101 protein-coding genes (1 of these 101 cut by a window edge) are annotated in these 113,361 nt (G+C 70.5%); 50 read left to right on the forward strand and 51 right to left on the reverse strand.

The genetic code is table 11. The features are described from left to right. Window positions 1-576, forward strand: partial view of an SDR family NAD(P)-dependent oxidoreductase gene (locus ACF1AL_RS31465; RefSeq protein ID WP_391778500.1) — the 3' portion only. It extends 198 nt beyond the left edge of the window; only the last 576 of its 774 coding nucleotides appear in the window; its start codon lies off the left edge, out of view; its stop codon occupies window positions 574-576. Window positions 577-678: 102 nt separating this feature from the next. Here ACF1AL_RS31465 and ACF1AL_RS31470 read toward each other — a convergent pair whose 3' ends face one another. Then, window positions 679-1,122, reverse strand: a complete 444-nt coding sequence (locus ACF1AL_RS31470) for a MarR family transcriptional regulator (protein ID WP_366841325.1) — start codon at window positions 1,120-1,122, stop codon at window positions 679-681. Between the two features lie 216 nt (window positions 1,123-1,338). On the opposite strand from ACF1AL_RS31470, the gene ACF1AL_RS31475 reads away from it, so the two are divergent. Further along, on the forward strand, window positions 1,339-2,844 hold the full coding sequence (locus tag ACF1AL_RS31475) for an MFS transporter (RefSeq protein ID WP_391778501.1): 1,506 nt from the start codon (window positions 1,339-1,341) through the stop codon (window positions 2,842-2,844). 28 nt (window positions 2,845-2,872) lie between these two features. Beyond that, a complete protein-coding gene (locus tag ACF1AL_RS31480) occupies window positions 2,873-3,667 on the forward strand; it encodes a maleylpyruvate isomerase family mycothiol-dependent enzyme (RefSeq protein ID WP_391778502.1) in 795 nt (264 codons plus the stop codon). 191 nt (window positions 3,668-3,858) lie between these two features. On the opposite strand, the gene ACF1AL_RS31485 is transcribed toward ACF1AL_RS31480, so the two are convergent. Further along, the gene (locus tag ACF1AL_RS31485; RefSeq protein WP_384210747.1) at window positions 3,859-4,704 is read right to left on the reverse strand and encodes a lysozyme; all 846 of its coding nucleotides are present in this window, start codon (window positions 4,702-4,704) and stop codon (window positions 3,859-3,861) included. A 125-nt stretch (window positions 4,705-4,829) separates the two neighbouring features. After that, on the reverse strand, window positions 4,830-6,695 hold the full coding sequence (locus ACF1AL_RS31490) for a M1 family aminopeptidase (RefSeq protein WP_391778503.1): 1,866 nt from the start codon (window positions 6,693-6,695) through the stop codon (window positions 4,830-4,832). 484 nt (window positions 6,696-7,179) lie between these two features. Here ACF1AL_RS31490 and ACF1AL_RS31495 point away from each other — a divergent pair, with 484 nt between their 5' ends. The 4 genes from ACF1AL_RS31495 (at window position 7,180) to ACF1AL_RS31510 (ending at window position 10,375) form a co-directional block, all read left to right on the forward strand. Further along, the gene (locus ACF1AL_RS31495; protein WP_391778504.1) at window positions 7,180-8,097 is read left to right on the forward strand and encodes an NADP-dependent oxidoreductase; all 918 of its coding nucleotides are present in this window, start codon (window positions 7,180-7,182) and stop codon (window positions 8,095-8,097) included. A 32-nt stretch (window positions 8,098-8,129) separates the two neighbouring features. Continuing rightward, window positions 8,130-8,690: a hypothetical protein gene (locus ACF1AL_RS31500; protein ID WP_391778505.1), complete on the forward strand. Its 561-nt coding sequence runs from the start codon at window positions 8,130-8,132 to the stop codon at window positions 8,688-8,690. A 127-nt stretch (window positions 8,691-8,817) separates the two neighbouring features. Next, window positions 8,818-9,147, forward strand: a complete 330-nt coding sequence (locus ACF1AL_RS31505; RefSeq protein WP_391699267.1) for a helix-turn-helix transcriptional regulator — start codon at window positions 8,818-8,820, stop codon at window positions 9,145-9,147. A gap of 253 nt (window positions 9,148-9,400) precedes the next feature. Further along, window positions 9,401-10,375, forward strand: coding sequence for an SDR family oxidoreductase (locus tag ACF1AL_RS31510; protein ID WP_391778506.1), 975 nt, complete (start codon window positions 9,401-9,403; stop codon window positions 10,373-10,375). Window positions 10,376-10,393: 18 nt separating this feature from the next. On the opposite strand, the gene ACF1AL_RS31515 is transcribed toward ACF1AL_RS31510, so the two are convergent. From ACF1AL_RS31515 to ACF1AL_RS31525, 3 genes are all read right to left on the reverse strand, one after another. Next, entirely contained in the window at window positions 10,394-12,649 is a 2,256-nt protein-coding gene (locus ACF1AL_RS31515; RefSeq protein ID WP_384210759.1) for a zinc metalloprotease, read from the reverse strand. Window positions 12,650-13,153: 504 nt separating this feature from the next. Then, on the reverse strand, window positions 13,154-13,786 hold the full coding sequence (locus ACF1AL_RS31520) for a hypothetical protein (RefSeq protein ID WP_391778507.1): 633 nt from the start codon (window positions 13,784-13,786) through the stop codon (window positions 13,154-13,156). A gap of 107 nt (window positions 13,787-13,893) precedes the next feature. Beyond that, window positions 13,894-14,316: a hypothetical protein gene (locus ACF1AL_RS31525; protein WP_391778508.1), complete on the reverse strand. Its 423-nt coding sequence runs from the start codon at window positions 14,314-14,316 to the stop codon at window positions 13,894-13,896. A 577-nt stretch (window positions 14,317-14,893) separates the two neighbouring features. Here ACF1AL_RS31525 and ACF1AL_RS31530 point away from each other — a divergent pair. Both ACF1AL_RS31530 and ACF1AL_RS31535 read left to right on the forward strand, forming a co-directional pair. Next, the gene (locus ACF1AL_RS31530) at window positions 14,894-15,832 is read left to right on the forward strand and encodes an SRPBCC family protein (protein ID WP_391778509.1); all 939 of its coding nucleotides are present in this window, start codon (window positions 14,894-14,896) and stop codon (window positions 15,830-15,832) included. Further along, entirely contained in the window at window positions 15,829-17,004 is a 1,176-nt protein-coding gene (locus ACF1AL_RS31535; protein ID WP_391778510.1) for a zinc-dependent alcohol dehydrogenase, read from the forward strand. Before ACF1AL_RS31530 ends, ACF1AL_RS31535 begins: the two co-directional genes overlap by 4 nt. A gap of 49 nt (window positions 17,005-17,053) precedes the next feature. Here the strand turns inward: ACF1AL_RS31535 and ACF1AL_RS31540 are convergent, their stop codons facing one another. The 4 genes from ACF1AL_RS31540 to ACF1AL_RS31555 all read right to left on the reverse strand — a co-directional run bounded on the left by ACF1AL_RS31540 (window position 17,054) and on the right by ACF1AL_RS31555 (window position 22,111). After that, window positions 17,054-18,010 carry an XRE family transcriptional regulator gene (locus ACF1AL_RS31540; RefSeq protein ID WP_391778511.1) on the reverse strand — a complete coding sequence of 319 codons (957 nt, stop codon included), beginning with the start codon at window positions 18,008-18,010 and terminating at the stop codon, window positions 17,054-17,056. 155 nt (window positions 18,011-18,165) lie between these two features. Next, window positions 18,166-19,371 (reverse strand): S1 family peptidase, encoded by a 1,206-nt coding sequence (locus tag ACF1AL_RS31545; protein ID WP_391778512.1) that lies wholly within the window; start codon window positions 19,369-19,371, stop codon window positions 18,166-18,168. Between the two features lie 232 nt (window positions 19,372-19,603). Continuing rightward, window positions 19,604-20,749 (reverse strand): homoserine O-acetyltransferase, encoded by a 1,146-nt coding sequence (locus ACF1AL_RS31550; protein ID WP_391778513.1) that lies wholly within the window; start codon window positions 20,747-20,749, stop codon window positions 19,604-19,606. Then, window positions 20,750-22,111 (reverse strand): bifunctional o-acetylhomoserine/o-acetylserine sulfhydrylase, encoded by a 1,362-nt coding sequence (locus tag ACF1AL_RS31555; RefSeq protein WP_386911744.1) that lies wholly within the window; start codon window positions 22,109-22,111, stop codon window positions 20,750-20,752. 323 nt (window positions 22,112-22,434) lie between these two features. Between ACF1AL_RS31555 and ACF1AL_RS31560 the strand changes: the two genes are divergently transcribed. Together ACF1AL_RS31560 and ACF1AL_RS31565 are read left to right on the forward strand one after the other, a co-directional pair. Further along, the gene (locus ACF1AL_RS31560) at window positions 22,435-23,574 is read left to right on the forward strand and encodes a hypothetical protein (RefSeq protein WP_391828375.1); all 1,140 of its coding nucleotides are present in this window, start codon (window positions 22,435-22,437) and stop codon (window positions 23,572-23,574) included. 273 nt (window positions 23,575-23,847) lie between these two features. Next, entirely contained in the window at window positions 23,848-24,666 is an 819-nt protein-coding gene (locus tag ACF1AL_RS31565) for a class I SAM-dependent methyltransferase (RefSeq protein ID WP_391778657.1), read from the forward strand. Between the two features lie 57 nt (window positions 24,667-24,723). Here ACF1AL_RS31565 and ACF1AL_RS31570 read toward each other — a convergent pair whose 3' ends face one another. Together ACF1AL_RS31570 and ACF1AL_RS31575 are read right to left on the reverse strand one after the other, a co-directional pair. Then, window positions 24,724-25,575 (reverse strand): putative RNA methyltransferase, encoded by an 852-nt coding sequence (locus tag ACF1AL_RS31570; protein ID WP_391778515.1) that lies wholly within the window; start codon window positions 25,573-25,575, stop codon window positions 24,724-24,726. A gap of 335 nt (window positions 25,576-25,910) precedes the next feature. Beyond that, complete coding sequence (locus ACF1AL_RS31575; RefSeq protein WP_391828377.1) at window positions 25,911-26,555, reverse strand: TetR/AcrR family transcriptional regulator; 645 nt, start codon at window positions 26,553-26,555, stop codon at window positions 25,911-25,913. Window positions 26,556-26,611: 56 nt separating this feature from the next. Between ACF1AL_RS31575 and ACF1AL_RS31580 the strand changes: the two genes are divergently transcribed. From ACF1AL_RS31580 to ACF1AL_RS31595, 4 genes are all read left to right on the forward strand, one after another. Then, window positions 26,612-27,568, forward strand: coding sequence for an NADP-dependent oxidoreductase (locus tag ACF1AL_RS31580; RefSeq protein WP_391778517.1), 957 nt, complete (start codon window positions 26,612-26,614; stop codon window positions 27,566-27,568). Window positions 27,569-27,727: 159 nt separating this feature from the next. Further along, complete coding sequence (locus ACF1AL_RS31585; protein ID WP_391657566.1) at window positions 27,728-28,681, forward strand: Ku protein; 954 nt, start codon at window positions 27,728-27,730, stop codon at window positions 28,679-28,681. A gap of 83 nt (window positions 28,682-28,764) precedes the next feature. Continuing rightward, window positions 28,765-29,172, forward strand: a complete 408-nt coding sequence (locus ACF1AL_RS31590; protein WP_391778518.1) for a DUF3224 domain-containing protein — start codon at window positions 28,765-28,767, stop codon at window positions 29,170-29,172. Between the two features lie 126 nt (window positions 29,173-29,298). After that, entirely contained in the window at window positions 29,299-29,850 is a 552-nt protein-coding gene (locus ACF1AL_RS31595; RefSeq protein ID WP_391778519.1) for a YciI family protein, read from the forward strand. Window positions 29,851-29,946: 96 nt separating this feature from the next. Here the strand turns inward: ACF1AL_RS31595 and ACF1AL_RS31600 are convergent, their stop codons facing one another. The 10 genes from ACF1AL_RS31600 to ACF1AL_RS31645 form a co-directional block, all read right to left on the reverse strand. Further along, window positions 29,947-30,591 (reverse strand): dihydrofolate reductase family protein, encoded by a 645-nt coding sequence (locus tag ACF1AL_RS31600; protein ID WP_391699232.1) that lies wholly within the window; start codon window positions 30,589-30,591, stop codon window positions 29,947-29,949. 99 nt (window positions 30,592-30,690) lie between these two features. Further along, window positions 30,691-31,155, reverse strand: a complete 465-nt coding sequence (locus ACF1AL_RS31605; RefSeq protein ID WP_391699230.1) for a DoxX family protein — start codon at window positions 31,153-31,155, stop codon at window positions 30,691-30,693. A gap of 337 nt (window positions 31,156-31,492) precedes the next feature. Beyond that, on the reverse strand, window positions 31,493-32,464 hold the full coding sequence (locus tag ACF1AL_RS31610; RefSeq protein ID WP_391699228.1) for a cyclase family protein: 972 nt from the start codon (window positions 32,462-32,464) through the stop codon (window positions 31,493-31,495). A 15-nt stretch (window positions 32,465-32,479) separates the two neighbouring features. Continuing rightward, window positions 32,480-33,232 carry an IclR family transcriptional regulator gene (locus tag ACF1AL_RS31615; protein WP_384210798.1) on the reverse strand — a complete coding sequence of 251 codons (753 nt, stop codon included), beginning with the start codon at window positions 33,230-33,232 and terminating at the stop codon, window positions 32,480-32,482. A 110-nt stretch (window positions 33,233-33,342) separates the two neighbouring features. Beyond that, window positions 33,343-33,618, reverse strand: a complete 276-nt coding sequence (locus tag ACF1AL_RS31620; protein WP_366839720.1) for a hypothetical protein — start codon at window positions 33,616-33,618, stop codon at window positions 33,343-33,345. Window positions 33,619-33,634: 16 nt separating this feature from the next. Then, complete coding sequence (locus ACF1AL_RS31625; RefSeq protein ID WP_391699226.1) at window positions 33,635-34,972, reverse strand: TRAP transporter large permease subunit; 1,338 nt, start codon at window positions 34,970-34,972, stop codon at window positions 33,635-33,637. After that, complete coding sequence (locus ACF1AL_RS31630) at window positions 34,969-36,360, reverse strand: DUF1932 domain-containing protein (RefSeq protein ID WP_391699224.1); 1,392 nt, start codon at window positions 36,358-36,360, stop codon at window positions 34,969-34,971. The genes ACF1AL_RS31625 and ACF1AL_RS31630 overlap by 4 nt, the downstream gene beginning before the upstream one ends. Before the next feature lie 224 nt (window positions 36,361-36,584). Beyond that, the gene (locus ACF1AL_RS31635) at window positions 36,585-37,253 is read right to left on the reverse strand and encodes a TMEM175 family protein (RefSeq protein ID WP_391699222.1); all 669 of its coding nucleotides are present in this window, start codon (window positions 37,251-37,253) and stop codon (window positions 36,585-36,587) included. Window positions 37,254-37,340: 87 nt separating this feature from the next. Beyond that, entirely contained in the window at window positions 37,341-38,522 is a 1,182-nt protein-coding gene (locus ACF1AL_RS31640) for an MFS transporter (protein WP_391699220.1), read from the reverse strand. Window positions 38,523-38,673: 151 nt separating this feature from the next. Next, on the reverse strand, window positions 38,674-40,254 hold the full coding sequence (locus ACF1AL_RS31645) for a hypothetical protein (protein WP_391699218.1): 1,581 nt from the start codon (window positions 40,252-40,254) through the stop codon (window positions 38,674-38,676). 366 nt (window positions 40,255-40,620) lie between these two features. Here ACF1AL_RS31645 and ACF1AL_RS31650 point away from each other — a divergent pair, with 366 nt between their 5' ends. From ACF1AL_RS31650 to ACF1AL_RS31675, 6 genes are all read left to right on the forward strand, one after another. Further along, entirely contained in the window at window positions 40,621-42,432 is a 1,812-nt protein-coding gene (locus tag ACF1AL_RS31650) for a phosphatidylglycerol lysyltransferase domain-containing protein (RefSeq protein WP_391699216.1), read from the forward strand. Window positions 42,433-42,436: 4 nt separating this feature from the next. Next, window positions 42,437-42,820 (forward strand): BlaI/MecI/CopY family transcriptional regulator, encoded by a 384-nt coding sequence (locus tag ACF1AL_RS31655; RefSeq protein WP_391699214.1) that lies wholly within the window; start codon window positions 42,437-42,439, stop codon window positions 42,818-42,820. After that, the gene (locus ACF1AL_RS31660; protein WP_391778520.1) at window positions 42,817-43,719 is read left to right on the forward strand and encodes a M48 family metalloprotease; all 903 of its coding nucleotides are present in this window, start codon (window positions 42,817-42,819) and stop codon (window positions 43,717-43,719) included. Before ACF1AL_RS31655 ends, ACF1AL_RS31660 begins: the two co-directional genes overlap by 4 nt. Before the next feature lie 193 nt (window positions 43,720-43,912). Then, entirely contained in the window at window positions 43,913-44,974 is a 1,062-nt protein-coding gene (locus ACF1AL_RS31665) for an alpha/beta hydrolase (protein WP_391778521.1), read from the forward strand. Between the two features lie 138 nt (window positions 44,975-45,112). Then, the gene (locus tag ACF1AL_RS31670) at window positions 45,113-45,772 is read left to right on the forward strand and encodes an HAD family hydrolase (protein ID WP_391778522.1); all 660 of its coding nucleotides are present in this window, start codon (window positions 45,113-45,115) and stop codon (window positions 45,770-45,772) included. 329 nt (window positions 45,773-46,101) lie between these two features. After that, window positions 46,102-47,265 (forward strand): Cmx/CmrA family chloramphenicol efflux MFS transporter, encoded by a 1,164-nt coding sequence (locus ACF1AL_RS31675; RefSeq protein ID WP_391699208.1) that lies wholly within the window; start codon window positions 46,102-46,104, stop codon window positions 47,263-47,265. Here the strand turns inward: ACF1AL_RS31675 and ACF1AL_RS31680 are convergent. Continuing rightward, the gene (locus ACF1AL_RS31680; RefSeq protein ID WP_391778523.1) at window positions 47,262-48,275 is read right to left on the reverse strand and encodes a zinc-binding dehydrogenase; all 1,014 of its coding nucleotides are present in this window, start codon (window positions 48,273-48,275) and stop codon (window positions 47,262-47,264) included. The two genes, ACF1AL_RS31675 and ACF1AL_RS31680, sit on opposite strands and share 4 nt — an antisense overlap. A 48-nt stretch (window positions 48,276-48,323) precedes the next feature. Then, complete coding sequence (locus ACF1AL_RS31685) at window positions 48,324-48,689, reverse strand: MerR family transcriptional regulator (RefSeq protein WP_391778524.1); 366 nt, start codon at window positions 48,687-48,689, stop codon at window positions 48,324-48,326. A gap of 150 nt (window positions 48,690-48,839) precedes the next feature. Here ACF1AL_RS31685 and ACF1AL_RS31690 point away from each other — a divergent pair, with 150 nt between their 5' ends. The 5 genes from ACF1AL_RS31690 to ACF1AL_RS31710 all read left to right on the forward strand — a co-directional run bounded on the left by ACF1AL_RS31690 (window position 48,840) and on the right by ACF1AL_RS31710 (window position 58,281). Further along, window positions 48,840-49,373: a hypothetical protein gene (locus tag ACF1AL_RS31690; protein WP_391778525.1), complete on the forward strand. Its 534-nt coding sequence runs from the start codon at window positions 48,840-48,842 to the stop codon at window positions 49,371-49,373. 84 nt (window positions 49,374-49,457) lie between these two features. Further along, the gene (locus ACF1AL_RS31695; protein WP_391699203.1) at window positions 49,458-49,853 is read left to right on the forward strand and encodes a VOC family protein; all 396 of its coding nucleotides are present in this window, start codon (window positions 49,458-49,460) and stop codon (window positions 49,851-49,853) included. A 20-nt stretch (window positions 49,854-49,873) separates the two neighbouring features. Beyond that, entirely contained in the window at window positions 49,874-50,476 is a 603-nt protein-coding gene (locus tag ACF1AL_RS31700) for a hypothetical protein (RefSeq protein WP_391778526.1), read from the forward strand. A 9-nt stretch (window positions 50,477-50,485) separates the two neighbouring features. Further along, window positions 50,486-51,271 (forward strand): MBL fold metallo-hydrolase, encoded by a 786-nt coding sequence (locus tag ACF1AL_RS31705; RefSeq protein WP_391778527.1) that lies wholly within the window; start codon window positions 50,486-50,488, stop codon window positions 51,269-51,271. Window positions 51,272-51,639: 368 nt separating this feature from the next. Continuing rightward, the gene (locus ACF1AL_RS31710) at window positions 51,640-58,281 is read left to right on the forward strand and encodes a polymorphic toxin-type HINT domain-containing protein (protein ID WP_391778658.1); all 6,642 of its coding nucleotides are present in this window, start codon (window positions 51,640-51,642) and stop codon (window positions 58,279-58,281) included. A gap of 100 nt (window positions 58,282-58,381) precedes the next feature. Here the strand turns inward: ACF1AL_RS31710 and ACF1AL_RS31715 are convergent, their stop codons facing one another. Together ACF1AL_RS31715 and ACF1AL_RS31720 are read right to left on the reverse strand one after the other, a co-directional pair. Further along, window positions 58,382-58,768, reverse strand: coding sequence for a hypothetical protein (locus tag ACF1AL_RS31715; RefSeq protein ID WP_366839736.1), 387 nt, complete (start codon window positions 58,766-58,768; stop codon window positions 58,382-58,384). 99 nt (window positions 58,769-58,867) lie between these two features. Continuing rightward, window positions 58,868-59,473: a dihydrofolate reductase family protein gene (locus ACF1AL_RS31720; protein ID WP_386911773.1), complete on the reverse strand. Its 606-nt coding sequence runs from the start codon at window positions 59,471-59,473 to the stop codon at window positions 58,868-58,870. Window positions 59,474-59,979: 506 nt separating this feature from the next. Between ACF1AL_RS31720 and ACF1AL_RS31725 the strand changes: the two genes are divergently transcribed. Beyond that, window positions 59,980-61,707: a carbohydrate-binding module family 20 domain-containing protein gene (locus tag ACF1AL_RS31725; protein ID WP_391778528.1), complete on the forward strand. Its 1,728-nt coding sequence runs from the start codon at window positions 59,980-59,982 to the stop codon at window positions 61,705-61,707. A gap of 135 nt (window positions 61,708-61,842) precedes the next feature. Here ACF1AL_RS31725 and ACF1AL_RS31730 read toward each other — a convergent pair whose 3' ends face one another. Beyond that, on the reverse strand, window positions 61,843-63,108 hold the full coding sequence (locus ACF1AL_RS31730; RefSeq protein WP_391778529.1) for an MFS transporter: 1,266 nt from the start codon (window positions 63,106-63,108) through the stop codon (window positions 61,843-61,845). Between the two features lie 121 nt (window positions 63,109-63,229). Beyond that, on the reverse strand, window positions 63,230-63,457 hold the full coding sequence (locus ACF1AL_RS31735; RefSeq protein ID WP_391778530.1) for an amphi-Trp domain-containing protein: 228 nt from the start codon (window positions 63,455-63,457) through the stop codon (window positions 63,230-63,232). Between the two features lie 105 nt (window positions 63,458-63,562). On the opposite strand from ACF1AL_RS31735, the gene ACF1AL_RS31740 reads away from it, so the two are divergent. Beyond that, a complete protein-coding gene (locus ACF1AL_RS31740; RefSeq protein ID WP_391778531.1) occupies window positions 63,563-64,330 on the forward strand; it encodes a dienelactone hydrolase family protein in 768 nt (255 codons plus the stop codon). 313 nt (window positions 64,331-64,643) lie between these two features. On the opposite strand, the gene ACF1AL_RS31745 is transcribed toward ACF1AL_RS31740, so the two are convergent. The 4 genes from ACF1AL_RS31745 to ACF1AL_RS31760 all read right to left on the reverse strand — a co-directional run bounded on the left by ACF1AL_RS31745 (window position 64,644) and on the right by ACF1AL_RS31760 (window position 69,061). Beyond that, window positions 64,644-65,468: a DUF1684 domain-containing protein gene (locus tag ACF1AL_RS31745; RefSeq protein ID WP_391778532.1), complete on the reverse strand. Its 825-nt coding sequence runs from the start codon at window positions 65,466-65,468 to the stop codon at window positions 64,644-64,646. 62 nt (window positions 65,469-65,530) lie between these two features. Beyond that, window positions 65,531-66,454, reverse strand: coding sequence for an LLM class F420-dependent oxidoreductase (locus ACF1AL_RS31750; protein ID WP_391778533.1), 924 nt, complete (start codon window positions 66,452-66,454; stop codon window positions 65,531-65,533). A gap of 100 nt (window positions 66,455-66,554) precedes the next feature. Then, window positions 66,555-67,955: an NtaA/DmoA family FMN-dependent monooxygenase gene (locus ACF1AL_RS31755; protein WP_384210850.1), complete on the reverse strand. Its 1,401-nt coding sequence runs from the start codon at window positions 67,953-67,955 to the stop codon at window positions 66,555-66,557. Further along, window positions 67,952-69,061 (reverse strand): LLM class flavin-dependent oxidoreductase, encoded by a 1,110-nt coding sequence (locus tag ACF1AL_RS31760; protein WP_391778534.1) that lies wholly within the window; start codon window positions 69,059-69,061, stop codon window positions 67,952-67,954. Before ACF1AL_RS31760 ends, ACF1AL_RS31755 begins: the two co-directional genes overlap by 4 nt. A gap of 753 nt (window positions 69,062-69,814) precedes the next feature. Here ACF1AL_RS31760 and ACF1AL_RS31765 point away from each other — a divergent pair. The 3 genes from ACF1AL_RS31765 to ACF1AL_RS31775 all read left to right on the forward strand — a co-directional run bounded on the left by ACF1AL_RS31765 (window position 69,815) and on the right by ACF1AL_RS31775 (window position 72,548). Further along, a complete protein-coding gene (locus tag ACF1AL_RS31765; RefSeq protein ID WP_391778535.1) occupies window positions 69,815-71,236 on the forward strand; it encodes an MFS transporter in 1,422 nt (473 codons plus the stop codon). Window positions 71,237-71,309: 73 nt separating this feature from the next. Then, window positions 71,310-71,702 carry a hypothetical protein gene (locus tag ACF1AL_RS31770; RefSeq protein ID WP_391778536.1) on the forward strand — a complete coding sequence of 131 codons (393 nt, stop codon included), beginning with the start codon at window positions 71,310-71,312 and terminating at the stop codon, window positions 71,700-71,702. 120 nt (window positions 71,703-71,822) lie between these two features. After that, window positions 71,823-72,548, forward strand: coding sequence for a GNAT family N-acetyltransferase (locus ACF1AL_RS31775; RefSeq protein ID WP_391778537.1), 726 nt, complete (start codon window positions 71,823-71,825; stop codon window positions 72,546-72,548). A gap of 69 nt (window positions 72,549-72,617) precedes the next feature. Here the strand turns inward: ACF1AL_RS31775 and ACF1AL_RS31780 are convergent, their stop codons facing one another. Further along, on the reverse strand, window positions 72,618-73,499 hold the full coding sequence (locus ACF1AL_RS31780) for a helix-turn-helix transcriptional regulator (protein ID WP_391778538.1): 882 nt from the start codon (window positions 73,497-73,499) through the stop codon (window positions 72,618-72,620). Between the two features lie 188 nt (window positions 73,500-73,687). Between ACF1AL_RS31780 and ACF1AL_RS31785 the strand changes: the two genes are divergently transcribed. Beyond that, window positions 73,688-74,449 (forward strand): SDR family oxidoreductase, encoded by a 762-nt coding sequence (locus ACF1AL_RS31785; protein ID WP_391778539.1) that lies wholly within the window; start codon window positions 73,688-73,690, stop codon window positions 74,447-74,449. 58 nt (window positions 74,450-74,507) lie between these two features. Here ACF1AL_RS31785 and ACF1AL_RS31790 read toward each other — a convergent pair whose 3' ends face one another. Continuing rightward, window positions 74,508-75,014, reverse strand: a complete 507-nt coding sequence (locus ACF1AL_RS31790) for a hypothetical protein (RefSeq protein WP_391778540.1) — start codon at window positions 75,012-75,014, stop codon at window positions 74,508-74,510. 341 nt (window positions 75,015-75,355) lie between these two features. Between ACF1AL_RS31790 and ACF1AL_RS31795 the strand changes: the two genes are divergently transcribed. Both ACF1AL_RS31795 and ACF1AL_RS31800 read left to right on the forward strand, forming a co-directional pair. Then, a complete protein-coding gene (locus ACF1AL_RS31795) occupies window positions 75,356-75,940 on the forward strand; it encodes a dihydrofolate reductase family protein (RefSeq protein ID WP_391778541.1) in 585 nt (194 codons plus the stop codon). After that, window positions 75,937-76,350 (forward strand): VOC family protein, encoded by a 414-nt coding sequence (locus ACF1AL_RS31800; protein ID WP_391699171.1) that lies wholly within the window; start codon window positions 75,937-75,939, stop codon window positions 76,348-76,350. Before ACF1AL_RS31795 ends, ACF1AL_RS31800 begins: the two co-directional genes overlap by 4 nt. A 162-nt stretch (window positions 76,351-76,512) precedes the next feature. Here ACF1AL_RS31800 and ACF1AL_RS31805 read toward each other — a convergent pair whose 3' ends face one another. The 5 genes from ACF1AL_RS31805 to ACF1AL_RS31825 form a co-directional block, all read right to left on the reverse strand. Beyond that, a complete protein-coding gene (locus tag ACF1AL_RS31805) occupies window positions 76,513-76,854 on the reverse strand; it encodes a VOC family protein (protein ID WP_391778542.1) in 342 nt (113 codons plus the stop codon). Between the two features lie 177 nt (window positions 76,855-77,031). Beyond that, a complete protein-coding gene (locus ACF1AL_RS31810) occupies window positions 77,032-78,999 on the reverse strand; it encodes an acetoacetate--CoA ligase (protein WP_391778543.1) in 1,968 nt (655 codons plus the stop codon). Next, the gene (locus ACF1AL_RS31815) at window positions 78,996-80,582 is read right to left on the reverse strand and encodes a bifunctional 3-(3-hydroxy-phenyl)propionate/3-hydroxycinnamic acid hydroxylase (RefSeq protein WP_391778544.1); all 1,587 of its coding nucleotides are present in this window, start codon (window positions 80,580-80,582) and stop codon (window positions 78,996-78,998) included. Before ACF1AL_RS31815 ends, ACF1AL_RS31810 begins: the two co-directional genes overlap by 4 nt. A 20-nt stretch (window positions 80,583-80,602) precedes the next feature. Next, window positions 80,603-81,541 (reverse strand): fumarylacetoacetate hydrolase family protein, encoded by a 939-nt coding sequence (locus tag ACF1AL_RS31820; protein WP_391778545.1) that lies wholly within the window; start codon window positions 81,539-81,541, stop codon window positions 80,603-80,605. Between the two features lie 40 nt (window positions 81,542-81,581). Continuing rightward, the gene (locus tag ACF1AL_RS31825; RefSeq protein WP_391778546.1) at window positions 81,582-82,727 is read right to left on the reverse strand and encodes a VOC family protein; all 1,146 of its coding nucleotides are present in this window, start codon (window positions 82,725-82,727) and stop codon (window positions 81,582-81,584) included. Between the two features lie 136 nt (window positions 82,728-82,863). Between ACF1AL_RS31825 and ACF1AL_RS31830 the strand changes: the two genes are divergently transcribed. Next, window positions 82,864-83,499, forward strand: a complete 636-nt coding sequence (locus tag ACF1AL_RS31830) for a TetR/AcrR family transcriptional regulator (RefSeq protein WP_386417581.1) — start codon at window positions 82,864-82,866, stop codon at window positions 83,497-83,499. Between the two features lie 222 nt (window positions 83,500-83,721). Here the strand turns inward: ACF1AL_RS31830 and ACF1AL_RS31835 are convergent, their stop codons facing one another. The 3 genes from ACF1AL_RS31835 to ACF1AL_RS31845 form a co-directional block, all read right to left on the reverse strand. Continuing rightward, window positions 83,722-86,034 carry an FdhF/YdeP family oxidoreductase gene (locus tag ACF1AL_RS31835; RefSeq protein ID WP_391778547.1) on the reverse strand — a complete coding sequence of 771 codons (2,313 nt, stop codon included), beginning with the start codon at window positions 86,032-86,034 and terminating at the stop codon, window positions 83,722-83,724. Window positions 86,035-86,070: 36 nt separating this feature from the next. Further along, complete coding sequence (locus tag ACF1AL_RS31840; RefSeq protein WP_391778659.1) at window positions 86,071-86,691, reverse strand: SRPBCC family protein; 621 nt, start codon at window positions 86,689-86,691, stop codon at window positions 86,071-86,073. A 492-nt stretch (window positions 86,692-87,183) separates the two neighbouring features. Then, the gene (locus ACF1AL_RS31845; RefSeq protein WP_391778548.1) at window positions 87,184-87,645 is read right to left on the reverse strand and encodes a hypothetical protein; all 462 of its coding nucleotides are present in this window, start codon (window positions 87,643-87,645) and stop codon (window positions 87,184-87,186) included. Window positions 87,646-87,936: 291 nt separating this feature from the next. Here ACF1AL_RS31845 and ACF1AL_RS31850 point away from each other — a divergent pair, with 291 nt between their 5' ends. The 4 genes from ACF1AL_RS31850 to ACF1AL_RS31865 all read left to right on the forward strand — a co-directional run bounded on the left by ACF1AL_RS31850 (window position 87,937) and on the right by ACF1AL_RS31865 (window position 93,068). Then, window positions 87,937-88,113 carry a hypothetical protein gene (locus tag ACF1AL_RS31850; protein ID WP_366839763.1) on the forward strand — a complete coding sequence of 59 codons (177 nt, stop codon included), beginning with the start codon at window positions 87,937-87,939 and terminating at the stop codon, window positions 88,111-88,113. Window positions 88,114-88,204: 91 nt separating this feature from the next. Then, window positions 88,205-90,595: a DUF4135 domain-containing protein gene (locus ACF1AL_RS31855; RefSeq protein ID WP_391778549.1), complete on the forward strand. Its 2,391-nt coding sequence runs from the start codon at window positions 88,205-88,207 to the stop codon at window positions 90,593-90,595. A gap of 50 nt (window positions 90,596-90,645) precedes the next feature. After that, complete coding sequence (locus tag ACF1AL_RS31860; RefSeq protein ID WP_391778550.1) at window positions 90,646-91,776, forward strand: hypothetical protein; 1,131 nt, start codon at window positions 90,646-90,648, stop codon at window positions 91,774-91,776. Next, a complete protein-coding gene (locus tag ACF1AL_RS31865; RefSeq protein ID WP_391778551.1) occupies window positions 91,773-93,068 on the forward strand; it encodes a JmjC domain-containing protein in 1,296 nt (431 codons plus the stop codon). The genes ACF1AL_RS31860 and ACF1AL_RS31865 overlap by 4 nt, the downstream gene beginning before the upstream one ends. Window positions 93,069-93,289: 221 nt before the next feature. On the opposite strand, the gene ACF1AL_RS31870 is transcribed toward ACF1AL_RS31865, so the two are convergent. Both ACF1AL_RS31870 and ACF1AL_RS31875 read right to left on the reverse strand, forming a co-directional pair. Beyond that, window positions 93,290-94,936 carry an APC family permease gene (locus ACF1AL_RS31870; RefSeq protein ID WP_391699145.1) on the reverse strand — a complete coding sequence of 549 codons (1,647 nt, stop codon included), beginning with the start codon at window positions 94,934-94,936 and terminating at the stop codon, window positions 93,290-93,292. A 202-nt stretch (window positions 94,937-95,138) separates the two neighbouring features. Beyond that, complete coding sequence (locus tag ACF1AL_RS31875) at window positions 95,139-95,846, reverse strand: hypothetical protein (protein ID WP_391778552.1); 708 nt, start codon at window positions 95,844-95,846, stop codon at window positions 95,139-95,141. Window positions 95,847-96,251: 405 nt separating this feature from the next. Here ACF1AL_RS31875 and ACF1AL_RS31880 point away from each other — a divergent pair, with 405 nt between their 5' ends. The 5 genes from ACF1AL_RS31880 (at window position 96,252) to ACF1AL_RS31900 (ending at window position 101,593) form a co-directional block, all read left to right on the forward strand. Further along, on the forward strand, window positions 96,252-97,076 hold the full coding sequence (locus tag ACF1AL_RS31880) for a S1 family peptidase (RefSeq protein ID WP_391778553.1): 825 nt from the start codon (window positions 96,252-96,254) through the stop codon (window positions 97,074-97,076). A gap of 312 nt (window positions 97,077-97,388) precedes the next feature. After that, the gene (locus ACF1AL_RS31885) at window positions 97,389-97,964 is read left to right on the forward strand and encodes a potassium channel family protein (RefSeq protein WP_391778554.1); all 576 of its coding nucleotides are present in this window, start codon (window positions 97,389-97,391) and stop codon (window positions 97,962-97,964) included. Window positions 97,965-98,044: 80 nt separating this feature from the next. Continuing rightward, window positions 98,045-98,827: a hypothetical protein gene (locus ACF1AL_RS31890; RefSeq protein WP_391778555.1), complete on the forward strand. Its 783-nt coding sequence runs from the start codon at window positions 98,045-98,047 to the stop codon at window positions 98,825-98,827. A gap of 192 nt (window positions 98,828-99,019) precedes the next feature. Further along, window positions 99,020-100,408: a glutamate decarboxylase gene (locus ACF1AL_RS31895; protein WP_391778556.1), complete on the forward strand. Its 1,389-nt coding sequence runs from the start codon at window positions 99,020-99,022 to the stop codon at window positions 100,406-100,408. Between the two features lie 105 nt (window positions 100,409-100,513). Then, entirely contained in the window at window positions 100,514-101,593 is a 1,080-nt protein-coding gene (locus ACF1AL_RS31900) for an FUSC family protein (protein ID WP_391778557.1), read from the forward strand. A gap of 203 nt (window positions 101,594-101,796) precedes the next feature. Here the strand turns inward: ACF1AL_RS31900 and ACF1AL_RS31905 are convergent, their stop codons facing one another. Together ACF1AL_RS31905 and ACF1AL_RS31910 are read right to left on the reverse strand one after the other, a co-directional pair. Then, window positions 101,797-102,303, reverse strand: a complete 507-nt coding sequence (locus ACF1AL_RS31905) for a DUF6624 domain-containing protein (protein ID WP_391699133.1) — start codon at window positions 102,301-102,303, stop codon at window positions 101,797-101,799. A 253-nt stretch (window positions 102,304-102,556) separates the two neighbouring features. Beyond that, window positions 102,557-102,946, reverse strand: a complete 390-nt coding sequence (locus ACF1AL_RS31910) for a VOC family protein (RefSeq protein WP_391778558.1) — start codon at window positions 102,944-102,946, stop codon at window positions 102,557-102,559. Window positions 102,947-103,276: 330 nt separating this feature from the next. Between ACF1AL_RS31910 and ACF1AL_RS31915 the strand changes: the two genes are divergently transcribed. Next, window positions 103,277-103,837: an alpha/beta fold hydrolase gene (locus ACF1AL_RS31915; RefSeq protein WP_391778559.1), complete on the forward strand. Its 561-nt coding sequence runs from the start codon at window positions 103,277-103,279 to the stop codon at window positions 103,835-103,837. A gap of 82 nt (window positions 103,838-103,919) precedes the next feature. On the opposite strand, the gene ACF1AL_RS31920 is transcribed toward ACF1AL_RS31915, so the two are convergent. Together ACF1AL_RS31920 and ACF1AL_RS31925 are read right to left on the reverse strand one after the other, a co-directional pair. Beyond that, window positions 103,920-104,243 carry a nuclear transport factor 2 family protein gene (locus ACF1AL_RS31920; RefSeq protein WP_391778560.1) on the reverse strand — a complete coding sequence of 108 codons (324 nt, stop codon included), beginning with the start codon at window positions 104,241-104,243 and terminating at the stop codon, window positions 103,920-103,922. Window positions 104,244-104,369: 126 nt separating this feature from the next. Then, a complete protein-coding gene (locus tag ACF1AL_RS31925; protein ID WP_391778561.1) occupies window positions 104,370-105,473 on the reverse strand; it encodes a saccharopine dehydrogenase family protein in 1,104 nt (367 codons plus the stop codon). Window positions 105,474-105,574: 101 nt separating this feature from the next. Here ACF1AL_RS31925 and ACF1AL_RS31930 point away from each other — a divergent pair, with 101 nt between their 5' ends. Together ACF1AL_RS31930 and ACF1AL_RS31935 are read left to right on the forward strand one after the other, a co-directional pair. Further along, on the forward strand, window positions 105,575-106,540 hold the full coding sequence (locus tag ACF1AL_RS31930; RefSeq protein WP_391778562.1) for a helix-turn-helix domain-containing protein: 966 nt from the start codon (window positions 105,575-105,577) through the stop codon (window positions 106,538-106,540). 266 nt (window positions 106,541-106,806) lie between these two features. Next, window positions 106,807-108,012, forward strand: a complete 1,206-nt coding sequence (locus ACF1AL_RS31935) for a DUF4241 domain-containing protein (protein WP_391778563.1) — start codon at window positions 106,807-106,809, stop codon at window positions 108,010-108,012. Between the two features lie 128 nt (window positions 108,013-108,140). On the opposite strand, the gene ACF1AL_RS31940 is transcribed toward ACF1AL_RS31935, so the two are convergent. Further along, a complete protein-coding gene (locus ACF1AL_RS31940; protein ID WP_391778564.1) occupies window positions 108,141-108,860 on the reverse strand; it encodes a class I SAM-dependent methyltransferase in 720 nt (239 codons plus the stop codon). Window positions 108,861-109,210: 350 nt separating this feature from the next. Between ACF1AL_RS31940 and ACF1AL_RS31945 the strand changes: the two genes are divergently transcribed. Next, window positions 109,211-109,612 (forward strand): hypothetical protein, encoded by a 402-nt coding sequence (locus ACF1AL_RS31945; RefSeq protein WP_391778565.1) that lies wholly within the window; start codon window positions 109,211-109,213, stop codon window positions 109,610-109,612. Between the two features lie 33 nt (window positions 109,613-109,645). On the opposite strand, the gene ACF1AL_RS31950 is transcribed toward ACF1AL_RS31945, so the two are convergent. Next, complete coding sequence (locus ACF1AL_RS31950) at window positions 109,646-110,113, reverse strand: TetR/AcrR family transcriptional regulator (protein WP_391778566.1); 468 nt, start codon at window positions 110,111-110,113, stop codon at window positions 109,646-109,648. 435 nt (window positions 110,114-110,548) lie between these two features. On the opposite strand from ACF1AL_RS31950, the gene ACF1AL_RS31955 reads away from it, so the two are divergent. Then, on the forward strand, window positions 110,549-111,085 hold the full coding sequence (locus tag ACF1AL_RS31955; RefSeq protein ID WP_391778567.1) for an SRPBCC family protein: 537 nt from the start codon (window positions 110,549-110,551) through the stop codon (window positions 111,083-111,085). Between the two features lie 431 nt (window positions 111,086-111,516). Here ACF1AL_RS31955 and ACF1AL_RS31960 read toward each other — a convergent pair whose 3' ends face one another. Then, entirely contained in the window at window positions 111,517-112,455 is a 939-nt protein-coding gene (locus tag ACF1AL_RS31960; RefSeq protein ID WP_391778660.1) for an AraC family transcriptional regulator, read from the reverse strand. A 104-nt stretch (window positions 112,456-112,559) separates the two neighbouring features. Between ACF1AL_RS31960 and ACF1AL_RS31965 the strand changes: the two genes are divergently transcribed. Continuing rightward, entirely contained in the window at window positions 112,560-113,240 is a 681-nt protein-coding gene (locus tag ACF1AL_RS31965; RefSeq protein WP_391778568.1) for an NAD(P)H oxidoreductase, read from the forward strand. Window positions 113,241-113,361: the final 121 nt, after the last annotated feature.

Here is a 113,361-nt window from a genome sequence, read left to right on the forward strand (position 1 = left end):
GACCTCGACGCCAACCGTGCGCTCGTGGACTTCGCCCAGGAGCAGTACGGCGGTGTCGACATCGCCTTCCTCAATGCGGGCGTGGCGACCGGATGCGGCGTCGGCGACGACTTCGACCTGGCGCGCTACCGGCGGGCGATGGGCGCCAATCTGGACGGCGTGGTCTTCGGCACCCACGCGGTGCTGCCTGCGCTGCGGGCGCGCGGCGGAGGCTCGATCGTGGCGACGGCGTCCCTGGCGGGCCTGGCGGCGGTGCCGCTCGATCCGCTGTACGCGGCCAACAAGCACGCGGTCGTGGGTCTCGCCCGCTCCCTGGGCCCGGCCCTCGCGCCGGACAACGTGCGCTTCAACGCGGTCTGCCCCGGGTTCGCCGAGTCGCGCATCATCGACCACCTGCGTGGCCTGCTCTCCGAGCAGGGGCTGCCCGTCATCCCGGCGGAACTGGTGGCGGACACGGTGCTGCGGATCGTCACCGGCGACGGCACGGGGGAGTGCTGGTTCATCCAGCCCGGCCGCGATCCGGAGCCGTTCCGGTTCCGCAACGTGCCCGGTCCGGGCAAACCGGTCGGCGTCTGAGCGCCGTACGCCGAGACACCGTGCCCCTGGACGGCCGGGCAGCTCGCCTTCTCCGGTGAACTGCCCGGCCGCTCCCGTTTCCGGTCAGGCCGGCGGGCGATCTCAGGGGCGGGCGGCGGCGGGCTGCGGGGCGAAGACGCGCTCCAGCAGGGCGCCGAGGGTGTCCCGCTCCTCTTCGTCGAGCCGGTCCAGACCGGCGAGCGTGTGGTGCATGTTGCTGCGGATCACGTCGATGACCCGCTCGCCCTCCGCCGTGAGGACGACGTTCTTGACGCGCCGGTCGGAGGCGCTCGGCTCCCGGCGCACCAGGCCGCGCTTCTCCAGCCGGTCGACGATCCCGGTCATGTTGGAGGCATCGCAGGTCAGCGTGGTGGCCAGCGTGCTCATCGAGGCCGGTCCCCGGCGCAGCACATTGAGTGTCTTGCCCTGGCTGGCCGTGAGGTTCTCGCCGGCGGCGGCCACGGTGAAGTCGCCGTAGTAGGCGCCGAGTGACATCGAGAGCAGCTCCATGAGCCGGGCGGAGTCGACGCGGGGGAGTGCTGTCATACGCGTCACCCTACGCCGGAAAACTTGACGATCTCAAATATCGCTGGCTACGGTCTCGGCAATTGCTTGAAGTTCTCAAGCTTCGAGGTCCTCAATCTTCTGGGTCCTCAAGCTTCGATGACCTGTCGAGCGCCCGTGTCCTCACGTTCCACCGTTCGCCGGCTTCGGCGTACTCCGCGTCCGCCGAGGCGGACGTCTCACCAAGGAAGAGATTCCGTGTCACAAGCACTGCGCACGGCCGGCCGGCGACGCGCACCGGACAGCGTGCTGGTCCTCACCCTGGGGCTCGCCGCCATGGTCGTCTCGATGATGCAGACGCTGGTCGTCCCGATCCTGGGCATCATCCAGAACGATCTGCGGGCCACCACGGCGAACGTCAGCTGGGTGACCACCGCCACGCTGCTGTCGGCCGCCGTCTTCACCCCGTTGCTCGGCCGCTTCGGCGACCAGCACGGCAAGAAGGGCACCCTCATCGGTGTCCTGCTCGTGATGGTCGGCGGCTCCGTGCTCGCCGCCACGACCACTTCGCTGACCTGGCTGATCGTCGGCCGGGTGATGCAGGGAGCGGCGACCGCGATCTTTCCGCTCGCCCTCTCCGTCCTGCGCGAGGAGATCGAGCCGGTGAAACTGCCCGGTGCCATGGCCCTGGTCAGCGGCACCCTCGCGTTCGGCAGCGGACTCGCGCTGGTCGGCGCGGGGCTCCTCACCCGGGGCGTCCACCCCGACTACCACCGGGTGTTCTGGCTCGCGGTGGCACTCGCGATGGTCGCACTCGTGGGCGTGTGGTTCGCCGTGCCCGCTTCCCGGGCGGCAACGGGAGGGCGGACCGACTGGCTGGGCGCGATCACTCTGGGAGCGCTGCTGGTGCTGCTGCTCCTGCCCGTCTCGCAGGGGCACGAGTGGGGATGGACGTCCGGACGCACCCTCGGCTCCTTCGCCGGGGCGGTCGTCATGGCCGCGGTGTGGGTCGTGACCGAGCGCCGGGTCAAGGAACCCATGGTGGACATGGAGATGTTCACCCACCGGCCCGTCCTGTTCACCAACCTGGCCGGTCTGCTGCTGGGATTCGCGATGTTCGCCCAGTTCATCGGCGTCTCCTACCTCGTCCAGGTGCCCGAGGACCTCGCGGGCTACGGCTTCGGCGCCTCCGTGCTCGGAGCGTCCGTCGTGTATCTGCTGCCGACCACGCTCGTCTCGCTCGTGGGCTCACAGTTCGGCGGTGTGCTGGTCCGCCGGCTCGGCGCGCGCGTCACCCTGGCGGCCGGCGCCTGCTTCGGCGTCCTCGGATTCACGTGGCTGACCGTCGCGCACGGAACGTCTGCCTCGGTGATCGGCGCGGGCATGGTCATCGGTCTCGCGATCAGCTTCGGTTACGCCGCCATGCCCGCCCTCATCGTGGCGAGCGTTCCCGCCCACCAGTCCGGCATCGCCAACGGCATCAACTCCATCTCCCGCTCGGTCGGCAGCGCCGTCGCCAGCGCGGTGATCACCACCCTGCTGGCGTCGAAGACCATCCCGCTGCCCGCCGGCATGCCCGCGCTGCCCCAGGAGAGCCAGTTCACGCTCGGCTTCGCGATCGCGGGTGTGGCCTTCGGCCTGGTGGTCGCCGTCTCGCTCGTCGGCATCAAGCGGGCGCACGCGCCGCGTACTCCCGTCCTGAAAAAGCCCGCCGAAGGCCGCGAAAGCCGTGCCCGGGCTGTCCTCGACCAGCCGTCCCGCTGACCCGCACCTTCCCGGAAGGCAGCTCACGATGAACAAGTCCGACCACACCCACCAGGCCGCCGCCCTGCAGGTCGATCACCGTGCGGCGGTCGCGGCGGAGACCGCACGGTTCGTCGCCACGATCGGCGACGCCGACCTGACCACCGCCGTGCCCAGTTGCCCCGGCTGGACCCTGGCCGACCTGGTGAAGCACACGGGCAGTGTCCAGCGCTGGTTCTCGGTCCTGCTGCGGACGCGTGTCCAGGAGCCCCCGCGCACACGAGAGGTGGACCTGCGGCTCCCGGAGCGGGAGGACGGATACCCTGGCTGGCTGGCCGAGAGCGCGACCGTGGCCGCGGAGGCCTTCGCGGCCACCGACCCCGACCTGCCGATGTGGGCGTGGGGCGTCGACCAGCACGCCCGCTTCTGGGCCCGCCGCATGCTCTTCGAGACGCTGCTGCACCGGGCCGACGCTGAGCTGGCCCTCGGCCTGAGGCCCGCGATCGACCGTACCCTCGCCGTCGACGGGATCGACGAGTTCCTCGTCAACCTGCCCTTCGCCACCTCCTTCGCCCCCAAGGTGGCCGACCTGCGCGGTCCCGACCGGACCATCGGCTTCCGCACGACCGACGGCGACGACGCCTGGCTCGTTCGCCTCCGGCCCGACGGATTCGGCCTGGAACAGACCGGCGAAGCCGCGGACACCGCCGACGCGACCGTCCGGGGCACCGCGGCCGACCTGCTCCTCCTCGTCTACGGCCGCCTGCCCTACCGGGCGCAGAGCCTCGCTCACGAGGGGGACGAGGACCTGCTGACCCACTGGTTCGCCAACTCCGCCTTCTGAAAGGCGGGATGCCGACCCGGCTCCTGGCGCGCCATGTGCTCCTGACGGGGCGTTCTGCCGTCGAGAGGGCCGGGCAGCACCGGTGAGACCGGGGAGCGCGAAGCCGGCGGCGGGGGCGCCTGGCGTGCGGGTCGTGCACGCCGGGAGCCCCCGCCATCGCGCCTGCTGCTCGCGAACGTCCCTGCTGCTCGTCAGCCGGTCGCGAGGCTGCTCAGCTGGGCTTGTGTGCCGTTGAAGCGGTCGTGGTCGCCGACCGTCTTGCCGGTGGAGGTGTACTGCCACATGGTGTGCGACGTCCAGCCCGCGGGGAGCGTTCCGGGCGTCGTGGCGTAGCGGGCGATCCACAGCGGGTTGGTCGCACCGAAGCCGGAGTAGTTCCCGGTGCACTGGGTCCACCAGGCCGTGGCCGTGTAGATGACCGCGTTGCGGCCGGTGCGGGCCTTGTACCGGGCGAGGAAGTCGCGGATCCAGGTGACCATGCCGCTCTGCGACTTGCCGAAGCAGTCGTCGCCGTACGGGTTCCACTCGATGTCGAGGGCGCCGGGCAGGGTCTTGCCGTCCTTGGACCAGCCGCCGCCGTGGTCGACGAAGTAGTCGGCCTGGGCGGCGCCGCCGCTGGTGTCGGGGGTGGCGAAGTGGTAGGCGCCGCGGACCATGCCGGTGTCGTAGGAGCCGGTGTACTGCTGCGTGAAGTAGGGGTTGGTGTAGTAGGTGCCCTCCGAGGCTTTGGTGTACGCCCATCGGGCGCCGCCGCTCCACAGGGTCGGCCAGTCGACGTCGCGCTGGTAGCTCGAGACGTCCACGCCCTCCGTCTGGGTGATGCGGGCGGTGGGGGCGTCCGCGGCGGCGGCTTCGCTGCCGTCGTGCGCGAGGACGCCGATGCCCATGAAGGCGCTGCCCCGCTCGGGCATCACCGGATCCGGCAGGGGCAGTGCCGCCGGGGTGGACAGGGTCAGCAACAGGCCGGTCAGCACGGTGGTGACGGCCAGGCGTGGGCCACGAGGGCCGGAAGATATGGAAGGTCGCACGGGATCCATCTGACCCGCAGTGGGGCGGTGCCGCACTCCGGATACCGCCCAACGGTGCCGCCCTGGGACGGGGTTGGTCCATGTGGGTGGCCCGGCCACGGGGTGCGGAGCCGCCGTGACCGGGCCGGTGGGGCTCAGCCCTCGATGCGGTGCTGCGACCAGAAGGAGGTCAGGTCCGCGCTCGTGGCGGCCTGGGCTGCGGCCTTGAACTCGGCCGTGGTGGACACGCCGTACCAGTGCGCCGCCGCGTAGTCCTTCAGCAGCTTGGCCATGGCGGTGTCCCCGAGGACGCGGCGCAGGTCGTGCAGGGCGCACTTGCCGTAGCCGTAGACCACGGTGGAGTAGCGGGAGGAGTGCGCGTCCCAGTAGGCCATCGAGTTGGTGATCTTCTCGGCGCTGGCGGCCCAGGAGACGCCGCTCCAGCAGTTGCTGCCCGTCTTGCCGAGGGCGAGGTCGGTGGCGTAGTCGGTGAACGCCTCGTCCAGCCAGGGGCTGTTGTACTCGTCGTCGCCCACGATGCCGTACCACCACTGATGGCCGATCTCATGGGTGAGGGCGGTGGTGCTGACCAGGTCGAGGACGAAGCCCGGGTACTCCATTCCGCCGAACCAGTAGTTGTTGTCGATCACCGCGTCCAGCTCGCCGTACGGGTAGGCGCCGAACCGGGAGGCATGGGCGTCCACGGCGGACTTGGCGGTGCTGAGCATGGACTGGGCGCTGGAGGAGCTGATGCCCGAGACGGAGTAGACGCTGATGGGGACGCCCGCCGTGGAGGTGCCGGAGATCTTCGTGAAGGGCCCGGCGGCCCAGGCGAAGTCACGGACCTTGGCCGCGGTCGCCGTGGTGACGGTACGGCCGCTGGAGCCGGGGATGTCGGTGGAGGTGCCGGTGGCCGGGACCAGCAGGCCGCTCGGGTGGTCCAGGGTCACCTTGAAGTCGGCGGCCAGGGAGTAGAAGGACTCGCCGTTGTTCGTGTACGGATCCAGGTGCCAGCCGGCGCCGTCGCGGATCGCGAGGAGAGGCAGGGCGTTGCCGATGAAGCTGAAGGCGCCGTCGTGGCCGAAGCGGTCGGCGCCGCTGGGGACGGTGATGCCGAGGTCGAAGCCGATGGTGGTGCTCTGGCCCTGGTTCAGCGGGCTCGGCAGGTCGATCCTCAGGGCGGTGCAGTTCACCGAGAGGGCGCCCGCGGTGCCGCCGGTGACGTTCCCGACCCGGATGGGCATCGCGTCACAGGTGCCGTGATAGTTGTCCCACAGTCGCAGATACACCTCGCTGAGCGCGGTGGGGGAGGCGTTGGTGAAGCTGACGCTCTCGTGCCCGGACCAGACGGTGCCGCTCGTGTCACTGCTGAGGTTCACCGTGTAGGAGGGGGCGGCAGGGGTGCGGGTGGCGTCGGTCGGGGGCGGGGTGGTGCCGCCGGAGGTGGAGAGCGCGATGTCGTCCAGGACGAAGCTGGTCTGCAGGCTCGAGTCCTCGGTGCCGGTGAACGACAGGGTCACGCTCTGGCCGGCGTACGCGGAGACGTCGAGCGACTTCTGCACATAGCCGGTGGCGTCGTCGAGGTTCGAGTACGTGGCCAGCGTGGTGGCGCCGATCTTGGCGGTGAGCTTGTCGTAGGCGATGGACGAGGTCGTCTCGTCCGTGTCGATGTGCAGCCAGAAGGTGAGGGTGGCGGTGGCGCAGCCGGCGGGGACGGTGACGCTCTGGCTGAGGGTGTCGGTGTGGGTGCTGCCGACTCCGTCCAGCCAGGCGTAGCTGCTGCCGCCGTGGGCGCTCTGGCCGGAACGGCTGGTGATCACCGTGGACGAGGACTGGCTCCACGGCGAAGTCCCGCTCTCGAAGCCGCCGTTGGCGACCACCTGGGTGGCAGTGCAGGTGGCTGCCGCGCTGTGCTGCGCGGTCGGCTGGGCGGCGGCGGGGGTGGTCGGGAGACAGAGGGCGGCCAGCGCGGCGGCGACGATCGCTCCGGCGCCGAGGGCCCTGTGGGGGGTCGATCTCACACGCTACTCCTTTGCGGCGGCCGGGATTCCGGCCTGCTCGAAGACCGCCCGGCCGGCTGGGGTGCGCCGGGGCGGCCACGGACGGTGCTTGCGTGATCGGTTCGGGTCGGCCGGCGGCACCTGAGGGGGTCGGGGCGCCGGCTGCCGAAAGCGTGACAGATTTGACTGGTGCATGCCAGGAGTGCGGCTCGAGGAGAATGGGGCGCGGCCGTGCCGGTGCAACGGGCAAGCCCCTACTGCGACTTGAGCCCCGGGTCGGGGTGCGCGGACGGGATCGCCGTCGGCGGTTTGCCGGGTATCCGGCAGTGCACCAGGAAATGGGCAGCGCGCTGGGAGATCGGCAGGACACTGGGGAATCGGCAGTGCCCCGGGGAATAAGGATCGGCACGTGATCTTTGAATGCGGTGACACGTTGGCGTCGGTGGCGCTACGGCGCGCGGCTTGGGCAGGCCTTGTCCCCACGAGAAGGTGCGGTGATCACGCAATGCGGGCGGTGCGGTTTCACGAGTACGGCGGGATCGATGTGCTGCGGGTGGAGGAGGTGGAGCGCCCGGTGCCCGGACCCGGGCAGGTGCTCGTCGAGGTCCGTGCGGCGGGGATCCAGCCCGGCGAGGCGCACATCCGCGTGGGCGCGCTGCACGAACGCTGGCCCGCGACGTTTCCCTCCGGGCAGGGCAGCGACCTGGCCGGCGTCGTCGTGGAAGCCGGCCCGCACGTCCGGGGCTTCGCGGTGGGCGACGAGGTGCTGGGCTTCACCCACAGGCGGGCCAGCCACGCGCAGTTCGTCGTGGTCGACGACGTCAATCTCGTGATCCGCCCGGCCGGGTTGGCCTGGGAGGTGGCCGGGGCGCTGTACGTGGCCGGTACGACCGCCTACGCCACGGTGTTCGCGGTGGACCCCGGCCCGGACGACACAGTCGTCGTCTCCGGTGCGGCGGGCGGCGTCGGATCGCTGGCCGTGCAGCTCGCACGGCGGCGCGGCGCCACGGTGATCGGGCTGGCGAGCGAGCACAACCACGCGTGGCTGAAGGAACGCGGCGTTCTCCCGGTCCAGTACGGGCCCGGTGTGGCCGAGCGGATCCGACAGGCGTCCGAGGGCAGGGTCGACGCGTTCATCGACACCTTCGGCGACGGCTACGTGGCATTGGCGGTGGAGCTGGGCGTGCGGCCCGAGCGGATCAACACCATCCGCGACTGGCAGGCCGCGGCCGAGGTCGGCGCGCGCACCTACGGTGAAGGGGCGGCGGCGTCCGCGGTCGTGCTCGGCGAGTTGGCCCGGCTCGCCGCACGCGGGGAACTGGAGGTGCCGATCGCCCGCACCTACCCGCTGGAACAGGTCCAGGACGCCTTCCGCGAGCTGGAACAGCAGCACACCCACGGCAAGATCGTGCTCCGGCCCTAGTCCATGTGCCGGACTGATCCGGGCTGGTTCGAGTGAGTGCGCGGGAGCGGAGTTACCGATACGCCGGACCGGCCGAGCTGAAGGCGGCAGTCCGGCCCGGCAGCGGCGGGTGCCGGATCAGCTCGGCGGCAGAGTTCAGCGGCTGGATCGCCGGGCGATCCGCGACGGAGCCGGCCGAACCGTTCACCCTCGTGGTCGACACGGACGGTGTGCTCCGGCTCGCCCCGCGGCGAAGCGAGCACGTGGCCTGCGCGGGCGGAGGCAGGGTGCTGAGCGCCGGCGAGACCGGCTTCGTGCGGGAGGCGGACGGGTGGGCCGTGGGCGAGATCAGCAACCACTCCACCGGTTACTGCCCGGACGTGACCTCCTGGCCGGCAGTCGCCCGTGCCCTGGACCGCGCGGGGCTCGGGCGACCTTCCGGCTTCACGCACGAGGTCGTGTTCCGGCGATGCCCTGACTGCCAGGAGCACAACATCGTGCGCGAGGACGACTTCGTCTGCGTCTTCTGCGGCAGCGATCTGCCGGAGACGTGGAACGTGGACGGGGGACCCGCCAACCGTCCCGGACCGCATCGAGTCGAACGGGCGTACTGAGGCTGCATCCGGAACGGGGCCCGGCGGCGAAGAAGCCGCGTGTCCCCATCTGGGTGCCCGAGCGCGGCGTGCCGGAGCCCGAGGGGGGCCGGTCATGGCCGTACGACGACGAAAGGCGGATCCGACAGTGGGCACGTCGACCCGTGAACGAGCGTTCCTCACGATCCATGCCCGCGTACTCGTGGTGATCGCCCGTGGTCCCGACCGTCGTCTGCGCGAGATGGCGGAGGAATGCCGGACCAGCGAGCGGACCGTGTGGAACATCGTGCGCGACCTGGAACAGGCCGGATACGTCCGCCGTCGGCGGGACGGCGGCACCGTGCGGTACACCGTCGATCTGGACCGTTCCCTGCACCCCCCGGCCGAGGCACACTTGCGCGTCCGGCACCTTGTCACCCTCATGGCGCAAGCGGCGGAGCCCGGCGACCGGCAGGCACCGTCGTCGCCTCACGGGTGACGTGCCGACATCAGCGCACTGAGGCGTACGTCCGGATCGGCGGACGCACGCGGTCGGCCGACGCAGGTCACGGAGAAGAACCGGCCGGCGCCCGGCACACGGCTCATGACGAGCGGCCCGCGACATCGGGGGTCATGATGAGCCACGTCGGCAGGCCGGCGGGCCTGCGGGCCTGCGGGCCTGCGGCCACAGCCGCCCACCGGCACCTCGGGCCGCGCCCCGCCCCGGCACCGAAGAGAGCGAGGTACCCCCCATGACTGCCCGAGGCTCCCGCGAGACGTGCGCAGGCCATGCTCCCGGCGCCCCGTTGCGCGGCCGGGTCGCCGTCGTCACAGGAGCGGCACGGGGGATCGGGGAGGCACTGGCGCGGCGTCTGTCCGCCGAGGGAATGGCGGTGGCGCTGCTCGGCCGTGAAGAGCACACCCTGCGGGCCGCCGCGTCCGCGCTCCGCGGGCCCACCCTCTGTGTCGAGGCCGATGTGACCGATCCCGAGGCGCTCGACCGGGCCGCGGACGAGGTGGCCGCCCGCCTCGGTGCCGCATCGGTGGTCGTGGCCAACGCGGGCGTCGCGGCCGGCGGCCCCTTCCGTCTCACCGACGCCGGTCTGTGGCGCCGCGTCGTCGACGTCAACCTCACCGGCTCCGCCAACACCGCGCGTGCCTTCCTGCCGCACCTCACACGCACCCGCGGCTACTTCCTCCAGGTGGCCTCCACGGCCGCGTTCGGCTCGGCCCCCCTGATGAGCGCCTACTGCGCCTCGAAGGCGGGCGCGGAGTCCTTCGCCCAGGCGCTGCGGGGCGAAGTCGAACCCGACGGCATCGCCGTGGGCATCGCCTATCTGCACTGGACCGGCACCGACATGCTCACCGGCCTGGACGACCACCCGGTGCTACGTGCCCTGCGGGCGCATCAACCGGACTTCGCTCGGCGCGTGCACAGCCCCGAGCAGGTCGCCGAATGGCTCGCGACCGGCGTCGCCCGCCGCGCCACGCATGTCTACGCACCGCCGTGGCTGCGCTGGTGCCAGCCTCTGCGGCCGCTGTTCCCCGCCCTGGTCGCCCGTGCCGCCCGCCGCGAGCTGCGCCGCACGTCTGCCGCCGACCTGGCTGCCGGCACGGGAGTCATGGGCGAGGGCGGCCGCGCCGACTGGGAAGCCCACCGCACCACGCTGCACTCAACCGCCGCCCCCGACCGGCACCCTGGCGAACAGCCCCCGCCGAAACCGTGACCCCCCTCGGGCGCGCGGTCACCTTTCTTGGAGATCGATCCTCGCCCTCCGCAGCACGAGCGACTCTTTGTCGACCGAGTGGACGCGCAAGGCCAAGTCGCCCCGGTCCGGGTCACCCAGGCCGATGTGGATGCGATCGTCGTGGTCCGTCCACCAGTAGCCATCGACTCGCTCGACTCCCTCCGCAGCGCCGATGTCGAAGACGACTGCCCTGTGATCCTCTTGCAGTTCGAGTCCCCAGCGGCCGAGGGAAACGGGGAACTCATAGCCTTCCGGCCGGAACACCTGTATGTCCGCCTGGTCTTCCTCGTGCGAGTGCCACCATCGCCCCAGGAGCGCTTCCTTGTCGCCCTGCCTTGGCGGGAGCACTTTGAAGGCCACCCTCTGCCCGCCTGTCAGAACGTCGATCTGGTCACGGCGCTCGTACTGGTTGACGTCAATGAGGAACAGGCCGAAGGGCGGAGCTTCCGTGTCGGCCACGACTTGCACACCGAGGGTGTAGTACTGACCACCGTCAATTGTCACCGGGCCGATCGGGGTGTCCAGTTGGTGGATCCGGAGGGTGTCCTTCTCGAAGCTCGCGACCGTCGGGTCGAGGTCCGCGTTCCGTAGCTTGTCGGCCAGTTCGTTCGGTACTTCGAGTTCGACATGACCCCAAGCGTCCTTGCCACCGAGTGAGGGGGCATGCACGGCGACCAGCACCTCATGTTCGGAGGCATGAAGATTGCCTACGGTGACGAACCCTGGCATGTCGAAGTGGTTACTGGTGGCCACTTCCACGTTCTTCCAGACGATCTTGTTGTTGTTCTGCACATTCTCGTAGAGGTTCGAGGTCTCCGCGAAGGTCATCCCGTACGGCGCCGTAGCCGCAGTCTCGATCCGACTCAGCAGGCAGAAATGGTTCTGGTCGCCACCGAACATGCTGTAGTCGGCGGGGTCCGGAGGAGACCAGGGGAACTCCAACACTGTCGACCCGCGCCCAGGGACGGGCCCCGTCGACTGCGAGCCGATCAGGCCACCCATCAGCGCGGGCGCGGTGACGCTGCCGTCCCATGGAGCCGGCCATGCGAGTGCGGAGGACGCTTTGGCCCAGTAAAGCTTCACGGTGCCGCTTGCGGACGCTCCGCACGCTGCGTTGCGCACACGGACATAGACGTAATTGGGCTGCGAGCCTGCGGGGCGGTGAACCGGGTTCTGGTGATCCTGGACGGTGCGACCGTCGTTCTTGTTGCGCACCCAGATGTCTTCACTCTGCCACATCGGTTCCGCGAGCGGGTCTGGCTCCACTGCGGTGTCGCGCGGTGTGTCGGCCGACCACAAGGTGCCTGCGCTGACGGCTGTTGGGGGAACCAAGCCGTCGGATGCGAGAAGGTAGGACCGGGGCCCGGTCAACGTGGCCTGCATGCGGGCGGCCTGGTCCACGGTGAACATCACCTTCGTGGAGTCATTGGTGTAGTCCATGTGGTTGACAAACATGTCCCCGTTCGGGGCGCTCTGGCAGGAGAAGTGCGGGTACGTCGGATTGCCGTAGTTGGCGGCGGCCTGCGGTGGGGTGTCGGCGCACTGGTCGTTGTCCGCGCAGGCTCCCTGGAAAACGTGGAACAGCTGGAAGTAGTGCCCCACTTCGTGCACGGTGACGCGGCCGAGGTCGTACGGCGGGGCACCGGGGCCGAAGACGGTGTAGTTGACAATGACCCCGTCGGTGGCGGCCGAGGCGCCGGGAAATGTCCCGCGGCCGCCTTGGCCGGCCAGTGCCGGACACACCCAGATGTTCAGGTACTTGTCCCTCGGCCACGGATTTGCCCCTCCGGTAGCCGCGGATTTGACGTCGTCGGTGTTGAAGATGTCGAACGACTCGGTCGCGGTCTGAGTTCGAGTGATGCCCGTCGAAGGCTGGCACGAAGGGTCCCGGGCGGCCAACTGGAAGCGGATACCGGTGTCAGCCGCAAGCGAGGAGAACACCGTTGGTGCTGTGGAGAGATCCGCGTTTCCCCTGCTGAAGTCGCGGTTCAGCGCGTCGATCTGATTCTGGACCGCCGCGTCCGGGATGTTCTGGTCCGAGGTGTTGTAGACGACGTGGACGACGACGGGAACGATTGCCGGGCTCAGGCGGAACGCTGCGTCAGCATGCACCGCGACGTAGTGGTTGATGAACGCTTCCGCCGCCTGGAACTTCTCGCGGTATTCGGAATCTCGCCTGAGAAGTTGAAGATGATACTCCCAGGTGCCACACGGTTGGCGCATGACGCCGGTCTCGTCATTGTATTCCGACATCTGACTTCTCCCCGCTGCTGCGACCTGGCGTTACCAGGGACGCATTCTTGGACTGCCTCGGGCAGCGGTACTCCGATCCTTGGCGAGGGGCGCGTATGCACAGCCGGCGGCCAAAGATCTCTTCTCCCTGCGGGCCATGACGCACGTGTGACCTCTTGGTCCGGCACCGCTGTCCGCGGCGAGCGCCATGCGGAAGCGCATCCGCGTCGTCGGCGCCGGGCTGGTCGTTCAAGGGCTTCAGCAGCGCGTCCGAGGCCTCTTCGGGCCCTCAACTTCAGTGTGCGACGGCTGGGAAGGCCCCGCATCCCAGCCGCTGAGCACGGTGCCCATGGCCTGGTTGTACCAAAGGTCGAGCCGCTGGAAGGTGTGCCACGGTGAGCGGGGCAGCCCACCGTGCCTTGCGTCAGGCCAGCACCCTTCCTTTCTCGGGATGCGGGACCCGGCCAGGTTCCATCAGGAGAGGACGGGTGCAAGTCTCTTGAAAGCCCGTCTCGTTGGCGTGGCTTACCGGTGCATGACTTCCCGCCCGGCCGAGCCGTGGCGGAGATCCCGGAACAGTACGTATCCGGAGCCGGTCGGCGCTGAGCAATGCGGGCCATGCACGTCGAGGTTCTCGAGATCCGTGGGCAGGACGAAGTCCGGACCGACATGCGTCGGGTCGAAGGCGAGGGCCACCTTCGTGCCGCTGCCTCCCGGCGAATCGAATACCCGGGGATCGGAGAAGGGGCGGATACCGACGAGGTCCTGGCAGAAGCCCCGTCCTGAGGACCACATCTCGACCGTGACCCGATCAGACAGCGCTGCGGCGGCTGCCAAAAGCCACCACTCAGGACCCAGGAGGGAGTCGAAGTAACCCTGGGCGGGAGCACCCGACCCATCCCAGGCGTGAGGCTGGTCCGTCACCATGGTGAGGCTCAGGTCATCAGTGATCTCAACGACAGTCTGCAGCGTGTGCTCCGCGGCAACCTTCGTCGCCGGATGAAGCGTGTGACACGCCAGGGCACAGAGCACGCGGGCCGGCAGCCTCGGATCTGCGCGCCCCACACCGAAGTACATGCCCATCCGCTGGCGCACTCCCGCGTCGAACTGCAGAACCTGGATGTCAGCCGCGTCGTATGGGCTCTCGTGCTCCGTCACGACCACACGCTAGCGAGCCGGATGCCGGAACTGAATGGACGAGAGCGCTCCGGCTTCGTCGAAACGCCCCGCCCGGCCAGTGCCGAGCGGGGCGAGGTCGCCGCTGCTCAGACCTTGCAGAACCCGATGCCCTTGAGCGCCTCGTTGATCTGCTTGCCCTGTGCTTCGGTCGTCGTGACGTCCTTGTACGTGAAGCGCTGTGCTGCCGAGTAGTCGAGTCGGTTGCCGCCGCCGCTGATCGCGCCGCACTGGTTGCGGGCCGCATCGACGGCCTTGTCTTCGTACTTGACGATGTCAGGGTTGGCTGCGGCGAGTGCGCGCAGCAGCTCGGCGCGCTTCGCCGGGGTCGGCTCGGGCGGGATGCCGAGCCGATTCTCGGCGGCGCTGACATCGGCACTCGACGCGGTGCTCGGGGTGGCGCTCGGCGTGCTGCTGGGCTTGCTGTCGGTCGTGTCGTCGCTGCTCGACGAACAGCCGGTGAGGGCAAGTGCGGCCAGAGCGAGCGTGGTGACGGCAGTACGGGTGTGCATGTTCCCCCCTGAAACGATGACTTACGGATGCGAGAATACGTGTCGGCTGCATGGGCTTTGGGACAGGGCGGCGGCAACGCCCCTCCCGGTGCGTACAGAACGCTGTCGGTGCCCGGCCGCCCGACCTCGGTGTGAGTCCACGCTTGCGACGAGACTTCCTGCTCGTCGTTGATCTTCAGATGCCGCGAGATGGTGGAGGGCGCCGTAGGAGTCGCCTGGCCGCGGTGATCGCCAGGGCAGCCGGTTACCGCCGGCCGGTGGGCGCCCGCTGCTCAGGACGGGGTCCGCCGAGACGACGGGTGGCCTGCCCCGACATCCGGCCGCACTGGCGCGTACTCGACAAGCTCGGTTCTGTGTCCGCCCCCGTAAGAAGCCCTCCAGTTCCTTGAAGACACTGGTCAGGGCCGTCGCGCGCGTTACTGCACGTCGCGACCGGGCGGCCGGACGCCGGTTCGGTGACGCGAGTCGAGGATTGGACGGGGGTCATGTGGAAACCCCGGCGTTGTCCGCGACGCACTTTTCACCTTGTGACTGATCGGCCCGCTTCCGTTCACCTCACCGCACGTGGGGAGCACCCATGACGACAGACACCCGTTCCACCTCCCGCCTACGGAAGGATCCGCTCGTACGTGGCCTCGGCTGGGCCAGTGCGCTCCTGGGCGTGCCCCAGGTCGTCGCCCCGGCGGGATTCGCCCGGGCCCTGGGCGTGGACGACACCTCCCGGCACCGCGCCGCCACGACCGCCGTCGGTGTGCGGGAGCTGGCCGCGGCGACGGGGCTGCTGGGGCGGCCGCACCCCGCCTGGCTGTGGGGCCGCGTCGGGGGCGACCTCTTGGATCTGACGATGCTGAGCCGGGCCCTGAAGAACCACAACGGCCGCGGTCTCGGCCGCACCGTCGCCGCGACCGCCGCGGTCACCGCCATCACGGCGACGGACGTCTACGCGGCCGTCACCCGCACCCGCAGGAGCACCCCCATGGAACTGACCGCGGCCACCACCGTCACGCAGCCCCCGGACGAGGTCTACGCCCTCTGGAGCGACCTGGAGCGCCTTCCGGACTTCATGGCGCACCTGGACGAGGTGCGCGTCACCGGGCCGCGCACCAGTCACTGGCGGGCCGGCGCGCCGTTCGGCAAGGCGGTCGAGTGGGACGCGGAGACCACTCAGGACGTCCCCGGCCGGCTGATCGCGTGGCGGTCGGTGGAGGGCGCCGACATCGGCAACTCCGGGGAGGTCCGCTTCGCGCCCGCCCCCGGCGGCCAGGGCACGGAGATCCATGTGACCTTGCGTTACGACGTGCCCGGCGGGGCGCTGGGCAAGGCCGTGGCGCGTTACTTCGGGGAGGAACCGCACCAGCAGCTGGACGACGACCTGCGCCGCTTCAAGCAGATCGCGGAGACCGGCGAGGTCGTCCGCTCCGAGGGCGCACCCGGCGGCAAGCGGGCTCGCGGCGAGTTCCCGCAGCACCCGGCCCGACCGCTGACCGAGGACGAGCTGAAGGAGGCTCTGGCATGAAGGCCACCTGCTGGACGGGACGCAACTCGGTCGAGGTGCAGGACGTCCCCGAACCGTCGATCCTGAACAGCCGCGACGCCATCGTGAAGATCACCTCGACGGCGATCTGCGGCTCCGACCTCCATCTGGTCGACGGTTACGTCCCCACCATGCAAAAGGGCGACATCCTGGGCCACGAGTTCATGGGAGAGGTCGTCGAGGTCGGCCCCGGTATCAGCGGCGACAAACTGCGCGTCGGCGACCGGGTCGTCGTACCCTTCCCGATCGCCTGCGGCGCCTGTGCGGCCTGCCGCGCGGAGCTGTACTCGTGCTGCGAGAACAGCAACCCCAACGCCGGCGTCTCGGAGAAGTTCTTCGGTCACCCCACCAGCGGCATCTACGGCTACTCCCACCTCACCGGCGGCTTCGCCGGCGGCCAGGCCGAGTACGCCCGCGTGGTGTTCGCCGACGTCAACGCCCTCAAGATCGAGTCGGACCTCAGCGACGAGCAGGTGCTGTTCCTGTCCGACATCCTGCCGACCGGCTACATGGGCGCCGACATGTGCGACATCCAGGAAGGCGATGTCGTGGCCGTCTGGGGTGCCGGTCCGGTCGGTCAGCTCGCCATGGACAGCGCCCGTGTGCTGGGCGCGGAGAAGGTCATCGCGATCGACAAGGAGGCCTACCGGCTCGACATGGCCGCCGCCCAGGGCTACACCACCATCGACTTCGAGGACACCGACGTACGGTCGGCCCTGCTCGAACTCACCGGCGGCCGGGGCCCCGACAAGTGCATCGACGCGGTCGGGTTGGAGGCCACCCACGGTGCCTCCCACGTCCACTTCTACGACCGCGCCAAGCAGGCGGTCCGCTCCGAGACCGACCGGCCGCACGCCCTGCGCCAGGCCATCCTGTCCTGCCGGAGCGGCGGCGTGGTCTCGGTCATCGGCGTCTACGGCGGGCTGATCGACAAGTTCCCGGCGGGTGCCTGGATGAACCGGTCCCTGACCCTGCGCACCGGGCAGTGCCATGTGCAGAAGTACATGAAACCGCTGCTGGAGCTGATCGAGCAGCGCAAGATCGACCCCACCCGGATCATCACCCACCGGCTGCCCCTGACCGAGGCACCGACCGGCTACGACCTGTTCAAGAACAAGAAGGACCGCTGCGAGAAGGTCGTCCTCACGCCGTGAGAGCCGGACGGCAGGACCGCCCGCCCCGTGTCGCCGGGACCGGAGGAGGTCAGCGGGGCCACTCCCAGGACATGCCGTACACACCGGGCGGGCATCGGTGCAGCAGCATGTGCGAGGTGTGCGACACGTCGAGGACGGTGCGGCGCTCGGACCGCTTGGGCCCGCCGATCCGCTCCCTCGAGTAGCGGTGACAGCTCGACGGCAGCGCGTCGGGGTGGAAACACAGGTGCAGCAGGAACTCGTGCGGGCTCGTGCGCAGCCGCCGCTCGTAGTGGGCCGGGGATGCCGCCGGTTCGGGGCCGTACCGCAGGGTGTAGGAGATCAGTGCCGTCTCGTCCCGGGCCAGGGGCCGGCCGAACTCCACCTCGGCGACGACGGTCCGCAGTTCGGGCAGCCGCCGCACGGTGCCGAGCCGCCCGCAGTGGGCGGTGAAGGTGGCGTGCTCCGCGGCTATCTCGTCGTGCACGACCGTGATGCGGCCCGCGCCGTCGCGGGTCGCTCGCACCACCTGTTTCACGGTGACGGTCCGGAACCGGCGGTGTTCGTCGAACCGCACCGTCTCATGGATGGTCAGGGAGACGAGGTCGTCGTTGAAGCGGGGGAACGTCGGGCCCAGGGCGCGTTCGATGTGGGACTGCCGCCCGAACACCTGGCGTGAGACGTCCGGTCCGGGGGCCCGCCCGGTGGTGCGGCCGCGGGGGCGGCTCGGCCCGATGAGGGATCGCAGGGTGCCCGGCGGCAGGTCGAGTATGGCTTCCAGGGCGTCCACGGCCCTCAGCGAGCGGGCCTGTTCGGGCTGGCTGCGTCCGCGCTGCCAGTAGCTGAGGGTCGCGAGGCTGATGCTGATGCCCTGCGCGGCCAGTCGTTCGCGCACCCGGTCCAGGGAGAGTCCGCGCCGCTGGACGGCGTCCCGGAAGACCGCGGCGAAGGGCGCGGCGGAGCCGGTCGCGGTGGGGTGCGCGGCCGCGGAGGCGGCGCCTTCGTCGGCTTCGTGCGGCCTTCTCATGACACCTCCGCCAGGCTGGTGCGCGTCCTGTGGGGCGGGATCATACGCGGAAGGCGTGTGCGGGTGGTGCGGGCCGGCCGGGCGGGGCACGCCGCCCCTCGCGGCGGGGCGGGCCCGCAGGGAGCGGGCCCGCCGTGGTGCGTCCGGCCTGGTGGTCAGTTCGTGTTGAGCGTCAGACCGTAGTAGGACAGGGCGTCGTCGAGGGGCTGGAAGTACGACGAGCCGCTGGAGTTGGTGCCCGAGCACTGCTGGCTGGTGGGGCCGCCCGAGGTCATGCCCTGGGCCTGGTTGCCGGAGATGTAGGCGCCGCCGCTGTCACCGCCCTGCGTGCACACCGACGAGCTCGCCAGACCGGTGACCACGGTGTCGGGGCCGCCGTGCTCGTCGGTGTAGGTGACGGAGACGTTGTACGACTTCACCGCGCCGCATGTCCAGCCCGTGGTCTGGCCGGACTTGCACAGGGCCGAGCCCGGGGCTGCGCGCTTGCTGCCCTTGACCGCGACGTTCGCTCCGGTGCCCCAGGTTCCGACCTGGGTGGCGATGGAGTCGTCCGAGTCCACTTGGGCGATGCCCATGTCGACGCTGCGGCTGCCCAGTACGTAACGGCTGTGGACGCCCTTCGCGAAGTGCGCGCTGCCGTAGTACAGGTCCGTCAGGTCGGCCACGCAGTGCCCTGCGCTCACGAGGTACTGGCGCCCCGAGGAGTCGTGGGCGCCGTAACCGACGGAACACACCCAGCTGCCGCTGCTGTTGGTCCAGGTCATCCTGCTGCCCGGGTAGACGGTCGCCTGCGGGGCGAGGCGCTGCCCGTCGCGCAGGATCCGCACCGCGCTGCCGTGGGAGGCGGCGTCCGCGAGGAACGATGCGGCCGCGGCGGAGGTGCGGCCGGGGGTGACGTGCACGGTGACGGTGTCGCTGGGCAGGTCCACCGACCACGAGGTGACGCCGTCGGGGACCTCGCGCAGGGCCCGGGCGTCGAGGGACGCCTTGATGCGGTCCAGGGCGCGCTCGCCGCGCTGTGGCACGCGCGCCGCCAGGCCGTGGTCTCTGACCTCGGCGGCCGCGGCGGGGGAGGAGACGTTCACCGTCAGCGTGCCGTCGGGGGTGAACCAGGCGCCGTCCGTGGTGACGCCCGCGCGGGCGAGCGCCGTCAACTCGTTCTGCTGGGCGGCCTGGTGGTCGAGCCGGGCCACGGCGGCGTCCTCGCTGACGCCGAGGGACCGGGCCAGGGCGGTGACCATCGCCGGCGCGTAGCGGGGGGCCGTGGGAGCGGGCGTGGCCTCGGCGGCGCCGGTGGCGACGGCGGCAGCCAGCAGGGTGCCGATCGCGGTGGCCGCCAGGGATATACGGGAAACGCGCACAACTGTCCTCTCTGCATGGGCATGACACGTCCGCCGGTGGGGTGGCCCCTCAGAGCCTTCAGGAGACGCCGGACGAGCCGTCGGCGGTACGTGCCATGCCGTTCCGGCGGCGAATGGGGGAGCGCCGCCGTCCCGAACTCTGGCCCGAACGCGCCCTGTTGTTCAAGGCGCGTTCGGCGTTCCGTTTTCCACAGAGGTGCGCATAACTGTTGAGCGCGACGGTGAACGCGGGTCAGGTCAGCAACTCGCGGACGAGCCCCGCCACCTGCTCCGTCTCGATCAGGAAGCCGTCGTGCCCGTACGGTGACTCCACCGTCCTGAGCCGGTCGGCACCCGGGATCAGCGCGGCCAGTTCCGCCTGCTGGGACGGCGGATAGAGGCGGTCGGAGTCCACCGCGGCGACCAGCGTCGGCGCCGTCACCCGCCGCAGGGCCTGCCGCACGCCGCCCCGGCCCCGCCCCACGTCGTGCGCGTTCATCGCCTCGGTCAGGACCACGTAGCTCGCCGCGTCGAAGCGCCGCACCAGCTTGGCCGCATGATGGTCGAGATAGGATGCGACCTGATAGCGGCCACCGCGGCGGGGATCCTCCGCCTGCTGCGGCAGACGGCCGAAGCGGACCTGCAACTCCGGCTCGCTGCGGTAGGTGACGTGGGCGAGCCGCCGGGCCAGCCCCAGACCGGCATGCGGTCCGCGACCGGTGTCGTGGTAGTCGCCGCCCTGCCAGTGCGGGTCCGCGCGTACGGCCTGCACCTGGATGTGCGCCCACGCGATCTGTTCGGCGCTCGCCGCCGCCGTCGTGGCGAGCAGCAGCAGCGCGCCTGTCCGGTCCGGGAATGACACCGCCCACTCCACGGCCCGCATCCCGCCCATGGAACCCCCGACGACGAGCGCCCACCCGTCGATGCCGAGGGCGTCCGCGAGACCGCTCTCGGCAGCGACCTGGTCGCGCGGGGTCAGGAACGGGAACGCCCCGCCCCACGACCGCGTCTGCCCGGGCCGCCGGGAGGCCGGCCCCGTGCTGCCCTGGCAGCCTCCGAGCACGTTCGGCGCGACGACGAACCAGCGGTCGGTGTCCAGCGCGCGGCCGGGCCCGACAAGGGCGTCCCACCATCCGGGCGTGGGATGCCCGGGTTCGGCCGGGCCGCGGACATGGCTGTCCCCGGTGAGCGCGTGCAGCACCAGGACCGCGTTGGAGCGGTCCGGCGCGAGGGTCCCCCATGTCTCGAACGCCAGCCGCACGCCCGGCAGTTCACCGCCGGACTCGAGCGGCAGCGGCTCCTTGCGGTCGTACCACCGGCGCCGGCCGGGCGGGTCCCCCTCCCGCCAGGCCCCGGTGGCCGGCGGCAGGGGAACCTCGGCAGCGGCGACGGCCTGCACCTACGCTCCCTTGGCCGCGCGGAACCCGGCCTCCAGGTCCGCCTTCAGGTCCGCGAGGCTCTCGATGCCCACCGACAGGCGCACCAGCCCCGGCGCGGTGCCGGTCGCGGCCAACTGGGCCTCGTCCAGCTGGCTGTGCGTAGTGGACGCCGGGTGGATGATCAGGCTGCGCACGTCACCGATGTTGGCGAGATGGCTGAACAGCTCAACGCCGTCCACGAACCGCTTGCCCGCCTCGACCCCGCCGCGCAGTTCGAAGGAGACGATGGCTCCGGCGCCGCGCGGCAGATACGTCCGCCCGGCCTCGTACCACGGGCTGGACGGCAGCCCGGCATAGTGGACGGCGGCGACCTCGTCGCGCTGCTCCAGCCACTCGGCGAGAGCCTGGGCGTTGGCCGTGTGCCGCTCGATGCGCAGGCTCAGCGTCTCCACGCCCTGCAGCAGCAGGAACGCGGAGTGCGGGGACAGCGCCGGGCCCAGGTCGCGCAGCAACTGCACCCGCAGCTTCACGGCGTAGGCACCGGGGCCGAGCGCGGGCCAGTAGCGCAGGCCGTGGTAGCTCGGGTCCGGTTCGGTGAAGTCCGGGAACCGGTCGGCGTGCGCGCCGAAGTCGAAGGAGCCGCCGTCCACGACGACGCCCGCGATGGCGGTGCCGTGCCCGCCGAGGAACTTCGTCGCGGAGTGCACGACGATGTCGGCGCCGTGTTCGAGTGGCCGCAGCAGGAACGGCGTGGGCACCGTGTTGTCCACGATGAGCGGCACGCCCGCCGCGTGCGCCACGTCGGCGACCGCGCGCACATCCAGCACGTTGCCGCGCGGGTTGCCGAGCGACTCGGCGAACAGCGCCTTGGTGTTCGGCCGGATCGCCGCCCGCCACGCCTCGGCGTCGTCCGGGTCGTCCACGAAGGAGACCTCGATGCCGAAGCGGGGCAGCGTGTGGCGCAAAAGGTTGTAGGTGCCGCCGTACAGGGCGGTGCTGGAGACGATGTGGTCGCCGGCGCCCGCCAGGGTCAGCAGCGCGAGGGTCTCCGCGGCCTGCCCGGAGGACAGGGCGACCGCCGCCACCCCGCCCTCCAGGGCGGCGATCCGCTGCTCGAAGACGTCCTGGGTGGGATTGTGGATCCGGGTGTAGATGTTGCCGGGCTCGGCGAGCGAGAACAGATCGGCGGCGTGCCGGGTGTCCCGGAACACGAACGACGTGGTCTGGTAGATCGGCGTGGCACGGGCCCCGGTGACGGGGTCGGGCGCGGCACCGGCGTGGATCTGCTTCGTCTCGAAGGACCAGGCCGAGGTGTCGGGACCGGCGGGCGACTCCTGCGGGACGTGACCGGCGGTGACGGAGTCGACGGGCTGGCTGCTCATGGTGCTCCTCGTACAGGGAGAGCTGCGCTGACGTGCCATGAGCGAAGCACGCCCGGACGAGCGCGGACAGCGCGATACGCCACGTGCAACGGGGACTTCACGAATGACATGCGGGCGCAATGTGCCGGTGGTGGACCGCTCCTCCGGCCCCTCTACCGGGACACGCAAGCCGTCGCCGGCGCCTGCGCCATGCCGAGCGATCCCACGGACTTGCTCCGCGCTCCGTGCTCCCGGTTCGCGATGATTCGTACGGGATCGCGCTGAGACGTCCGTCGCTGCGCTCCGTATCACCCACCGGGACCCGCGATCGGAGGTGCCGGCTCATGATCATCGGCGACTGGCGCAAACAAGTTCCCGCTTCCCGCTTCGGCGGCGCCGACCGGCCGGGACGCGTCGGCGGCGCACGTGAGCCGACGGCGTCCTGGTGGGGCGGCCGCCGCGTGACGCGGCGCGGGGTGGAGATCACCCTGGGCGTGCTGTGGCTGGTGGACGGGGCGCTGCAGTTCCAGCCGTCGATGTTCACCCGCGGCTTCTTCGTGGACATGCTCGGCATGGCGAACATGGGCCTGCCCGGCCCGGTGTCCACGGTGGAGTACGACCTGACCGGCATGCTCGCCGCCCACCCGGCGCTGTGGAACGCCCTCTTCGCCGCGCTCCAGGTCGCGCTCGGCGCGGGACTGCTGTGGCGGCGCACCGCCCGCGCGGCGCTCGGCCTGTCGATCCTGTGGGCGCTGTCCGTGTGGATCGTCGGCGAGGGCGTCGGCGGACTCTTCATGGGCGGCACCAACCTGCTGACCGGCGCCCCCGGCGCGGCCCTGCTCTACGCCTTGATCGCTGTGACGATCTGGCCGCGCCGCGCGTCCGGCGGGGCCCTGGGCGCCCCCGTGAGCACCGGTGGCGGTGTCCCGGGCGCCCCCGTGAACGCCCATGGTGGTGTCCCGGGCGCCTCCGCGAGCGGGGGCGTCGGTGCTCGCGCCGGGTGGAGTGTCGCGGACGAGGGTGTCCTCGGCGGGGCGCTCGCGCGCTGGATGTGGCTGCTGGTCTGGCTCGGCACGGCCGCCCTCGAACTCGAACCCGCCAGCCACACGCCCGCCGCCCAGCTGACCACCACCGGCGAGGGCGAGCCGGGTGCCGTCGCCGCCGTCAACCACGCGATCGGCGGGCTGTTCACCGGCCGGGACCTGCCGTTCGTGGTCGTCTTCGCGTTCCTCCAGGTCGCCGTCGGTGTCGGCGTCCTGGCACCCCGCACCCGCCGCCCGGCCCTCGCGGCGGGCGTCGCCCTGGCCCTGGCCACCGGTCTCGCCGGCCAGGACCTCGGCGGACTCCTCACCGGCCACGCCACGGACCCCGGCACCGGGCCTGTGCTCGCCCTGTTCGCCGTCACCTTGTGGCCTCGCACGGCAGTAGGCGAGGTCTTCGGGGCCCGGCCCGCGGCGGTACCGGGCGGGGCGCTGGCCCGCTGAGGACGCCGTCTGGCCTCTCGTTCCAGTCCGGTCGTTGACGGCGGTCGTGCTGCCGCGAGGCGGCAACGGGGTGCCGGGGCGGCGCCTAGGCCGACGGCTCCGGTGGGACGGTCCCAGCCCTGGCCGTGCGGGTGCCGCTGATGGTGGGCCCGCTCACCGGACGGGCGACTCGGGAATCGGTGAGCCGTACCCGGGGCATCGGAAGGTCGCTGACGGGTCAAGCCTTAGGCTGGCGCGGTGACTGATGAGCAGGAGCGGGTGCAGCCGTCGGGAGTGTGGGCCACGGCGGTCGGGGTCGCCAGGGTCCGGGCGCTGGAGACCGAGCGGGAGAACGCGCTGTTCCGGGACCCGCTGGCCCAGGCCTTCGCGGCCGCCGGCGGCCTGTGGCCCTCCTCGCCGCCCCTGCCCGACGGCGACGAAGCCGCGCGACGCCGCCGGCTGGCCGTGTCGTTCTCCATCGTCATCAGGACCAAGTTCCTCGACGACCTGTTGCAGGAGGCGTCCGCGTCCGGGGTCCGGCAGGTCGTGCTGCTCGGCGCCGGCATGGACAGCCGGGCCTTCCGGATGGACTGGCCCGAGGGCACCCGGCTGTTCGAGGTCGACACGGCCGCGCCCCTGGATTTCAAGGCCTCGGTGCTGCGCCCGGAGCGGGCCGTCGCACGCTGCGAACGGATCACCGTCCCGGTGGATCTCCGTGAGGACTGGCCGGGCACGCTGGCCGCAGCAGGGCACGACCCGTCCGTGCCGACGGTGTGGATCGCCGAAGGCCTGCTGATCTATCTGCCCGAGGAAGCCGTGGAGCTTCTCCTGGCCCGGATCAGCGCGCAGTCGGCGGCAGGCAGCCGGATGGGACTGACGCTGGGCTCACCCGGTGTGATCGAGCGTTTCGGTGCGGACGCCACGCCGGGATCGGCGGCGTCCATGTGGGTCTCGGAGATGCCCGACGACCCGGTGGCCTGGCTGGCAGGGCATGGCTGGGAGGCCACCAGCCACACCCTGCGCGAGCGCGCCGCCGCCTACGGCCGCCCGATCAGCACCCCACCGCGGCGCGAGGAGCGGCCCGGCGGACTGATCTCGGCGATCCGCCGGTAGACGGCGCGAGGCGGGCCCCCCGCTCGCCGGCGGGCGGACGTACGCGCGCGCCGATGGTCACCGAGGCTGATAGGCGGTGGCCAGCACCGAGACGGTGACCTGATCGGGCAGGAGGCTGTCGTCGTCGAGATCTGCGCGGCTCAAGTGGCGTGCGCTCGGTGTCATCGCGACGAGGTCCCGGACCTCCGGCCGGGAAAGGGCCGCGGAGTATTCCACCTGCTCGGTGGTGACGGCCTCGAAGTGGGGGCTCAACGCCCGGTGCAGGCGCTGCTCCTTGGCCGGGTCGATCGTGACCATCGCGGACAGCCGGCCGCGCAACTCGGCCAGGTGCCGTCCGGTGGGACGGATGACGATCAGCCGCCCGGTGGGACGCAGTATGCGGTGGAACTCGGCCGGGTTGCGCGGAGCGAACACGTTGAGCACGACGTCGGCCACCTGGTCGTCCAGCGGGAGGGGACGAAAGACGTCCCAGGCCACCGCGGCGGCGCGGGCATGGACCCGGGCGGCCAGGCGCAGGGCACGCACCGATGTGTCCAACCCCAGCCCACGGGCGCCGGGCAACTCGTCGAGTGCACCGGAGAGGTAATAGCCCGTGCCGCACCCCGCGTCCACGATCGTGGCCTGTTCCGACCTGGCGTCGGCTGCCAGACGGGCCACGGCGGCGAGGATGGGCGCGTAGGCGCCGGTGGACAGGAACCGGTCGCGGGCCTGGACCATGGATGCGTCGTCGCCGCTGGTGGCACGGGCGCCCGTCAGCAGGCCGGCGTAACCGTGGCGGGCGATGTCGAAGGCGTGGCCCGCAGGGCAGCGCAACGCGCCGCGGTCGGGGCGCAGGTGGCGGCTGCGGCACGTCGGGCAGCGCAGCACGTCGAGGGACAGTCGGAGGGCAGGGGGAAGCGACACGGGCACGAGGCACTCCTGGCGAGGGTGGGGAAGGGACCGTGCCTGCACGCGGGCTCAAGCGTTGCTGCCTCACGACGAACGGGCAGCGTGGGAACCGTGGTTCACGCAGCAGGCACACCAAGGAGGGCGACGCCGTCCGACATCGCCCTCAACGCCTTCCGATCACAGGAAGCAGCAGTGCGGGGTGCTCATGAATGCCACGACACGAGTCTACGAGCAGGGGCGAAGCGCCTGCGTACCAGTGCGGGGAATGCAGCCTTGGGTAGCCGAGTCGGGCCAACGCAACGGAGCTTGCGAGGCGTTGACAGCGGCCTCATCATCGCCGATGAAACGCCGGCTCGTCACTCTGCGCGGACGTGCTGCGGTTCGAGTGGGCTGAGCCGGGCGGGCCGGAGGCCGTCCATCAGGAGGTTCAGCAGGCGGTCGGCCTTGGCTTCGCGCCGGGACCGGGGGGCCACGGTGAAGATGCCGATGAGCGAGTCGGCGATGTCCTCGGCGGTGACGTCCGAGCGGAGGTCGCCTGCCACGCGGCCGGCGTCGAGAATCGTCTCGATCGCCGTCAGAAGCTCGGTTCGTGTCTGTGCATGGGTGATCTCCCCCGATTCGACCATCGCGAGCAGGGTGTCGAGCATGCCGTTCTTGGTGGCGATCCAGTCCCCGAACAGGTCCATCCAGCGCCGCATCGCCGCAGCCGGGGGGAGCCGGTCGAGCAGTTCGCGGGCGCCGGTGGTCAGCCGTACGACCTGGTCCTGGTAGACGGCGTCGACCAGGGACTCGCGGGTCGGGAAATGCCGGTAGAGCGTGGCGATACCGACCCCGGCCTCCGCGGCGATCGCGCGCATCGACGGCTCGGTCTCGGCCGACATGAAGACGCGGGTCGCCACTGCGAGCAACTGTTCGCGGTTGCGGGCTGCATCTGCCCGCGGTGCGCGGACGCCCGCCCGATCAGAAACGGATCGCGCTCCGCTTGTGCTACGGTCGTTCATGTAAACGGAGCGTAGTCCGTTTCTGGGTGCTCCCTCGACCCGTGGAGACAGATGCCATGCAGGCACAGAGCAAGCAGCCATCCACAGGCGGCAGCCGGGCGGTCCAGCTGGGTTCCTTCGGCGGTCCCGAGGTCCTGAACGTCAGTGAGCTTCCCGTACCGCCGGCCGGTCCTGGACAGATCCGTGTGCGAGTCACTGCGGCCGGGCTGAACCCGATGGACTGGATCATGACCGCCGACGCGGACACCGCCGCCCGGTTCGGCCTGAGCCTGCCGGCCGGGTTCGGGACCGACTACGCGGGCGTGGTCGACCAGGTCGGTGACGGAGTGACGGGCTTCGCACCCGGTGACCGGGTGTTCGGGGGCGCCCTGTCCCGCGCCGTCGCCGATTTCGTCGTGGTCGACGCGACCGGGGAGACCGCGGCGAACGAGGCCCACCACACGCCTGAGGGTGTCGACGACCGCATCGCCGCCACCCTCACGATCGCGGGCCGCACGGCATCCGCCGCCCTCGCCGCCGTCGATCCCGGCCCGGGCGACACGGTGCTGATCGGGGGAGCCGGCGGCGGAGTCGGGGTGTTCGCCGTCCAACTGGCCCGGCTCTCAGGAGCGCGCGTGATCGGGACCGGATCGGCGAGATCGGCCGATCATCTGCGAGCGCTCGGAGCGGAGCCGGTCACCTACGGCGAAGGCCTGGCCGACCGCGTCCGAGCGATCGCTCCCGACGGTGTCACCGCCGCCATCGACCTGCACGGTGTGGAGACAGTGCACGTCGCAAGGAAACTCGGCGTCCCGGACAGCCGCATCTGCACCGTCGCCGCCCAGGTCGACGGCGTGGCGGCGGCCAACGGAGCGAACGCCGCTCCCGGTGCCCTGGAAGAGATCGCACACCTGGTCGCGACGGGCCGGCTGCGGGTTCCGGTCGCGGCGAGCTTTCCGATCGAGGAGATCCGCCGGGCGGTCGAGCTCCAGGCCGGGCGGCACGTGCAGGGCAAGGTCGTCATCGAGCTGTAGTCGTACTGGCCCGGCGGGGGTGGCCTCAGCGGTGCTCGGATGCGCCTTCGAGAGGACGACGGTGATCGCCGGTTGCACCTGAAGGGGCCAGTGCAAGGCTGCACGAGCGGCGTGGCGCTCATAGGCTGGTGGTGCTCGGGGCGACTACGGAGGACACGCATGCCCCGCACCATCTGGTCCGGCGCCATCAGCTTCGGTCTGGTCACCGTGCCGATCAACGTGGTCAGTGCCACCGAGGACCACTCGATCCGTTTCCACCAGTACCACCTGGAGGACATGGGCCGGGTCCGCACCCGGAAGTTCTGCGAGCTGGAGGATCGCGAGGTCACGAGCGCGGAGATCGGCAAGGGCTATGAGGTGGTGCGGGAGACCAAGGGACACCCGGCCCAGATCGTGCCCATCTCCGACGAGGACCTGAGCAACCTGCCGCTGCCCACGGCCAAGGCGATCGAGATCGAGGCGTTCGTGCCGGCCGAGGACGTCGATCCGATTCAGATCGGTGAGGGCTACTACCTGCAGGCGAGCGGCCAGGTCGCGGCCAAGCCCTATCGGCTCCTCGTCGAGGCGCTCGGGCGCTCGGAGAAGGTGGCCATCGCCAAATATGCCTGGTCGGGGCGGGAGCGACTGGGCATGCTCCGGGTCCGCGGCGACGCTCTCGTACTGCATTCGATGCGCTGGCCCGACGAGATCCGCAACCCGGCCGAAGTGCTGCCCCCAGAGACACAGGTGTCGGAGCAGGAGATCGAGGGTGCGCTCGCCCTCATGGAGAGCATGACGGTGGAGGACTTGGAGGAGCTCGACGCGCACGACGAGTACACCGAGGCCATGGCCCAGATCATCGAGGCCAAGAGGGAGCACGCACCGCTGCCGGAGGCCCCCGAGCCGGAGGAGCCGGCCCAGGTCCTGGACCTGATGGCGGCACTGAACGCATCCGTGGAGAAGGCGCGGGAGTCCCGCGGCGAGCACGCGCGCGAGGCCGAGGTGCACGAGCTGGCCAAGCCCACCCGGAAGACGCCCGCGAAAAAGGCGGCGAAGAAGCAGCCCGCCAAGAAGACCACAGCGAAGAAGGCGGCAACCAAGAAGACGAGCAGCCGCAAACCACGCACCGCCTGAGAGCCGGGGGGCTAGATGCGCGCGTCTCCTGGCGTCCGGTCGACCTGCCCGCGATTGTCAGACCGTCTCGGTACGGTCTGCGCATGAGAGCAACGGCAACTTTCACCGTCAAATCGTTCGTCCCGACTGAGCTGAGGCCTGAGCCTGCCGTGTCCACCGGGCTGCCGGTGGGTGTCGCGACGATGGAGAAGCACTTCGAGGGAGAGGTCGTGGGGCGCTCGGCGACGCTGTTCACCGCAGCGTTCGACCAGGCGGCCGGCGTCGGCACCTATGTGGCCATGGAGTCGTTCGAAGGCTCGGTTCAGGGGCGTGAGGGCGCATTCAACTTCGTGCACTCGGCAACGACATCCGGCAGCGACCGCACGGCGGAGTTCTTCACCATCGTGCCTTCCAGCGGCACCGGCGAGCTGGCCGGGATCTCCGGGGCCGGGGGACTGGCGGTTGACGCGGACGGCACGCATCGCATCTGGTTCGACTACCAGCTCGACTGAACGCGAAGCCTGCGGGCCTCGGCGGCGGTCCGCCGGGGCCTCTTCGCCGCGCCCTGTGCGGCGAGGGTGGTCCGCTGCGCTGAAACCCGCTCGACTTGGTCGCCTCTTGGAAGAGATCGTTCAGGTATGGAGTTCCTCTGCTACCACCGTGACCGGTCGGGTTCGCTGCCGCTGCGTGAGGAGTTGCTGGAAGAGCACTGGTCCTACATGGACCGGTACGCGAAGGAGATGATCGCGCGAGGCCCGACTTTCGCCGACGACGGCCACACGCTCACCGGGAGCGTGCACATCGTCGACCTGCCTGATGCCGCCACTGCTCGCGCGTTCGCCTTCGACGAGCCGAACTATCAGGCCGGCGTGTACCGGGACGTGCTGCTACGGCGATGGCGCAACATGCTGGGGCGCACCATGTGGGACTTCCCCGGCGGCCGCACCGGCGGCCATCGGTACCTGGTGCTCGGCCTCGGCGCGGGACAGGCGGCCGACCTCGCCGTGCCACCCGACCGGAATGACCTGATCGCCTACGGGCCGCTGCTCTCCGACGACGGCGCCGACTGGCTTGGCACCGCGGCGCTGCTCCGAGCGCCGGACCCGGACGCGGCACGCGCCCTCCTGACCATGGACCGGTACGCCGACATAGAGGTGCACACCTGGCAGTTCGGTGGGCGCCCGTCCTAACCCATGGTTCCGCATCGCCTGCGTCCGCGAGAAGGGCATCCGTTGCGGCGGACGCCCCCCTCGCAGTCGCGGCCCGGACCCGAGTGGGTCCTCGCGTCACCGTCGCCAGAACAGGTGGTGCGTCACGCCGCTCGGACTGGGCACCACCTCCAGGTGGAAGCGGTCGAGCAGCTCATCGGGGGACTCCCAGAGCCTCAGCCCGGACTGGAGTTTCACCGGCGAGACCGCCACGTGCAGGGTGTCGACGAGGCCGGCGTCGAGGAACTGCCGGATGGTGGTCACCCCGCCGCCGAGTCGGACGTCCTGGCCTCGCGCCGCTTCCCGCGCACGTGCGAGGACCGCGGCCGGGTCGCCGTCGACGAAGTGGAACGTGGTGTCGGAGAGCGTGAGCGAGGGACGCGTGTGGTGGGTCATGACGAACACCGGAGTGTGGAACGGGGGCTCCTCACCCCACCAGCCGCGCCACTCGTGGTCCTGCCACGGCCCGCGCTGGGGGCCGAACTTGTTGCGGCCCATGATCTCGGCACCGATGTTGCGTGCGAAGTCTCGGGTGAAGTAGTCGTCGAGACCACGGCTCCCGCCGGGATCCGTCCGCATGGGCCAGCTCGCCGTGGCTCCGGCCCAGGCAAACAGCCTCTCGGGATGGTCGTGCCCGAACGGCCTCTCGAGGCTCTGGTGCTCACCGGCACCGATCCCGTCACTCGAGACGTTGAAGTTCATGACTCTCAGCAGTTGATCCACGTGGTTCCTCATCAGGCTCTGTTGTCGTCGTGCGGCGAGGTGCCGCCCACCATGACGTCGAACGGAACGTGGCTGGATCGACAGCGCGACGGCGGGGTTTCACACTCCGCGGCGCAGCATCGCGACCAGCTCGGCGGTGTGCTGCCGCCGGGTCCACGCTATGAGGGCGAGGGGAACGATCAGGATCAGCGGCGTGGCCGCGTTCTGGCCGTCGAAGACGGTCATCTGGACGACGAACGCACCCACCATCAGCGCGCTGAGAGCCGTCGCCGCGACGGACTGCAGCAGCGGGACCAGCAGCGCGATGGCTCCCGCCAGCTCCAGCAGGCCGATGGTGTACATCCCCGCGCTGCCCCAGCCCATGCGGTCGAACGACTCCGTCGCCGTGGGGTGCGCAATCAACTTCGGGAGGGCGCTGGCCAGGGCGTAGAAGAGGGCGAGCAGCACCTGCAGCGTGCGCAGGGCGATCCTCGCGTACCGGACGCGCCTCGTCGTGGTGGTCGACGCGGGACCGGCCGTCGCCGTGGGGGAGAGGGAGGAGGCGGGAGCGGTGTTCTCGGACATGGAGGTCTCCTGGGTTCGTGTTCCACGCGGTGCGGCGGGATGTCGCGTGCAGTCACCGGGACAGACCTGGGAGACGGGCGAAACTCATCGGTGGGTGGGCGAAACTCATTGGTGGTGGGCGAGCCTGACCCGCCGGCCCCGGCCACGGTGCTGTGCTCCGGACCGGTCGGGTGTGGCGTCGTAGCGGCACCTTGGGCCGACGATCCGGCGAGGGCCCGGTGAGGGTACGGCGCCGCAAGTGCGCGATGGGCGGCGCGGGTTGTGGCCGGTGTACCGGTCGAGCACCACGGCGACGCCGCGCTGCAGGTGCCAGATCTGAAGCCGTCTTCGCCTCTTGTCAACGCAGAGCGGTGGCGTTGGCGGGTGAGCCCACTCCGCCGGTCAGGTTGAGGGGCTTGACGGTGAGGAGGCTGTCCCAGCGGCCGGTTGTGCGGCAGTCCTCGGCCAGGGCGTGCAGGTTCCACAGTTCGCCCAGCGGAAGTCCCAGCTTGGCGATCAGTTCCTGGTGCATCATGCCGTCGTCCTCGGGCGCGCTGTCGTGGAAGTCGCTGCTGTCCAGGACCGGGAGGACCTCGACTGCGAAGGTGTCGGTGGCCATCAGGGCGATGCGGTGGTCCCAGCACCAGGCGGCGAAGTCACGGCTCTGCGCGAAACCGGTGGCGCGCCGTCTCGCGCGGGTCTCGCGACGGTTCTCGGCGGTGGTCGTCAGGTACCAATGCGCCCAGCCGGTGTGGACGAGGAGCAGGTCTCCGGGTTCGACGCTGCAGCCCTGTGCCTCGAGGGCGTCGTCGAGGAGGCCGGTGGTCAGGGCGGGGCCGTCGAAGTGCGCCAAGGGAGTGCCGCGCGCTTGAAGGAGGCCCTCGATGTCGATCAGGAGTCCGCGGCCGGCCAGTGGAACTTCGGCCCAGAGCTGGACGCCCAGACGGGGACTGCGGGGGGTGATCTCGTGATCGGGTACGCCGTTGTAGAAGCCGTGGCCGGAGGCGCGGCGGTGGCGCAGGCCGTCGATCTGGGTGCCGGCTTGGAGGTGGAAGTTGTCCAGGACGTCGTCGCGGGCCTGGTCGTGCTTTGCGGTGATGCGGTGGTGGGGGATGCCGCGGGCCTTGGACATGGGCGGGTCGAACGCGTCCAGCGGATAGTCGAGGTTGAATGCGCGGCCGTCGGTGACGCAGGCGGTCGCGCGCCGTATCTGGGCCGGTCCGGCGAAGTTGGCCATGCCGCGCTCGGGCTGGTCGGGAAAGAGATGCCAGCTCGAGCCGGGAGGGGCGTCGGTGCGCCGGGTGAGCTGCTGATAGGTGGGCAGGGGCACGTGGGTGGCTTTCTGTCAGGGGCAGCGGGCGGCGATCGCGTCGGCTGCCTGGCGTACTTCGCTGATGAGGCGGGCGTGGTTGTCCGTGGTGGGTTCGTCGCTGGGGCCGGTGACGCTGAGGGCGCCGAGGAGCTGATCGCCGTGGCGGATGGGTGCGCTGACGGCGGTGACGTTGAGGACGCGTTCGCTCACGGACAGGGCGTAGCCGTTCTCCCGGACCTGCTGGAGGTCGGCCGTGAGGTCATCGGCGGTGACCTGACGGCCGGAGACGAGGGTGAAGGGGGTGGCCGCGTCGATGAGCGTGCGCTGTTCGCCGTCGGGCAGCCATGCGGCGAGGGCCTTGCCGGCGCCGAGGTGGAGGGGGAGTTTCTCGCCGATGGGCAGCTGGTAGCGCAGGGGATTGCGGCCCTGCACGCGAGCGATCAGCACACGTGACAGGGCGACGCGGACGAACAGGCTGGCCGTCAGACTGGTGGTGGCGGCCAGTTCCTGCAGGACGGGAAGGGCGACCTGGCTGAGGCGGTTGGTGACCAGGAACGCGTGGGCGGTGGCGACGGCGGCGGGCCCGGCGACGTAACCCGTGTCTTCCTTCGCGGCGTAACCCCGCTCGATGAGCATGTTCAGGATGCGCTGTGCGGTGGCGACATGAAGGTCGGCGCGGCGTGCGACCTCGCTCAGCCGCAGCGGCTGGCGGGTGTCCTCCAGGACGCCCAGGACGTCGAAGGCCCGGTCGAGGGAACGCATGGCGGACGCGGGCGAGGTGGCCATGGGTGACTTCTCCTGAAGGGATGGCTGCGTGGCGGGTGCAGGACGCTGATAAGGGTTATCAGCATGCGAGTGCAGCGCCGGTTATACAAGATCCGTCCAGGCCACGGAGGTCATTCCGGCCGGTGCGTCGGCTCCAGTGGACGCCCGCCGGCCGCGGTCGCCGACGCGTCGTCCGGCCGTGACCGGTAGGACAGGGCGAAGGACAGAATCCCGCAGATGCTCGCGGCGATGCACGTGGGGGGCTGGGCGCTGCCTTCGACGTCGGTCACCCACTGGGCGTCGCCCAGCACGATGCCGAGGGCCTGCCCCGCGACGATGACGACGCCACCGGCGAGGAAGGCGAGGACGCTCAGGCGGAAGAGGGGGAGCAGCAGACGCTGTGCCATGGCGTGGCCTTTCGGTTCAGACGGGCAGGACGCCGGTGGCCACCGCGGCGCCGATGAGCAGGATGGGCACGCAGTAGTACGTGACCAGGGGCAGGAAGGTGCGGGCCGGGTCGACGCCGGCGATGCCGCTGGCGACGTAGATGGGAGCTCCGGACGGCGGAGACGCACCTTCGGTCGACGCGAAGATGAGGACGGCGACGCAGGCGGTGGCCGGTGGGACGCCGGCCCCGACCAGGGAGGAGACCGCGACCGGGCCGATGGCGGCCATGGTGGCGGAGGCCGTCAGCGGAATGGCCACGCCGACCACGAGGACACCGACGATGAGCGCCATGGCCCACCGGGGCGCATCGATGCCCGCCAGCAGGTCGGTGAGCTGCTCGGGCAGGCCGAGAGAGCCCAGCACGTTGGAGGCGGAGAAGGCCGCCACGATGGTGACGCCGATCACCCCGAACTGAGGGGCGGTATCGCCGAGTACGGCCCACCACGCGCGGCCGGAGCGGGGGAGGTGCCGGCGGCCCAGGACGAGGACCGTGGCGATCAGCAGGACCGGTATCCATGTGATCAGGCTGATGGCGTCCGACATCTTGGTGCCCACCCATGCGCCCAGCGCGCCGCCGGAGGGGCTTCTGGTCATCAGCAGGGGCACGAGGATGCCCACGAAGAGGAACAGGCTCGTCCAGCCCGCGCTCAGGCTCGTCCGCAGCGGCAGCAGGTCGCTGCGGTCCATCGGCTGGATCCCGTGACGGCGGACCATGACGAACGCGGCTGCCATCCGGTAGCCCAGACACCACAGACCACCCAGGAACAGCGGCAGCACGATGTCGTCGGTGGTGGCCAGCGACGCCACACCGGCGGAGCCCATGAGGATGAACATGGTGGAGCTGAACGGGAAGGTCACGCCCATGCCGGCGCCGCCCGCCGCGACGGTGGCGGCCAGCTCGCCGCTCACCTTCGAGCGTTTCATCCAGGGAATCGTCACCGATCCGACGGCCGCGGTCACGGCCGCCCCGACATGGGCGATCGCGCCGAAGAGCCCGGCGGCGGCGGTGGAGGTGTAGATGGGGCCACCCCGCAGCCGTCCCAGCGCGGAGTTCAGGATGCCGAGCAGCTGATCCAGCACCGGGGTGCGGGAGAGGATGCAGCTCATGAAGACGAACGCCAGAGCGGCGAACGTCACCTCTTCCTGCAGGGCCTCGACGAACCCGGACCACATGAGGTGTCCGATGTCCCCGCCCGCGAACAGGCCGGTCACGACGAAGCCGACGATCAGTGCCTCACCGATGTTGCGCTTCAGGACGGCGTTCCACACGATGATGGACGCGATGTAGCAGCCCAGCGCCCAGATGGCGATCACGACGTTCCTCCCGGCATGACGGTGGCGGCGGCGCGGATGCTGGCACGCCGTCGGGCCTCCTCGGCCTCGACCTCGCGCGCGGCGGCCAGGACGGACGCTGCCTGGTCGGCAGCGACGATCGCGACGCCGTCACCGTCACCCACCACGACATCCCCCGGGTGGCAGACCACGCCGCCCACGGCGATGGGCACACCCACCCGGCCGGGCCCGAATTTGTACGGTCCCGCTGGGGTCACCGCGCGCGCCCACACCGGGAAGCCCATCTCGGCAAGGACCTCGGCGTCGCGAGCGGCACCGTCCAGCACCATGCCCACGACACCCCGTGCCCGTGCCCGCTCGGCGATCAGTTCACCGATCAGCGCCCGGGAGGTGTCGCCCTCGCCGTTGACGACCATGATGTCACCCGGCTCGGCCACCTTGACCGCCTCGTGGATCGCCTGATTGTCCCCGGCCCGCGTCCACACGGTCAGGGCGCGGCCGACGGCTCGCGCCCCGGGCCACACCGGGCCGATGGCGGAATCCACCAGGCCCAGCCGTTCGGTGGCGTCCCCGATGTTCGCGGTCGGCAGCCCGGCGTAGGCGTCGAGCAACCGGGCCGTTACGGGTGCGGTGGCCCGCAGGCCCTCGGGCCCGGCGGCGAGCGCGTGCACATGGCTGATCGCACGGGGCAGCACGGCGTCGAGGCCCAGCTCCGTCACCAGGTCCGCAGCCGCGGAGGCTTCACGCGCACGGCGATCGCCGTGCTTGTACGTCCCCTGGTACAGCCGCTCCAGGGCCGCCTCGCCGCCCGCGAGCTCGGCCGCGATCTGCCGGCGTACCCAGCCCTCGTCGCCGGCTGCCCGGCCGGCGTCGACGGCCTCCACGATGATCGCGCCGAGCCCCTTCATGAACAGGCTCCGCAGCAGCTTGCGCGCCGAGGCCGCCCCGGGCTCGTCCCCCAGGTCTTCCACCGGAGCGCCCAGGCCGCCGAAAAGGCGCGCGATCGCCGCGGCGCCCTGCCCGCTGGCCAGCAGGGCGGTCCGGTGCCGGTACTTCGGGACCGATCCGATCACGGCGACGTCCGCGAACACCGCCCGTGACGATTCGGCGATGCCCGCGGCGATCTTCCGCTTCAGTTCCCGCGGTGCCGCGTTCATGTCCGCGTAGACCGCCGCTTCCCGCAGGTGCGGCGCCGCCTGCTCCGCCACGGTCAGCGCAGCCTTCATGCCGGTCAGGCCGAGGACCAGGTCACGTCCGGCGACCGCCTCCGCCACGGAGTCGGCCCGCCTGACACCGACCGGAGTGGGCACATCGGCCGGGTCGAACCCGGCCACCTCCCAGCCCTCCGCCAGGAAGCCTGCCGCATAGACCGCCCCGGCCTCGCCGAGCCCCAGGATTCCGATCTTCACTATCTCTCGCCTTCTCATACAGTGATAAGAGTTCTCACTCAGTGCGGAAGGATGTTGCTGGGTGGTTACGCGCACGTCAAGAGCTGCCGGAATGATCGATCAAACGGCCCGGCCGGCCGTCCGTTTGGAGGGGAATCACTCCCGGTTGTCTTCTGAGAGGCCGGGCTCGGCACCTACACAGGCGGTGGTGCGGCCAGGATCATCGCTGACCGCCGCACCGGAGATCAGCGTTCGGTGTGGGGATGGCGCGCCGGTGCGAGCTGGTCGAAGCAGTAGTAGATCGCCAGGAGGGCGTGGGCGCAGAGCATCGCGATGGGGCTGAGGAAGGCGATCGCGACGGTGGCGAGGTAGGCCAGGCCCCCGAGGCTGAAGCGGCGTGCGGCGGCTGTGAGGTCGCGGCGGGGGATCGGCTGCTGCAGGGCCCGGGCGTCACGGGTGAAGGACAGGAACAGCAGGCTGAAGGCGATGCCCATGGCGACCATGGTGGCTGCGTAGACGGCGGCCGCGGTGTGGGCGTCGGTGTGCTGCGCGGTGAGGTAGGTGGCCAGCAGGCGGGTGGGGAAGGGGATCACGGAGACGGTGAGCAGGAGGAAGAGGTTGGCGAACAGAGTGCGCCGGTCGACGCGGCGGGCGAGGGCGCACATCGCATGGTGATTGATCCAGATGATGCCGATGACGAGGAAGCTGACGAGGTACGCGAAGTAGGCGGGCCACTGGTGGCCCAGAGCGTCGGCGAGCGTCTGCCCATGCAGGTCGTCGGGTTCGGGAACGTGAAGGTCGAGGACGAGCAGGGTGATGGCGATGGCGAAGACGCCGTCGCTGAAGGCCTCCAGTCGAGCGGTGCTGAAATCGGTGCGGGATCGCTCTGGTCGCGGGGCGGCGGGGCTGCTCATGTGGCCTCCGGCGAGAAGGAAAGGTAGGCGCCGGCGATGATGTCGCAGCTCGGTCGCGGCGCGTGGCGATTCCACCTGCTCAGCACATCAACCTCTCATGCCTCGTGTGACGGTGAGCAGCACCACGGCAAGGAGCTGGATGGCGACGACCACGGCGATCAGCAACGGGATCGAGTAGTCGTACAGTCCACCCGTGAGCGCACCGCCGGCCAGGCTCGCCGCGCCGACCACTCCGGCGAACAGCCCGTACGCCGTCGCCCGGCGCGGCCCGGGTACCAGGTCGGCGACCGTGGCGCGCAACGTGGACTCCTGGATGCCCATGGCCGCGCCCCACACCAGCGAACCGGCCACCGTGACGGCGAGCGTGTTCGTGAAGGCCAGTGCCGCCACTCCCGCCGTGAGCACGGGCAGGGCCACCAGCACCCGCGGGCCCACCCTGTCGTACAGCCACCCCGTCGCGAGCGCGGCGACGGCGTCCACGGCCATCGCCGCCGCGTACAGCACCGGCACCCACGCGGTGCTCAGCAGATGCCGCTCGACCAGGTGGAACGAGAGCAGCCCGAACGTCGCGAACCCCGTCGTGGTGGCCGCGGTGAACCCGGCGTACGTCCAGAACACCGTCGGCAGACGGCCGCCGCCCGCCTGTGGTGGCGCACCCGTCACCTCTCGTTCGTATGCTTCGGGGTCCGGCACGCGGGCCCGCAGCCAGAACAGCAGGAGCAGGACCGCGACGCCGGGGACGGCGAGGACGCCCAGCGCGGCACCGTAGTCGTTCCCGGTGATCGCGAGCGTCGCCGCGACCAGCAGGGGACCGACCAAGGCGCCGATCTGGTCCATCGCCTCGTGGACGGCGAAGCCCCTGCCTCGTCCGGTCGCGGCCGTGGCGTGCGAGAGAAGAGTGTCCTTCGCGGGCGAGCGCACCGCCTTGCCGACGCGCTCCGCGATCACCAGCGCGCATGCCGCCCACAGCACGCCGGCCACGCCCAGCAGCGGGACGGACACCACCGTCAGCGCGTACCCGGCGATCGCCAGTCCCCAGAAGCGGCGGGTACGGTCCGCCAGCGGGCCGGAGATCAGCCGCAACCCGAGCGCCGCCGCCTCCCCGGCCCCGGTGACGACGCCGACGACCAACGCGGACGCACCGAGCGAGGCCAGCAGCGGGCCGGTGACCGAGCGGGCGCCCTCGTACACGAAGTCGGCGAGCAGGCTGACCGTCCCGAACCAGACCACGAACCGCCAAGGACTCATCCGGGTCGGCCGAGCCGCCATCTGTTCCTCCGCCACCGAGCCCGCCTCCCGATCCTCCCTGCCGGTTCACGTCAGGCAGCAGTCCTCAGGGCCCGGGTGCGTCAACGCCTCCGGGCACCGCACCCCGCCCACGCCGCGTCCCCTTCGACGAACGTGACCAGAACCGTACGCCTCATCGCACCCCGGTACGGGCCCCCTGCGGCAGCGTAGTGGGCGACTGCCGACCGGCGCCCGGTGCGGCCGCTTCGGCGTCCCGGGCGACGGGGCTCAGGTAGGCGTACACCTGTCCGTCGAGGTGGACGAGCCTCCAGGTGCGGGCGTACGCCGGTGGCCGGCTGCCGTGCGTGGTGAGGACCGCGACGGGCGTACGGCGCGCAGCTCGCGCGAGAGCGCTTGCGGTCGTGTTGGTGTCGGCGCCGCCGGTCTGGGCGGAGGCGCAGCCGGCGTAGAAGGCGATCGGGATGTGCGGGGCCTCGCCGTCGTCGCCGGTGAGCACGCACGGCGGTCGTACGCCCTGCCGGTGCAGTGCGTCAGCCGTCCGCGCCCACCCCTGGCGGCTCGCGGTCGTGCGGTCCACCAGGCGCCACAGCACGGCACCCTGGACGGCCAGATGTGCGGCGAGGCCGACGACCACCACCGTGACGGTGAGCGGGCGCCAGACTCCGCGCGCCCTGGTCACCAGGAGGACCAGTGTGTCGGCCACGGGGATGGCCAGCAGCGCGTAGGCGGGCAGCAGGAAGCGGGGGGCGGCATAGCCGATGAACAGCAGGTACGGAACGGCCGCCGTCGCGGCGCAGGCCAGCGGAAGCACGGTGAGGGACGCGCGCCGGGCCCTGACCGCGGCCGGCAGCCCAGCGAGAGCCAGCACCGGTACCGCGAACCACCACGCGAACACGACGGGATGCGGCATGCCGCCCGTGCAGGGACGGCACAGGGTCCGCCCGCTCAGGCTGCGCAGCTGGTCGTCGACGGCGTTGTTCCAGCGCAGCTCGCCCTGGATCCGGGAGGCGTCGGACAGTCGGGAGCCGAGGCCGCCGTAGCTGACGTACGCCTCGATCACCCATTCGGCCGCGCCGGCCACAAGGCCCGCCACCAGTGCGACCAGCAGCCACTTGTGCCGCCATCTGCGGACGACCACCAGCGCCGCCATCAACGGCAGCGTCACCCAGACCGCGTCTGTGGGCCGCATCCACGCCATCAGTGCCGCACTGGCCGCCAGCCCCCACACCGGCCCGCGCGGCGTCCGGTCGGCCTGGGCGCGCAGAAAGCAACCGACGGCTGCCAGGCCGCCGGTCGCGACCCAGTAGTTGGGCATGGCTTCCGGACCGTAGAAGAGCGTCACCCACAACGACGCGAACAGTGCTCCGCCCAGCGCCACCACACGGGTGGGCAACAGCCCGCGCCAGGACCGCAGGGCCAGATAGAGGGCGAGGCCGGACAGCAGGGAGAGGTACACGCGCAGCAGCGGTGTCGACGACGACCAGGAGGCGATCGGTGCCACCAGCAGGGAGACGCCCCGTGCGCGCGGCGCGCTGAAGTAGGCGGCCGGGGCGTGCCCGCTGACCTGACTGACGTAGACCGTCTCGTCCCAGCCCAGCCCGATCCCCGGGCGTACGAGCACGAGCTGGGCCGCGACGAAGGCGGCCGCCACCGCGGCGGGCCACGCCTTGCGCCCGGAGATCCGTCGGGTGCGGGCAGGCGGGTACGCCCCGGAACGGGCGGATGGCGTGTCCGGCGACTCGATCGTCATCATCCAGCCTCAATCCCTACAGGGTGTAGGGTTTTCTGCACCCTACAAGACGTAGGGGGAGTGGTGACTGATAAGGGTCAAACATGGTCAAATTAACCCTGTCTTCTCGGCGGTGCAGCGCCGAGCCGGTGACTGCCGAGCGGGCGTGCCTCGGTGGTGAGCCGGAACCCGGGCGCTGACGTCCCGAGGCGCCCAGGGGATCCCCGGGAGGCAGGCCGACCGGAAGCCGCAGAGCGAGGCGCTCGCGGCGGTCCGGGGCTCCGCCGTTGGTGTTCCGCACCGCCGTTCCCCCTCCCCGCGCCGCTTCCGCCTTCCTACGGCCGCCCCACGACCCTCTGTCCCCATCACTGTCCGAGGTGAGTTCCCGACGTGACCGCACAGCACCAGACCGCGCTCCCCGCACAGCGCCGCGACCCCCGGCCCACCGGCCCTGGCCGGCGGCTGCGGCTGCGGGCGCGGGCCGCGACGGCCACGGTGTGGTACCTGCGGCTGCTGGCCCTGCTCAACCTGGCCGCGGTCGTGTCGGTGCCGTTCCGTGAGGAGGTCCACGAGCACAACGCCGGGGAGTACTTCACGCCGTACCTGGCCACCGCGGGCCTGATCTCGGCGGCGCTGGCGCTGTGGCTCGCCGTGGTGATGCGGCGCCGCAAACGGGCGGCCTGGGTCTTCAACCTCCTGCTCGCCGGGCCACTGTTCCTGCTGTACGCCTTCGCCCTGAGCCAGGATCCGTACCGCGACCACGCCTTCAATTGGCTCTCCACCGCGCTGACCGGCCTGTTCGTGGGCGCCCTGCTGCTGGGACGCGCCGAGTTCACCGCGGTGGGCGACCGCTCGAACCCGCGCCTGGCACTGATCGTGGGCGCCGTCGGTCTGCTGGTCAGCGGCACCCTCGGCACGCTCCTCGTCAGCGCCACCAACCGGGTCGCCGGCGCGTCGCTGGGCGACCGGATCACGTACACACTGCTGCGCGGCGTCAGCGTCGGCCCGCTCGCCGACCGGGTCGATGCCGTGCACGCACCCCGCTGGGCGGACATCACGATCAACGTGGCGGTCGCGGCCACCTTCCTGCTCGTCCTGTACGCCTGCTTCCGCGCCCCGCGCGGCACCGCCCTCCTCGGCGAGGACGACGAGCGGCGCCTGCGCGAGCTTCTGGCCCGGCACGGTGAACGCGACTCGCTCGGCTACTTCGCCCTGCGCCGCGACAAGGCCGCCGTCTTCTCCCCCACGGGCAAGGCCGCCATCACCTATCGCGTGGTGGGCGGCGTCAGCCTCGCCTCCGGCGACCCGATCGGCGACCCCGAGGCATGGCCCGGCGCCATCGACGCCTGGCTGGCCGAGGCCCGCCGCCACGCCTGGACGCCGGCCGTGATGGGCGCGAGCGAGGAAGCGGGCACCATTTACGGCCGCCACGGCCTGGACGCCCTGGAACTCGGCGACGAGGCCGTCGTGGACGTCGGCGACTTCACGCTCGACGGACGGGCCATGCGCGTCGTCCGACAGGCCCACAACCGCATCCGCCGGGGCGGATACACCGTCCGCATCCGCCGCCACCGCGACATCCCCGACGACGAGATGGCCGCTCTCGTGGCACGGGCCGACGCCTGGCGCGACGGCGCCACCGAACGCGGCTTCTCCATGGCCCTGGGCCGGCTCGGCGACCCGTCCGACGGCGACTGCGTGATGCTGGAGTGCCACGACGCCGACGGGCAGCCACGGGCCCTGCTCAGCTTCGTCCCCTGGGGAGATCACGGCCTGTCCCTGGACCTGATGCGCCGCGACCGCACCGGCGAGAACGGCCTGATCGAGTTCATGGTGGTCGAACTGCTGCTGCGGGCGAGCGAGATCGGCGTACGCCGGGTGTCACTGAACTTCGCCATGTTCCGTGCCGTCTTCGAACGCGGCGCCCGCCTCGGCGCGGGCCCCGCCCTGCGGGCCTGGCGCGCGGTACTGACGTTCCTCTCCCGCTGGTGGCAGATCGAGTCCCTCTACCGCGCCAACGCCAAGTACCGCCCCCTGTGGGAACCCCGGTTCCTGCTCTTCGAGAAGGCCGGCGACCTGCCCCGGATCGGACTCGCGAGCGCCCGTGCCGAAGGCTTCCTCACCGTCCCCCGCCTGCCGGGACTCGTCCGGCGCACGCCGAAGGGGGACTCCCACCCCGATCACCTACAGCTTGTAAGGTGACCCCATGGCAGGCGCATCCCCCTCGAACCGGCCCGAGCGGCGCAGCGCCGGCGCGCTGGAGAGCGAGGTCCTCGCCACGCTCTGGGCGACCGAGGAACCGCTGTCCCCGGCGCAGATCCAGGACCGGCTCGGCGGCGACCTCGCCTACAACACCGTGCACACCATCCTCAAGCGCCTGTACGACAAGGGTCTCGTCCTGCGCGACGCGGGTGGGCGGCGGGGCACCTACCGTCCCGCCAAGGGCGCCGCCGAAGCGACCGCCGAGGCCATGCACCAGGCCCTCGACCGCGGCCCGGACCCCATCGCCGCCCTCCAGCACTTCGTCAGCGGGCTCAGCGCCGAAGAGGAGCGAGCCCTGCGGGACCTCCTCGGCGAGCACGGATCATGAGGATCGACGTCTACGTCCCCCTGCTGTTGTCCCTGCTGCTGGCCACCGTGGCGCCGCAGGCCGGCCGGCGTATCGCCCCGGCCCTGGCCGCCCGCGTCCTGACGACCGCCGCCGTCCTCACCGCGGCCGCCACCACCTGGGCCCTCGCCCTGCTCGCGCTCACGCTGATCGGCAACGCCCCGCCGCTGGCCGCCGAAGCCCGTGAGAGGGGAGGCCACCTACCCGAACCGGTGCCCGAGATCGTCGGCCTGGCCGCGCTTGTGACGCTCGCCGTCATCACCCACCGTGTGTATCGGGCGATCCGCGCCGAGGCCGCCACCCGGCGCGCCCTGCGCCGCCTGTGCGAGGGCCACCCGCCGGACACCGAGCTGATCGTCGCCGCTTCCCCTCTCGCCCAGGCGTTCGCCATTCCCGCGACCAGGCGGGCACCTGGCCACATCCTCGTCACCGCCGCCATGCTCGCCTCCCTCCAGCCCGGCGAACGCCGCGTCCTGCTGGCCCACGAGCGAGCCCACCTCACGCACCGGCACGCGCTGCACTGCACGGCCGTGTCCCTGGCCCGTGCCGCGAACCCGCTCCTCGCCCCGGTCAGCAGCACCGTCTCCTTCCTCGTCGAACGCTGGGCCGACGAGTCGGCTGCCGGAACCGTCGGCGACCGCACCCGCACGGCGCGCGCCATCGCCCACGCAGCCCTCGTCGCCCACCAGCCACGCCCCGCCTGCACGCTCGGCTTCACCGACCGCGCGGTGACCCGTCGTATCGCCGCACTCCAGGCGGCCCCGCCACCGAATCTGTGGCCGCTCGCCGCAGCCGTGCTCACACTCGGCGTCCTGCCGGCCATCGGCGCGGCCGACGCCACGGGCGACCTCTTCACACTGCTGGCGCACCTCTTCGTCTGACCGGGCGACGATCCTCGCGCCCTCGCCGACCGCCACCATGGCGCCGCGCACCCGCTCCGACCGACGGGCACTGCTCCGACGGATGGAACCGGTGATCGTCGGTTTCCCTCTGACGATGTAGCTCGCATACGTTGACATTGCGGACGCTGCAGCCGGTCTCACTCGTCGCGTCCAGGTGGAGAAGGGTGGTCGCGTGTCCCTCACCGGAACGTCGTTCTTCGTCGTCCTTGTCGTCGCGACGGTCCTGGCGATGATCGGCACGATCGCCTTGTGGACCAGGGTCCGCGGACCGAAGCCGGTGCGCTGGCTGGCGCAGGCGGTGATGATCGCCGTATGCCAGCTGACGGCCATCAGTGTGGTCGCCACCTGGATCAACAACAGCTATGGGCTCTACGCGTCGTGGGACGACCTGATGGGCACCACGAACAACGCGAACGCGGTCGCGATGCCGGGGCCGCCAGTGCAGCGGGCGAAGTTCACGCACAGCACCAAGGGCGGTGTCCTCGACACCTACTTCCACGGCCAGAAGTCCGACCTGTCCGGGCAGGTGCTGGTCTGGACGCCACCGCAGTACAGCCAGGCGGCCTACCGGCACCAGCGCTTCCCGGTGGTCATGCTGCTGCACGGGGTCCCCGGTTCGCCGCAGTCCTGGTTGGAACACGGCGGGATGCCGGGTGCCTTCTCGGACCTGCTGAAGCAGAACAAGACGCACCCGTTCATCCTCGTGATGCCCGTGGTCAACCCGGGCAGCGTGGACACCGACTGCACCGACCTGTCCCATCGCAAGGTCGCGACCTGGATGGCCCAGGACGTCCCCGACCTGATCAATCACAGGTTCCGGACGCTGCGGGGCGCCCGTGGCTGGGGCCTGATGGGCTTCTCGACCGGTGGCTTCTGCGCCGCGAAGCTGCCGTTGCAGTATCCGAAGGTCTTCGGTGCGGGCGCGGCCCTCGACCCCGACCCGCTGACCGGCGACGCGTCGGTCCTGCCGGACGCGAGAATACGCCGGCTCAACAGCCCGACCTATCTGGTCCGGCAGGCGAAGGCGCCCGTCAGCCTCTTCCTCGCCACCTCCCGCGAGGACCGCCTCAGCCCGCCCTCCAACATCACCGCGTTCCGTGACGCCGCGGCGTCCTCGCCGGTCACGGTGCGGATCCTCGTCCTGCCGAGCGGCGGCCACAACTACCACACCTGGTCGGCCGAGTACTCGCCGGCCTTCGCCTGGCTCAGCCAGTGGCTGGCCGCCCCGCACTGATCCGGAGACAGGTCGGCACGGGCCCGCCCCGGTCCGCCCGAGCCGCTGCTTCGACAGCAATCAGCAGGCGAGCCCCCCAGCGCATGGACGGCTCCCGAAACAGGTGATGCCGCCGAGGCAGCGGCCTAAGCTGCCGGGATGATCAAGCCGATGGAACTCGTCATATTCGACTGCGACGGCGTGCTGGTCGACAGCGAACGCATCGCCGCCCGCGTCCAGGTCGCCCTCGGCGCGGCGTTGGGCTGGCCACTCACGGAAACCGAGGTCGTCGACCGGTTCATCGGCCGCTCGCACGCCGCCATCCGCGAGCAGGTGGCCGCCCGCCTCGGTGTGGAAACCGCCGCGACCTGGTCGGAGCGGTTCGAGCAGCTTCACCGTGAGGCTGTCGACACCGAGCTGGCCCCCGTCGAGGGCCTGCCGGAAGCACTGGACGCGATCACTCTGCCGACGTGTGTGGCCTCCAGCGGCTCCCACGAAAAGATGCGCCACACCCTGGGCCGCACCGGCCTCTACGACCACTTCGCCGGCCGCATCTACAGTGCCACCGAGGTCGCCCGCGGCAAGCCTGCCCCCGACCTCTTCCTGTACGCCGCCGCGCAGATGGGGGTCGATCCGGCCGCCTGCGTCGTGGTCGAGGACAGCCAACCCGGCGTCCGAGCGGCCCGCGCAGCCGGCATGCGCGCCTTCGGTTACGCCGGTGGCCTGACTCCGGCCGAACGGCTCGAAGGCGCCGGGACGACCGTCTTCCACGACATGCGCAAACTTCCCCTTCTCCTCGCCGAGCAGCAACAGCGATAGGCCTGGCCTCCACAAGAGGGTGGCGCTGATCGTCCGCTTGCCTGGGTGGCGACCAGCACCCGCCAGGTGTTCCAGGCGTTGCGTCCCGACACGGGCCGACGCGTGAAACCAAGATGCCTCGACAGGCCTCGGTCAGGTAGCGTGCGGGCCATGTCGAGTCCTGAGTCGGACAGGGTGGGGGCTTTCGGTCACGCCGTCAGCCCCCTGAACCACTGAGCTCATAGAGCCCTGTCGTCGCGCCGCCTTCTGCGGTGGGACAGGTGTGGGCGTGGGCTGGCCGCGGTGACGAGATGACCCTCTCGTGCCTCTCCTCACCTCGGAGCCACTCGATGCCTGCCCCGTTGTACTTGCTTGCCCTGGCCGTGTTCGCCATGGGCACCTCGGAGTTCATGCTCGCCGGCCTTCTGCCGGACATCGCCTCGGATCTCGGCGTCACCGTCGGGACAGCAGGCGCCCTCACCTCGGCCTTCGCGATCGGCATGATCGTCGGCGCTCCCTTGGTGGCCGCGCTGGCCCGCGACTGGCCCAGGCGCTCCAGCCTGCTCGCGTTCGTCCTCGTGTTCGCGGGGGCTCACGCCGTGGGCGCCGTCACCACGAGCTTTCCCATCCTGTTCGCCACCAGAGTCGTCGCCGCGCTGGCGAACGCCGGGTTCCTCGCCGTCGCCCTGACGGCCGCGGCGACGCTGGTCTCGCCCGCCAGGAAGGGACGTGCGCTGGCCGTGCTGCTGGCAGGCACGACGGTGGCCACGATCGCCGGTGTTCCCGGCGGTTCGGTGCTCGGCGCGTTGCTCGGCTGGCGGGCCACCTTCTGGGCTGTCGCCGCTCTCTGCCTGCCCGCCGCACTCGGCATCCTGAAGGGCATTCCGGCAGGGCGTGACGAGGTCGAGGCGACCGGCAGGCCGGCGTTGCGAGCGGAGCTTGCCCAGCTCACCCGGCCGCCGTTGATCCTGGCGATGCTGCTCGGCGCGCTGGTGAACGCGGCGACCTTCGGAAGCCTCACCTTCCTCGCCCCCGTGGTGACGGACAGCGCCGGATTGGGTGAGTTGTGGGTCCCCGTCGCACTGGTGCTCTTCGGTACCGGCTCGTTCGTGGGCGTCACCGTCGCCGGCCGGTTGTCCGACCAGCGCCCCGGCCTGGTCGTCGCAGTCGCCGGTCCGCTGCTGCTCATCGGCTGGCCCGCCCTGGCGGTGCTGGCCGGTGAGCCGGTCGCCCTGTTCCTCCTCGTGTTCGTGCAGGGAGCGCTGTCGTTCGCTGTCGGCAGCACGCTGATCACACGAGTCCTCTACGAGGCCGCGGGAGCCCCCACCATGGCCGGCTCGTACGCGACGGCGGCGCTCAACGTGGGCGCCGCCGTCGGCCCCGTCCTCGCCGCGGCCACCCTCGGCACCGAAGCCGGGCCTCGCGGGCCGCTCTGGGCGAGCGGACTCCTCGTCGCGGTCGCGCTGCTCATCGCGTTCCCCTCCCGCACCGACGTCATGGCCGGCACCACCTAATGCCAGGGATCGAGGGCGTGCTTGCCGAAGGTCTGGCCCGCTTCGAGTTGCCGCAGCACTGCCGGCCCCTCGGCCAGGGGATGGACGTGAGGGGCGCCGGGCGGGTACACGCCGAGGGCTATGAGGGCCTCGATCTCGGCGAGCAGCGACCGGTGGAGGGACGGTGCCGCGGCCGCCAGCGCTCCGATGTGCAGACCTTTGATCTGGACTTGATGGGTGAAGACCAGATCGTGTGTGGTCACCGTGGCCTCGCCGGACGCCGCGCCGAAGACGACGATGCGTCCGGTGAAGGGCTTGGTGACCGACAGGCTGGTCCTGAACGTGTCCTGCCCCACTGACTCCAGGACCAGGTCGACACGGCCGACCAGGCGTGTGATCTCCTCAGCCAGATCGGGGCGTCGGCTGTCCAGGACCTCGCCGACACCGAGCGCTTCGACGGCGTCGTGCTTCGCCGGTGACGCGGTGGCGATCACGCGCGCGCCGTAGTGGCGGGCGAGGCGAACGGCAGCCTGCCCCACGCCGCCGGCCGCGGCATGGACGAGGACTGTCTCACCGGCCTTGACCTCGCCCAGCTTCAGTGCCGCCAGCGCGGTGGCCCAGTTCAGCACCAGACCGAGAGCTTCGGCGTCGCTCCAGCCGGAAGGCACGGGGAGCACACCCGGAGCTGACATCGTCATGTACTGGGCGAAGGCGCCGGGACCGGTGCCGACGACATGGGTACCGAGCGGGAGCGGACTCTCGACGCCCGGGCCGACGCCCACGATCTCCCCTGCGGCCTCGAAGCCCGCCACGTAGGGCGCCTGCGGGCCTCCGCCGTACGTCCCATGCGTCTGCATGACGTCAGCGAAGTTGACCCCGGCAGCGCCCACGCGGATCAGGTACTCGCCGGGCCCTGGGGTGGGGCGGCGCTGATCGGTCGTCAGGGCCAGGTCTCTGGGCCCCCGGTGCGACAGCTGGACCAGCGCTCGTACGGTCTGCGCAGCGGTGTGGCGCTGCTCGTTGATCTCCATGCCACGGAACGTAGAAAACTGACACTTGCGTCAAGGTCAAGCGGCCACTCAGAGATCAGTTCGGCGGGCCTCTCGAAGGTAGGAGTCCAGGGCCGCCTGCTGATCGCTGAGAACCGCGATGCGAGCGGCGAGCCGATCGCGATAGCGCTGAACCTCGTGCAGGAACTCAGCGCACACCACTTCGTCGCCGGCATCGGACCCGTCAGTGAGGCGGGGCAGGACTTCCCTGATCAACCGCACGGGCAACCCGGACTCCAGCAACGAGCGAATGACGAGCACGCGATCGATCGTGGACTGGCAGTAGTCGCGGAAGCCGTTGCTGAAGCGACCAGGGACGATCAAGCCTTCAGCCTCGTAGTGCCGTAACGACCTCGCACTCACACCACTGACTCTGGATGCCTCACTGATCCTCATACCAGCAGCCAACAGCCAGCAGTACTGCGATCTTCCAGCAGTCGCCGCGCAGCGCCGAGGCCCTCAACTCAAGGGCTGTGCAGGCATTGTGGCCGCTGGAGGAGCCCGACGGCACCGATGTTGTCAGTCCCTGGTGCTAGCGTCACCGTCATGGCGAACCGTTCCTATCTCTACTCCGCAGACTCGGTGCCGAACGAGGCGGAGATTCCCCGGCGGATCCGATGCATATCCCAGCACAACTGGGACATCCCGCTCGCGCACAAGCTCCTGGTGGGACGCGGAACGACGATCGTCCCGTCCATGATCTGGAACGCTCCGATCGGCATCGCCGCGGACTACGCCGACGGGAGCGCCCTGCTGCGCGACCTCCTCCGGGTGGTCGGCAAGGGCCTGGAGGACGACACCGAGTTCGCCGAATGCGTTGCCGGCACCACGGCGCACTTGGAGAAGCAGGAAGCGAAACACTTCGTCCTGGAGACCGGGGAGATCGTCTCGCTGACGGGGGACGACCCGGCAGCGAGCGTGCGGCATCTGGCGTCCGAGGACATTCCCGACGCGGTCGCCCAGGCCGAGGCGGCGATCGCCGGCCGGAACGACGACTGGCTGGCCTCCGTCCGAGCCGACTGGCAGAAGCACTTCGCGTCCTTCTACAGCGAGCACCTCTACTTTTCCTTCCCCGGCTGACGGGCCGCGGCGCGGTGCCGCACGACCCCGGCCTGCTCCGAACGACCAACGCCGAGCCCCCTGTTCGCACTGTCTGGGAGAAGCATGACAAGCAGGTTCACCGAGCTGACCGTTGACTGCCACGATCCGGAGCGGCTCGCCGCCTTCTGGTGCGAGGTTCTGGACTTCAAGGTCATCGACCGGAGCGAGGGCAAGGTCGAGATCGGCTCCTGGGAGCCGACGGTCGAGGATGTCCGGGCCCGCCAGATGCCGCCCACGCTGGTGTTCATCCAGGTGCCCGAGGGCAAGACCGTCAAGAACCGGCTTCACCTCGACGTCAGCCCGATCGACGGCAGCACCGAGGACGAGGTGACCAGGTTGCTCGCTCTCGGCGCCACCAAGGTGGACGTGGGCCAGGGCCCGGGCCGGAACTGGGTGGTCATGGCCGACCCGGAAGGCAACGAGTTCGACGTCCTGCGCTCTTTGGCACCGCAGGGCTAGGCCACAGTCATACCGCGCGGATGGCCCGCTTTCAGCACACCGTGACACTGTTCCCAGTGCCCCGCCGCTGGTTCGAGAGTTTCGTGGTCGTGATCCACTGGGACCGACACCGGCGGACAAGCCTGGACATCACCGTGCGGGGGAACGGCCCAGCCGGCTCGGAACCGCCGCTGTCGTGCCGTCTCGACTTGAAGACCGCCGAACGTCCTCAGCAGGTGGAGCTCTCGGTACGTCTCAAGGCGGGCGCCGGGGCATGGAGCAAGTACGCGGAAGGGTATGCGGAACTGCACCTCGACCTCGGGAGGTGGTGGTCGTCAGTGACGGGCACCGCTCCCTTCAAGGGGCCGGCTTTGTCGGGCACCGTCAAGCAGACTCTCGTCCGCGCGAGGGTCACCACCATTACGCGCTCCACCCACGATCGGTTCTGGCGTGTGACGGTGAAGGCGCGGGTCAAGGGCCGGTCGATCGGTCGCCTGCTGCTGCCTGTCGTCATGACGGTCGCGGGTCGGCGGGCACGTACGTCGTTCGTACGCGCACTGGACGATGCGGCCAGGAAGTGGAATGGATGGATACCCGAGTTGGTCCGGAGTGATCCGTCAAGGCTTGTGGATCGTGTGTTCTAGGATCCTGGGATGAGTGCCGAGCTTCTTCACCTCACGGTCCTGGGCTGCGCGACGCCCTACGCGAGCGCGGACAACCCCTGCTCCGGCTATCTGGTGTCGAGCGGGGACACCCGTATCTGGGTGGACGCGGGCAGCGGGACGCTCGGCCCCCTCCAGCGTCATGCGCGGCTGGATGAGCTCGACGCGATCTGGATCTCGCATCTGCACGCCGATCACTGCGCGGACCTGCTCACCGCCTACTACGGCGCCCTGTACGCGGACCTTCACCTCGCAGCGCCGATCCCTCTCTACGGTCCGCCTGGAATCGCCGACCGGCTGGCCGGTTTTCTCACCAACACTCCGGCTCGCAGCCCGATCGAATCCGCCTTCGCGGTAACCGAGTTGCACGACGGGCATCAGACGGCCGTGGGCTCGCTCCGGTTGACCAGCCGGGCGGTGTCGCACGGCATTCCGGCCTTCGCGGTGCGCATCGAGACGGCGGGCAAGTCGCTGGTGTACTCAGGGGACACGGCCCCGTGCCCGAGCCTCACGGAGCTGGCCGAGGGATGCGACGTGCTGTTGTGCGAAGCCGAGAGCGCACAGGCGCCGGTCGAGGGCGAACAGGTGCACCACACGCCTGAGGACGCCGGCATCACAGCCGCCAAGGCCGGGGCGGGCCGACTGATCGTCACGCACGTCGGCCGCTTCCTCACGCCGGAGCAAGCGGTGGCACGTGCCTCGGCGCGATTCGATGGCCCTGTCGACTACGCCGCCCCCGGTGCCACTTTCTCGATCGGCCAGCGCGTGTCTCGTTGAGCGGGTGGTCGGTTGATCGGACAGGGGTCGTCCCGCAGCCGTCCCACCAAGTCAGCCACCGCCTGCGGCGAGGACACCGCCGCGGTGGCGAGCGTTCGGCGGAGTGCGGTGCGCTGCTCATTCGGTCTGTCTCGGTGATTCATATCACTGCGCACTTGAGCCCCATCAAGGATCAGTTGTGCCAACTTGTCGCCCTTCCTCGCCCTCTTACCTCCCTCTTACCTTTGCAGCGGTGTCACACAGGTGGCACACAGCAAACTACGAAGAAGCCGGGACTCATGACGATCCATAAGCCCGCTCCCCATGAGCGGGGCAGGCCTTGGTCGGGGGGAACACTCCGCTACGTGGCGGGGAGCGTTGCCCTGGCCTTGGCCGTCTCGCTGCTCGACGGCACGAGTGCGGCGGCCGCCGACGCCGCGGACAAGGCCGGCAAGCAGCCGAAGCCGGCCGTGACACAGGCCGCCGACATCCCCTCGGCCCGAGTGGCCGCGCGCCTGTCGGGGCGACGTGTCGAGGCCCTTTCCGAACGGACCGAGACCTCCACGACGTGGGCGAACAAGGACGGTTCACTCACCACCGAGCTCACGGCCGGCCCGATCCGGTTCCAGGAGGACGGCCGCTGGCGCCCCGTGGACCTCACACTGGTCGAACAGGCCGGCGGTGCGGTCGAGCCCGTCGGCCACCCCAACGGGTTGCGGCTCAACGTCGGCGGCGGCGCCAAGGCCCGCTCGCTGCGGGAGGCGGCCACCGCCGGGGCACGCGACCTCGTGACCCTGGGCGAGGGCGACCAGCAGATCACCCTGCAGTGGAAGGGCGGCCTGCCCAAGCCGAAGCTCGACGGCGCCCGCGCCACCTACGTGGACGCCTTGCCCGGTGCCGACGTCGTCGTCGAGGCGACCCGTACCGGGTACGAGCAGTACGTCGACATCCGGCAGCGCCCGGCCACGACCGGTTACACCTACACGCTGCCGCTGAAGGCGAAGGGCCTGAACGTCAAGCAACTGGACGACGGCAGCGTCCTCTTCACCGACCGCAAGAACAAGAGGCGGGCGGTCATGCCCGCCCCCGTGATGTGGGACGCCACGACCGACAAGGTCTCCGGAGAGCACACCCACCGCGCGAAGGTCGGCCTGAAGGTGGTCCAGCGCAGGGGCTCGGTCGACCTCGTCCTCACCCCGGACGCGAAGTTCCTCGCCGATCCGCAGACGAAGTACCCGGTGACGGTCGATCCGTCCACCTCCGCCCTCAGCAACGTCTTCGACACCTACGTCCAGCAGGGCGAGACCGTCGACTGGTCCGCCGACACCGAGCTGGACCTGGGCAATCCGGGCACGAAGAACGCCGACGGCACCTTCCGCACGGCCCGTTCGTTCATCTCCTGGAACACCGCGCCGATCGCCGACGCGCTGGTGATGGACGCCAAGCTGTCGCTGTGGAACTTCCACTCCGGCAACTACACCGGCTCCTCCTGCCCGAACCAGCCGTGGGAAGTGTGGTCCACCGGGGCCGCCTCGACCTCCTCGCGCTGGACAGCTCAGCCGGCGTGGATCGCACAGAAGGCCACGTCCTCGGAGACCCGGGGCAACGCCTCCTGCGCCACCCAGCCGGACGGCTGGATCAACGCCGACGTCACCACGCTGGTGCAGGAGTGGGCGTCGGCGAAAGCCGCGAAGTCCCACATGGGCCTGCGCGCCTCCGACGAGGCCGTCACCGGGCAGTGGAAGCGCGTCAACTCCGCTAACGCCGCCGCCAACCCGCCCAAGCTGGTCGTGACGTACAACTACCGGCCGCGCACGGGTACCAAGCAGGAAGCGGGGCCGCCGTACTACTCCTACAGCGGCGCCTACGTGGTCAACACCACGACCCCGACCCTGCGGGACACCTTCGTCGACCCCAACGGTGACAAGGTCAACGGCACCTTCCAGATCTTCGACTCCACCACCAACACCCAGGTCGGCAACGTCATCGTCTCGCCGTGGGTGAACTCCGGGCAGGTCGCCTCCGTGACCGTCCCGGCCGGCGTGCTCGGCAACGGCAAGACGTACAAGTTCCGTACGTCGCCGTACGACGGCACGCACTACAACCTCGGCTGGTCGGAGTGGAAGACCTTCACGGTCGACACCGCGGCGCCGTCCGCCCCCACCTCGATCACGTCCACGGACTACCCGTCCACCGCGTGGGTCCGGGGCGCAGGCCAGGCCGGCACCTTCACGGTCACTCCCAGCGGCACCGACCACAACTGGCTGGAGTGGACGCTGGACGGTGTGACCTGGACGAAGGTCGCCACCGGAGGCTCCACCGCCGCCAAGGCCCTCAGCATCGCCCCGCCCAAGGACGGCACGCACACCTTGCAGGTCCGGCAGGTCGACAAGGCCGACAACAAGTCCGAGGCCGTCGAGTACACCTTCCACGCCGGGCCGGGCGGCTTCGTCCAGCCCGACGAGGGCGAGCGCACCGCCCGACGCCTGCCGCTCGTCGCGGAGGCCGACGGATCGAAGTACGACAAGGTGTCGTTCTCCTGGCGCCGCTCCGAGGCCGACGCATGGACGCAGATCCCCGCGGCGCACGTCACCTCCGGCGGCACGCCGCTGACCGCCTGGCCCGTGCCGCTCACGGCCGGCCGCAACGCCCAGCTGGTGTGGGACGCGACCAGCACGGTCGACCCGGACGGCACCGTCCAGATCAAGGCCGACTTCACCGGTCCCAACAGCGCCTCGGGCAGCACACAGCCGCTCAACGTCGTCGTCGACCGCACCGCCTCAGGCGCCGCGACCGACGAGATCGGCCCGGGCCAGCTGAACCTGCTGACCGGTGACTTCACCCTGTCCGCCACCGACACCACGCACTTCGACCTGTCGGTGACCCGCACCGCGTCCTCCCGCAAGCCGGACGCCGGCGCGCAGCAGGCGGGCCAGGTGGCCATCTTCGGCAAGGAGTGGGTGTCGGGCACGGCCGCCGAGGCCACCGACTCCGACTACTCGCACCTTCAGCGGATCTCCGACACGGCCGTGGCCGTGGTGGACCTGGAGGGCGAGGAGATCTCCTTCACCGCCAACGCGGCGAAGACCGGCTGGATACCGGAGCCCGGCTCCGAGGAGCTGACCCTCACCGGCAGCGTGACCGGCAGCTTCACCCTGTCCGACACCGAGGGCACGGTCACCGAGTTCACCAAGCCGGACCCGGCCGCGACCACCTGGCAGGTGTCCAGCGCGCTGATGGACGGCCTGGCCCAGACCTCGACGACCGTGGTCTCCGAGACGGTGAACGTCTCCGGCAAGACGCTGGCCCGCCCCAAGCGCGTCATCGCGCCGACGTCGGCCGCGTCCGCCGCCACCTGCACGGCCACCCCGGCCACCAAGGGCTGCCGTTCGCTGGAGTTCGTGTACGCCACGAACACCACCGCGAACGCAACCGCCCTCGGTGACTTCGCCGGCCAGGTGAAGGAGATCCGCCTCTGGTCGACCGACCCCGGTGCCGCCGCGGCGACCTCCAAGGTCGTCCAGACCTACCGGTACGACGCCGCCGGCCGGCTCACCGAGACGTGGAACCCGCTGATCAGCCCCGTGCTGAAGACGCAGTACGCCTATGACGGCGCGGGCCGCGTCACCCAGGTCACCCCGCCCGGTCAGCTGCCGTGGACGTTCACGTACGGCAAGGCCGGCTCCGGCTCCGCCGCCGGTGACGGCATGCTGCTCAAGGCGTCGCGGCCCGCACTGAAGCAGGGCACCCTCGACGTGGTCGAGGGGGAGTCCGCCACCAGCGTCGTCTACGACCTGCCGCTCACCGGCACCACCGCCCCCTACAAGATGGGCGCCGCCGATGTGAAGGCGTGGGGCCAGACGGACGCCCCGACCGACGCGACCGCCGTGTTCCCCGCCGACGCCGTCCCGGCATCGAACGCGGGCAGCGCTCTCACTGCCACGTCCTACCAGCGCGCGGACATCACCTACATGGGTGCCTCGGGCCGTGCGGTGAACGCCGCGACGCCCGGCGGGCACATCACCACGACCGAGTACGACCGTTTCGGCAACACCGTCCGTGAGCTGACGGCGGCCAACCGGGACGTGGCACTCGGCACGACCGCTGCGGACCGTGCGACGCAGGCCGAGCTGGGCATCGCCTCGCTGCCCTCGTCCGAGCGCGCCGATCTGCTCACCACCAAGTCGGTCTACAACGGCAACGGCACCCGCGAGCTGGAGGAGTTCGGTCCGCTGCACCGTGTCGACCTCACGGCGGACCTGAAGTCCGGCACCACCACCCTGGTGGCGGCGGGCTCGCCGGTCACCGCCCGCAGGTGGACGGTCAACGCCTACGACGAGGGCCGCCCGACCGACGGCACCGCCAAGGTCAAGGACCAGGTCACCAAGGTCACCACCGGCGCCCAGGTCCGTGAGCACCCGGGTGTGCACGGCGACACGCGCGTCGTGCAGACCGTATACGACTGGGCCAAGGGCCTCCCGGTGAAGTCGATCCAGGACCCGGCCGGCCTGGCGATCACCACCACGACCGAGTACGACTCGCTGGGCCGTGTGGTCAAGACATACAACACGGGCAGCACCGGCGCCGACGCGGGCACCGTGGTGACCTCCTACTGGTCCGCGACCGGCACCGGCGCGTGCGCCGGCCGCCCGGAGTGGGCCGACCTGGTGTGCTCCACCGGACCGGGCGGCGCCATCACCGGCGGCGGCAGCAACCCGGCACAACTGCCGACCACCACCACCGAGTACGACTGGTGGGGCAACGCCACGGTCGGCACCGACACCGCGAACGGTGTCACGCGGACCACGACCACCACCTACGACGCGGCGGGCCGTCGCGTCACCGTGAAGGTCACCGGCGGCACCGGCCAGGCCGTCCCGGACGCCACGACCGAGTACGACCCGGCCACCGGGGAGGAGTCCCGTACGACGTCGCCGACCGGCGGCACCATCACGCGGGTCTACGACAAGCTCGGCCGGCTCGCCTCGTACACGGACGCCGACGGCGGCAAAACCACCACCGAGTACGACCTGCTGGACCGCCCGGTCAGGGTCGGTGACAGCGTCCCGTCCAGCGTCACCTTCACCTATGACCACACCGTCGAGCCGCGGGGCCTGGCCACGAAGGCGACGGACTCCGTCGCGGGCGTCTTCCAGGCGACGTACGACGCGGACGGCTCGGTCGCCACGGAGAAGCTGCCCGGCGGCTACACGGTCACCCAGACCGAGGACACCACCGGCGCCGCCGTCTCCCGCACGTACACCCGTGACAGCGACGGCACCGTGGTGATGTCCGACGCGGTCACCGAGTCCGTGCAGGGCCAGACCACCAGCCACGCCGGCTGGTCGGACCAGACCTACCGCTACGACGCCGTCGGCCGTCTCGTCCAGGTCGACGACACCGTGGACACCGTCTGCACCCGGCGGACCTACGGGTTCGACAAGCACGCCAACCGCACGTCCCTGACCACGGCCGCCTCGGCGCCCGGTCTGGACTGCCCGACCACCGGAGGGACCGGCAAGACCTCGACGTTCGACAGCGCCGACCGCATCACCGACACGGGCTACGCCTACGACGCGTTCGGCCGCACCACCGCCCTGCCGGGCGGCGTGAGCGTCGGCTTCTACGCCAACGACCTCGCCTACCAGCAGACGGTCGGCAGCAAGCGGCAGACCTGGAGCCTCGACGCCGCCCTGCGCTTCCGCGGCTGGACCGTGGAGAGCAACAGCGGCGGAACCTGGTCGCCGACCGAGAACAAGCTCAACCACTACGACGGCGACAACGACAATCCGCGCTGGATCGTCGAGAACACCGCCACCGGCGCCCTGACCCGCAACGTGGACTCCCTGTCCGGGAACCTCGGGGCGGTCACCAGCGCCACCGGTGACACGGTGCTGCAATTCACCGACATCCACGGCGACGTGGCGCTCCAGCTCCCGCTCAACGCGGGCGAGGCCCCGATCGTTCTGGACACCGACGAGTACGGCAACCCGCGCGACAAGCAGCAGGCCGTGCGTTACGGCTGGCTGGGCGGCAAGCAGCGCTCCAGCGAGACAGTGGCCGGCTTCACCCTCATGGGCGTACGCCAGTACAACCCCGCCACCGGCCGGTTCCTGTCCGTCGACCCCCAGCGCGGCGGCAACGCCAACGCCTACGAGTACTGCTCGGCCGACCCCGTCAACTGCTTCGACCTCGACGGCAAGTGGGGCTGGAAGAAGTTCTTCAAGAAGACCAAGCGCTGGGCCTGGCGCAACAAGTGGGACATCGCGCTCACCGCGGCAGGTTTCATCCCCGGCCTCGGCGCCGCCGCCTGGGGCTACCGCGCCTACCGCGGCTACCGGGCCCTGCGGGCCGCGCGGGCCATCGGCCGCAGCTGCCGATGGAACTCCTTCCTGCCCGAGACGCCGGTCGTCATGGCCGACGGCAGCACCCGGCCGATCAGCCAGGTGGAGGTCGGAGACCTGGTCCAGGCGGTCGACGAGATCACCGGTGAGACCACCGTCTCGCCCGTCTCCGACGTGATCATCGGTCACGGCACCAAGGATCTCGTCACCCTGTCCGTGGACGCGGACGGCGACGGACGGTCGAAGAAGATCACCGCGACCGCCAACCACCCGTTCTTCGTCCAGGGCCGCGGCTGGATCGACGCGTTCCGGCTGACCCCGGGCTCGCGCCTGTCCAACCCGACCGGGTTCGCGCCGACGGTCACGGCGACCAGCCGGACGCAGGCGGTCCGCACCGTCTTCAACCTGACCGTCGCCGGCAGCCACACTTACTTCGTGGCCACCGACGGCCGGTCGGCGCTGGTCCACAACTGCGCCCGCTACATCCCCAAGAAGCGCAACGTCCTGAACTGGTGGCACCCCACCCGCTTCAGCAGCAAGGCCTCGGCGATCCGCCACGCCAAGCAGGTCGCGCGGACCGGAGGCCGCTGCCGCTACCGCGGTCCGTGCGGTTCCGGCAACCACGTCCACGTCGACTTCATCAACCGATTCGGACGGATCTTCCGCACGAACCACTACCGCTGGTGAGCAGCAGGCTGGTGAACGGAGAGAGGTGAAACGAGCGTCGGGGCGGTCAGAATCTCCTGACCGCCCCGACGCGCAGCTCGGGTACGCCGACGGGCGGGCGTCAGCAGAACTCCTCGACGTACAGCAGGATGCGGCCGTCCTCGGAGCGGAACTCGTACGCCTGGTACGTCCACGTCTCCGACCCGGCCGTGTCGAGTCCGTCCTTGATCAGTGCCCACGCCGCCTCGCGTTCCTCTGCCGGCACGGGCCGCAGCACCTCCCCGGCGCCCTCCCCGACGATCACCTCGTCCGCGCCCCGCACGAGCCGCTTGACCAGCCGGACGTCCAGCGGCCCCCGGCTCTTCGTCCACAGACAGCCCCGCTCGTCGACAAGCTCACCCGAACTCGCCGGCGAGCGCCCGCCCTCCACCGGATCGGACCCTTCCGCGGCTTCCATGGCGGCCACCACGTCGGCGAAGCTCTTGTCTGACGTTCGCTTCTTCGGCATGAGACCAGTGTGACAGCAGGCGCGTCGTGCTGAGCTCCCTCGGGGGACCGTCACCCGTGCCGACCCGGCGGCACGCCCCATGCCTCGGACGGGGCGAGGTCACGCAGGGATGCCGAGCGGAGGATGCTCGAGCACGCGGGGCTTGTACTCGACCAGCTGGATACGGCCGTCGAAGGTGCGGTGGTCGATCATCTCCAGGGCAACGTCCGGATAGCCGTCGTAGATGCGTTCCGCACCCGTGGCCCCGGTGATCACCGGGAACATCACGACCCGGAAGCGGTCGACGAGTCCGGCTCGCAGCAGGGACCGGCACAGGGTCAGGCTGCCGATCGTGCTGAGGAGCCCCGAGCCGCTCGACTTCATGTCGCGGACCGCCTCGGCGGCATCGTCGCGGACGAGTGTGGAGTTGGCCCACTTCAGCGGCTTCTCGAGCGAGGAGGAGAACACCACCTTGGACGCTCGCGTGAGCGCGTCGACGGACGCCTCTTCTTCGGGCCTGAACTCGTCCTGGCCACTCGGGACCTCGCCTGCGGCGAAGCCCGACATCAAGCGGTAGGTGTTCGCTCCCATCAGGTAGGTGGCCTCGGGCTGCTCACCGAGCCACGCGAGGTACTCCGGGCCCTCGAGGCCCCAGAATCCGGGCCATCCCTCTCCCGATGCACAACCGTCGAGGGAAGTGATGAAGTCGACGAGAAGCTCCGACATGGCGGTTCCCTTCCATGAAAGGTGTCACGAACTTGGACCGGCCGCGAGACACAAACTCATCGGCCGCGCTGGGGAGCGGGAACGGAGCTGCCCTCGGCGCGCTGAACCAGCCGACTGAAAGGTGTTGCAGCAAGGTTCATCTCGCGGCCGGCTGACGCCGCGCGGCGCCGACGGGGGCTGGTCCGCTGCGCAGCCGCCCTGCGGGTGCCGGTGCTCGGGCGGGCTCTGAGCTGGTCAGATAGGGGTTCTTCCGCTGCGTGGTCGACGTCTCCGAGGGCTGTCCACCGACCCGTGCGACCCAGAGGCCACGCTCTCCAGCCGCGAGCAACTTCCTGAAAGTCTCGGAAACTTCTTGCGTCCAGGCGGTTGACGGACAACCTTCAACAACGGCAGTCTCCTCCGCGAACCCCGTCGGGACGCGGGGTTCGACCCCACTCAGGGCCTGGGCCACCGCTCCCTTCGTCGAGGGCGCCCGTCCGGTGCCCCGGCATGTCAAGGAGCCGATTATGAGATCACGCCTCCTCAACGCCGCCGTCGCCGCGGCCGTCGCGGCGACCGGACTGGTCGCCGTGGCGGCGCAGCAGGCCGCCGCCGCCCCACCCGGCAACAAGGACGTCACCGCGACGCTGTTCCAGTGGAACTGGAACTCCGTCGCCAAGGCATGTACGGACCAGCTCGGCCCGGCCGGCTACGGATACGTCGAGGTCTCCCCTGCGACCGAGAACATCCAGGGCAGTCAGTGGTGGACCGCCTACCAGCCGGTCAGCTACAAGCTCCAGAACCGCCTCGGCAGCGAATCCGACTTCACCAACATGGTCAACACCTGCCACACCGCAGGGGTGAAGGTGGTCGCCGACGCGGTGATCAACCACATGACCGCGGGCAGCGGCACCGGCACCGGCGGCACGGCCTACACCAAGTACAACTACCCCGGCTTCTACCAGGACCAGGACTTCCACTCCTGCCGGACACAGATCAGCAATTACGGCGACCGCTCCAACGTGCAGAACTGCGAACTCGTCGGCCTTGCCGACCTCGACACCGGCAGCGACTACGTCCGCAACACCATCGCCGCGTACATGAACCACCTCATCTCCCTGGGCGTGGACGGCTTCCGCATCGACGCCGCCAAGCACATCGCCTCAGGCGACCTCGCGGCCATCAAGTCTAAGCTGAGCGACCCGAACATCTACTGGGTGCAGGAGGTCATCTACGGCGCGGGGGAGGCCGTCCAGCCCGGTGAGTACACCGGCAACGGCGACGTCGACGAGTTCCAGGGCGCCTACGACCTCAAGCGGATCTTCACCTCCGACAAGATCTCCAACCTCAGCCAGTGGGGCGAGTCCTGGGGCGCCGGCTATCTGTCCGGCTCCAAGGCCCGCACCTTCGTCGACAACTGGGACACCGAGCGCAACGGCTCCACCCTCAACTACAAGTCGGGCAGCACCTACACCCTGGCCAACGTCTTCATGCTGGCCTGGCCCTACGGCTCACCCAACGTCTACTCCGGCTACGAGTTCGACAACAACGACGCCGGCCCGCCGAACAACGGCCAGGTCAACTCCTGCTACAGCGACGGCTGGAAGTGCCAGCACGCCTGGCCGCAGATCTCCAACATGGTCGGTTTCCGCAACGCCGTCTCCGGCACCGGCGTGACCAACTGGTGGTCCAACGGCAACAACGCCATCGCCTTCGGCCGAGGCGACAAGGGCTACGTCGTCATCAACCGGGAAAGCGGCTCTCTCAGCCAGACCTTCCAGACCTCGCTGCCCTCCGGCACCTACTGCGACGTCGAGCACAACGGGGCCACCTACACCGTCGGTTCCGACGGAAAGTTCACCGCCACGGTCGGTGCCGGCGACGCGCTCGCCTTCTACGCAGGCTCCTGCACCGGCAACACCGGCGGCGGCACCGGCAGCACCGGCGGCACCGGCACCACCGCCACCGGCGCATCCTTCGCCGTCAACGCCACCACTACCATGGGGCAGAACATCTACGTCGTCGGCGACAACGCCGCCCTCGGCAGCTGGGCCCCCGCCGCCGCCCTCAAGCTCGACCCGGCCGCCTACCCGGTCTGGAAGCTCGACGTGACCCTCCCCGCCGGCACGTCCATCCAGTACAAGTACATCCGCAAGGACGCCGCCGGAAACGTCACCTGGGAGAGCGGCGCCAACCGCACCGCCACCGTCCCCTCCTCCGGCAAGATCACGCTCAACGACACTTGGCGCAACTAGCGCCGCTCCAGCTCAGCCACGCACGCCAGGCCCGCCGCGCCCCGCACCCGAGGCGCGGCGGGCACTCCCACATCAAGCCATCGCTCTGCGTCAGGCCGCCGAGCACTCGCCTCATCGTCTCTGTGGCTCGGGGACTTACGCATCATCGCCATCGGCCTCCGGTGCACCCTCCCGGTCGCCGCCGGCGTCAGGCCAGGTGAGCCGTCGTGCGCAGTGGGCCCAGGCTGCCACGATCATGCACGCGGCGGTGATTCCGCCAAGCGTCATGACCATGGACGGGGAACTGTGGTCAACGACGACTCCGCCTGTCAGGGCGCCCAGTGAGAAGGTCGCTTGGAAAGAGGCGGTGAACAGGACAGAGGCTGCCTCAGGTGCGTGCGGTGCCGCTTTGGCGAACCATGTCTGGGACGAGACAGGAACAGTCCCGTAGGCGACACCCCAGATGATCAGAAGGGTCACGGCACCGATCGCCGAGCGGCCGAGGAACGGCAACAGCAAAGTGACCATCGCGATCAGTCCCGCTGCCGAGCCGAAGGTGACGCGCGGCCGGCGGGTGACCATCACACCCCCCAGGAAGTTCCCGGCGATCCCCGCGACGCCGTAGAGCAGCAAGAACAAGGTGATCTGCTTCGAACTTGAGTGCGTGACCTCTTCCAGGAACGGGGTCACGTAGGTGTATGTGCCGAAGTGGGCCAGCACGATGAGGAAGGTCAGCAGCAGGGCGAAGCGGGTGTTCACGCCGTGAACCATGGTGCGGAGAACGCTCAGCCGCGTGGCCCCCGCGGGTGGGAGCGCAGGCATGACCACAACGAGCATGACGAGCACGCCGATGGTCAGCGCACCCATCACGACGAACGTCACTCGCCAGCCCGCCAGATCGCCGATGAAGGTCCCGGCCGGGACACCCAGCACGGAGCCCAAGGGGACCGCGGAGAAGACGACAGCGGTCGCTCGGCCTACGGATTTCGCGGGTACCAGGCGTTCGGCCAGTCCGGCCCCGATCGACCAGAAGCCGCCGATGGTGATGCCGACCATGATGCGAGAGACCAGAACGAGCCAGTAGTCGGCTGCGGCAGCGGCCAGGAAGTTGGCCATGGCCAGCAGGACCATGAACGCGCAGAGCATGAGGCGGCGGTCGATCCGTGCCGTAGCCACGGTGACCAGGGGCGCGGAGACTGCTGCGAGAAGGCCGGGCATGGTCATCATCAGCCCGGCCATCCCGTCGGACACGGTGAAACTGGATCCGATCGAGGTGAGCAGACCAATCGGCAGGATCTCGGTCGTGACGATCGAGAAGAGGCCCAGCGTCACCGCGGCGACGGCTAACCAGCCGATCAGAGGCGATCGCGTCGGCAATTCGGTATCGCTGGAACGCGTGGTGGCAGTGGCCGTCGAGCTCATGAGGTCCATCCTGTGCAGCGCCAGTCATCGGGCGCTCAGTTCAACAGGTGCCACTGCTCAGGAGCTGGCAGTTCTGCGACGTCTCGGTGGACGCGTGACTGCCCGGAAGGAGACGGCCCGGCTATGCCGCCCGCCACGACAGCTCGATCTCCAAGTCGATCTCTCCCTCTTCGAGCTCGACCTCGATCTCGCTGTTGAGTTCATCGGGGATGCGTACGGTCAGCTTGCCCGGTCCGAGTTCCAGCTCTGCCTGGCCACCTCGCCGGAGCGCATCTGCAAGCGCTTGGAGCTGGTCGGCCGCTTCGATGCGGGACAGCGTCCGCTTCTGTTCAAACTCGAAATCGCTCACGGCGGGCCTCCCACAGGTGGCGAAAGCAGCAGACGCTTCTCATTCTCACGCCCTTTCGCCTTGTGGGCGCGGCGGAACGGCTCGGCGATCACTACAGTCCGGCTCATGACGACGGTTACTACGCGCACGATCGCATACGCGGCCGACGGTCTGACGATGATCGGGCACCTTGCGCTCCCGGCCGGTGCCGGCCGCCGGCCCGCGGTCCTGGTGGGGCCCGAAGGGATGGGGCTCAGCGATGTCGAACGCCGCCGGGCCGATGCGCTCGCCGAGCTCGGCTACGTGGCGCTGGCCTTCGATCTCCACGGCGGGCGCTACCTGGCTGACCCCGAGGAGATGCTGGCCCGTTGCATGCCGCTGCTCGCCGACCCCGACCGGATGCGGGGCATCGGCCAGGCGGCGCTCGACGTGCTCCGCGCCGAGCCACGGACCGACCCCGACCGGATCGCCGCGGTCGGCTACGGCACCGGGGGCGCCGTCGCGCTGGAGCTCGGGCGTGCCGGCGTCGACCTGCGCGCGATCGGGACAGTGAACGCGCTGACCACGGGCCGGCCGGGCGAAGCGGCGCGTATTCGCTGCCCGGTGTGGGCGGGGGTCGGGTCGGAGGACCCGATCATGCCGGCCGCGCAGCGTGCGGCATTCACCGCCGAGATGCAGGCCGCGGGCGTCGACTGGCGCCTGGTGGTCTACGGCGGCGCCTTGCACGCCTTCCATCACCCGACGGTCGACCACGCCGTGGTCCCCGGCGTCGGCTACCACCCGCGGCACGCGCAGCGAGCTTGGCATGACGTCGTCGACCTGCTCGCCGAGTGCCTGCCCATGACGACTCCCTCCTCTTCGCAGGAGGCGGACGGGACGTCGCTTGCCCAGTGACGGGCCGAGTACAGCGCGTAGGCGGCCGGCGTGCGCCGGCCGTGCCAGTAGGGGTGGAAGAGCACCTCGCCCGACAGCTGGACGAGTCGTCTGCGCAGCACGGTGCGAGGCTGCGCGGCGAGCCGGCGGTAGGTGGCGTGCCACTCGTCAACCGCCCTGGCGAGGTCGTCGGGAATCGGTCGCATGGTTGAATTCAATCACGTGTTCGATTTCCTTCGCTCGTCGACACCCTCTCGACGCGACGGCGCACGGACGCGGGGCATGGACCGCGACCGGCGGCTCCAGCGGATCCGGATGCTCCCCTGGGCCCGGTTCAGGAACCCCCGCGCTCGTGGGGGATCTTCTGACCGGCCTCGATCGCCACCGGCAGTCGGTTCTCCGCCGGGGGCAGCGGGCAGGTGGCCAGGTCCGTGTAGGCGCACGGCAGGTTCGCGGCGCGGTTGAAGTCCAGGATGACCGTGCCGTCGGCTGCAGGCGCCTCCAGGGCGAGGACGCGGTTCGCCGCGTAGGTGGTGACCCCGGAGGTCGCGTCGGTGAACAGCACCATCAGCCGGCCCGGGCCCTGGCCGGGGAACGCGGTCAGCGACAGCGGGCGCCCGTCGAGCTCGAACTCGACCCTGCCCGGAGCGTCGTACACATGCTCAAGCCCCTCGACCGCGGCACCCACCGTGGTCGGTCGCGGCGTGTCGAAGGGAACGTAGCGGCCCGTGACGGCCCAGCGCGGGTCGGGGGCGTAGGCGGGCGTTCCGGTGAAGGCCGTACGCAGCGGCGCGTCCGGGTGGCGGGGGCGGACGATGTCGTAGCCGCCGCGCCTGGCGACCTCGATGACGGCGTCCTTCCAGACGGCGTTGACACTGCTGCGTTCGGGCAGCACGCCGAAGCGGTGTTCGCCGTGCACTGGCGTACCGTCGACGATCAGTTCCTCGCCGTCGGCAAGGTCCACGACGACCCCGTCGGGGCCGGTGCGCCATGCACCGGGTGCGTCCGGGAAGCGCTGGGGCCGCTCGTCGAGCCAGTGCAGGCCGGTGATCGCCAGGAATCCGTGCGGGTCGGCGAGCCGGGCCTCCTGGGCGCGGTACCACTCCAGCCAGTTCTCGGTGAAGGCATGGAGGTCGGTGGCGGTGGCCTCGGTGGTCATGAGGTGCTCCTTCGTCAGCGGGTTCAGGGCGGCCGGTCGGACCGTTGGTGCGCCGGGCCTGCTCAGCGGGCCAGGGCGCCGAGGAGCTGCCAGGTGCGTCGGCGGTCGGCTTCTCCCGCGATCTCAGTGCCCGAGAACACGACCTCGGTGGCGCCGGCGTCGCGGTACCGGCGCACTTCGGCCTCGACGGTCTTCTCGTCGCCGATCACGGCCAGGTCGGCGGCGCGCCGGCCGCCGGAGAGTTCGATGACGCGGGCGTAGGACGGGATCTGTTCGTAGAACGCGAGGGTGTCGGTGGCCTTGGCCCGCACTGCGTCCACGTCGTCGGTGACCACGCCGGGCACCAGGGCCACGATCCTGGGCGTGGGGCGGCCGGCGGCCTCGGCGGCTGCGGTCAGGGCGGGCACGATGTGTTCCTCCAGGGCGCGCGGTCCCGCCAGGTAGGGCAGGATCCCGTCCGCCAGTTCTCCGCTGACGCGCAGCGCCTGCGGTCCCATCGCGGCGACCAGCAGGGGGACACCGCGCTCGGCACCCGGTACCCGCGCGGGGACCGGGGTGGTCGCGGTGAGCAGCTCACCGTGGAAGTCGGCCGTGCCGGTCTCGGTCAACTGCCGCAGAGCGGTGAGGAATTCGCGCAGCCGGGCGATGGGCCGCTCGAAGGGCACCCCGAAGCCGGTCTCCGTCAGGAGTTTCGTGCCCAGGGCCAGACCGAGGTGGTAGCGGCCGTGGGTCGCGGCCTGGGCGGTCTGGGCCTGACTGGAGACCAGCAGCGGGTGGCGGCCGAAGACGGGGATCGCGGATGTGCCGACCTGCAGTCCGGGCACCTCCCGCCCGACGATCGCCGCGAGCTGCGGTGAGTCCGCGCCGAAGGTCTGCCCGAACCAGGCGGAGGCCAGACCGGCGTCCGCGGCCTCCCGGGCCAGTTCCACGGTGGCGTCGACCTGGTTCGGCGCGTCGGACGCGTTGAGTGCTACTCCCACAGTCATGTCAGTCACCAAGGGCGCCGGCCGAAGCGGTATTCCGGTCTGCCTGTGACAGCTTCTTGTCAGTCATGTGTCCTCGCTCCTGAGGGCAGGTCCTGTCGTCTCAGCCCGCGTGGCGTCGGTCCTGCGCGGCCCGGTGGGTGAGGGGTGGGCGCAGGCCGAGGTGTTCGCGGAGGGTGGTGCCGGTGTACTCGGTCCGGTAGACCCCGCGTTCCTGGAGTTCCGGAACGAGCAGGTCGACGATCTCGTCGAGGCCGCCGGGGATGAGGTAGGGCGTGATGTTGAAGCCGTCGATCGCGCCGTGCCGTACGAAGTGGGCGAACTTGTCGGCCAGGCCCGAGGGGGTGCCGACGTGCCCGCGCTGCGGGCCGAGCGCGATGACGGTCTCCCGCAGCGACCAGCCGTGTGCCTCCGCTTTCTCCCGCCACTCGGCCACGACCGCACGCGGGTCGGCGATGCGCCGGGCGCCGAAGGAGCCGTCGTTCCCGGTGACGACCGGATCCTCCTTGGGCAGTGGCCCGTCGGCGTCGCGGTCGGACAGGTCGATGCCCCACAGGAGCCCGGCGATACCCAAGGCCGTTGCCGCAGTGACCTGTTGGAGCCGGACCCAGCGCTTCTTCTCCTGGGCCTCCTCCTCGGTGGCGCCGAGGATGATCTCGGTACCGGGCAGGATCCGCAGGTCGTCGTCGGGCCGTCCGGCCGCCCGCAGCCGGCGCCGGATGTCCTCGGCGAAGGCCAGCGCGTCGTCGAAGTCGTTGCCGTGCGCGGAGAAGATGACGTCGGCGTTGCGCGCGGCGAAGTCGCGTCCCTCACCGGAGTCGCCCGCTTGGAAGATCACGGGGTGGCCCTGGGCGCTGCGCGGCAGGGTCGGCGCAAGGTCGACGTCGAACTGCGGTCCCCGGTGGCGTACTCGGCCCACCGCACCCGGCGCGGACCATTCCCGTGAACCGGTGGAGCCGGCGATCGCTCCGTCCTTCCAGCCGTCCCACACAGCGCGGGCCACGGTGAGGAACTCCTCGGCACGACGGTAGCGGTCGGCATGGTCCAGGTAGCCACCGCGGCGGAAGTTCGCGCCGGTCCAGGCGTTGTCCGTGGTCACCACGTTCCAGCCGGCGCGGCCTTCGGAGAGCAGGTCGAGTCCGGAGAGGCGGCGGGCGAGATCGGCGGGCTCGTTGAACGTGGAGTTGGAGGTGGACACCAGGCCGATCCGGCGGGTGGTGGCGGCCAGTGCGGCGAGCTGGGTGATGGCGTCCGGCCGCCCGGCCACGTCGAGATCGTGGATCTTCCCGTCGACCTCGCGCAGCCGCAGGCCCTCGCCGAGGAAGAACGCGTCGAACAGGCCTCGTTCGGCTGTCTGTGCGACCCGCCGGAACGAGGCGGGGTCGATCTGGGAGCCGCTCTCGGGCGCGGACCAGATGGTCCAGTGGTTGACGCCCTGGAAGAACACCCCGAAGTGGAGCTGTGCGTGCGGCCGGGGAACGTCGAGGGGATCGGTGCGGGTCATCGGGCGTCCTCCTGGGTGCCGGCCACGGCAGCGGCGGCGAAGCGATTGGCGGGGCGCTCCAGGCCCAGGGCCGAGCGCAGGGACGTACCGGCAAGCGGGCGGGCGAGCAGGCGCCGCTCGGACAGGGCCGGCAGCACGAGCCGGGAGAGGACGGGCAGGTCCTCGTCGAGCACCAGGGGATGCAGCCGTACGCCGTCGACATGACGGCTCAACTCGGCCAACAGCGCGGACAGTTGCCGAGCCGAACCGACGTGCCGCAGCCGTCCCCGGTCGGGCCATGGCGTGTGCCGTTCCAGGTCGGCGACGCGTTCGGCGGCCGTGGCGTCCGGGGTGTCCAGCGCCACCTCGACCTCGGCGAAGACACGAGGCGTACCGGCGGCGGCAGCGGTCGTGGCGAGGGACGCGAGGTCGCGGCCCCCGACGAGAGCGACGTCGAGCTGTGCGGCGGGGACCCGGTCCGGCGGCCCGAGGACGACAAGCTGCCCCTGGGGCGGCCGCGGCACGATCGCCGGGCCCTTGACGTCATACGTCGCGCCGGTGAAGTCGATGTAGTGCAGCCGTTCGCGGTCGAGGTAGCGGCTGGTGGCCACGGACCGGATGACCGCGTCGTCCTCCCACGAGTCCCACAGGGCGCGGGCCACCTCCACGCCGTCCCGGGACTCCTGGGCCCGTGCGGCGGCGTCGGCGATCAGCGGCCGCCCCCAGGCGCGGGCCGCCTCGGGTCGCTCCTCCTCCGTCACCACCCACCCGGCACGACCGGCGGAGATGTGGTCCAGGGACGCCAACTGGCTCGCGACATGGAAGGGTTCGGCGTAGGTGACCGGGACGACGGGCGCGATGCCGAGCGTGCTCGTGGACGCCGCGACGAAGGCCGCCCGCTCCACCGCGCCGATGCGGCCCACCGGATCCGGTGCGGTGCCGGGCGGCAGCACGCCGTCCTCCAGGGTGACCAGGGTGAACCCGGCGTTCTCGGCGATGGCGGCAACCTGCGCCACGCGGCGCGGGGTGAGCAACTGATCGGGGGAGTGGGCGGCGCGGCGCCAGGCCGCGGGGTGGGCGCCGTCGCCGTCGATCTCGACGGCGAGGTGCAGGGCAGGGCTGGTCAAGGGGGTTCCTTCCGGGAAACACGAGGACTCGCGTCGCACCAGGCGGCGACGACGCGTCGCACCAGGCAACGACGACGCGACACACCAAGCGACGACGAGACGGCCGGCGGGACGGCCGGCAGGGATCAGGCGAGTACGGAAGGACAGACGGCGGAGGACGTACGGCAGTAGTCGACATGCCGCCGGGTGATCAGCCGTGCACCGGTGCACGCACCGCGCGGTGCCGCGCCCCGTACACGCATCCCAGCCTCCACCCGTCAGGAACTTTCCCGTTCAACGTACGTCGCCCGCCCCTGCGAGTGTCAAGGCCGCACTCGGCGAGGGGCATTCGTCCGCCGGGACGCATGGTGGACGCGTTCTTCCGGTTGTGCTTTGATCCGGCCATGGACATCACTGGCCCGGCACGCACGGTGCTGCTCGACCCGTTCTGGGTGAGCCGCCGCGCCGACCAGTTCGACCAGGTCTGTTGCTGATCGCCGTTTCCCACGGCTCGCGATCCTGCTCTTCTTTCTCCGTCTGCAGCCTCTCTCTCGCCTCAACCGCGTGGGTCTGAGGCGTAGTTGTGCGAGGCGTGCGTCCGCCCTGCCGTGAAGGACCCCCATGTCCCAGCCCGCAGCCCTGCCTGGCATCGACGTCTGCCACTCTCGCGCCCCGGAGGCAGACCGTGCCGCCTTCCGACGGCCGTGGCCGTTCCGGCAGGCGTAGATGCTCCCGGGAGAAGACCGCGCGGCACGACGGGTGCTGCTGGTGTGCATGGCCGCAGGTGCCACGACCCTGCTGGACCAGGCGGTTTTGAACATCGCGGTCCCGAGCATGCGCCAGTCCCTCGGAGCCACCGGGGCGGACGTCCAGTGGATCGTGGCCGGGTACTCGCTGGCCTTCGGGCTTTCCCTCGTCCCCGGCGGCAGTTTCGGTGATCTGCACGGGCGCAAGCATCTCTTCCTGGCCGGGATGGCCCTGTTCCTCCTGGCCGGGGTGACGGCCGCGACCGGAGGAGGACCTGGGACCTTGATCGGTGCCCGGCTGGTGCAGGGCGCCGCCGCCGGGCTCGTCAACGCGCAGGTGATCGGCACCGTCCAGGACGTCTTCCGCGGCCAGGCCCGCGGACGGGCCCTGGGTCTGTACGCGGTCACCGGCGGCGTGGCCACGGCCCTCGGCCCGCCCCTCGGCGGTGCGCTCGTCGCCGGGCTCGGCCCCGTGGCGGGCTGGCGGTGCTGCCTGTTGCTGAGCTCGCCGTGCGCGGTGGTCACCCTGGCTCTGGCTGTCCGATGGCTGCCCCCGCCCCGGCGCACCGCGCGCGGCGCCCGCCCGGACGTCCTCGGCCTCGTCCTGCTGTGCGCCTGCACGCTGGCGCTGATGATGCCCTTCATCCGCACCCCGGACAGCGGGGGAGAGGCACTCCTGTGGGGAACCGCGGTGTGCGCGCCGGCAGCGGTCTTCGCCGTGCACCAACGGCTGCGGGTGCGACGGGGGCGTCAGCCACTGGTGCATCCGGCTCTGCGTGCGTCGAAGCCGTACCTGCTGGGCACGGCCGTCGCCATGGCCCAGTTCGGCTCCTCGCTGGCCGCGTTCCTCGTGTGCACCGTCTTCCTGCAGGACGGGCTCGGCCTGTCCGCTCTGCTCACGGCGGCTGTCACCCTCCCGGGTGCGGTCGGGATGGGCATCTCCTCCGCCCTCGCCTGGCGGCTGGTGCAGCGCATCGGAGAGCGCACCGTGACCGTCGGCCTGACGCTGGGCGTCGGTGCCGCACTGACGGCGGCGGCGGTCGCCCTCCGCATGCCGACGGCGGTGCTGCCCATGGCCCTGGCGGGAACGCAGCTGATGTCCGGCGTCGCCGGAGGGCTCACCGTCTCACCCAACCAGACCCAGGTGCTCCAGCACGCCCCGGCGGAGGCCGCGGGCGTGGGCGGCGGGATCCTGCAGATGGCCCAGCGCATCGCGGCGGCCGTCTGCCTCAGCGCCGTCCCCGCGGTGTATCTGCACGCCGCCGCCGGCCCCCCGGGAGGCAGCCACCCCCGGGCCGGATATGCCCTGGCCTGCTGCGTCTGCGCGGGCCTGCTCGTCGTGGCCCTGATCCTGTCCCTGCTGCGGCGGGCCGTCACACCGCCCCGCCCGTCGGCATGCGCGCCGACCACTCCCACCGCCGTGGCCCCCCGCGCCAAGGAGACGACCTGACCACCCGCGGCAGCCGGCACGGATGCCACGCCGGCCGGCCCCTCACCTCTTCACCGAAACCCAAGGAGAACACGTGAGCACGACCAGAACCCGCCCCGCCCTCGTCGTCCTCGGCGCGGCAGCGCTGCTGACCGCCTCCGTCGCGGTTCCGCAGGCCTCCGCGGCCACCCGTACGCCCACAGCCCTCACCTGGTACGACGCCACAGCCGAGACGGTCGCCACGGCCGGGGCGGCCACCCAGATCACCAACAGCCGTACCTGGGCCATCAGTTGGCTCGCGGCCGCCCGGGCTGCGGGGAGCGTCCCCGCGGGTGTCGACCGCGGGACGTACCAGGAGGCGGCGCTCGCCGGGGCCGTGCACCGCGCGCTGCTGACGCTGGCCCCGAGCCGGACGGAGCAGCTCGACGCCAAGTTCAAGGAGACCCTCGGACCACGGGACGCTACGCCGACCCCGCGCGTGAGGTGAGCCGGCCGGGCCCGCCGCCCGACAGCTCATGACCAGCCGTGCCAGGGACTCCACCGCCGCCCCGCGACGGATCCCCGGCGCATCGAGCACCCCGAGTCGCACCCTGGAGACCGCCCCGCCATGCCCGTCAGCACCGTCGACGCCAGTTCGGCTCGCATCTTGGACAACCCCGCCTGGGCCGCGCTCACCGGCCCCCACACCCACTTCGCCGAACGCATCGGCCACGCCGCCCGCTATCACCCGGACGTGGCTCCCTTCCATGCCGTCTCCGACGGGGACGACCCACGCGCCTGGGCGGACCTCGCCGCGCTCGTCGGCCCCGGCGGCGCCGCCTCGGTGCGCGGCGTCACCAAGGCGCCACAGGGCTGGGAGGTCGTCCGCACCGGACACGGCGTCCAGCTCGTGGACACCGCCCTGCGCGCCGAGCCCGACCCCGAGGCCGTACGGCTCGGCCCCGACGACGTGCCCGACATCCTCGACCTGGTCGCCCGCACCGAACCCGGCCCCTTCCTGCCCCGCACCGTGGAGATGGGCACCTACCTGGGCATCCGGCACCGCGGCCGCCTGATCGCCCTGGCCGGCGAACGCCTGCGTCCCCCCGGCTGGACGGAGATCAGCGCCGTGTGCACCGACCCGGCCCATCGCGGTCGGGGTCTGGCCACGCGCCTGGTCCGCGCCGTCGCCGCCGGCATCAAGGAACGCGGCGAGAGGCCCTTTCTGCACGCCCGCGCCGACAACGCGACCGCGATCCGGCTGTACCAGTCGATCGGCTTCACGCTGCGCCGCCGTACGGTCTTCTCACTGGTACGGCTGACCGAAGCCGCCGTACTGGAAGAAACGGCATGACCGTGCCGCCGACGAGGAACGATCCGGTCCCGGTCCGCACCGTCGGACGACACCGGGCCGGCGTGTTCGTCAGGGTGCCTTCCTGAGCGGGTCGTCCGCCGGTCTGTCGTGAGCTGTGCCGGCCGACTCGGCGGACCCGGTGCGGGAGAGTGCGGCAAGGAGCTGCAGCTTCTCGTCGCTGTCGCTGCCCTTGTCGGGGTAGTAGACGACGAGGATGACGTCGTCGATGGGGAGTTTGTCCCGGTGGAGGCGCAGTTCACCGACGACGGGGTGGTGGACCGTGGTCGTGCCTCCGTCGAGGCTGCGGACGTCGTGACGGGCCCACAGGGTACGGAATCGCTCGCTGGACAGCGCGAGTTCGCCGACGAGTTCGACGAACCGGGGGTCGTCGGTGTCGTCCCCGATGGTGGTGCGCAGGGCGGCGACGAAATCGGCCGTGGCTTTCGTCCAGTCCTGGTGGAAGGCTTGTTCCTCGGGATCGAGGAGGAGGGAGCGAAGCCGGTTCTGGCCGGGTCGCAGACGGGGGGAGAGCGCGACCGCCATGGGGTTGGAGGCCAGCACGTCGAACGCGCGCCCTTCGACGAACGCGGGGATCTGAAGGTGGGCGAGCAATTCGTGCACCCGCTCGGGTACGCGCTCGGGTCGCTTGCGGCGCGGCGCCCTGGGGCGTGCCGCCGCAAGGCCGAGCAGATACGTTCGCTCGACGTCGTCGAGCTGCAGGACGCGCGCAAGGGATTCGAGGACCTGCGGTGAGGGGTTCTTGTCACGACCGCGTTCCAGACGCAGGTAGTAGTCGGGACTGATGCCGGCGAGCAGGGCGACTTCCTCACGGCGCAGGCCGGGGACCCGACGCCTGCCACCGGACGGGAGCCCCGCCTGCGCCGGGGAGACCAGCTCACGCCGGGCACGCAGGTAGCTGCCGAGCCGGTTGTCGGAATCCTCATCCTTCATACCGACACCGTAATGCGGTGCGTACGTCTCAGAGGGGGCCCTGTCAGGACCAGGGAAAAGGAGGGCCCTGCCCCTCCCGGCGAAGGCCGTCAAGACTGTGAGAGCACGGTTTCGAAAGAGATAGGGAACGTCACTGTCCCGCTCCGGCTCGCAGGTCGACGGCTCCCTGGACTGAAGGGAAAGATTCCATGGACCTCTCCAACCGCACCGTTCTCATCGTCGGCGGAACCTCGGGTATCGGGCGGGAGCTGGCCCGGCGGTTCGCCGAGGCGGGCAGCACCGTGGTCGTCGGCGGCCGCAACCGCGAGGCACTCTCGGAGCTCTCCGGGGAAGCCTTCGGCACGGTCAGCATCGATGTCACCGACAGTGACTCCGTTGCCTCCGCGCGTGATCACGTGCTCGCCCGCTACCCCGAGCTGGACACGGTGGTGACGATGTCGGGCGTCATGCTCATGGAGGACCTGCGCGACCCGGCCCACTTCGAGGCGACGAGGACGACGATCGACACCAACCTGCTCGGCACGATCCGGGTCATCGACGCGTTCACCCCGCACCTGGTCCGTCAGGGTGCCGGCACCTTCGTCACCGTCACCTCCGGCATCGCCTTCCTGCCGTTCCCGCCCATGCCGAGCTACGCGGCGTCGAAGGCCGCGGTACACGCCTACTCCGAGGCGCTGCGCGCGCAGCTCGACGGCACCGGTGTCGACGTCGTCGAGCTCGTGCCCCCGGCTGTCGCCACAGCGGGCCAGGAGAAGGTGAACCCGCACGCTCTGCCGCTCGACGACTTCGCCACCGAGGTCATGCACCTGCTGGCGGAGAACCCCACCCCGCGCGAAATCCTCGTGAAGGGCGTCCTCGGACACCGCTGGGCCGAGCGCGACGGCACGTACGACGAGCTCGTCGCCAAGCGCTCCCAGGCCCTGGCCATGCTCCCCACCCGCCAGAGCTGAGCCGGCCATCGGGACCGGCGACCAACCCTGCCCCCGAACGCAGTCGCCCGTTCGACAATCAAAGGCCGTCGGCTGGTCGTCCCTGGTGCCAGGCGTAGACACGGACGGGGTCGAGGTGGAGCTCGTTGGGGCCCATGCAGTCGGCGGCCCATGTGGCCAGGCGAGAGCCGCAGGAGCAGGCCAGATTGGGGCCGTGCGCGCCGGTGGGGCCGCAACACCCGAGCCAGTTGTCTCCATGTGTGAAGGGTTCGAGGCGTGGCAGGACATCATCGGGATGGACGACAATGCTGTTACGCCATCCGGCGGACACCGTGGCCCCGGTGTCGGCTCGCAGCAGCTCGCGTCCACTGCTGCGAGTGCGGCGGCGGGACGCAGGGGCGGCGACGAACGGGGCGCCCCACGGTGTGGGGTCGATGGCGTAGCGCCCGCGGGGGACGGTGGAGCGAGCCCGACCGGTCTTCTCGTCCCGGCCCTGGTCCAGGTCATCGACGTCGGGAACCGCCGGCAGCCCCACCAGGTCCCCGGTGAGGTCCGTTCCGCACTTGGCGCAGTAGAAGACGGTCACACGTCGGGTTCTACCGTGCGCCAGGCCGGACCGTCACGCGGATTGGCTGATTGCCAGAGATGGCTCTCGCCCTACGGGCCGCCGGTCGCCGGCCGGGCGGTGCGTCCGCGGGGCCTTGCGGTTTCGAACCGGATGCCTCGTCGAATGCTCCGAGTCCTACGCGGTCTGAACGACTGAATGACCCACGGATCAGTGGCTTTGCAGCGCGGCAGGGGAGCGAGGCCGGCGCGTCGGGCCGATGAGTTTGCCGGTTGCCTGAAGTCTCTCCTTGTGACGGCCGGCCCGTCGGCGGATTCGGAGACGTCGGATGCCGGTGTCGTGAGGAGACAGCGGAGGCCAGGATGAACAATCCGATTCGGCTGTACATGTCGATGTCGCTCGACGGCTGTATCGCCGGCCCGGACGACCGGCCGGGACAGGAACTCGGACGCGACGGTGGACGGCTTCTGAACTGGCTCGACCACCGGGAGTCCGACGGCCCGAGCGGTCAGGTCTACCGCGAAGCGCTGGCGACCGGCGCGGTGATCTCCGGCCGTCGGACCTTCGAACTCGCCCGGCGCTGGCAGGGCGATCACCACGACGGTGTGCCGATCTTCGTCCTCACCCACCATGTCGATGCCAAGGACGTGCCACCCGGCCACGCGCGTTTCGTCACCGATGTCGAGGACTGCGCCCGTCAGGCTCGCGCGGCCGCGGGGGACCGGCCTGTCATGCTCCATGGGGCGGGGGCGGCCCAAGCACTGCTCCGAGTCGGGCAGGTGGACGAGATGGAGATCCACCTGGTTCCGGTTCTCCTCGGGGACGGTCGACGGCTGTTCGACCACCTGGGCAGCGATCACATCGAACTCGACCTCGTCCGACGTCTCGAGGGCCGAGGCGTCACGCATCTCCGCTACCGGGTGCACCGACCCGAGGAAGCCGCATGAAGACGCTCTTCGTCTCCTACCGCGTCACCGAACTGGACCGCTCGCTCGTTTTCTACACTGCCCTGGGCTACGCCGAACTGGGCAGGGTCGAGGCCGGCGACGGGACTCGCCTCGTGATCCTGAAATTCCCCGAGGAACCGGCCGCCTCGCTCGAACTGGTCCACCGGCCCGGCGACGGACCGGTCGACGTGGGCAGTGGTTTCGACCACCTCGCGATCCAGGTGGAAGAGCTCGCCACCACCCTGAAGACGCTGACCGCAGCCGGTCTGAAGCCCGAGCCCCTCCAATACCCGGGCGGTGCACACGGCCCGAAGACGTCGTGGCTCACGGACCCGGACGGTTACCGGATCGAGTTGGTGGAGTGGCCGTCCGGACATCCCGACGGCATCACCGCGGCAGACTTCGCCTGAGGCGGCCACGGACCGCGGAGAGATGGGGAACCGGACATGGCGCATGGGAGCCGCGCCGTCGACGGGGGGAGCGGCTCCCGGAGAGATGGACCAGGACAGCCCCGCGGCCCGTGCTGGTCGCAGCCGTCGACGAGTGATTGTGACCAGCACGGTGGAGGCTCCTCAGTGGACGCAGAACTCGTTGCCCGCCGGATCCTGCAGCACGGTCCAGGTGAGGCCCGGAACACTGTGTTCGCCCACGACGCTCGCCCCCAGACCGACCAACCGCTCGACCTCGCCCGCCATGCCTCTGCCGGGCGCGGCGGCGAAGTCGACGTGGACACGGTTCTTGACCCGCCGCTCTTCCGCCACACGCTGGAAGCCCAGTGCCACAGGCTGCGCCCTGACGATGACGAAGTCGCCGTGGTCCTGGGCAATTTCGCCCTCCAACGCGGTAGCCCACCACCGGGCCAGCTCCTGCGGTTCCGCGCAGTCCATCGTGATCATCACTGCTGTCAGACTCATGATCGCCACCCTAGCCACGACCACTGACAATCATCAGAGCCAGCCGTCCGCAGCACCGCAGCCGACGACCGTCGAACATCGATGTCGACGCACTCGGGTGGCTGTGACCAGCAGTTTCACATCGATGCCGGCGCAGGCCGGCGACACGGTGCCTGCGCCCGGCGCCCCGCCCGGCCGTCAGGTCGACCGGCCCCGGCGTTCGACGCCGAGGCGGGCATAGTGGTTGATGAGGTCGGGGGAGTCCACGGCTGCGGGGTTGACGACCTGATCGGCCGGGACGCCCTGGAGGAGCCGTTTGACGGGGACTTCGAGCTTCTTGCCGGTGCGGGTGTGCGGGATGCCCGGCACTTCGATGATCTCGTCGGGGACGTGGCGGGGTGAGGCCCCGGCCCTGATCGCTTCCTTGATCTTCTCGCGGAGCGGGCCGTCCAGGTTCACCCCGGCGGCGAGGACCACGAACAGCGGCATCCAGTAGCCGCCGTCGGGCTCCTCCGCGCCGATGACCAGGGCCTCGGTGATCTCGGGAAGGCGTTCGACGACGTCGTGGACATCGGCGCTTCCCAGGCGTACGCCGTTGCGGTTCAAGGTGCTGTCGGAGCGGCCGTGGACGATCACCGAGCCGTGGCCCGTGACCGTGATCCAGTCGCCGTGCCGCCACACGCCCGGGTAGGTGGAGAAGTAGGCGTCGCGGTAGCGAGTGCCGTCGGGGTCGTTCCAGAAACGCAGCGGCATCGACGGCATCGGGCGGGTGACGACCAGCTCACCCACCTGGTCCACCACAGGGAAGCCCTCGACGTCGTACGCGGCCAGAGCCACGCCCAGGTGGGGTGCCGACAATTCCCCTGCCCAGATCGGGGTGTTGGGCGCACTGCCCGCGACGCCGGACACGACGTCCGTGCCGCCGCTGATCGACGCCAGCAGCACGCCGTCGCCGACGTGATCGCGGACCCAGGGGTAGGCGGAGGCCGGCAGGGCGGAGCCGGTGCAGCCGATCACCCGGATCGCCGAAAGGTCGTGGACGGCAGGTTCGATGCCGAACTTGGCCATGCCGAGCAGGTATTGGGGGCTGGTGCCGAAGACGGTCACCCGGTGGCGGGCCGCCAGCTCCCACAGGACGTCGGGCGTGGTCAGGGGCGCCGGGCTGCCGTCGTAGGTGCAGGTGGTGGCGCCGGTCAGGAGGGCGGAGGCGACCAGGTTCCACATCATCCAGTGGGTGGTGGTGTACCACAGCAGGCGGTCGCCGGGGCCGAGGTCGGAGTGCAGGCCGAGGGTCTTCAGGTGCTCCAGCAGGACGCCGCCGTGCCCGTGGACGATGCCCTTGGGCAGGCCGGTGGTGCCCGAGGAGAAAACGACCCACAGGGGGTGGTCGAACGGAACCGGGGTGCAGGTGAGCTCCTCGGTGCGGGTGGCTGCGTCCTCCCACGGCACCGTCACGGACGGGTATGCCTGAGACGCGAACGGCAGGCCCAGGTGGTCCACCAGGAGTGTGGCCTTCAACGTCGGCAGCGCGCCGGCGAGTTCGAGGGTGGCGTCGCGGCGGTCGTGGCGGGTGTGGTCGAAGAGGTAGCCGTCGGCTGCGACCAGAACGGTGGGTTCGAGCTGGGCGAAGCGGTCGGCGGCGGCCTTGGGGGCGTAGTCCTGTCCGCAGACGGACCACACGGCGCCCAGGCTCGCGGCGGCGAGGAACGCGACGATCGCGTGCGGGGTGTTGGGCAGGTAGCCGACGACCCGGTCGCCCTGGCCGACGCCCAGGTCGCGCAGGGTTGCGGCGACGGAGGCGACCTGGGCGCGCAGGCCTTTCGCGGTCACCTCGTAGTGGGAGCCGGTCTCGTCGAGGGCGATGACCGCAACGGCGTCATCGGCGAGGGTGCGCAGGGCGTGGTGGGCGTAGTTGAGGGTGGCTCCGGGGAACCAGCGGGCGCCCGGCATCCTCTCCTCGGCCAGCACCCGTTCGAACGGCGTGTCCGCGTCGATGTCGAAGTACTCCCACACCGCGCCCCAGAAGCCCTCCAGGTCGGTGACCGACCAGCGGTGCAGAGCGGCGTAGTCACTGCCGGCCATCCCGACGTGACGGGCGAAGTCCATGATGCGGCTGTCCGCAACGGCCTGCGGATCGGGTGTCGTGAAGGGCTCGGGCACGGTCATCGGGTGGCGCTCCTCGGCAGGCTGCTCTCGATGGTCCGTCGGGGTGGGTGGGGGCTGCGCGTGGTGGTGTGCAGAAGGGCCGCCCAGGCGGCGGTGTCGGTGAAGTCCGCGCCGCCGGCCGGGACGACGTCCATGACGACGCGGTCGGGGCGCAGCAGGACGGCGTGGGCCCGGCCGGCGCGCAGCCAGGCGGCGAGCGTGCCGTCGTCGCCGACGCCGGCCACGGGGATCGCCGGGGCGCCGAGCGCGTGGGCGAGGGCGTTCAGCGAGGGCGCGGGTTCGGTGGCGGTCAGGATGGTGAACCCGTCGCCGAGCAGCTCGTCGAGGCGGGAGCGCCGTCCGTCGGCGGTGATCCACGGTTGCGGGCAGTGGGTGCCCACCAGGCCCCTGCGCATGCCCCGCCGAACGAGCGGCCCGGGGGTCAGGGGCGGGCTGAGGCCGCGGCCGGCCGCCGCGGTCAGGCCGGGGATGCGGCAGGCCGCGGCCAGGAGTCTGCGGCGCAGTGCGGCGGCGCTGTCCTGACCGCCGGTCATGGCCCAGCCCGTGGCGACCGCGAGCTTGATCACATGCCGGGCGTGCGGCTTTCGTTCGCTCTCGTAGGTGTCCAGCAGCCGCTCGTCACCGCCCTGCTGGAGGACGCGGGCGAGTTTCCACGTGAGGTTGTAGGCGTCCCGCAGACCTGCACACAGTCCCTGCCCGATGAACGGCGGGGTGAGGTGGGCGGCGTCACCGAGAAGGAAGACCCGTCCGCTGCGCCACCGGTCGGCGACGCGAGCCCGGAAGGTGTACTGCGCCTCGCGGACGATCTCGAAGTCCCCGTCGTACGACGGCGGCAGCCACGGGGCGATCAGCCGGCGGACCGGTTCCCCGGCGTCCCCGAGCCGGAACTCCCAGCGGTAGCGGTCCTCACCGACGCGCATGAAGGTCGCCGGGCGGTGCGGGTCGCAGATCTGGTCGACGCCCTCCCAGCAGCGGACGTGGGCCTTCGTGCGGACGTCGACGACGGTCCAGCCCTCCTCGAAGCGCAGATCCTCCCACACGGCACCGATGGCGTCGCGGGTCAGGCTGTTGGCGCCGTCGCAGCCGAGGACCGCGTCGGCCCGCAGCAGGTGTTCGCCCTCGTCGTCGCGGTAGGTGACGTGGACCGGTCCGTCGGCATGCTGCTCGACCGCCGTCACCTTCACCCCGCCCCGCAGTTCACACTCCGGGTGCCGGGCGAGGGCGTCGCGCAGCAGCCGCTCCAGCTCGGGCTGGTCGAACATGCTGGTCTGCGGGTAGCCGTGGTGGCCGTGCCCAGAGCGGCGGAACTCGGCCATCACCCGGTGCCGGGCGTCCAGCAGCCGCAGTCCGCCTGCCGGGCGGGCGATCGCGGCGAACTCCTCACCGACGCCGGCGGCCTGGAGGATCCTGCGGACCTCGTCGTCGGTGGCGACGGCACGCGGGAGGGGGTAGACGTCGCGGTGGCGTTCCAGGACGAGGGTGCGGACTTTGCGCCGGGCCAGCAGGAGGGCGGCGGTCACGCCCACCGGTCCGGCGCCGATGATCACCACGGGTGCGTCCGCCCCGTTGCGTTCGACGGTCATGTGCGGCTCACCTCGGGTCTTCAAGGGGCGTCCGTGACGGGGGTGCGCTGCTCGCCCAGGTCGATCCGGCCGTCCGGGGTGGTGATGGCCGCGGTGACGACATCGCCCTGGCGCAGGTAATGGGGGTTCTTGGCCTGGGCCTTGAAGAACGCCCTCCACTTCACGGCGGGCGGCAGCAGCGCGCCGATCTTCTCCACCGGCTTGGGCGGGGCCTTCAACGCCGTGCCGCCGGGGGTGCCGGTCAGCAGCAGGTCGCCGGGGTCGAGGCGCTGAAAACGGGCCAGCAGGGTCAGCGCCTGCGCCGGGCGGACGATCATGTCGGCGAGGGTGCGGTCCTGGCGCAGCTCACCGTTGACCGACAACCGCAGCCGCAGGTCCGGAAGATGGGCGAAGTCCTCCGGCTCCAGCAGGGAGAGGCAGGGGCCGGTCGGCGTGAAGGTGGGGTAGGACTTGCTCTCGTAGAACTGCGTCTTGGTCAGCTGGACATCGCGGGCGCTGACGTCGTTGGTGATCACCAGCCCGGCGACGTACGACGGCAGGTCCCGCTCCTCGACCACGGTGCCGACGGGCAGGGGCGCGCCCATGACGAGCCCGAGTTCGATCTCGTAGTCGAGGAACTTCACGTGGGAGGGCCGGACGACGGCGTCGCACGGTCCGCTGACCGAGCCGGACGCCTTCCGGAAGAAGGTGGGCGGGATGTCGCCGCTGAAGCCCGAATCGCGGGCGTGGCTGCGGTAGTTGACCATCTGGGCGACCACCCGGCAGGGGGTGGTGACCGGCGAGAGGGGGACCAGGTCGGCAACAAGCGTGCCCGTGTCGGCCGACAGGGCCGCCTCCCGGACGGCGGCCCGGTCGACGATCAGCTCGGCGGTGGTGACCGCCTTGGTGTCGACGGGGAGGGCCCGGTCGCCGCGGACGACCCACCAGCCGTCGGCGGTGCGCAGAACGTTGGTGCTCATGGTGAGTGCCTTTGTGAGGATCGGGGGTTCATGAGGAGGTTCAGGACCTGGCGGCCTTGAGCAGGCCCAGCAGACGCGCCGGGTCCATCTCGTTGTCACCGCGCAGGGCCTGGACGACGTCGCGGATCCGCTGGGGGGAGGGGCCGGCGCCGAGGAAGTCGCGGGTGGCGGGCGGACCCCACTGGGCCAGCCCGCTGGTCGACATCGGGGCCCACCCGGGCTCGACGTCGCAGGAAAAGAGATCCCCGTCGGCGAAGTGCTCCAGCATGAAGCGGTCCGGGTCGCGCCAGTAGTCGAAGAGCTGGCTGCCCTGGATGTGCCGGCCGATGCCCCAGCTGCGCCGGTAGCCGCGCTCCTTGAGGTACTCGCCGCCGGCGGCGATCGAGTCCAGGTCCGTGACCTGGTAAGCGGAGTGGACGTAGCCGGTGCCCGGCCCCAGGTGCATGGCGAGTGTGTGATGGTCGGCCGGCATGCTGCCGAGGTCGCAGCGGATGAACGCCATGACCGGGCCGCGGTCGCGCTGCCCGTCCAGGAACAGGAAGTCGGACACGATCATGCCGAGGGTGTCCAGGTACCAGTTCAGCGCCTGGGCGAACACGCGTGTCTCCAGCACCACATGCCCCAGCCGCTGGATCCGCGACGGCTCGCGCGGTGGGCGCTGCGTGGCGTTCGTACGGCGGTGATCCGTGCCGAAGTTGAGCAGCAGCGGCCGCTGCTCGGGCAGCGCCGGCAACTGCTCGCCGACGTGCACCACCCGCAGCGGGAAACCCGACGGGTCGAGCAGATGGACCGCCTTGCCGCCGCCGGGCGCGTCCGAGTCCCGTACGTCCGAGCCGGTGGCCCGCGCCAGCCGGTCCAGATCGGCCCGCTCCGCCGCGCGGAACGCCGGGCCGACGAAGCGGGACGTATGCCCGCGCCGGATCACCATGCACGGCGTTCCGGCGAAGGTGCCCCGCAGCCACAGCTCACTCTCCGTGCGCGCGGCGACCTGGAAGCCGAAGTCCCGGGCGAAGATCTCGGACCGTTCCAGGTCCGGCTTCTCGAACTCCAGCCAGGCCAGGTCGGCCACCTTGATCACCGGATTGCGGGAGCGGCCGGGATGCTCCCCGCGCCGGGCTCCCTGTTCGCTGTGCAGGTCCTGGTGGGCCGTCTTGACATCGGGTTGGTGGACGGGGGTTTCAGACATGGTGCCCTCCGTGCAGCGCCGCCATAATGAGGAAATCATCAACTTTGACGTTCCTGGTCGTCAAGACGTCCACGGCAAGAAATGATGAATTCATCAGAGGTGCTGTGGTCATCGCCCGCGCGGCTAGACTCTGCGCATGCCTACGTCAGCCCCGCTCAGCAACCGGTTCGAGCGGCGCCGCGCCGAGACCCGACGCGCGCTCATTCGCGCCGCGAGGCAGATACTGGCCGAGACAGGGGACACCAGCGCGAGCATCCAGGCGATCGCGGAGCGCGCGGACGTCGGCTTCGGCTCCTTCTACAACCACTTCGAGTCGAAGACGGAGCTGTTCGAGGCGGCGGTGGTGGACGCCCTCGAGGAATACGGCCAGAGCTTCGACGAGCGCCTGGCCGGGATCGACGACCCGGCGGAGCTCGTCGCGGCCGGTTTCCGGCTCAGCGCACGCATGGCCGACTCCCACCCGGAGCTGATGCAGGTCCTGCGCCGTCGGGGCCTCGGCCACATCCACGCGGACAACGGTCTGACCCGGCGGGCGCTTCGCGACCTTGAGGTCGGCATGGCCTCCGGCCGCTTCACCGCCGTCGATCCGGCCGTCGCCCTGTCCGCCCTGGGCGGCACCCTGCTGTCCCTGGTGGAGCTGAGGTTCGCCCGCCCCGACCTGGACGGCGACGAGGCCGCGCTGAACCTGGCCGAGATGGTTTTGCGCATGCTGGGCGTGCCACCGGACGACGCCCACGAGGTCGCCCGGCGCCCCCTCCCCGACTCCGTCTGAACGCCACCCCTGCACGCGACTGCGGTACTCGTCTCTTCCGGGTCACAGACACGAGTTGCTGTCTCATGAGTCAAGGTCCGCGGGATGGCTCGGAGAGCATGTGGTTCCCACCCACCGCACCGGCCGGGCGGCAGCCACCTCGGTGGCCGAGCGGCGCTGGACGTACGGCGGGGCCCGCTGGCGTCAGCGGGCCCCGCAGGGGTGCGGCGTCGTCGGTCTCGGTCAGACGGGTGCCGGCCGGGATCGGTCGCCCGTGGGTTCGAGGCGGACGACGATGCCCTTCGACGTCGGCTGGTTGCTCACGTCGGCGACGCTGTCGAGCGGCACCAGGACGTTCGTTTCCGGGTAGTAGGCGGCGGCCGAGCCCTTGGCCGCCGGGTAGGACACGACCTGGAAGTTCTCGGCCCGGCGTTCGCTGCCGTCCTCCCAGACGCTCACGAGGTCCACGCGATCGCCCTGGGCGAGGCCGAGTGCGGACAGGTCGGCCGGGTTGACGAGGACGACGTGGCGGCTGCCGTGGATGCCGCGGTAGCGGTCGTTGTTGGTGTAGGGGACGGTGTTCCACTGGTCGTGCGAGCGCAGGGTCTGCAGCAGCAGGTGACCCTCGGGGGCCCGGGGGACCACCCGCTCGTTGCAGGTGAACCGGGCCTTGCCGGTCTCGGTCCTGAACACGCCCTCGTTGACCGGGTTGGGCAGCTGGAAGCCACCCGGACGGGTCACCCGGGCGTTGAAGTCGTGGAAGCCCGGCACGATCCGGGAGATGCTGTCCCGAATGGTGTTGTAGTCGCCCTCGAACTTGGCCCAGGGGATGTCCCCCTTGCCGTCGAGGCTCAGCCGGGCGAGCCGGCACAGGATCGCGACCTCGCTCAGCAGCATGCCCGAGGCCGGTTCGAGCCGTCCCTGGGAGGTGTGCACCTCGCTCATGGAGTTCTCGACGGTGACGAACTGCTCGCCGTCGGCCTGGACATCACGCTCGGTGCGTCCCAGCGTCGGCAGGATCAAGGCGGTCTCGCCGCAGACGGTGTGCGAACGGTTGAGCTTGGTGGAGATGTGAGCGGTCAGCCGGCACGAACGCATCGCCCTCTCGGTGACCTCGCTGTCGGGCGCCGCGCGCACGAAGTTCCCGGCCAGGGCGAGGAAGACCTTGACGCGGCCCTCCAGCATCGCCTTGATCGAATTCACCGAGTCCAGGCCGTGCGCGCGCGGCGGATCGAAGCCGAACTCCTTCTGCAGGGCGTCCAGGAAGGTGTCCGGCATCTGCTCCCAGATGCCCATGGTGCGGTCGCCCTGGACGTTGCTGTGGCCGCGCACCGGGCAGGCACCCGTGCCGGCACGCCCGAGATTGCCGCGCAGCATCAGGAAGTTGACGATCTCCCGGATGGTGGGCACGCCGTGCTTGTGCTGGGTGATGCCCATCGCCCAGCACACGATGACGCGGTCGCTCCGCAGAACCTCGTCGCGGACCTTCTCGATCTCCTCGCGGGTCAGTCCCGTCGCCGCGCGCACGTCGTCCCAGTCGACGGTGCGGGCGTGCCGGGCGAACTCCTCGAAACCGGAGGTGTGGGCGTTGATGAAGTCGTGGTCCAGGACGGTGCCGGGACGCGCGTCCTCCGCCTCCAGCAGCAGCCGGTTCAGCGCTTGGAACAGGGCGAGGTCGCCGCCCGGCTTGATGTGCAGGAAGCGGTCGGCGATCTGGGTGCCCCGTCCGACGACCCCGCGCGGCTTCTGCGGGTTCTTGAAGCGGCGCAGCCCCGCCTCCGGCAGCGGGTTCACCGCCACGATGCGCCCGCCGTTGCGCTTGGCCTCCTCCAGGGCCGAGAGCTGCCGCGGATGATTGCTGCCCGGGTTCTGCCCCACCAGGAAGATCAGGTCCGCGTGGTGGAGGTCGTCGAGGCTCACGGTGCCCTTGCCGACGCCGAGCGTCTCGTTCAGGGCGGAGCCGCTGGACTCGTGACACATGTTGCTGCAGTCGGGCAGGTTGTTGGTGCCGTAGGCGCGGGCGAAGAGCTGGAAGACGAAGGCGGCTTCGTTGCTGGCCCGGCCGGAGGTGTAGAAGACCGCCTCGTCGGGCGAGTCCAGCCCCCGCAGCTCCTGCGCCAGGACGCCCAGGGCGTCGTTCCAGCCGATGGGCTCGTAATGGTCCGATCCGGGCCGTTTGATCATCGGCTCGGTGAGCCGGCCCTGCTGGTTGAGCCACATGTCGGAACGGCCGGCCAGGTCGGACACGCTGTGCTCGCGGAAGAAGTCGGCGGTGATCCGGCGCGTCGTGGCCTCGTCGTTGATGTGCTTGGCGCCGTTCTCGCAGTACTCGTTGCGATGGCGCCGGCCCGGGGCGGGGTCCGCCCACGCGCAGCCGGGGCAGTCGATCCCGCCCACCTGGTTCATAGTGAGCAGGTCCACCCCCGTCTTGCGCGGAGAGGTCTGCTCCAGGGAGTACTCCAGCGCGTGCACGACGGCGGGGACCCCGGCCGCCCACTTCTTCGGCGGTGTCACGGAGAGGGAGGTCTCCGGCTCCTCACCGGGCGGGTTCTGCATTGCTTGGCCTTTCTCTTGCCGTGTGCGGTACGCGGGTCAGCCGACGGGCCACTGGGCGACACGGCTCCTGGGCGGTTCCGGGGTGTCGTGCTGGACACGGCCGTTGCGGATGGTGCCGCGCCAGGCACCACCCTCCTGGCCGAGCCCTTCGATGAAGTGCTTGAAGTTCACCAGTTCGGCCCGCACCAGCCGGGCGGTCAGCCTCGCGACCCTGGACGAGCGGGTGAGGTACTTCGCGGCCCCGCGCGGGAGGAGCAGCAACCGGACCGTGATCGCGGTGCCACCGGACTCCGTGGGCCGGAACTCGACCTCGCCCTGGTGGGTGGGGCGCTGCTCCAGGCCACGCCAGGCCAGGTAGGCGTCGGGGTCCTGTTCCAGGATCTCGACCGAGAAACGGTGGCGCAGGGGACCGTAGCCGATGGTCCACGCGGTTTCGGTGGGCCTGATCTGCTCCACGTCGCGCACCACGGTCGAGAAGCGCGGGAACGTCTTGAACTGCGTCCACTGGTTGTAGGCCGTGCGGACCGGCACCGCGACCTCGACCGTCTCCTCGACGTGCCGCTCGGGCAGCGGACGGCGGCGCGTGGCGCCGTCGCCGTCGGTGCGTGTACCCGGGGCGTTCGGCACGGCCTGCCCGCCGTCGTCTTCGTGGGCCATCATGGTCCTTCTTCCGGTGAGGGAGCCGGGCGTCCGGGCACCCGGTCTCCCCTCGAGGGTCAGGGCATCTCTTACGGTTCCCCGATCCCGGGTTTCGAGTCACCCGACCGCGTCGACGTCCTGGGCGGGCCGATCGCGACACGGGTCCCAGGGCCCGGACCGCGGTCCGGGTGGCCGGCCCGGGACGGGGGAGAGGCCCTGGTCACGGGCTTCTTTCCGTAGCCGGCGGTCACGTCCAGCTTCACCCGTGCCCCGCCCACCCGCCACTCACCGTGCCCCGGCCGGTGGCCGGCGACCGCGCCCGGTTGCCGCATCGCCGTCGCCGGGGTGCCCCGCCGGCCGAGGGAGCCGCTCCGGCCGCGGTAGCGGTCCTGCGGGTGCGAGGAGCTCGGGGGACGGGACGTGCCGCCGACGTGGACGGGGTCGTCGTACCGGCCCTGCTGGGTGATCCGGTCGTGCTCGCCGCGCGGGTCCGCCTGGGGCGGGCGGCTTTCAGTCGTAGAAGAAGAACTCCAGGTCCTCCACGGACCCAGGCCCCGTGAGGAAGCCCTCGGCCTTCGCGATGTCGTCTTCCGGTGGCAGCTCGCCCTTCAGAAGCTGCTTCATCCAGATTTCTCCCTGCTCGCCGACCGCGTAGATGCCGGACAGCAGCTCGGCTATGCCCGCGGGGTGCGGCGGGCGGAGTCCGGCGACCGACTGGAGCTGCCACCCACCTGATCGGGCGGCGAGCCGCAGCACTCCGGCCCAGTTCGCGATTCTGCCGATGCGTACGTGCCACGAGTCCTCGGTGAAGGGGGCCATCCGTCCACCATGGAGAGGGTTGGTGGCGGCCTTGATGTCCTTCATCACCTGCCGTTCCACGGCATCACGTACCCAGCGCCCTTCCTGCGCTTCTTCGATGGCGGCGTCCCACCACCTCAATGCGCCGTCGAGCCGGCCCGCGAACGTGTCCATCCGGCCAGGTTTCCATGTACGAGGCCGCAAGCGTTCACCAGGTGCGCCGATGGGTGGTGCGCCGCCGCTGGTACGGCCGGCCGGTCGCGTCCGTCCCGGAGCACGCTCTCGACCCGTGGCGCCAGGCAGACCCGTGGCGCACGGCGCCGCACGCGCAGTAAGCGAATCGCAACCTGGTCCGCGCTTTCCGCACAGTCGGTAATTGGCGAGAAGTCATCGCCCCCGCCCCTGTTTCCCGCGTCCTCGGCTGCCTAAGCTCGGCCGGGTTGTCGCGGCATCACCGAGTGTCTCTTGACGATCCAGGAGGACCACGTGAACCAGGCCACCACCCACGAAGGCCAGTCCCGCACCGAAGCCCTCGCCTCCGCCGAGGAGGAGCTCGACCTCGTCATCGGCGAGCTGGAGCAGGAGATCCCGGCCCGCTCCGCAGCGACGCCCGGCACCTGTATCCGCGTCTACTGCATCTGACGCCGGCCGCGGCCGCGCAACAGGCCGCCCCGGCACGGCAACCGGGTGCCGTCCCGCCGGCAGCGGGGCGGCACCACGCAGGAAGGACGCCATGACCGAGGTGCTGTGGGAGTCCGTCGCGCCGACCGGTCGGGGCAGTGGCCCGGCGCGCAGTCCTGCCGTCCGCAAGGTGATCGAGGCCGTACGGACGGGCACCGCCGGCCCTTTGTTTCCACCGGTCCTGCGGCCGGTCGAGGACGGCCTGCTCGCCCACGACCGCTTCCCGGCCGGGGAGAAGGACGCCGAACTGCTGGCGGCGGCGCTCGCCACACCCCGCTTCGCCCCGCTCAACGCGCTGCTGGACACCCTCGACGCGTGGTGCCGCCGCACCATCGCACGCACCGCCGCCCGCACCCCCGGGCTGCTCGCACCGGGCGTCCTGGACGTCACCCACGGCGCGCTGTTCGGCCCGCTGGTGAGCGAGGCGTTCACCGCCTGCGCCGCGGGTGCCCCCTGCCCGGCCGAAGAGGAATGCGCCCGCTGGACGGGATTTCTGGAACGGTTCCTGGAACGCCTCGCCCGGGACACCGGCACCTGCGGCGATCCCTCCACCGGCGCCTGCGGCAACCCGTCCACCGGCACCTCCTTTTTCGACCGGCCCTCACTGCGGTTGCCGGTGACGGGCATCGAAGCCCAGGACGGCGAGACCCACAACGGCGGGCGCCGGGTGCTGCGGGTGCGCCTGAGCGGCGGCGGCAGCATCGCCTACAAGCCACGCCCGGCAGGCGGCGAGGTGCTGTTCCTCACCCCGGACACGTCCGTGTTCGCCCTCCTCAACAGCCTGCCGCCCGCGTCCGGCCCCGTCCGTCTGCCCGTGCTGCGCTGCACGCCGGGCACGGGCCCCGACGGACGGCAGTACACCTGGCAGGAGTGGATCGAGCCGCCGGCGCAGTGGGGGGTGATCCGCTCGGCGCCCGACCGGCGGCTGTACGGCACCCGTCTCGGCCGCCGTCAGGCGGAACGGTTCTGGCACCGGGCGGGCTCCCTGGCCGCCGCCGCGTTCCGCTTCGGCATCGCCGACCTCGGCGAGGGCAACCTCCTGGCCGGGACACGGCCCGAGGACCAGGAACCCCTCTTCCACCCGGTCGACCTCGAAATCTTCCTCAAGCCGCTGCCGCGCCTGTACGACACCGGGCTCGTCGCCGACGAGGCCGCCGGGGACCACCATCACCCGGGACTGGAGGACAGAGCCCGCTGGTGCACGGTCGACGGACCGGTGGCCTGCTTCACCGAGACCGCAGACGGAGGCCTACGACTCGTACGGCGACGCCGGCCCTGCACCCGCGGCGGCTCCCGCACCGTCGTCTCCGACACGCATGGCCGCACCGGATACGGGCCCTACCTGCCCTCCTTCCTGCGCGGCATGTTCGACGCGTGGACGCTGATGGCGCGCCACCACGACCGCATCCGCCCCCTCCTCCACGAGACCCCGGCGGACACGTATGTGCGGGTGGTGCTCAAGCCGACGGCTGCGTACACCGAGGCCCTCGCCGACCGGCTCACCGCAACCGCTCCCGGATCCGCCACCGCGTTCGGCCCGGCCGAGACCGCTCAACTCGACGCCGGGGACGTCCCCTACTTCTTCCGCTCCGCGCACGGCGGCCCCCTGCTCCACGTCGCGGAAACGACGCACCTTCCCGTCCCCGGCGACCCGCACCCCGCCTGGCCGCCGTCCGCCGCCGTCGCCGACGACCGCGGCCGCGACCTGGCCGGGCTGGGTGTGGCGCTGCGCGACGCGGTCGCCTACGCCCACGACACGACCGGGCCCGGCACGTTCCACGGCGACGGCGTCCGCGTGCAGGTCACCGACCGGGACAGCGGCGAGGCGAGCTTCACCTGGCCGGCAGCGGGACGGCGGGTCGTCTACAGCTGGGCCGGCGACACGGTGCGGATCCGCACGGAGCCGTTCGTCCGCCCCACCCCGGTACCGGAGGTCCGACGCCGCCTGCTGCGCACCGACCGCATGGACGCGGCACTGCGCGAGCGCTGGGTCGCCTCCGGTTTCGCCGACGAGGAGACCGAGAAGCGGCTGCGTGCCCTCACCGAGGCCGGCATGCGCTGGCTGGCGGACGTCGTGGCGACCCACGGCTGGCCGGGGCATGCCCTCGCCGGCCCGGCGGCCGCGGCCGCCGCCTGCCGGCTCGTCCAGCACGCCGAGGGACCGCTCGGCTTCCAGTACGAGTGCCTGGACCTCGTCGAACAGGCCGCCAGCGACGGCGACCTGCCGTGGCGCCAGGTCGCCTACGTCACCGACGCGCTTCGCGTCCACGAAGGCAGGCCGCAGGTGTACGGGACCAAGTTCCGCATGCGCGAAGGGGAGTTGGAGCCGTGTCCCATCGAACAGCCCGACCGGGTGGACGAACTGCGCCGCAGCCTGGGGATGGAACCGCTCGCCCGCTACGCCGCCCGCCTGCGCCGCCGCTACCAGTCCCCGGCCGGCTGACGGCGGTCTGGGACGACGTCGCCGCCCGGCACTGGCAGCAGGCGCCCGCCGTGCTGCCCGCGCCGGGCGGACCGCAGGCTCTGGACGCCGGCCGCGCGTACGGAGTCATGGTCGAGGCGGCGCACCCCTTCCGGGCCGGCACCCGGTTCCGGGCCCTGCCCGACGTGCGGTTCCTCGTCGAGGGCGGACGCATCCGGACCCCGGGCGACCTGCTGCCCGGCCCCGAGGACGGCACGGCCGAGCAGTACGCCGACCGCCTCGACGCCCGCCTGCGCGGCAACGGCCGGCTGCTCGCCGTGGAGCAGCCGCTGCTGCTCGATCACGCCCTGTGGGCCCAGGTCCGCGACCTGGTCGTACCTTTGTGGGAGCGGATCGGGCACCCGGTGCTGCCGGTCGTCACCGAACTCGCCCTCGGCGGGGGCATCACGGACGACGACGGCCTGCGGCGGGAACCGGTGCACGCGGCCCTCGTCTGGGTGCTGAGCGGCAGCGTCACCGCCGTCCCCGCCCGCGAACAGGACGGACCGACGACGACCGCCCGGGCCGGGGAACTGCTGCACTGGCCGGCGGGACGACCGCACGCCCTGCGATACGGTCCACGGAGCCTCGCGCTGCGGCTGCTGGTGCCGGCCGACACCCGTCTGCTGACCGAGGCCGTCAAGGACGTCGTCGCCGGGATGCTGCACGAGCGGCGCGGCCACGACCAGGTGCCCTACCTGTCGTACCCGCCCCCCGGCACCGAGGCACGGGCGCCCGAGGTGCCCGAACTGGCGGAGACCGGAGCCGGTCTGCGCGAGGTGACCGGTGAGGACCGGCTCGGTCTGGTCCTGCGTGTCCTGTGGGCGCGCCGGGCCAGCGCCGCCGCCCTGGAACCGGCCCCGGCGCCACGGGGCCCGGTCCGCCTGGCTCCCGGCGATCGGGTGCGGCCTGCCTCGCCCGTCGTGCGCATGCCCCTCGACGAGGGCCAGGGGTGGATCTGGGCCGTCGACGGCCACGCCTTCTCCCTGCGCGGCACGCTCGGCGATCGGGTCCTCGACCTGCTGCGGAAGCACGGCGCGTGCACCGTGGCGGACCTGTGCGCCGCGGCCGGGCCCGGCCGCGAGCACCAGGTCGTCGCCCTGCTGGAGAAACTGCACGCCCTGCGGGGCGTGGACACGGTCGGGAGGACGGACACGGCATGAGCGAGGAACCGATCCTGGCGGTCGAGGCGGAGTTCTCCTGGGACACCCTCGTCGAGCGGTACTGGGACCGGCGCCCGGTGCTGTTCCGGTCCGTGACACCGGCGCCCTTCGAAGCGTCGGAGGTGTTCCGGGCCGCCGTGGCCGGCAGCCGCGGCGGGCACGAGGACGGCCGTATGCCACCCAATGTGCAGTTCACCGTCGAACACGTCCAACGCGACGCCCCCGACGGGCTGTTGCCCGCCGGTGAGGACGGCTCCTTCGACGCCTACGACGCACGGCTCGCCGCCCGCCTGGACGGCCGTCGCCACGCCCTGGTGGTCAACGGATTCCACGCCTTCGACCCCGCGCTGTGGTCGCGCGAGCGCACCTTCTTCGACCCGCTGTGGCAGGCCGTCGGCCTGCCGTTGACCGGCGCGATCACCACCCTGTTCCACGGCACGTACGAGCACAGCCCCGTCGGCGTGCACAAGGACCGCTTCGCCACCTTCATGTTCGGCCTGCGCGGCCGCAAGCGGATGCGGTTCTGGCCGCGCAGACCGTGGGACGAGGCCGTGTCCACCAAGACCGACTACGCCCGGCACACACCCACGTCGGTGTACGCCGACGTAGGCCCCGGCGAGCTGCTGTACTGGCCGGCCGACTACTACCACGTCGGCGAGAGCGCCGGCACCGCGCCCGCGACCAGCGTGAACGTCGGCGTCCCCCGGGACGAGCACCACGCGGGCTACGAACTCGATGACCTGCTCGCCGACCTCGACCCGGCCCGGCTCGCGGGCCACGGCGGTCTCGACACGTTGCTGGCCACACCGGACGCCGCCCTGACCGCTACCGGCCCCGGCCGCGGCGGACTGCTCGCGCCCGCGCTCCCCGAGGCGCTCACCACCGCCGTGCACGCCCTGCACGAGTTCGCCGAGCCCGTGGCCATGAGCCGCCGCGTCACCGTGCTCTCCCTGCGCCGCTGGACCGCGGGCGGCTTCGAACCCGTACCGCCCGCCGCCCCTCCCCGCACCCTCCTGGACACCGACCGGCTGCGCGGCGACCGGCACGCGTGCATACGGTGGGCTGCGGACGGACCCGCCGGCACCCTTTGCGCGGCGAACGGCCACGAGACCCACACGCCCCTCGACCACCACGAGCTGACCCGACTGACCGATGCGCTGTCCGGACGCGACCCCGTGCCGGTCGGCGCCTTGCTGACCACCGTCACACCGGGAGAAGGCACGCGACGCGAAGCCACCCGCACACTGCTGGAGGCGCTGGAAAGCTTCCGCGCCGTACACCGGGAACCGTGATCGGCCGGCGGCCCGAGGTGCATGCCCGCAGCCGGATTCCGTGAAAGCGCTGATCTACGCTCACTGCGTGGGCGTGTGCATGCAACACCCTCACCTCATACAAGCCGCATTTCTGGGCCGGTGAGCGCTGGGAAGATGCGACGGTTCGTCCGGCCTGGACTCCGCGCCGCACTCGACGAGTTCAGTGCTCCCTTGTAAGAACGCGGGACCTCTGCTCCGTTTCAGAGGACGTCTTCCTCCTCGGGGACGACGACCTGGTCGACCATGTACTGGATGCGGCTGGCGGGAAGGGCGACCGCCATGGCCCAGTAGTAGATGATCAGGCTGAACACCGCCGTCACGCCGATGTCCCACCACAGCGGGAACCACGGGTGCTTGAGCGGACCGAAGTCGCTCAGATAGACGATCAGTCCCATGCCCACCAGGTAGACCGGTAGCCATTGCGCGGCGCGCAGATCGAGCTGAGGGGTGATGGGGTTCATGTTGAACACCCTGTTGGCGACCAGGATGACGTAACCGATGAGGATGGCGACGCCCAGCTTCCAGTCGGTGGCCCAGCCCGACCAGAGGATCAGCAGGTTGGCGACGATGAAGGCGAGCGGCGACATCACGCTGCCGCCGGGCAGCCGGTAGGGCCGGTGCGCCTCGGGCAGCCGGTTGCGGAACACCCCGAACGACAGGGGGGCGCCGGCGTACATCAGCACACTCGCGCTGGTGATCAGGCCGACCAGGGAACGCCAGCTGGGGAACGGCAGGAAGCAGATGCAGCCGATGATGAACGCTGTGATGAGGCCGACCCACGGAACACCCCGCCGGTTGGTGTTCTCGAAGACGGACGGTACGTAGCCGTTGCGGCTCAGGCCGTAGGAGACCCGCGAGGAGCCCGTGATGTAGATCAGGCCGGTGCCGGCCGGGGAGATCACGGCATCGAGATAGAGAAGAGTGGCGAGCCAGCCCAGACTGATGAGCGTGGCCACCTGTGCGAACGGTCCGCTCAGCGCGGTGAAGGCCGAGTTGGCCCAGTGTCCGCCGATCTGGGAGGCGGGCAGCGCGGCGAGGAAGGTCACCTGCAGCAGGATGTAGATCAGGATGCCGAGGACGATGGACCCGATCACGGCCCGCGGGATGTCCCGTTTCGGGTTGGCGCTCTCGCCGGCGAGCTGGTCGGCCTGTTCGAAGCCCAGCAGGGCGAAGATGATGCCGCTCGTGGAGACGGCGGACAGGATGCCCTTGGCCCCGTACGGATTGAAGCCGTCGGCCGCGGTGAAATTGGCGGTGTGGAACTGCGCGACCGCGAAAACGAAGATCGTGAGCAGCGGGATGCCGACCTTCCACCAGGTCGCGGCGCTGTTGGTGCGGGCCAGCAGCCGGATGCTGAGGAAGTTGATGGCGGTGATGACGGCCATCAGCCCGACTGCGACGGCGATGCCCGGCGGAGTCAGGACGTGCTCACCGCCCTTGATCTTCTCCCAGCCGCTCGCCCAGGAGTAGTGCTGGGCGTAGGTGATCATCGCCAGCACCTCGATGGGTGCCACCGTGGCTGCCTGCAGCCAGGAGAACCAGCCGAACGACGCACCGGCGGCGCCCCCGAAAGCGTAGTGCGGGAAGCGCGCGGTGCCCCCTGAGACCGGGTACATGCCGCCGAGCTCCGCGTGCACCAGCGCAAGGATCAGGATGGCCAGGCCGCCGATGGCCCACGAGATGATCGCTGCCGGTCCGGCGGCCGCCAGGGCGCCTTGTGCGCCGAAGAGCCACCCGGATCCGATGATGGATCCCTCCGACGCCCAGATGAGCCCGATGAAGCCGATCTCACGCTTGAGCCCGGGCTTGTGTGTCCTGGGACCGGGTTTCGCCTCTGACACCGCCATGTCCCACACCCCCTCGACAAGGGTGGTCTGCAAGACCATGCTGCCACGCGGACCCGGCCGGGTCACGCGTCTGACCTGCATCGTCCACGAAGATTCTTGCAGCCACCGCAGAGCCGACCGCACGGCGGGAGTCTGGCAGACGTGGCCCCGACAGTCGGCCGGTCGTGTGGGCCGGGACGGGGATGTCGTTCGAGGCGTTGCCCTACGGGCCGGGGTGGAGAAGATCCCGGGTCAGGGCGAAGGCTGCGGAGGCGGTGGACAGCAGTGCGTTGATCCTTGCCAGGATGCGCGCCGTTCGGTCCGTGTCCTGGGCGTCCACGGCCGAGGCCAGGTCGTCGGCGTACTCCCGGGCTCGGACCGCCTCGTCGGGTGTGGCAGCGTGGGCGTCCGTGCGCAGAGCCTCGATCAGCTGCTGGTGCGGGATGTCGGGCCCGTTCGCCCGGTTGCCGTAGCCGCCGTGGGCGATGGCCTGGGGGCTGTTGACGTTCGCCACGACGAAACCGCCCGACGAGGACGAGATGTGCACTCCTTCGCCTCCTGCCCAGATGAACTTGTTCTCGTACTCGCTCCAGCCCTTGCGGGTCACGCTGTACCCTCCGAACCGCCAGCCACTGACCCTGATCAGCTTGTGCTTGATCGGCTCGGCCAGGACGCGCATGGCGTCCGCCCTGTTCCACCCTCGTTCGGCGAAGTAGTCCGTCATCACCACGCGCGGACCCGGACTTGAGGCCCGTCGGCAGATCTCCCGGAACGCCTCGCCCTGACTCGCCTCCAGTTGGCGGGGTGCGAGCGATGGCGGCGGCAGCCCTCGTCGATGGACGGCCCTGCGGATCGACACGAACAGGCCGTAGATCGCCCAGCCGAGCAAGCCGATCACCACGACCAGCCCGAGTGGCAGCTCCCTGCTCATCACCCTCCCCCGCAATCCCCAAGTCACCGCATGATAGGAGGAGTTCGCGTTCCACGGAATGCGTTCAACCGGCACGGACCGGACTGGGCTGGACGGCCTCGGCCGGCCTTCGCGCTCCGCAGTTGAGACGAGAACGTCAGGGCAACACGAGCTCGCCGTCCCACATCACGAATCTCGGGCACCTTTCTCGCGCTCCTGGACGTCAGCCGAGGTTGGTTTCCGGGCGGGTCCGCGAGGTGCGCGGGGGAGGCCCGGCGCGCCACGAGGCAGCGCGGGCGGCGCGCAGCGGATCGCGCCGACCTGGGGTTTTCCCTACCCCGGACAGCCCCGCTGACGGTATGGATCAGTTCCTCGGCGATGGCGGAGGCTGAGCGGGTCGAAAGCACTCGTCCGATCGGAGAGCACGTGTTCAGCATGAAGTCCTCGCGCCGCATGGTGGCGCGCACCGCCGCGGTGGCCCTGGCGGGAGCGGTGTGCGTCGCCACGACGTCGGGGAGCGCCGAGGCCATCGTCAACGGCAAGGACTCCACGCAGCGGTACCCGTTCATGGTGTCGATCCCGGTGACGGGTGTGGACGACCCCACCTTCAAGGGTGTCTGCGGGGGATCGCTGATCGACTCGAAGTGGTTGCTCACCGCGGCGCACTGCGTGGACCCGAAGCTCGTCACCTTGGACGGCACCGCCCGGATCGGCAGCGCGTGGCGGAACTCGGGGGGCACGGTCCGGTCCGTTGCCAAGACGGTGACCCACCCGCGGTACGAGAACGGTGACAATGCCGGCCCCAACCGCAACGACGTCGCCCTGGTCCGCCTGAACCGCTCGGTCACCGAGAAGCCCATCCGCATCGCCGACCGGCCGGGACGGCCCGGCACGGCGACCCGGATCCTGGGCTTCGGTACCGTCGAAGACGCCCCCGACCTCAACGAATGGGTCTTCCCCGACCGGCTGCAGGAGCTCGACACGCGCAGGGGAGCGGTCTCCGAGTGCGCGCCGGGCTACGCGAGCGACACCCGTCTGTGCACGATCAGCCAGGTGCCGAAGGCCATGGCATGCAACGGCGACTCGGGCGGGCCCCAGCTCCAGCGGGACCGCAGGGGACGTTGGGAACTCATCGGTGTCACCTCGGGCCCGGGCGCCCCGGGCGTACGGTGCAGCGAGGGCCCCGGGCTCTACAGCAGCGCGCCCGCCTACGCCGACTGGATCCACGAGGCAATGATCCGCAACAGCTGACCGTGGTGTTCGCAGTGTTGAAACCGCCCTCGTGTACGTTCTGCCTGGATCTTGGTGTACGCCGGTTCACCTGTTCGGTCCTGGCCGACCGGCCCCTGATCCCGTCGCCGTGGACGCTGGGCAGCATGGGCGAGAGCAACGGGAGCGAGAAGACGTATCACCCAGGCGAGATCGCCAGTGGGTGTTCCGTCGGGGCGGTCGTCGACAAGGTGTCGTTTCCATCGGTGGGGTGCCGGTGGTCCTGATCCACTCCGGGTGGCACGCGCGCGGCTTGTCCTTCCGGGCAGCGATGACCAGGCTGAGGCGGTCGTCATGACGCCCGGTGGCGGCGTCGCGCCGCAGGGCCGGGCCCGGCCCTCCGGCCGCCGGATCGCCTGGACGGTGGTCCGCGTGGTCGGCTCGGTCACCGCGTTGGGGAACCTGTACTACCTCATGCCCCTGGACCAGTCCTCCACGGCAACCACCGTCACCATCCTTCTCGTCGGGCTGGCGGGATTCACTGCCCTCGTCGCCGGCCAGGTCCGCTCGATCCTCCGCTCCGTGACCCCGGGCCTGCGGGCCGTCGAGGCGCTGGCCACCGGCATTCCGTTCTTCCTGCTGCTGTTCGCCGGCACCTACGTGGCGCTGGCAGCGCTGTCACCCGGCAGCTTCGGCGAGCCGCTGTCCCACTCCGACGGGCTCTACTTCACGGTCACCGTGTTCGCCACCGTCGGGTTCGGCGACATCACCGCCAAGAACGAGACGGCCCGGCTGGTGGTCACCGTCCAGATGCTCGCCGACCTGGTGGTCCTCGGTCTGGCCGTGAAGATCATCGTGGGTGCGGTCCAACGTGGCTGGCAGCGGAAGGCGGGACCGGACGGTCCCGAGGCTGGGGATGGGGAACGATGACGACGAGCGGGCAGAGCGGACAGGTGCCGAGGCCTCGGCCGCACCGGGGGCGGCGGCGTGCCGGCCGATCGCTGACGTATGTGGACCACGTGCGTCCCGACGGGGTCGTCGTCCGGTGGGAGTCGCGGAGGCATCGCAAGCACCAGCAGCCCGCCGCTGGGTCGACCTGGTGGGCTCCCGCGGCGCGCGGCTGGTGGATCGCCGTGTTGTTCGCCGTCGGGTCGCTGCTGTTCGCGATGGGGTCGGTGCCCGGCTACAGCGGTGCGGTCGGGTCCCGGTGGGACGCGGTCACCTACTTCGCCGGGTCGCTGTTCTTCACCGCGGCGTCGTTCCTGTCGTACCGCGAGGCGGTCGATGCCGCTCCGCCGGCGGTCAACCCCGCGCATCGGCGCTTGCTGGTCCACCAGCCTCGGCGGATCGACTGGTGGGCCACCGCGGTCCAGCTGGTCGGCACCTTGTACTTCAACGTCAGTACCGGCGTGGCGATGGCGAGCAACCTGTCCGCGACCACCGCCCACCAGCACGTCTGGCGCCCGGACGCGATCGGCTCGGTCTGCTTCCTCGTGTCCAGTTTCCTCGCGTGGTACGAGACCTGTCACGGTTGGGCCGCCTGGCGGCCGGCGTCGTGGTCCTGGTGGATCACGCTGGCCAACCTGGTCGGTTCCCTCGCCTTCGGCGTCTCCGCCGTGGCCGGGTACATCGACCCGGTCACCGGTGAGGTGCACAACGCCACGGGAGCCAACGCGACGACCCTGATCGGCTCGGTCTGCTTCCTGGCCGGCGCCGTCCTGCTGCTGCCCGAACGCACGGAGGAAACCCGCGAACGGGCCGCCGCGGCAGCGGGCGGCGCCCCAGGCCAGTAGGCCAGTGGCTGCCGTACCGGGCACCAGGGGGGGAACGCCCGGTTCTCCCGGACGGGCCGCCAACCCGGCCGCCCACCCGGCCGCGGGCACGATCGCGGACGTGCCCGGGATGGAGCACGTCCGCGTGCCGACCACACAACGGGGTCCGTATTGTCCGATCTGGGTCCGACTCTTGACTACGCGAGGTGAACGGTGGCTCTGCACAATGCTCAGGAACCGGCGGCCGATCCGGCCGTCGACATCTTCGCCTCGCCGCTCAGTGAGCGCCCGCTGCCCAAACGCGCGATGCCCGACCTGCCCTCGCCGCCGCCCGTCGTCTTCCAGCTGCTGCGCAACGAGCTGCTCCTGGACGGCAACGCCGCGCAGAACCTCGCCACCTTCTGCACGACCTGGGCGGACGACGAGGTCCGCCGCCTGATGGACCTGTGTCTGGACAAGAACATCGTCGACAAGGACGAGTACCCGCAGACCGCGGAGATCGAGTCGCGGTGCGTCAACATCCTCGCCGACCTGTGGCACGCTCCGACCGGCGCCGACGGCGCGAACGCGGTCGGCTGCTCGACCACCGGCTCCAGCGAGGCCGCGATGCTCTGCGGCCTGGCACTGAAATGGCGCTGGCGGGAGCGGCGGCGCGCGGCCGGCCAGTCGACCGAGCGGCCGAACCTGGTGTGCGGGCCCGTCCAGGTCTGCTGGGAGAAGTTCGCCCGGTACTTCGACGTCGAGCTGCGCCAGATCCCGGTCGAGCCCGGTGCGACCGGCCTGCAGCCCCACCAGCTGCGCGACTACGTCGACGAGAACACCATCGGCGTCGTCGCCATCCTCGGCGTCACCTACACCTGCACCTACGAGCCCGCCGCCGAGATCGCCGCCGAACTCGACCGGATGCAGGCCGAGACCGGCATCGACGTCCCGCTGCACATCGACGCCGCCTCCGGCGGATTCATCGCCCCCTTCCTCCACCCCGACCTGGAATGGGACTTCCGCCTCCCGCGGGTCGCTTCCATCAACGCCTCCGGCCACAAGTACGGCATGGCCCCGCTCGGCGTCGGCTGGGCCCTGTGGCGCGACAAGGACGCCCTGCCGGACGACCTGGTCTTCCACGTCGACTACCTCGGCGGTGACATGCCCACCCTCGCGCTGAACTTCTCCCGCCCGGGCGGGCAGGTCGTCACCCAGTACTTCATGTTCCTGCGCCTGGGCCGGGAGGGTTACCGCCGCGTCTACCAGGCCTGCGCCGACACCGCGCAGCACCTGGGCCGGCAGGTCGCCGAGATGGGCCCCTTCACCCTCCTCTACGACGGCAACGGCGCCCTGCCGGCCGTCTCCTGGACGCTCACCGACCCGGACTCGGTCGGCTGGAGCCTCTACGACTTGTCCGACCATCTGCGGATGCGCGGCTGGCAGGTGCCCTCGTACCCGCTGCCGCCCGACCGGCAGGAGACCGTCATCCAGCGCGTCCTGGTGCGGCACGGCGTCGACCGGGACGAGATCGAGCTCCTCGCCGACGACATGCGCCGGGCGATCAAGTGGCTGAACGAGGGCCACCCGCACGACGCGAGCCGCATCGGCTTCCACCACTGAACCGGCAGGACCGACGACCTGGACGAGCGGGGCGGCATGGCCGATACGAGCGGACGACAACCACCACCCGCTCAACGGGGAAAGGCCGCTACCTGGTTGTCGAGCGTGTTCGAGGTCAGCCCCGCGGGCCTGAACTGGCCGCGAGGCGTGATGTTCCTGGACGTTGCGCTGGTGCCCTTGATCGTCTTCTGGGCGATCGGGTACGAGCAGTACCTGCTCAGCGCAGTGTTCGGGCTGCTGTTCGCGGCGCTGGAAGACCCGGGTGGAAGCTACCGGAGCCGCGCCTGGCACATCGCCCTCTTCGGCCTGATCGGCGCGGGTGTGACCGCGCTGGGATTCGGCATCGGCGGCCAGGACTGGGGCTGGATGGCGCTGACGGCTTTCGCGGTCACCCTGGCGGCCGGCCTGATGGTCGCATTCGGGACACGACGATTCGTGAATGCCCTGCTCCTCAACATCTGGTTCCTCATCGCGCTCGCCCTCGGGTTCGGCATCCACGACTCCGCCCACATCACGAGTCACACCTGGGCCCAGGCCGTCTCCTGGGCGGGCGGATCGCTGCTGTGGATCGTGATCACGTTCCTCTGGTGGCTGAGCCACGGACGTCGGGACCGGCCCCAGCCGTTCGCCGAACTCCCCGGCGACACCGCGCGACGGAAACTGACCCCTCCGCTGATCATGTTCGCGGTGATCCGCGCCCTGGTCATGTTCGCCACCGTCGCCCTCGCGTTCGGACTGAACCTCGACCACGGCCTGTGGATGCCGATCGCGGCCATGGTCGCGATGAAGCCGAGCCTGGAACAGAGCACACTCGTCGCCGCTCAGCGCCTCGCCGGCGCCCTGATCGGCGCCATCGCGGCAGCGCTGCTCCTGCTGATCCCGACCAGTGAACACGGACTCAAACTGTTCGCGGTCACCCGTGGACTCGAAGTGGTCGCTCTCATCCTGTTCATGCACGGCGCGGCCATCCGCTTCTGGAACTACGCCTACTACTGCGCGGCCATCGCCGCAGCCGTCCTCATCCTGCTGGACCTCCAACAGCCCTCCGATTACGCCGCCGAGGGCTACCGGGTGCTGTGGACGCTGTGCGGCGCCGGTCTCGGTGTACTCGTCATGCTCCTCGCGGGCCTGCTCGGCAAACGCGCCGCGAAACGCACCACCAAGGCACCACCGCGTCCGGCCTGAGCGCCACGCTACCCCTGCACACGACCCGCACCGCGGCCAGGGCAGAACCGAAGACCGGGCCGTCATCCAGCGGTATGCGCCGTCCAGAACCGGGTCGCACATGTGCCCAGGTCAATACGCCGGTCGGTCGAGCGAACGCACCGAAGGCGTCAACGGGCGGTTCACTGCGTCCGCGATGGCGCGACGGCGACGGAGCGGGGGCGTTACGTCATGGAGAACTTGGCGACGTACTCGTCGAAGGGCTCGATGCCGACGTCCGCACGGCGTTCGTCCATGCGCTCGGGCTCCTCGCAGGGCCACGGAACCGGCGCTCCGTCCTTCACGCCGGCGATCTGGGTGCCGTAGACCTGCTTGCGGCCCTCATTGACCAGCGTGCGGTCGCGCAGGAAGGCCAGCTCGCGCGGGCTCGCCGCGCCTGCCGACACCGCCTGCTCCATCAGCTGGAGGGCACGACGCTGGACGTCGAGCTGCCGGTCGGCGTGCTGAGCGATGAGCCATGCCGCGCGTGCGGCCTCCTCGCCGACCAGTTCCGCCGTCGGCCAGCCGTACTCGTCCATGATCTCGTTGAGCCGGTCACCGTGCTGGGCGGTCAGCCGCCGCCACGCCAGCTGCTCGGCGGGGTCGTCGCTGTTCGCACGAACTGCCAACCGGTGATCGGCCGCAGCCATGTCCGTGAGTTCCGCTGTCAGTCCGGCAATGTCGTGCGCCACTTGCAACTCCCAGGTCAGATCCGTGCTTTGTGTCCGCCCGTAAGCCTAGAGGTGCAAAACGGATGTAAAGATCATTCCGGAGAACGGTGACAGGCACCTCGCCGCACCGGGATAATGGATCTACTCCCGACCGCCGTGGCGCTGGTCGAGGGCTCGAGGCGCCGTGATGTCGGGGAACGGCCCAGTCATGCGCGGTCAGCTCAGGCGCCTCCTCCTGTCACCACGTCGCCTGGGCCTCATGCGGGAATGGCAGTCAGCTGAGATAGTCCGCGCGCCCTTCGTCGTCGAGTTGGAAGGGACCCTCAGGAATGATGCAGAATTCGTTGCCCTCAGGGTCCGCCATCACCAGGAACCCGCCGTCGGCGTACTGCTCCAGCCTGCGTCCACCAAGTGACTCGACCCGCTGCTGCTCGGCGACAGGGTCGGCTGAGCTGACGTCGAAGTGCATGCGGTTCTTGCCCGACTTGGGTTCGGCGGTCTGCTGGAAGCCCAGACCCAGGTCGTTCTCTCGCCGCAGCCATACGTACGGGCCGGTACGGCCCACGATCGGCCTACCGAGCAGTTCGGACCAGAACGTCGCAAGCCGTTCCGGGTCATTGGCATCGACGATGAGGGCATTGATCCGCATGGATGAGTTCGCCATAGCCTGATCCTCTCAGGGTTGCGCAAGGCCGCTCAGCAGTGGACTGCAGCCAGGGAGAATTCGCCCTGAAGACCACGAAGTCGCACTGGATTACGGGCGGCCCAGCGAAGGCCGGCAGTCGGACCAGTATCAAGACCAGTAACGGAATGGCTTTTCCGCAGGGGGAGTTGAGGCGTCGGGGTGATCTCGGCCCCGCGTGATCGCTGTTCGTGGAGATCCATATGGCGGTACTTCGTCCGCCGTTCGGGTGCCGGCCCGGTTCCACCCCGCGCTGGCACCCGTCCGCAGCGGGTAGCAGCCGGTCGTCGGATCGGGTGAGGGGCGATTGCCATGACAGGGACTCAGCGGATCTTGTTCATTCAAGGTGGCGGCGCGGGCGCGCACGACGCGTGGGATCAGAAGTTGGTCGACGGCCTGAGGCGAGAGCTCGGAGAGGCCTACGAGGTCCGCTACCCGCGGATGCCGGACGAGGACGACCCGAGCCATGCGCGATGGGGCCCGGCGCTCCGGCGTGAGCTGGCGGAACTCGGGGACGGCGCGGTGGTGGTGGGCCACTCCGTGGGCGGAACGATCCTGGTCCATGCCCTCGCCGAGCAGCCGCCGGAGTGCGCACTCGCGGCGATCGTCCTGATCGCCGCCCCGTTCGTCGGCGACGGCGGCTGGCCGGGCCGCGAGTTCGAGTTGCCGACCGATCTCGGCGCGAGGCTGCCGCGGGAGACGCCGGTGCACGTCTTCCATGGACTCGCGGACGAGATCGCCCCACCGCTGCACGCCGACCTCTACGCCCGCGTGATTCCGTGGGCACAGGTGCACCGACTGCCCGAACGCGACCACCAGTTGAACAACAGCATGAGCGAAGTGGCGAAAGTGATCAGCCCCGGCAAGCCTTAGACCCGGCCTCTTGCATGCCTGTAGATGCGTGGCGCTCCATGCGCGGAGTCGCGAAGGCCGGGCCTGGCCGAATGTGACCGTCCTACGCCTGGCCGGTCTCGAAGCGGGACACTTTGCCGTCGTCGATGGTGAAGTGCCACTGGGTGCGCATCTCGCCCCAGGTGTCGTTGCGGTAGCTGGCGACGAGCGTGCGTCCGTCGTCCGCCTCCGACTCGACGTCCATGTGTCCACGGGCGGAGAACACCTCGCGGTCGAGCCACTCGCGGACGTCGCGGTCGGTTCCGTCGTCGGCCATGGTCGCGCCCCGTGCCAGGACGTCGTACACGGCGCTCTGGTCGCCCGCGTTGAGGGCGGTGATGAAGGCGCGTACGGCCGGGTCGCTGAGCTGTTTCACGGGAATCGTCATGCCCTACCCGTACACCGGCACCGCCCGGCCCCGTCGCACCCTCGCCGTGGCCGTCCCTCCGACAGCGGCTCGGCCGGCCCGCCAGGGGAGTGAGGACTGGTCGGGGCCTTGCCGCGGCTGTCGCGGTCAGGGCCGGTTGTCGACTTTGCTGTCGCGGTCGAGCCCTGAGCGGTGGCCGGGCCGGCCACGGTGGGTCGGCGCCTGCTGAAGCGTGACGGTGATGTGGGGCGCCAGCGACCCGAGGAAGTCGAGCGGGTCGAAGATCTCGCCGGCGGAGGCGACGCCCACCGTCCGGGTCCGCCCGTCGAGGATGCGGGCGACGGCCTCGACCGCAAGGGGCGCCGTGACGGCGTAGATGTCCTTCCCTGCGGCGACCGCACCGCGCTGGGCGTCGCCGCGGCGCACGACGACGTCGACGAGAAAGGTCTGCGCGGAGCGCCCCCGCTCATCGACGGCGGTAGGCGTGGGCGTGTCCGGCGAGCTCACGCCTCCCGCCGCCTCGGTCGTCATGTAGGTGCGCACCTCGGGAACGGCCAGGTGGCTCGGGACGGTGACGACGTCGGCCATGGTGAACCCGCCGATGACGGGTCGGCTCCCCATCGGTTGCGGGAACGGCCACGTCAGGGTCGGTAGTGCGTCGTCGTGGTACTCCAGCCGGCCCCGGGTGAACCGCACCCGGCGTCCGCCGCGCCGTTCGGCGGACACCTTGCCCGCCAGCCGGGTGCCCGGGGTGGGATGCCAGCTGTCCAGGCCATAGGCGACGTGCACCTCGTCGGCCTCCATCCAGTCACCCATCGCCGCGCTGACCAGCAGGTCACCGAGCCCGCCGTAGAACGCCATCGCGGGCACGATCACCGCACCGGCGCGGCGGGCGCGCTCAGCGAAGTGCGCGAAGGTGTCGGCGTTCGCCTCGATCTCGGCGGCGACATCGACGTACGGGATCGAGGCGCGCAGCGCCGCTTCGATCACCGGGGGCGCGGTGAGTGCGAACGGCCCCGCGCAGTTGATGACGGCCGCGACCCCCGCCAGTGCCCGGTCGAGCGCGCCGGCGTCGTCCGCGGCAGCCGGTCTGACGTCGAACCCCGGGAACTCGTCGGCCAACACTCCCAGCTTGCGGGCATCACGACCCACGAGCACAGGCGTGAACCCCCGCTCCACCAGGTGCGCCACCACGAACCGCCCCGTGTGGCCGTACGCGCCGTACACCGCCACCGTCTGTCCCGCCGGCATGACGTTCTCCCTTTACCGGACCGATCACCTGACGTCATCCTGGCCTGGCCGGGAGACACACCGTGAGTGTCCGGAACGACATGCCCCATACAATTCCGGACATGGCTTCTGTCGCGCTGGCCGTCACGGACGGCATGCTGCACTTCGAACTCGCCGTGGCGCTGGAGGTGTTCGGATCCGCACCGGCCGCCGTCACCGTCCCCTGGTACGACCTGACCGTCTGCGGCCCTCGCCCCGTCCGGCTGGGCCCCTTCCGTCTCGTCCCGGACCACGGCCTCGACCACCTGCGGCGCGCCGACACGGTGATCGTCCCCGGCTGGGCCGACGTGGACGTCCCCCCGCCCCCGGACCTCGTCGCGGCGCTGCGGGCCGCCCACGAGGAGGGCGCCCGCATCGTCTCGCTGTGCACGGGCGCCTTCGTCCTGGCCGGCGCCGGTCTCCTGGACGGCAGGCGTGCCACCACCCACTGGGCCCACACCGACGTCCTCGCCGGCCGCTACCCCGCCGTCCTGGTCGAGCCGGACGTCCTCTACGTCGACAACGGCACCGTACTCACCTCCGCCGGCAAGGCCGCCGCCCTCGACCTGTGCCTCCACCTCGTCCGCCTCGACCACGGCTCGGCGATCGCCAACACCGTCGCCCGCCGCCTGGTCGTTCCGCCGCACCGCGCCGGCGGCCAGGCGCAGTTCGTCACCGCCCCGGTCCCCGACCAGGACGACCACCCGCTCACCGCGCTGTTCCCCTGGATCATCGAACGCCTCGATCAGCCCTTGACGGTGGAGGACTTGGCCCGCCAGGCGGGTATGAGCTCCCGCCACCTCGGCCGTCACTTCCGCGCGGCCACGGGCAGCACCCCTCTCCAGTGGCTCCTGGCCCAGCGCATCCGCCGCGCCCAGGAACTCCTGGAGAAGACGGACGACGACATCGACACCATCGCAAGATCCACGGGCATGGGTACGGCCACGACACTGCGCCGCCACTTCAACCGCACACTGGGCGTGCCGCCGGACACCTACCGTCGCACCTTCCGCTCGCGGACGCAGGAGCGGCCGCAGCGCAGCGCGTGAACGTCTTATCGCCGTCTGCCTGCTCTGCTGCGGTTCCGTGTCCGCTGCGGGAGGGCACCTTCGGTCGAGTCCGTACTGGGCGGAGTGCACACGTTCCCGCCCTTGCGCATCGGCGCTCTTCTCACGGACACCGCAAACTCAGTGTCACACCTGCCTGGCAGACTGGCGGCACAACGAAGCTTCGGAACGGCAGGGCGTTGCGGCAGTGTTCACCGTCGAGCGCAACTGGTCGGTGAGGCTGGTACCACGGGGGGAGATGCGCGGCAGTGATCTTCGACAGTCTTGATGTGTCGTACGGCGAGATGTGGGGTTCCTATCGGGGAATGACCCATCCGGGCCCGATGTCGCGCGCGCTCGCGGCACGCAAGCATGCTGCCGGGATGGATTACGCGGTTCTGCTGTCCGCGCGGGAGCGACCGCTGGCATTGATCGAACACTGGCCGCGCCGGATGTGGCGTGTGTATCTGTTCGACGACAGGTCCTGGCGCATGCAGATGATCGACCTCAAGCCGCACGGCACAGGGATGTTGCTGGCTCAGCGGAACACCCGATGGCAGTTCTCCACCGAGCAGGAGTACTTGTCCGCTAAGTGGGATGTTCAGGAGACCACGACCGTCTCGGCCGACGGGCAGGTCGAGGTGAAGTCCGAGTTCGCCGGGCCGAGAGGAGCGTCGACGGAGCCACTGCACGCTCGAACGTCCGGCCCGTCTGGCACCCCCGTGCGACGGTTCGCGGCGCCCGTCGAAAGCTTCCTTTGCCCCGTACCGGAATTCGGAGACTGGCAGGTGTTCGCGCCGCTCCTCGCCCAGCAGGGCCACGAGCCCGCCACGACCGTAGTCCTGAGCGACGTGTCGGTGGACGAAGGATCGGGACCGCTGCGCGCCACCGGTATCGAGCAGCTGTTCAGCCCGGGTGCGTGCGACACTCCGGACGGGCCGGTCGCCGTCGAGCTCGTTGACGCCGGCATGCTACGGATCACATCAGGACAGCTGGTGGTCTCGGACCCCGCCTGGATCGGAGAGACCTCGCGGACCATCGCCGTCCCACCGGGCGAGTACCCGGTGACGCTGTCGCTCCTGCGCACAACACGCTGGACTGGTGTCGCCGCGGCCAGGGTGACGTTCCTGGACATCGCGCCGAGCGAGTGGGACATGGCCCTCCGGCCCGATGAAGACCTGGGGCTGCTGGGCGAGGGCCAGTTCTACGGAGTTGGCGTGGATACCGGCACAGTCTCCTTCATGGATGCGACTCGGACGGTGAGGGAGGACCAGCTGGACGAGGACCTGTTCATACCCCTCGGCAGCCATTTCAGCGTCGAACTGCCCGGCGTGGAGCCCGAGCCGAACCTCATCGCCTTGCGTGCCGGCCAGGGTGATGGGGCCTACCCCGTCTGGATCGGCCGCGCAGCTGACGGACAGATTGGTTGCGTCGTCGTCGACTTTCAGCTCCATTCCGCCGACGGGGGAGAGTAAGGAGCCGCCGACCGTCGACGCGAGGCCGCACCGCCCGAGACTGGGACACGGCAAGGCGACATGCGTGGCACTGTGGCAGGCGGACCCGCTGCGGGCTCGATGCCGAGCCCGTCGGCTGAGCCGTTGCATCAGAAGGCGCGGAAGCTCTCGAAGGGCGGCTCGAATGGGGGATCAGGCAAGCGTATGGCCTTGCAGCGGGTCGCCGGCTTGGCCGGAACATCAGCTGTTGGCGCCGTTCGAGAGCCGTCAGTGAAGGCGCCGGGAACCACCGTCCATCCCAGGTTCTGCTCGTAGTAGCGGACGGCGGCCTCCACTGATGGCGTCCCGGCGTCGTCCACAATGATCAGCCCGCCAGGTCGCACGATTTTGCGCAAGAAGTACAGATCGACGAAGACTTCATGAAACCGGTGGCTGCCGTCCACGAATGCCGCGTCGGCCACAAGACCTTCAGAGAGGAGTTGAGGGAGCGCCATCGACGAAGGTGCGGGCACGAGCGAAGCTATCGAGTCCAGTCCCGCGGAACGCAGCAAGTCCCAGCCAACGTTGGACCAGTCACGTTCTTGGAACGGGTCGACGATGATATGCCGGGGCCGAGGCGCGTCCACGGTGACCAGTGCTTCGCCGATCGCGAGTGCGGAACTTGCGTAGGCGAGACCGATCTCGACAATCGTCTGCACGCCCTCGGAGATCAGCAAGTCGCGCAGCTGGTCACACTCACCTTCGGGCAGGGTGACTGTCTCGAAATCCCCCTCGCGATTCCGCGTCCACGGCGGCCCCTCCTGCGCGAGCCGGCGACGTACTCTGCGAATCCGCGCCCCGTGTTCATCCGATTTCTTGGTACTGGCCATCCCTCCACGCTACGGGCGCACCGTCGGTGAAGGTGGAGGATTATGAGCTGCGCCGGCCGACACGCTCACGGAGAACTTCGTCCTGGATCACGTCCGGGACCGCTGAGAAGGCCGGCACGCGGCGTTGGCCCTGCTGCGCGAGAAGCTCCCGATCAACGACGGGCTACGGCACGCGAGCCTCAACCCGACGGCGTACGGCAATTCGTCAGCCGAGTTGGTCGTCGGGCGGCCTCATCGCTGTCGGCTCTGTATACGCTGGTGCGCGTGGATGTAACGGGGTGTCTCGGGTGCGACCTTCTGACCGGGCGCCGGGAGTTGCCAGGGGGCGTCGTGCACGAGACCCTGCCTGGGTGGTGAACCACGTCGTCGGCCCGATGAATCTCGGCACATTGATCGTCGGCCCGCGGGACCACGTCGTGGCCATCGCCGAACTCGACGACACGGCAGCGGCGGAACTCGGCCCGCTGCTGCGCGATACCGCTCGTGTCGTGGAGACCTTGTGTCGGCCCGAGCAGACCTACGTCTGCATGTGGTCGCACGGCCGCGACGCGCGCAAGCATCTACACATCGCGGTCCAGCCGGTGACCGCTGAGGTGAGGAACCGCTACGGCGGACTGCGCTCCGAGCAGCTCCAGGCCCGGATGCTGGCCGACGGTGACGAGCCGGACATCACGGAGGTCGAGCAGTTTTGCGAGCGAGCTCGCGAGCTGTTCCGGTCGATCGCAGACAACAGGGCCGAACACCGCAGCTGATCCCCACGCCCTCAACGGGAGGTTGAAAAAGGCTCACTGTGTCGGCTTCTCCAGGAGCGCGGCGAACTCCTCCAGGGCGAGATCGGTGCGCTTGCGTTCGCCGGTGGTGGTGAGGTCGAAGAGCAGGCCGCGCATGACGGCCATGACGAGGGTGGGCGTGGCGGTGTCGTCGTCCCCGGTGGTGACGTCGGCGAAGACGGCACGCAGGGGACCGAACCAGCCGGTCACGGCCCCCGCCTGGTCAGGGTAGCGCTCGGGGTGGGCCAGCAGGTCGGCGTGGACTTCGAAGAACAGCTTCACGAACGGGGCTCGTTCAGGTGCACTCAGCCACGTCCAGATCGCTCGCAGGCGTTCATGAACGGTGGCGCCGGTCGGCGGCCGGCCGTGCGTGAGACGCTCGGCGTCGCGCCGTGCCTCGGCGAGAACTGCGCCCACCAGCTCCTGCTTGCGCCCGAAGTCGTAGAGCAGCATCCGCGGGCTGGTACCCAGTGCGACGGCCATCGAACGAAGACTCAGTCCGCCCGGCCCCTCCGCGAGGACCCAGTCGGTGGCCCGCGTCAGTACGCGGTCGGTCCCGACCGGCCTGCGGGCAGGTCTCCGAAGGAGCTGGCTTCTCCGACGCCCTCAACTGTGCCGCCGGCGCCATCGGCGGCACCATCGCCGCCGACCGCCTGCCTCATGGAGGCGCCGAGCAGGCACTGAGGGCGGCAGCCGCCGCACGCCCAGGCCGGGACCACCGCGTCGACCAGATGGCCTCCGTGCCCCTGCCGGGACCGGTCCTTCGCCTCCATCAGAAATCCGAGTGCCGGCCGACGGTTGCGAGAACACCGTCAATCCAGAGAGGACTTGACGTCCCCCGCTGACTCCGAGAGCATTGCTCTGGTTAGAGGGCGCCGCTCATTCTGGAGAGCGGCGCTCTTGGAGACTGGGGGAGACGTGAAGCTCTTCTACAAAGGTCCGTCACTCACGGAACTGCACGAGGAGTACGCCAAGAGGGGGCGCCTGGACGAAGAAGCACCGGTCAAGTCGATCAACTCAGTGACGATCGACGCCCCGGTCCACACGGTCTGGCAACTGATCAGCGACATGCACAACTGGCCCGCCTGGCGCTCCGACGCCCGCGTTACCGAACTGGAGCGCATGGAGCCGGACGCCAACTTCCGGTGGACGGTCCGCGGAACGTCCATCAAGTCCACCTTCGCAGTCATCTCGCCGGAGGAGGAACTCACATGGACCGGCGTGGCAATGGGCTGCATGAAGGCGATCGATCGCATGCGGTTGGCGCCGACCGCGCGGGGCGGCACCCTCGCCACCATCGAAGAGTCGCTGTCCGGTCCGCTCCTCACTCTCTTCTACAGCGACAAGAAACTCCGCAAGGGGCACCAAGACGTTCTGCGCATGCTGAAGGCTGCGGCCGAAGGGCAGCCGTTGGAACCCACACACCGGAAGCCGGTACTCCTGCCTCAAAGGTGAGGGGCTGCGCCCTCCAGGGCGGTGAAGCGTCCATGGCCCTCACGACCGGCTTCGGCTACGCACCACCTTGTTCCCCGCATGTCCTTCATGGACATCGCGGGCCTCTACCTGCTTTCCACCCGACCACGCCCACCCCCGGCTGCCGCACTACCGCCACCGGACTCGCGCCCCAGCCGCTGGGGCTGCTGCTCACCGCGGCCGACGTAGACCCCAGGGTCTGCGACCTGTCTCGTCTGCTGCCCGACATACCTTCGCCCCTGCGGTCCGCAACGCCCTGCATTCTGTAACGCCGGCTGACTCTGGGCGGCAGGCCCACGGGTCCCGGGACCAGCTACGACGAACTACCCGACCCCGCCACCGCGGCCGCCATCACCCTGGCCGGCACACTCATCCGGCGGAAGGCACGCAGTGCCCTGGGCTGATCACACCAGTCAGGCTTCTGTGGTGCGGAAGACGCTGGGGCTCAGGCCACGGTGACGTTTGAATGCGGCGCTGAAGCCGAAGGCGTCCGCGTAGCCGACGGATTGGGCGATCTGGGCGATGGCGAGGTCGGTCTCGCACAGCAGCGCCTCGGCCTCCTCCATGCGGTATTCGGTCACGTAGGTGAGTGGAGGACACCCCATGATCTCGGTGAAGCGTTTGGCGAACAGTGCCCGGGAGACTCCGCACTGGGCGGCGAGCGCGGCCACCGTCCACCTTTGGGAAGGCTGGGCGTGGAAGGCTTGGAGGGCGGGGGAGAGTATCGGGTCGGCCATGCCGCGGTACCAGTGCGGTGCGTCGGAACGTGCCTGCGCGAACCAGGCGCGCAGCGTACATACCAGGGCCCAGTCCAGGAGCCGGTCCATCAGCGCTTGCGAGCCGGCTGAGTGCAGGGCGGCGTCGACGGCGGCTTGCTCCAGCCAGGCGCAGACGTCGGCGTCCTCGCTGACCACCAGCACCGGCGGCAGGCCGCGCAGCAGTCGCTCGTGGCGACGGCTCGAGGCGCGGTAGGCGCCCACGATCAGTGCGGTCGCTCCGTCCGGATCGTTGCCCCAGCGGATGCCGCCGAGGTTCTGGGCGGTGCGCTCGGCGGATTCCGTGAAGCAGGCGATCTCGTACTCGGCGTGGGGGCGGTCGAAGGAGGTCGGCCCGTCCGCGAGGTGAAAGGTGTCCGGGCCGCGTACGACTGCCGTGTCACCGGCGCGGACCGCTCGTTCGGTTCCGTCGGGCAGGCGCAGGGTGCCGCCACCGCGCAACACGCTGACCATGGTGAGCGGCGCACCGTCGGCGAAGCGGATGGTCCAGGGCGCTTCCAGCACAGCATGGCTGACCACCGAGCCCTCAGCCCGGATGCCGCTGAGCAGAGTACTCAAGGGATCCACCAGGCCGATCGTAGACGAACCCCTATGTCATGGAGCGCTTCTCCTATGGATCATCCAGGCGATCACTCGTGTACTGGACGAGCAGCACCGACGCAGACCAGTCAGGAGAAACGATGCCGCACCTCGACAGCACAGCCGGGACCGCCCTTGTGGTCATGGCTCACCACCGCGCAGACTCCCTCACGGCGCACACGGCCCGCCGTACCGTCGCGCAACTGGAGAGCGCCGGATACGACGTCGACCTGCTCGACCTGCACGCTGAAGGGTTCGACCCGCGGATGAACGCGGCGGACCAGCCCGACTGGGGTGACCGGGACAAGCCGTACTCGGACGAGGTCCGGGCCCACATGCGGCGCATCCTGGACGCCGATCTCGTCGTCGCCGTGTTCCCCGTGTACTGGCAGAGCGTGCCGGCCCTCCTCAAGGGCTGGATCGACCGCGTATGGAACTACGGATTCGCCTACGGCCGCAGCAAGCCCCGCCTGGCCGGCAAGCGCATGCTGTGGCTCGGCCTGGCCGGTGTCACCTCCGACGACCCCGTCACGGAGGGGATGCGTGCCGTGCTGGAGACCAACCTGAGCGAAGGCATCGCCTACTACTGCGGATTGGCCTACTCCTCCGTCGCCCTCCTCCCCGACGCCGAAGAGCGCCCGCAGCGCCTCGACGCCGAGGGAAACCTGCTGGTCGGCGAGGCGGTAGCGGGAGCCGAACGCGAGGCGCAGTACGCCGAGTTCGACCGCCGCGCGAGGAAGGCCGTGGAACGGTTCCTCGCGGCGCAGTGGGTGGCGGGCTGAGGACCACGGCAGCGATCGGCCGGTACCTCAAAACGAGATCACGCGCAATCGGGCTCACTACGACCACGAGGCTCTCGGCAGCTGATACGCAGGCCCTGATGTCGTCGGCAGCACGGAGGTC

It is taken from the genome of Streptomyces sp. NPDC014801 (assembly GCF_043082085.1).
In the GTDB taxonomy this organism is placed as follows: Bacteria; Actinomycetota; Actinomycetes; order Streptomycetales; family Streptomycetaceae; genus Streptomyces.

What these genes read in the sequence shown, in the direction of transcription:
- ACF1AL_RS31585 (WP_391657566.1), top strand. Translation starts at nt 27,728, where the DNA reads ATGCCCCGCACCATCTGGTCCGGCGCCATCAGCTTCGGTCTGGTCACC.
- ACF1AL_RS31835 (WP_391778547.1), bottom strand. Translation starts at nt 86,034, where the DNA reads ATGCAGAACCCGCCCGGTGAGGAGCCGGAGACCTCCCTCTCCGTGACA.
- ACF1AL_RS31685 (WP_391778524.1), bottom strand. Translation starts at nt 48,689, where the DNA reads ATGAGGATCAGTGAGGCATCCAGAGTCAGTGGTGTGAGTGCGAGGTCG.
- ACF1AL_RS31540 (WP_391778511.1), bottom strand. Translation starts at nt 18,010, where the DNA reads ATGAGAAGGCCGCACGAAGCCGACGAAGGCGCCGCCTCCGCGGCCGCG.
- ACF1AL_RS31745 (WP_391778532.1), bottom strand. Translation starts at nt 65,468, where the DNA reads ATGACCACCGAGGCCACCGCCACCGACCTCCATGCCTTCACCGAGAAC.
- ACF1AL_RS31815 (WP_391778544.1), bottom strand. Translation starts at nt 80,582, where the DNA reads ATGACCGTCGAACGCAACGGGGCGGACGCACCCGTGGTGATCATCGGC.
- ACF1AL_RS31675 (WP_391699208.1), top strand. Translation starts at nt 46,102, where the DNA reads ATGCCTGCCCCGTTGTACTTGCTTGCCCTGGCCGTGTTCGCCATGGGC.
- ACF1AL_RS31535 (WP_391778510.1), top strand. Translation starts at nt 15,829, where the DNA reads ATGAAGGCCACCTGCTGGACGGGACGCAACTCGGTCGAGGTGCAGGAC.
- ACF1AL_RS31950 (WP_391778566.1), bottom strand. Translation starts at nt 110,113, where the DNA reads ATGGCCGTCGCACTGGGTACCAGCCCGCGGATGCTGCTCTACGACTTC.
- ACF1AL_RS31635 (WP_391699222.1), bottom strand. Translation starts at nt 37,253, where the DNA reads ATGAGCAGCCCCGCCGCCCCGCGACCAGAGCGATCCCGCACCGATTTC.
- ACF1AL_RS31820 (WP_391778545.1), bottom strand. Translation starts at nt 81,541, where the DNA reads ATGAGCACCAACGTTCTGCGCACCGCCGACGGCTGGTGGGTCGTCCGC.
- ACF1AL_RS31715 (WP_366839736.1), bottom strand. Translation starts at nt 58,768, where the DNA reads ATGCCGAAGAAGCGAACGTCAGACAAGAGCTTCGCCGACGTGGTGGCC.
- ACF1AL_RS31870 (WP_391699145.1), bottom strand. Translation starts at nt 94,936, where the DNA reads ATGGCGGTGTCAGAGGCGAAACCCGGTCCCAGGACACACAAGCCCGGG.
- ACF1AL_RS31720 (WP_386911773.1), bottom strand. Translation starts at nt 59,473, where the DNA reads ATGTCGGAGCTTCTCGTCGACTTCATCACTTCCCTCGACGGTTGTGCA.
- ACF1AL_RS31940 (WP_391778564.1), bottom strand. Translation starts at nt 108,860, where the DNA reads ATGGCCAGTACCAAGAAATCGGATGAACACGGGGCGCGGATTCGCAGA.
- ACF1AL_RS31480 (WP_391778502.1), top strand. Translation starts at nt 2,873, where the DNA reads ATGAACAAGTCCGACCACACCCACCAGGCCGCCGCCCTGCAGGTCGAT.
- ACF1AL_RS31680 (WP_391778523.1), bottom strand. Translation starts at nt 48,275, where the DNA reads ATGGAGATCAACGAGCAGCGCCACACCGCTGCGCAGACCGTACGAGCG.
- ACF1AL_RS31910 (WP_391778558.1), bottom strand. Translation starts at nt 102,946, where the DNA reads ATGGCGAACTCATCCATGCGGATCAATGCCCTCATCGTCGATGCCAAT.
- ACF1AL_RS31725 (WP_391778528.1), top strand. Translation starts at nt 59,980, where the DNA reads ATGAGATCACGCCTCCTCAACGCCGCCGTCGCCGCGGCCGTCGCGGCG.
- ACF1AL_RS31695 (WP_391699203.1), top strand. Translation starts at nt 49,458, where the DNA reads ATGACAAGCAGGTTCACCGAGCTGACCGTTGACTGCCACGATCCGGAG.
- ACF1AL_RS31525 (WP_391778508.1), bottom strand. Translation starts at nt 14,316, where the DNA reads ATGCACACCCGTACTGCCGTCACCACGCTCGCTCTGGCCGCACTTGCC.
- ACF1AL_RS31560 (WP_391828375.1), top strand. Translation starts at nt 22,435, where the DNA reads ATGATCATCGGCGACTGGCGCAAACAAGTTCCCGCTTCCCGCTTCGGC.
- ACF1AL_RS31700 (WP_391778526.1), top strand. Translation starts at nt 49,874, where the DNA reads ATGGCCCGCTTTCAGCACACCGTGACACTGTTCCCAGTGCCCCGCCGC.
- ACF1AL_RS31640 (WP_391699220.1), bottom strand. Translation starts at nt 38,522, where the DNA reads ATGGCGGCTCGGCCGACCCGGATGAGTCCTTGGCGGTTCGTGGTCTGG.
- ACF1AL_RS31875 (WP_391778552.1), bottom strand. Translation starts at nt 95,846, where the DNA reads ATGAGCAGGGAGCTGCCACTCGGGCTGGTCGTGGTGATCGGCTTGCTC.
- ACF1AL_RS31810 (WP_391778543.1), bottom strand. Translation starts at nt 78,999, where the DNA reads ATGACCGTGCCCGAGCCCTTCACGACACCCGATCCGCAGGCCGTTGCG.
- ACF1AL_RS31795 (WP_391778541.1), top strand. Translation starts at nt 75,356, where the DNA reads ATGAACAATCCGATTCGGCTGTACATGTCGATGTCGCTCGACGGCTGT.
- ACF1AL_RS31730 (WP_391778529.1), bottom strand. Translation starts at nt 63,108, where the DNA reads ATGAGCTCGACGGCCACTGCCACCACGCGTTCCAGCGATACCGAATTG.
- ACF1AL_RS31485 (WP_384210747.1), bottom strand. Translation starts at nt 4,704, where the DNA reads ATGGATCCCGTGCGACCTTCCATATCTTCCGGCCCTCGTGGCCCACGC.
- ACF1AL_RS31785 (WP_391778539.1), top strand. Translation starts at nt 73,688, where the DNA reads ATGGACCTCTCCAACCGCACCGTTCTCATCGTCGGCGGAACCTCGGGT.
- ACF1AL_RS31825 (WP_391778546.1), bottom strand. Translation starts at nt 82,727, where the DNA reads ATGTCTGAAACCCCCGTCCACCAACCCGATGTCAAGACGGCCCACCAG.
- ACF1AL_RS31555 (WP_386911744.1), bottom strand. Translation starts at nt 22,111, where the DNA reads ATGAGCAGCCAGCCCGTCGACTCCGTCACCGCCGGTCACGTCCCGCAG.
- ACF1AL_RS31595 (WP_391778519.1), top strand. Translation starts at nt 29,299, where the DNA reads ATGGAGTTCCTCTGCTACCACCGTGACCGGTCGGGTTCGCTGCCGCTG.
- ACF1AL_RS31750 (WP_391778533.1), bottom strand. Translation starts at nt 66,454, where the DNA reads ATGACTGTGGGAGTAGCACTCAACGCGTCCGACGCGCCGAACCAGGTC.
- ACF1AL_RS31965 (WP_391778568.1), top strand. Translation starts at nt 112,560, where the DNA reads ATGCCGCACCTCGACAGCACAGCCGGGACCGCCCTTGTGGTCATGGCT.
- ACF1AL_RS31755 (WP_384210850.1), bottom strand. Translation starts at nt 67,955, where the DNA reads ATGACCCGCACCGATCCCCTCGACGTTCCCCGGCCGCACGCACAGCTC.
- ACF1AL_RS31830 (WP_386417581.1), top strand. Translation starts at nt 82,864, where the DNA reads ATGCCTACGTCAGCCCCGCTCAGCAACCGGTTCGAGCGGCGCCGCGCC.
- ACF1AL_RS31510 (WP_391778506.1), top strand. Translation starts at nt 9,401, where the DNA reads ATGACTGCCCGAGGCTCCCGCGAGACGTGCGCAGGCCATGCTCCCGGC.
- ACF1AL_RS31915 (WP_391778559.1), top strand. Translation starts at nt 103,277, where the DNA reads ATGACAGGGACTCAGCGGATCTTGTTCATTCAAGGTGGCGGCGCGGGC.
- ACF1AL_RS31840 (WP_391778659.1), bottom strand. Translation starts at nt 86,691, where the DNA reads ATGGCCCACGAAGACGACGGCGGGCAGGCCGTGCCGAACGCCCCGGGT.
- ACF1AL_RS31615 (WP_384210798.1), bottom strand. Translation starts at nt 33,232, where the DNA reads ATGGCCACCTCGCCCGCGTCCGCCATGCGTTCCCTCGACCGGGCCTTC.
- ACF1AL_RS31690 (WP_391778525.1), top strand. Translation starts at nt 48,840, where the DNA reads ATGGCGAACCGTTCCTATCTCTACTCCGCAGACTCGGTGCCGAACGAG.
- ACF1AL_RS31800 (WP_391699171.1), top strand. Translation starts at nt 75,937, where the DNA reads ATGAAGACGCTCTTCGTCTCCTACCGCGTCACCGAACTGGACCGCTCG.
- ACF1AL_RS31470 (WP_366841325.1), bottom strand. Translation starts at nt 1,122, where the DNA reads ATGACAGCACTCCCCCGCGTCGACTCCGCCCGGCTCATGGAGCTGCTC.
- ACF1AL_RS31865 (WP_391778551.1), top strand. Translation starts at nt 91,773, where the DNA reads ATGAGCGAGGAACCGATCCTGGCGGTCGAGGCGGAGTTCTCCTGGGAC.
- ACF1AL_RS31845 (WP_391778548.1), bottom strand. Translation starts at nt 87,645, where the DNA reads ATGGACACGTTCGCGGGCCGGCTCGACGGCGCATTGAGGTGGTGGGAC.
- ACF1AL_RS31605 (WP_391699230.1), bottom strand. Translation starts at nt 31,155, where the DNA reads ATGTCCGAGAACACCGCTCCCGCCTCCTCCCTCTCCCCCACGGCGACG.
- ACF1AL_RS31515 (WP_384210759.1), bottom strand. Translation starts at nt 12,649, where the DNA reads ATGTCGGAATACAATGACGAGACCGGCGTCATGCGCCAACCGTGTGGC.
- ACF1AL_RS31495 (WP_391778504.1), top strand. Translation starts at nt 7,180, where the DNA reads ATGCGGGCGGTGCGGTTTCACGAGTACGGCGGGATCGATGTGCTGCGG.
- ACF1AL_RS31920 (WP_391778560.1), bottom strand. Translation starts at nt 104,243, where the DNA reads ATGACGATTCCCGTGAAACAGCTCAGCGACCCGGCCGTACGCGCCTTC.
- ACF1AL_RS31645 (WP_391699218.1), bottom strand. Translation starts at nt 40,254, where the DNA reads ATGATGACGATCGAGTCGCCGGACACGCCATCCGCCCGTTCCGGGGCG.
- ACF1AL_RS31740 (WP_391778531.1), top strand. Translation starts at nt 63,563, where the DNA reads ATGACGACGGTTACTACGCGCACGATCGCATACGCGGCCGACGGTCTG.
- ACF1AL_RS31930 (WP_391778562.1), top strand. Translation starts at nt 105,575, where the DNA reads ATGGCTTCTGTCGCGCTGGCCGTCACGGACGGCATGCTGCACTTCGAA.
- ACF1AL_RS31705 (WP_391778527.1), top strand. Translation starts at nt 50,486, where the DNA reads ATGAGTGCCGAGCTTCTTCACCTCACGGTCCTGGGCTGCGCGACGCCC.
- ACF1AL_RS31580 (WP_391778517.1), top strand. Translation starts at nt 26,612, where the DNA reads ATGCAGGCACAGAGCAAGCAGCCATCCACAGGCGGCAGCCGGGCGGTC.
- ACF1AL_RS31885 (WP_391778554.1), top strand. Translation starts at nt 97,389, where the DNA reads ATGACGCCCGGTGGCGGCGTCGCGCCGCAGGGCCGGGCCCGGCCCTCC.
- ACF1AL_RS31925 (WP_391778561.1), bottom strand. Translation starts at nt 105,473, where the DNA reads ATGCCGGCGGGACAGACGGTGGCGGTGTACGGCGCGTACGGCCACACG.
- ACF1AL_RS31575 (WP_391828377.1), bottom strand. Translation starts at nt 26,555, where the DNA reads ATGAACGACCGTAGCACAAGCGGAGCGCGATCCGTTTCTGATCGGGCG.
- ACF1AL_RS31590 (WP_391778518.1), top strand. Translation starts at nt 28,765, where the DNA reads ATGAGAGCAACGGCAACTTTCACCGTCAAATCGTTCGTCCCGACTGAG.
- ACF1AL_RS31530 (WP_391778509.1), top strand. Translation starts at nt 14,894, where the DNA reads ATGACGACAGACACCCGTTCCACCTCCCGCCTACGGAAGGATCCGCTC.
- ACF1AL_RS31670 (WP_391778522.1), top strand. Translation starts at nt 45,113, where the DNA reads ATGATCAAGCCGATGGAACTCGTCATATTCGACTGCGACGGCGTGCTG.
- ACF1AL_RS31660 (WP_391778520.1), top strand. Translation starts at nt 42,817, where the DNA reads ATGAGGATCGACGTCTACGTCCCCCTGCTGTTGTCCCTGCTGCTGGCC.
- ACF1AL_RS31655 (WP_391699214.1), top strand. Translation starts at nt 42,437, where the DNA reads ATGGCAGGCGCATCCCCCTCGAACCGGCCCGAGCGGCGCAGCGCCGGC.
- ACF1AL_RS31765 (WP_391778535.1), top strand. Translation starts at nt 69,815, where the DNA reads ATGGCCGCAGGTGCCACGACCCTGCTGGACCAGGCGGTTTTGAACATC.
- ACF1AL_RS31805 (WP_391778542.1), bottom strand. Translation starts at nt 76,854, where the DNA reads ATGAGTCTGACAGCAGTGATGATCACGATGGACTGCGCGGAACCGCAG.
- ACF1AL_RS31620 (WP_366839720.1), bottom strand. Translation starts at nt 33,618, where the DNA reads ATGGCACAGCGTCTGCTGCTCCCCCTCTTCCGCCTGAGCGTCCTCGCC.
- ACF1AL_RS31775 (WP_391778537.1), top strand. Translation starts at nt 71,823, where the DNA reads ATGCCCGTCAGCACCGTCGACGCCAGTTCGGCTCGCATCTTGGACAAC.
- ACF1AL_RS31855 (WP_391778549.1), top strand. Translation starts at nt 88,205, where the DNA reads ATGACCGAGGTGCTGTGGGAGTCCGTCGCGCCGACCGGTCGGGGCAGT.
- ACF1AL_RS31780 (WP_391778538.1), bottom strand. Translation starts at nt 73,499, where the DNA reads ATGAAGGATGAGGATTCCGACAACCGGCTCGGCAGCTACCTGCGTGCC.